Source organism: Pantoea sp. S18 (assembly GCF_045689705.1).
Taxonomy (GTDB): domain Bacteria; phylum Pseudomonadota; class Gammaproteobacteria; order Enterobacterales; family Enterobacteriaceae; genus Pantoea; species Pantoea symbiotica.
This window is the reverse complement of sequence record NZ_CP142688.1, coordinates 1,208,298-1,323,640: the sequence shown is the minus strand read 5'-3', so window position 1 is coordinate 1,323,640 and position 115,343 is coordinate 1,208,298. Positions and strand designations below refer to the sequence as shown.

The following is a 115,343-nucleotide window of genomic DNA, read 5'->3' as shown; positions in this document are numbered from 1 at the left end:
CCCCTGATCCTGCTGCTGGACGCGCTTCACCGCTTCCACGCCGAGCGCCGGGAACACCAGCGAGAAACCGCCGCCGGTAAGGAACGCGCCCAAATCCGCCAGCCAAATGCTGTCGGCCTGCCAAATCAGCAGCAATCCGGCACACTCCAGCACAAACGACACCAGCGCCACTTTCAGACCACCAAAACGCGTGATGTAGCGGCCAAAACCGAGGCGCACAATCACAAAGCCGAGGCTGAACAGCGTCAGCGCGAACGCAGCTCCGCTCCAGTCGCGGCTGGCGAAATAGAGGGTGATAAAGGTGGAGATCACGCCAAAGCCGATGGTGCCAAAGCCGAGCGCCAGACCAAACATCCACACGCGGCTGACCACACGATGAAACGGAATGCGCACGCCGGCGGTAACGCTGACGCCCGCTTTGCGGCTCGCCATCCAGAATCCGGCAACGCCCATGATCGCCACCAAACCGGCAAAGCCGCTGATGCCAAACCATTGATTGAGCAGCACGCCGAGCGGCGCACCAATCGCCATGGCGAAATAGGTCGCCACGCCGTTCCATGAGATCACGCGCGCGGTTTGCAACGGACCGACAATGTTCATGCCCCACAGCGTAGATCCGGTGCTGCTAAAACTTTCACCGACGCCGAGGAACAAGCGCCCCGCCGCCAGCAGCGCCAGGCTCAACAGCGGCATATCGCTGCACAGCGCGGCGATAATCGATAGCACGCCGCTCATGCCGCAGAACACCAATCCCATCATCACCACGCGTTTTGGACCATAGCGATCCGCCAGACGACCGGAGTGCGGGCGACTTAATAGCGTGGCGAAGTATTGCAGGCTGATGATCAATCCGGCGATGAATGAGCTGAATCCAAGCTGGTTATGCACGAATCCCGGCAGCACCGCCAGCGGCAAACCCACCGAAAGGTAGCAAAAGAAAGTGAAGACAATGACGGAAAGAATACGTTTATTTAACTGAGCGTTACTCAGTACAGCGGCGTCAGACATGGAAGGTGGCGTCGGGCATGATGATGAAATTGAACGACAACTATAACCTTAGCCTGCTAATAGATCGCGGATTTTTTAGTTATAAAGTTTATATGCACTTGTATGAGAAGGTCGCCATGAATGGCACCCGACAAATGACAAGGTCGCCATGAATGGCGCCCCTACGAGGATTTGATTAATGCTGCGGCATGGCGCTCAATCGCGGTGGCGATTTCGGCGGAGACTTTGAGGGTGCGAACTTCGCTGAATAAGCCGTCGGCTTGGTGATACGCCTTGCGCAGGTAGCCAAGCCACTGCTTAATGCGCGCCACGTGATACATGCCGGTATCGCCCTGCTTTTCCAGTTGGGTGTACTTTAGCAACAATGCGACCACATCAGGCCACGGCATCGGCGCTTCGTTGTACTTCACGACGCGCGCCAGATTCGGCACGTTGAGCGCACCGCGTCCAATCATCACCGCATCGCAGCCGGTAATGCGCATGCAATCTTGCGCGTCCTGCCAGTTCCAGATCTCACCGTTGGCGATCACCGGAATACGCAGACGCTGGCGGATTTCGCCAATCGCCTGCCAGTTAATGCTTTCGGCGCGATAGCCATCTTCTTTGGTACGACCGTGCACCACCAACTCGCTGGCACCGGCTTGCTGCACCGCATCGGCGATTTCAAAGCGACGATCGCCGGAATCCCAGCCCAATCGAACTTTCACCGTCACCGGCAGATGATCCGGCACCGCTTCACGCATCGCTTTCGCGCCGCGATAAATCAGTTCGGGATCTTTCAGCAAGGTGGCACCGCCGCCGCTGCCGTTTACCAGCTTCGACGGACAACCGCAGTTGAGATCGACGCCCCAGGAACCGAGTTCCACCGCGCGCGCGGCGTTCTCTGCCAGCCACTCGGGATATTGCCCGAGCAGCTGCATGCGAACGCGCGTGCCTGACGGCGTGCGGCTGTGGTTATGCAGCTCAGGACACAAACGATAGAAGGATTTTACCGGCAGCAGCTGATCGACCACGCGCAAAAACTCGGTCACGCATAAGTCATAATCATTAACCCCGGAGAGCAGCTCACGCACCAGCGAATCGAGCACGCCCTCCATCGGCGCCAGCAAAACCCTCATGACGTTAGGCGTTCCCGGTTTTCTTTGGTGCCGGACGACGACGACCGCTGTTGGCGGCTGGCGCGGCCTGGCTTGCGCCCTGCGCAGGACGACGCGCTGAACGCGCTTCACCCTGCGGACGTGGTGCATTGCCGCTGTGTGGACGAGAAACGTTGCCGCCCTGTCCGCGACCCTGGCCTTGACCACGTCCACCTTGACCGCGACCGCCGCCCTGCTGCTGACGACCGTTCTGGATTGGCTCAGCTTTGATGCTTGGATCGACTTCGAAACCAGGCAGCTCGATGCGTGGGATTTCACGCTTCAGCAGACGCTCAATGTCACGCAGCAGTTTGTGTTCATCAACACACACCAGCGACAGTGCCGCGCCGGTTGCTGCCGCACGGCCGGTACGACCGATACGGTGCACGTAATCTTCCGCCACGTTTGGCAGCTCATAGTTCACCACGTGTGGCAGCTCTTCGATATCCAGACCACGCGCCGCGATGTCAGTGGCAACCAACACGCGAATGCCGCCAGATTTGAAGTCAGCCAATGCACGGGTACGCGCGCCCTGGCTCTTGTTGCCGTGGATAGCGGCGGCAGTGATGCCGTCTTTGTTCAGCTGTTCAGCCAGGTGGTTGGCGCCGTGTTTGGTACGGGTGAAGACCAGCACTTGCTGCCAGTTATCACGACCAATCATCAGCGACAGCAGTTCCCGCTTGCGCTTCTTATCCACGAAATGCACTTGCTGGGAAACCTGCTCAGATGCGGTGTTACGACGCGCAACTTCAACCTGTTCTGGGTTGGTGAGCAGTTTTTCCGCCAGCGTTTTGATCTCGTCAGAGAAGGTGGCAGAGAACAGCAGGTTCTGACGCTTAGCAGGCAGACGAGCCAGCACGCGACGGATGTCGTGGATGAAGCCCATGTCGAGCATACGATCCGCTTCATCCAGCACGAGGATTTCAACCTGTGACAGATCAACCGCGTTCTGGTGTGCCAGATCGAGCAGACGGCCCGGTGTTGCCACCAATACGTCAACGCCGCCGCGCAGTTTCATCATCTGCGGGTTGATGCTCACGCCGCCGAAGACCACCAGCGAACGGATATCCAGATATTGGCTGTACTCACGCACGTTCTCGCCAACCTGAGCCGCCAGTTCGCGGGTCGGGGTCAGAATCAACGCGCGCACCGGACGGCGGCCACGCGCCGTGGACGGTTTTGCAGTCAGACGCTGCAGCAATGGCAGCGTAAAGCCGGCGGTTTTACCGGTGCCGGTTTGGGCGCTCGCCAGCAGGTCACGACCAGCCAGCACCACAGGAATTGCCTGACGCTGAATTGGCGTCGGCTCTTGGTAGCCTTGTTCTGCTACCGCACGCAAAATATCGGCACTTAAGCCGAGAGAGTCAAATGACATGCAGGTGTATTACTCCGAACCGTCCTGATCGCCGTAGGCGATGTAGTTTTCAGGAGGGATATGACGCAAGCGCGGGGCTCACGTGTGAAAAGGGCACAAACTACCATGCGTAAGGGCGCGAGTTTAGCAGCTTTCCGCGCGTACAGCATCCATAAAAAAAGGAGCCGCATTCGGCTCCTTTTTATCAGGTCCGCAGGGTTGCGGTCCCTAATCGATCAACTGCGCTTCTTCTCGATGCGCTGGACCGGCTCTTTCGCCAGCAGTGATACCAGCGCCGGTCCCACCAACATCACCACGCCGAGGATACCAATCAGCAGGTTGTTGTGGATAAAGCGGGAGATCAGGAACAGCGTTAACATCGCTGCGCCAAAGTAGTACGTGGTGGTCACCTCTTCGAGGGAATCACCCATTCTACGTAAACGGGCACTACGCTGCATGACCAGCATGGTAATAAATACCACCGCATAAGCTGCCACCAGGGTACTGCTCACTTCAACCAGCGCCCTATGTTTCCAGCCCCAAACCAGCGCGGCAATCACCAGCAGGTGCATTGCAATGTGCAAACAGGTTTGTCCGGTAACAATCTGAACACGATTAGACCATTTCATTCTCTTCTCCTGGCAGACCCAACAGGTCGCCCAAGTGTATCTGGCTGGAGGCCAGACGAACGTCCTCAATGTAAAGCAAATTTCGGATTACGCCCTAATTTTCTGCCCTTAACACCACCCATTTGTGACAAAGACTACACTTTGTGCTGTTGATGATGAAAAGGAGCGCGTCGAAGTATGCCACAAAATACGCAAGGATTTTCATTTAAAGTCCTGACGATCAATACCCACAAGGGGTTCACCAGCTTTAATCGCCGCTTTATCCTGCCGGAATTGCGTGACGCTGTCCGCGCGACATCAGCGGATATTGTCTTCCTGCAAGAGGTGATGGGCACCCACGCTATCCATTCACTGCACATCGAAAACTGGCCGGAAACCTCACATTACGAGTTTCTGGCCGATACCATGTGGGACGATTTCGCCTATGGCCGCAACGCCGTTTATCCCGAGGGACATCACGGGAACGCGATATTGTCACGATTTCCCATCGTTGAATATGAAAACCGCGATATTTCCGTCGCCGGAAGTGAAAAGCGCGGCATGTTGCACTGCCAAATTCGCCTGCCGGATCGTGCTGAGCCGCTGCATGTGTTCTGCGTGCATCTCGGTCTGAAAGAGAAACATCGTCAGGCGCAGATGAAGATGATGTGCGACTTCATCGATACGCTGCCGCCCGATGCGCCCTTGGTGGTGGCCGGTGATTTTAATGACTGGCAGGTCAGCGCCAATCGCTTTCTCAAGCGCGCGGTGGGCTTAGAGGAAGTGTTCAGTATCAAAACTGGCCGCCCTGCCCGCACCTTTCCGGCACGTTTTCCGCTGTTAAGGCTTGATCGTATCTACATCCGCAACGCTACGGTAAGTCGTCCGTGGGCGCTGCCGGTTAAACCCTGGTCACACCTGTCCGATCATGCGCCATTAGCGGTGGAGATTTTCCTATGAGTTTCAATTGGCGCGACGGTAATCAGCTCCGTTTGCTTGAGAACGGTGACGCATTTTTCCCGCGCGTGTTGGGCGCGATTCAGCGCGCCGAGCGCACGCTGCTGCTGGAAACCTTTATTCTGTTTGAAGATGAAGTGGGTAACGACCTGCACGAAGCGTTGCTTAACGCAGCGCAGCGTGGAGTGAAAGTTGAAGTGATGGTCGATGGCTACGGCTCGCCGGATCTCTCCGATCGATTTGTTAATAGCCTGACCGCCGCTGGCGTGCGCTTTATCTATTACGATCCGCGTCCGCTGGTGCTCGGCATGCGCACCAACGTGTTCCGTCGTCTGCACCGCAAAATCGTGGTGATCGATGAAGCGATCGCCTTTGTCGGCGGCATCAACTTCTCCGCCGAACACAACACCGATTTTGGCGCGCAAGCCAAACAGGATTATGCGGTGGAGGTGAAAGGTCCGGTGGTGCTGGATATTGCCCAATACGTGCAGCAACAAATGGGCAGCGAACAGCACACGCGGCGCTGGTGGGGCGCGCGTTCCCATCGCCCCGCGGTTAACGCCATGCCCGGTGAAGCGCAGGTGCTGTTTGTCTATCGCGATAACGACGAACACCGCGACGACATTGAGCAGCACTATCTCGCCATGCTGCGCAAAGCCCAGAAGGATGTGATCATCGCCAACGCCTACTTCTTCCCCGGCTATCGTTTGCTGCGTGAGATGCGCAGCGCGGCACAGCGCGGCGTGCGCGTCAGGCTGATTGTGCAGGGCGAACCCGATATGCCGATCGTTAAAGTTGGCGCCGAGCTGCTGTACAACTATTTGGTCGATGGCGGCGTGGAAGTGTATGAATACTGCCGCCGCCCGCTGCACGGCAAAATTGCGGTACAGGATCAGCAGTGGTCCACCGTCGGCTCGAGCAACCTCGATCCGCTGAGTTTATCCCTCAATCTGGAAGCCAATTTGATGGTGCACGATCGCGCCTTCAACCAGACGCTGCGCGACAATCTGGAATTGCTGATTCAGCAGGACTGCGTGCGCGTGGAAGATGACAAGCTGCCGCCGCGCAACTGGTGGCAGCTAACCAAAGGCGTGATTGTGTTCCACTTTTTACGCCACTTCCCGGCTATCGCCGGTTGGTTGCCTGCGCATACGCCGCGCTTGTCGCAGGTTGCGCCGCCGGTACAGCCTGAAATGGAAACCCAGGATCGGGTTGAAGCTGATAATCCAGGAGCGAAACCTTAATGTCGAAGAAGAATCCGCGCTGGCAACTGGCGAAGAAAATCCTCACCTGGCTGTTTTTTATCGCGGTGATTGTGCTGCTGGTGGTGTATGCGCGCAAGGTGAACTGGGAAGATGTCTATACCGTCATCGTCGGCTACAACCGCTATGTGGTGCTGAGCGCTGCCGCGCTGGTAGTGGTGAGTTATCTGACCTATGGCTTGTACGACCTGATTGGACGCGCTTACTGCGGCCATAAGCTGGCGAAGCGTCAGGTGATGCTGGTGTCGTTTATCTGTTATGCCTTCAACCTGACGCTCAGCACCTGGGTTGGCGGCGTGGCGATGCGTTATCGGCTCTACTCGCGACTCGGTTTGCCGGGAAACACCATTACGCGCATTTTCTCGCTGAGTATCGCTACCAACTGGCTCGGCTATATTCTGCTGGCCGGCGTGGTGTTTGCGGCGGGCATGGTGCCGATTCCTTCCGGCTGGTTCATTGGCGAAACCACGCTGCGCATTATTGGCGCGGTGCTACTGGTGATGGTGGCGGTCTATTTGTGGGCGTGCGCCTTTGCGAAGAAGCGCCGCTGGACGGTAAAAGGCCAGCATCTGCAGTTGCCTTCGCTGCGCATGGCGCTGTTCCAGTTTGCCGTCTCCTGCGCCAACTGGATGGTGATGGGTATGATTATCTGGCTGCTGCTGGCGCGTCAGGTGGATTATCCGATTGTGCTGGGCGTGCTGTTGATCAGCAGTATCGCGGGCGTGATTATTCATATCCCGGCCGGGATTGGCGTACTGGAAGCGGTATTTTTGGCGCTGCTGAGTGGGCAACATGCCTCGCATGGCAGCATTATCGCGGCGCTGCTGGCTTATCGCGTGCTCTACTTTATTCTGCCGCTGTTGGTGGCGCTGGTGCTCTATTTGTGGCTGGAGAGCCGCGCGAAGCATTTGCGGCAGAAGAATGAGCAGAAGATGGAGAAATCGGTTTCGCGCTGAGGATCCTCGTAGGGTCGGCATTTATGCCGACCTGGTCGCCATGAATGGCGACCCTACGAAGATACACGAGACTTAGCGGCGGTTGCCGAAGATGCGCAGCAGCATCAGGAACAGGTTGATGAAGTCGAGATACAACGTTAACGCGCCCATGATGGAAGTGCGACGCAGGTTCTCTTTGTCGTTCACGTTGATGTTCTCGCCAATCGCCTTCAGCTTCTGCGTGTCATAAGCGGTTAAGCCGACAAACACTACCACGCCGATATAGGTAATCGCCCACATCAGTGCCGGGCTTTTCAGCCAGAAGTTCACCAGCGACGCCAGCAAAATACCGATCAGCGCCATAAACAGCAGGCTGCCAAAACGGCTCAGGTCGCGCTTGGTGGTGTAACCGTAGAAGCTCATGGCACCAAACATCCCGGCCGTCACAAAGAAGGTGCTGGCAATCGATGAGTAGGTGTAGACGAGGAAAATACTTGCCATCGTCAGGCCAGTCAGCGCCGAATAGAGCATAAACAGCGCGGTGGCGACCGCGCCGCTCATCCGTTGCACCATGCCAGACAGCACAAACACCAGCGCCAGCTGCGCGATGATCAGACCAAAGAAAGTAATACGGTTAGCAAACACCAGTTCCATTACTGCAGGTGTGCGGGCAGCAAACCACGAAACAAACGCGGTGAGCAGCAAGCCGCAGGTCATCCAGCCATACACCTGCGCCATGTAGGTCTGCAGCGAGGTGGATGCCTGCTGCACGATTGAATCATTACGTGGATATCGATCCATGAAGCGCCTCATTAGCTTTTACGTTAACAAACTCTGTAAGTGTGGAGTGTACACCCGTTTGCGTCAACGGCGCGTCAAGCACTGTTGATAGCGGCCATTAACGCGCTGGGCAAACCACGCGGTGGTGAGATTGCGGGTGATTTTCGGGCTCTCCAGCTTGATGCCCGGCAGCATTTCGCGCGGCAGACGTTTTCCGGCCATCTTATCGGCAAGAATAAAGGTCTGCTTCCACAGCGTGCTTTTGGCAAAATCTTCGCTGTCGCCCTTCTCCAGATCGCGGCGGATTTCACGATTGCTCATATCCAGCTGCTTGCTCAGGCTGCGCACCGCCAGTTCGGTGGAGCCGGCCTGCTCGCTGCCATACATAATCAAATCGCCATCCAGTTCCAGCTTGATGCCGCTGGCGCGCGCAATCGCTGCCTGAAATGCCGCGTTGCGGCTGGCGTACCAACCGGCGTTGAAGTCGGCAAAGCGATAGAGCGGCTGGCTGTAATCGGCCGGATAGCCAAGCAGATGCAGCGTGCCGAAGTAGATACCACCGCGACGGGTGAAGACTTCTCGACGAATCGAACCGTCAACCGCATACGGATAGCCTTTGGCGTGCGCTTCCGCAAACTCAATGCTGACCTGCATCGGCCCGCCGGTATGAATCGGGTTAAGGTTGCCAAACAGCTTCTGCCCCATCGGCACCATATCGATAAAATCATCAAAGATGGCGCTCAGCTCTTTCTCGCTGCGCACTTTATCCAGACGCGCGGCATAGCTTTCACCGTTCGGCGATTTGATCAGCAGCGCGGTGCGCACCAGAAATGCCGGAACGTGTACTTTGGCGGCGCGGCGATCGATTTCGCCCCAGGCAATTTTCGGTAAGCCCGGCACTTCCGCATCAGCACTGAAGTTGGACTCCTGATCGGTGACGGCAATGACCGCGCAGATGTTGCTGACGCTGGCATCGATTTGCTGCACGCGGAACGCGGTATAGATGTCGTCGGCCCAGGCGGATTTTTGCTTCACGTCGCTGGGCAACAACTGCTGGATTTGGCTTTTCACATCGGCGGGCTGACGTGCAGGCACCTGCGGCTCTTTTTTGGTGCTACAACCAACCAGCACAAGCGCAGCCAGCAATGCTGCGCCTTTCATCATCTTGCTCGTGTTCATCCTGCTCCCTGACGCCAACAAAAACCGTACCTTAACGTTTTCAGTGGCCTGCCGCTATCGGAGCCGGAGGATTTTGCGCGCTAGCTCCAGCGCTCAGCAGCCTGATGATCGCTGTCGCGGGCATCGACCCAGCGATCGCCTGCAGCGGTAGCTTCGCGCTTCCAGAACGGTGCGCGGGTTTTCAGGTAATCCATGATGAACTCAGTGGCAGCGAAGGCGCTGCTGCGATGCGCGCTGCTGACGCCCACAAACACAATTTCATCGCCGGGGAACAGTTCGCCAACGCGATGAATCACCGTGACCTGCTGCAGCGCCCAGCGCTGACGCGCATCTTCAACAATATCGGCCAGCGCTTTTTCCGTCATGCCGGGATAGTGCTCCAGCGTCAAGGCCGCCACGCTAGCGCCGAGATTGTGATTGCGCACTTTGCCGGTGAAAGTGACGACCGCGCCATCGCTGTCATGGGCGGCGAGTTTTTCGTACTCTTCGCCGACGTTGAAAGGCTCTGATCCCACACGAATCCGCGTTTCCATCATCAGCCTCCAGTAACCGGCGGGAAAAAGGCTACTTCATCACCGGCACGCAGCGGATGACTCATCGGCACCAGCGTTTGGTTAACCGCCGCCAGCAGCTTGCCGGATTCCAGCGCCAGCGCCCAGCGATCGCCCTTCTCTGCTAACGCCGCGCGCAATGTCGCGACGTCATCATATTCTGGAGCCAAATCAAGTGAGCTGGTGCCGGTCAATTCACGCACCTGAGCAAAAAACAGCACCTTAATCATGGCTCACCGCCTTGAAATCGCCGGACTTGCCGCCGCTTTTAGTCAGCAAACGCAATTGGTCGATGACGATGTCTTTTTGCACCGCTTTGCACATGTCATAGATGGTCAGCGCCGCGACGGATGCCGCCGTCAACGCTTCCATCTCGACGCCGGTTTTGCCGGTCAGACGACACAGCGAGGTGACGCGCACGCGATTGTGCTCGGGTTCAGCAATCAAACTGACTTCCACTTTGCTCAGCATCAGCGGATGACAGAGCGGAATCAGTTCCCAGGTACGTTTTGCCGCCTGAATACCGGCGATGCGCGCGGTGGCGAAGACGTCACCTTTGTGATGACTGCCGTCAATAATCATCTGCAGCGTTTCGGCGCTCATCAGCACCAGCGCTTCGGCCTGCGCTTCGCGTACCGTTTCGGTTTTGCCAGAGACATCCACCATGTGGGCTTCGCCAGCGGCATTGATATGAGTTAACGATGACATGCTTACAACTTCTTCAAATGTGAGACGAAATTACACGGACGCGTACGTGCATCCAGCTGATCTTCAATAATGCGTTCCCAGGCGCTGCGGCAGGCGTTGGTCGATCCTGGCACGGCAAAAATCAGCGTCTGATTTGCTAATCCAGCCACCGCGCGCGACTGCAGCGTTGAGCTGCCAATCTCTTCATAGGAGATCATGCGGAACAGTTCGCCAAAGCCTTCGATTTCGCGGTCCAGCAGCGGCAGCAACGCTTCTGGCGTGCTGTTTTTGCTGTTGAAACCGGTGCCGCCGTTAACGATCACCACTTGCACATCGTCGCTGGCGATCCAGCGCGACACCGTGGCGCGAATGCGATAGCGGTTATCCGGTACCAGCGCGCGATCCACCACCTGATGTCCGGCTTCCGCCAGCGCTTCACGCAAATAATCGCCGGATGTGTCATTGCTGGCATCGCGGCTATCTGAGACGGTCATCACCGCCACATTTAAGGCGACAAATTCGCCAGAAGGTTTACCCATGGCCGTAACTCCTGTGTTTAGCCACCAATAAAGGAGAGATTTTGTGTGATGCCGGTGTTGCCCTGATGCAGGAAATGCGTCTGCTTTTTCTGTCCAAGGCTGTGCGCAATGCGTGCCTGCAACGCATCTTGCTGATCGTCAGAGGCCAGCAGATCGCGCAGCGACACGCCGCCATCGCCAAACAGGCACAGATGCAAATTGCCCAGCGCCGAGACGCGCAGGCGGTTGCAGCTGGCACAGAAATCTTTCTCGTACGGCATGATCAGGCCCACTTCGCCCTGATAATCGGGATGACGGAACACCTGCGCTGGGCCGTCGCTGCGACCGCGCGGCTGGCGTTGCCAACCTTGCATGATCAACTGATCGCGAATCACTTCACCGGAGATGTGATGACGGCGGAACAGATCGCTGCCTTCGCCGGTTTCCATCAGTTCGATAAAGCGCAGTTGAATCGGTCGCAGGCGCAGCCACTCAAGGAAGGTGCTGAGACTGTGGCTGTTCACATCGCGCATCAACACGCTGTTGACTTTCACCTTCTCAAAACCGGCATCAAAGGCGGCGTCGATTCCCGCCATCACCTCGGCAAATTTGTCCTGGCCGGTAATGGCGTGAAACTGGCGTGCGTCGAGGCTGTCGACGCTAACGTTGATATGGGTGAGACCGGCGGCGCGCCACGCACGTACGTCACGCGCCATGCGGTAACCGTTGGTGGTCATCGCGATCTGGCGAATGGCAGCGTTTTCACGCACGGCGGCGATGATGTCGGTAAAATCACGACGCATAGAAGGTTCGCCGCCCGTCAGGCGCACTTTTTCCGTGCCCGCTGCCGCAAAGGCACGCGTCACGCGACGAATCTCATCCAGCGAGAGAAAGCTTTTATTGTGCGTACCGTTTGGCTTGTAGCCGTTCGGCAAGCAGTAGGTACAACGGAAGTTACACACATCCGTGACCGACAGGCGCAGATAGTAAAAGCTGCGCGCGTAGGCATCTGTAAATTGTGGCACCTGAACACCTTTCCAAAGTCGGGAGATGCAGTCATTTCTTTCTGCACCCTGGCAGCTCAAGGCTGCGGCCTGCATTCCATATCTTTAACGACTTAGGAAACCAGGCTTGGGAGTTTGTTGTCATTATGGACAACACGGTTAAAACGAATGGTAGCGCGATTAGCGATTCGCATCCATCAGTGAATTTCGCTATATATCTTGATGTATAACGTGTTTTTCACCGCATTTTCGCGACAGGATACGGTAAAATGCATCACAGATATTGATGCACATCAGTTCAACTACGCCTCAACGCGAGGACGTCAGTGACAAAGGAGAAACATGAATCGAACCCTGGCAGATTTGGACCGCGTAGTGGCATTAGGTGGCGGACACGGTTTGGGCCGCGTGATGTCGGCGCTGGCACCGTTAGGCTCGCGCTTAACCGGCATTGTTACCACCACCGATAACGGCGGATCCACCGGCCGCATTCGCCGCTCGGAAGGCGGCATTGCGTGGGGCGATATGCGCAACTGCATCAATCAGCTGATCACCGAACCCAGCGTCGCCACTGCGATGTTTGAGTATCGCTTCACCGGCAATGGCGAGTTGGCCGGGCACAACCTGGGCAACCTGATGCTGAAAGCGCTCGATCATCTAAGCGTACGCCCGCTGGAAGCCATCAATATCATTCGTAATCTGCTTAAGGTTGATGCGTTTCTGATTCCGATGTCGGAACAGCCGGTCGACCTGGTGGCGCAGGATGGCGAAGGCAATATGGTGTACGGCGAAACCGCGATTGATGAGATGAAGCAGCCGCCCGAAGAGTTGATGTTGCATCCCAACGTGTTGCCGACCCGCGAAGCGATTGAGGCGATAGGCGAAGCGGATTTAATTCTGATTGGCCCCGGCAGTTTTTACACCAGCCTGATGCCGATTCTGCTGATGGAAGACATGGCGCGCGCGCTGCGTCGTACACCTGCCACCATGGTGTTTATTGGCAATCTGGGCCGCGAACTGAGCCCGGCGGCAGCCAGCCTGAATGTGGCCGATAAATTGGCGATCATGGAGAAAGCGATTGGCAAGCGGGTGATTGATGCGGTGGTGGTGAGTCCGGCCGCCGATATTCGCGGCGTGGAAGAGCGTTTAATCATTCGCGAACCGCTGGAAGCAGCCGACATCAAATATCGCCACGACCGCCAGCTGCTGCGTATCGCGCTGGAGCACGCCATTCAGGCCGTGTAGGGCTGAGGGATCCCCAGGAATATCGTTAATACACATATACGATATTCCTGTAACTCGCTGATAGTTCGGCTCGCACCGTTTCTATATCCAGCTGACTGATCCCTGCCGGGTTGTGCCTTATCGCATTTCTTGCCAGCGTAAGGTATGACAGTACTCGCCGGTGTTGCACCGTGTTCGCCTGATAAAACCGGTGCTCGCCTTTTCTTTCAAGCGCGTAGCCCATCAGCCACAGTACGATGCTGCACAGCGTCGACAGCAGGTTCAGCACTGACATCCTTTCCACACTCCGGCTGAAGCTGCTTCTCAGCCCCATACCGTAACGTTCACTCTTTTCATCCCGGAAGTTCTGCTCTATCTGCATTCTCCGGCTGTAAAGCTTCATTATCGTCCGTGACTTCAGCTCCGCATCGCTGGTAAACAGCACCCACGGCTCACGGGCCAGGCGACTCTGGTTTGCCTCTTCGCGCGTGTAAAAAAAACGATCCCGGCTTTTCTTTCCGTGACGATTTTTGGGTGCTCTCTTATGAACGTGCACGAAGCCGTAAGCCGGTGATTTTTTATATCGCGTCAGCCGGGCCGCACCAGCACAGCGCGGCGTTGTGCCGGCTTTTAGCTGACCCGGCGTTACCCACTCTTCCGTTCCGGCCAGCTTCAGAACGCCGTTGCCCCTGAGCCGGCCGATGAAGTGCCATCCGTGCGACTGAACGCGGTTAAACCACTCGCGGCGGAACCCGGCATCGGTGACGATGGTCACTTTCCTGTCTCCCAGGCACCCGGCCAGGTCGTCCAGAAAACGGTTCTGAAGGTCGGGATTTCCCAGCTTATCGCCTTCTGCGATGAGGCTCAGCAGCGGGATGGCGCGTCCATCCGCCAGCAGGCTGGCACGCAAAAGGCTGAAGGACTGAGTCGGCCAGGCGCTCCAGTCCACGGCAATGACGCACTCCTTCATGTCCCGGATAAGCCAGCAGATAATGTCGCGTGACAGCGCGGGCACCTCCCGGTGGAGGGCGGCATTCCCCATAAGGCGGTCAACGCGTTTGATTTTGTGCTTAACGCGGGCATCGCCCGCAAGAGAGCGACCAATGCTGGTCAGATTGAGGGAAGCACCGCGGGTCAGGGAAATCGTCATATCAGTGAGGGCGTTACGACGATACTGATGGGTGCTGGCTAAAGATTCCCGTAAAAATTTATGGCAAAATGCGGAAGCAGGCATAGTGGCGATCTTATTTTTTGTTGGCGCAATAATTAGATCATTTTTCCACTGTGCCTGCTTCGTTTTTGTGGGGATTCATCAGTCCGTAGGGTCGCCATTTATGGCGACCTGGTTACAACCATCACGATTATGGCGACCTCGCTACAACCATCACGAAGCCGCAATAAACAGCTCACGCAATTGATGTAACTGATCGCGCACGCTGGCGGCTTCTTCGAACTCCAGGTTCTGCGCGTGTTGCTGCATCTGCCCTTCCAGCTCGTGAATTTTCTTCTGCATCGCCTGCGGCGTAAGCGCCATATAGTTAGCTTCGGCTTCTGCCGCAGTGCGTGACGCGGTTTTGCCTTTGCCGCGCGTTTTCACCACGTTTTTACCGAGCTCAAGAATATCGGTGATCTTCTTGTTGAGCCCTTGCGGTGTAATGCCATTCTCTTCGTTGTATTTCTGCTGCTTCTCACGACGGCGCTCGGTTTCGCCCATCGCGCGCTCCATCGACGGCGTGATTTTGTCGGCGTAGAGAATCGCCCGGCCGTTGATGTTACGCGCGGCGCGGCCAATGGTCTGAATCAGCGAACGCTCGGAACGCAGGAAGCCCTCTTTATCGGCATCGAGAATCGCCACCAGCGATACTTCCGGCATATCCAGACCTTCTCGCAGCAAGTTGATGCCAACCAGCACATCAAATTCGCCGAGGCGTAAATCGCGGATAATCTCCATACGTTCCACGGTATCGATATCCGAGTGCAGATAGCGCACCTTCTCACCGTGCTCCACAAGGTATTCGGTGAGATCTTCCGCCATACGCTTGGTCAATACGGTCACCAGCACACGCTCGTTGATCTCAACACGCTTGCGGATTTCCGACAGCAAATCGTCCACTTGCGTCGCCACCGGACGCACTTCCAGAACCGGATCCAGCAGGCCAGTTGGACGCACCAGCTGATCGATCACTTCGCTGCCCGATTTTTCCAGCTCGTAATTACCCGGCGTGGCCGACACATAAATGGTTTGCGGCGCTGCTGCTTCAAACTCTTCAAAGCGCATTGGACGGTTATCCAGCGCTGACGGCAGGCGGAAACCGTATTCCACCAGCGTCTCTTTACGCGCGCGGTCACCGCGATACATGCCGCCGATCTGCGGAATAGTGACGTGCGATTCGTCGACCACCAGCAAGCCATCCGCCGGTAAATAGTCGAACAAAGTCGGCGGCGGCTCGCCCGGTCCGCGACCGGAGAGATAGCGCGAGTAGTTTTCGATGCCGGAGCAGTAACCCAACTCATTCATCATTTCGAGATCGAACTGCGTACGCTGAGAAATACGCTGCTCTTCAAGCAGCTTATTGTTCTCCAGCAGCACTTTGCGGCGGATCACCAGCTCATCTTTGATCTCTTCCATCGCTTGCAGAATGCGTTCACGCGGCGTCACGTAGTGCGTTTTGGGATAGACGGTAAAGCGTGGGATGACGGAATCAATCTGGCCGGTCAGCGGATCAAACAGCGACAGCCTTTCAACTTCTTCATCGAACAACTCAATACGCAGTGCGATGTCATCCGATTCGGCCGGGAACACATCAATCACTTCGCCGCGCACGCGGAAGGTACCGCGCTGGAAGGCTTGATCGTTGCGGGTATATTGCAGCTCCGCCAGGCGACGCAGAATGCTGCGCTGATCGATAATCATGCCGCGTGTCAGGTGCAGCATCATTTTCAGGTAGAGATCAGGATCGCCCAAGCCGTAGATCGCCGAAACTGACGCCACCACAATCACATCACGACGCTCCAGCAGCGCTTTGGTCGCCGACAGACGCATCTGCTCAATGTGCTCATTCACCGAGGCATCTTTCTCGATAAAGGTGTCAGAACTCGGCACATAGGCTTCAGGCTGGTAGTAATCGTAATAAGAGACGAAAAACTCCACCGCGTTATCCGGGAAAAACTCCTTCATCTCGCCGTAGAGCTGCGCTGCCAGGGTTTTATTCGGCGCCAGCACCATGGTCGGACGGTTGAGGTCGGCAATCACGTTCGCCACGGTAAACGTTTTACCAGAGCCCGTCACGCCCAACAGCGTTTGATGCGCGAGTCCATCTTCCAGCCCCTCTTCGAGACGGCGAATCGCCTCAGGTTGATCGCCTGAAGGCTTGAAAGCGGAGTTGAGTTTAAAGGCTTTGCTCATGTTTTAGCGGTTCCAGCAGATGAAGTCGGCGGGCAGGCTGCTAATTCTACTCTGCTATGGCGAATTTGCCAGAAAAAAATACTGGACATAATCACAGTAACCTTGCACGATAATGGAACCTGAAGCCGATTTTCTTCAATGCAATTTAAGCGGCAGCCAGCAAGCTCTTGTTGCGCAATGTTATCCCCAAGCGGAGGACGCTTTTAACATTTGTCAATAGAGTGTCATTAAATTGCAGTCCGATGACAAGCCAGATAATTCGCATGCTTGATTTTAACTAACCTGCTGTTTTTACTGACATTGACTCAAAAGCCCAGTTTCTCATCATAATGTATGAAGGCCGCGAATTTACTCGCTTGCACACGGTTTTCAGTCGCTAATGCACAAGGTTATCCACAGTAATGGTGGATAAGTGAATCCAGCCCCGAGCCCATCGGCTGTGTATAATTTTCTCCCGCCCATTCTTAAGCGCGAAAAAAAATTTTTTCGCATTTATTTTTCTTCTCCTGCGTGTGGCATTAACCCTTCTTTTTCCCTGTTTACCTCTCCTTGCCGGGAGAAAAACCAGGCTTTAAGACCATTTATTTCCCCGGTTATTGCCTTACGAACGATCAAATGCACCAGAAACGTTAAGCAGTCAGCACCGTCAAAGTGCAGCTAATTTATCACCGCCGGCAATTGTTAAGCGTTTCTCAACTTTTAGCGGTTGATTTGTCAGGTTTCCGACCTGGAAAGAGTTAAATTCCTAACCTGGCCTGGGAATTGCAGTGTTAACGGTATGGAGTGACGAGTCCATATCGGCAGTTGCCGACGACAGCGGTGTCCATCAATCGTGCACGACTGTATGCCAGACGACACAGAGCGGGAGCATTCAGGCTAATAATCTGGAAGGAGTATGTCAGATGCTGAGTTTACGTTCGGTGAATCAGTTTTACGGTCAAAATCACATTCTGTGGGATGTGGATCTCGATCTGCCGCCGGGCACCTGCACCGGCGTGCTGGGCAGCCCCGGCATGGGCAAAACCACGTTGGTGAACTGCATTATGGGCCGCCTGCCGATTAACAGCGGCTCGATGACCTGGCAGGAAGATGGCGCGCCGCCGGAAGATTTGCTGCTGCAACCCGCCGAGCTGCGCGCGCGCACCGGCATTGGTTACGTGCCGCAAGGACGGCATATTTTCTCGCAGATGAGCGTGGAGGATAACCTGCTGATCGCCCTGATGGCAGCGCAGGACGATCGTAGCCGCGCCATTCCGGAAATGGTGTTTGACCTGTTTCCGGCGCTCTATTCATTGCGCCATCAGCGCAGCGGCGAGTTGCCGATGGAGCAACAGCAACATTTGGCACTGGCGCGTGCGCTGGTGCTGCAGCCCAAGCTGGTGATTCTGGATGAGCCAACGGAAGGGATGTCGCCGTGGCTGGAAGAGGAGATGGGCAATCTGATTCGTCGGCTAAACCGTGAGTATGGTTTAACCATTTTGCTGCTGGAGCAGCACGTGTCGCTTGTCCGGCGCGTCGCCGACTATTTCCTGCTGCTGCATCGTGGGCGTAACGTGGCGCATGGCAAAGTGGCGCAGCTGGATGATTTGACGGTGAATAAGTGGCTGACCGCAACGTGACGATGTAGCCAGGTCGCCATAAATGGCGACCCTACGGACTGATGAATCCCCACAAAAACGAAGCAGGCACAGTGGAAAAATGATCTAATTATTGCGCCAACAAAAAATAAGATCGCCACTATGCCTGCTTCCGCATTTTGCCATAAATTTTTACGGGAATCTTTAGCCAGCACCCATCAGTATCGTCGTAACGCCCTCACTGATATGACGATTTCCCTGACCCGCGGTGCTTCCCTCAATCTGACCAGCATTGGTCGCTCTCTTGCGGGCGATGCCCGCGTTAAGCACAAAATCAAACGCGTTGACCGCCTTATGGGGAATGCCGCCCTCCACCGGGAGGTGCCCGCGCTGTCACGCGACATTATCTGCTGGCTTATCCGGGACATGAAGGAGTGCGTCATTGCCGTGGACTGGAGCGCCTGGCCGACTCAGTCCTTCAGCCTTTTGCGTGCCAGCCTGCTGGCGGATGGACGCGCCATCCCGCTGCTGAGCCTCATCGCAGAAGGCGATAAGCTGGGAAATCCCGACCTTCAGAACCGTTTTCTGGACGACCTGGCCGGGTGCCTGGGAGACAGGAAAGTGACCATCGTCACCGATGCCGGGTTCCGCCGCGAGTGGTTTAACCGCGTTCAGTCGCACGGATGGCACTTCATCGGCCGGCTCAGGGGCAACGGCGTTCTGAAGCTGGCCGGAACGGAAGAGTGGGTAACGCCGGGTCAGCTAAAAGCCGGCACAACGCCGCGCTGTGCTGGTGCGGCCCGGCTGACGCGATATAAAAAATCACCGGCTTACGGCTTCGTGCACGTTCATAAGAGAGCACCCAAAAATCGTCACGGAAAGAAAAGCCGGGATCGTTTTTTTTACACGCGCGAAGAGGCAAACCAGAGTCGCCTGGCCCGTGAGCCGTGGGTGCTGTTTACCAGCGATGCGGAGCTGAAGTCACGGACGATAATGAAGCTTTACAGCCGGAGAATGCAGATAGAGCAGAACTTCCGGGATGAAAAGAGTGAACGTTACGGTATGGGGCTGAGAAGCAGCTTCAGCCGGAGTGTGGAAAGGATGTCAGTGCTGAACCTGCTGTCGACGCTGTGCAGCATCGTACTGTGGCTGATGGGCTACGCGCTTGAAAGAAAAGGCGAGCACCGGTTTTATCAGGCGAACACGGTGCAACACCGGCGAGTACTGTCATACCTTACGCTGGCAAGAAATGCGATAAGGCACAACCCGGCAGGGATCAGTCAGCTGGATATAGAAACGGTGCGAGCCGAACTATCAGCGAGTTACAGGAATATCGTATATGTGTATTAACGATATTCCTGGGGATCCCTCAGCCCTACGGAGCATGATGTGGTTTTGTAGGGTCGCCATTTATGGCGACCTGGCTCATTTATTGCGGCAACCTCAAATAACGCCCACATTCCGCCTGTTCGGCCTCATCGCTAAGGTGCGGGATCTCACCCAACAACGGCGCATCAATGCGCTGACGCAGCGTAGCCATATACTCCTGATGGCGTTTGCCGGGCGGTTGAATATCATTGGCAATCCAGCCCGCAAGGCGTAATCCGCGTGCTTTGACCGCTTCGGCGGTGAGCATCGCATGGTTGATGCAACCAAGTTTCACGCCCACCACCAGAATCACCGGCAATTGCTCGGCTTCCACCCAATCGGCGTACGTTTGTGTCTCCGACAGCGGCGTAAACCATCCGCCTGCGCCTTCGACTAACACCCATTCCGCCTGCTGCTCCAGCGCGCGCAAGCCTGCTGAAAGCGTGGCAAAAGTAATCGGTCTGCCCTCTTCCGCGCTAATGATATGCGGCGAGGTCGGCTCGACAAACGCCAGCGGGTTCACCTGCTCATAGCTTAACGCCAGGCTGCTGTAGCGCTGCAACGCCAGCGCGTCGCTGTTGCGGATGCCTTGCGGCGTGATCTCGCAGCCGGATGCCACCGGCTTGTAGCCTGCGGTGCGTAAACCGGCGGCGCTCGCCGCCTGCAGCAGCGCACCGCTGGCCACGGTTTTGCCCACTTCGGTATCGGTTCCGGTGATAAACCAGCGTGTCATTTGCTTAAAACTCCATACATCAGATGATAACTCAGGCGATAACCCGCCTCGTCCTGCGGCCAGTGCTGCTCAAGATGTGCCAGTTGGGAACGCGTCAGCACGCTGGCGCCGCGTCCGTCGTGCAGATGCGTGGCACCAATGCCTTTCAGCGAGCGCATGGCGCTGAGCGCACTGGGAAAATGCAGCGTGATAACCTGCTGCTGCTTAGCGATCGGCAGCGTCGCGGTGGCCGCGTCAAACTGCGCGGCGCTGAGGAAACGGTTGGCGTGCTGACGACCATCCAGCTGCGCCCACGTGTGATGCACCTCGTGGAGCGATCCATCGAGCAGCGTGGAAAACAGTACCGTGCCGCCTGGACGCGTAACGCGTAAAAACTGCAGCAGCGCGGTGTGCAAGTCGCTGCTCCACTGCACCGCCAGATTGCTCCACACGCCGTCAACGCTGGCGTCTGGTAGCGGCACCTCATCAATATCGCCCAGCAGATAGTGCTGTGCCGATTGCTGATCGCGTGCGGTTTGCAGCATGTTGGCCGACAGATCAAGCGCCGTCAGCGTGCGCCCGCGATCGCGCCAGTAGCGGCTATACCAGCCGGTGCCGCAACCAGCATCCAGCAGATGCGGGCCAAAACCGGCGGGCGCCAGCGCCAGCAGCGCATCACCGCTCAGCCGCTGTAACTGCGCGTGCTGCTCGTAATGCGCAGCCGCACGACCAAAAGCGTTTGCCACGGCCTGCTTGTTAACCTGCAGCGTCATACAGCGCCTCCAGCAGACGATCAATATCATCGGTGTGATGCGCAGCGGTAAGCGTGATGCGCAGCCGTGCGGTGCCCGGCGGCACGGTCGGTGGACGAATGGCGCTCACCCAGCAGCCGGCCTGTGCCAGCCGCTGGGATAACGCCAGCGCCGCGCTGTTTTCGCCAACGATCAGCGGCTGGATGGCGCTCGCAGAATCGACCAGTTGCCACGGCAAATCCGCTGCACCGGCGCGAAAACGCGCAATGTGACTGTGCAGTTTTTCGCGCAGCGCATCGCCTTGTTGAATCTGCCGCAGTGCCGCTAGCAGCGCGAAGCACTGCGCCGGTGGCATCGCGGTGGAGTAGATCAGATGGCGTGAAAACTGCTCGACGTAATCAGCAGTGGCGTCATCACACAGCAGCGCCGCGCCGCTGACGCCAAACCCTTTGCCGAAGGTGACGATAAGCAGTTCCGGCTTGACCTGCTGCTGCCAGCAGCTGCCGCGCCCTTGCGCACCGGTGACGCCGATGCCGTGCGCATCATCCACCAGCAGCCAGCCATTGCCGCGCCGCGTCTCTTCTGCGATAGCTGCCAGCGGTGCACTGTCGCCATCCATGCTGAACACGCCTTCGGTCACCACCAGCGTGCCGCCATCCGACGGCGTTGCCAGCAGCTTTGCCAGACTTTCCGGCTGATTGTGGGCAAAGCGACGCAGGCTCGCCGGGCTGTGGCTGGCGGCATCCAGCAGTGACGCGTGCGCCAGCTTATCGGCGAAGATGCGATCCTGTTTTTCCGCCAGCAGATGGATCACCGCCTGATTGGCGGCGAATCCCGAAATAAATAGCAGCGCGCGCGAATAGCCAAGCCAGTCCGCCAGCTCCGCTTCGAGCTGCGCATGATGGCGGCTGTAGCCGGTGACATGACCGGATGCACCCGCACCCGCGCCTGATTCGGCCGCGCCCTGCTGCCAGGCAGCGATCACCGCCGGATGCTGACTCAAGCCGAGATAGTCATTGCTGGAGAAGTGGCGATAGCGCTGCCCTTCGAGCGTAATCTCCCGCACGCTGTTGTGCTCAACGGGACGCCGCAGCCGCCAGCCATCAGCGGCACGCCGCGCCGCCAGCGCCTGATCGATACGTTGTGACCAGCCCATTTACACAGCCGCGTTGTAGAACTGCTCGGTATCCGCGTGCAGCAGCTGCTCGCTGAGCTGATATTGCTGCTCGTTGTCACCGGCGGTTGTCGCGGTATGCTCAGGATTGAGGCCCAGTTTGCGGAACAGAATCAGGTCTTTATCCTCTTCCGGGTTTGGCGTGGTGAGCAGCTTGCAGCCGTAGAAGATTGAGTTAGCACCGGCCATAAAGCACATCGCCTGAGTTTGTTCGCTCATCTGCTCGCGACCGGCTGAAAGACGCACGTGCGAGGATGGCATCATGATGCGCGCCACCGCGATGGTGCGGATGAAGTCGAACGGTTCGACGTCGTCGTTATCGGCCAGCGGCGTGCCTTTGACCTTCACCAGCATGTTGATCGGTACGCTCTCAGGCGGCGTCGGCAGATTCGCCAGCTGCACCAGCAAGCCCGCGCGATCTTTCACCGTTTCACCCAAACCTACGATGCCGCCGGAACACACTTTGATGCCCGCGCCGCGCACTTTATCCAGCGTATCCAGACGTTCCTGATAGCTGCGCGTGGTGATGATGTTGCCGTAGAACTCTGGCGAGGTGTCGAGGTTATGGTTATAGAAATCGAGCCCGGCTTCGGCAAGACGCTGTGCCTGGCTGCCATCCAGCGTGCCAAGCGTCATGCAGGTTTCCATGCCCATCGCTTTCACGCCCTGTACCATCTGCTGCAGGTAAGGCATGTCGCGCTCGTGCGGGTTTTTCCACGCCGCGCCCATGCAGAAGCGGCTCGATCCCGCCGCTTTGGCTTTGCGCGCCGATTCCAGCACCGCATCCACTTCCATCAGCCGTTCTGATTCCAGACCGGTTTTGTAGCGCGCGCTCTGCGGACAATATTTACAGTCTTCCGGGCAGGCGCCGGTTTTGATCGATAGCAGCGTGCTGACCTGCACCTGGCGTGGATCGAAATGTTGACGATGCACTTGCTGCGCTTCAAACATCAACTCAAGGAAAGGTTTATCGAAAAGTGCCTGAGCTTGTGTCAGTGTCCAGCGGTTTGCCATTGCTTACTCCAGAAAAAGGGGGTTCATCCCGACGATTAACGTGGTTATACTTGTAAACTAAATCTTTTTAAAATGGTTTACAACTCACATGTTCACTCAGGACGACCTCAACTTTGACCGCCAGCATATCTGGCATCCCTACACGTCGATGCGCGATCCCCTGCCCTGTTATCCGGTTGTGGCGGCGCACGGCTGCCAGCTGCAGTTGGCCGATGGACGTGAACTGGTGGACGGCATGTCGTCGTGGTGGGCGGCGATTCACGGCTACAACCATCCGCGCCTCAATCAGGCGCTACAGCAGCAAATGACGCAGATGTCGCATGTGATGTTTGGCGGCATTACCCATCCGGCGGCGGTGGAACTGAGCCGCCAGCTGGTTGCCATGACGCCTGAGGCGCTGGAGTGCGTGTTCCTCGCCGATTCAGGTTCGATCGCCGTCGAAGTGTCGATGAAAATGGCGCTGCAATACTGGTTGGGACGCAACCAAACGCGGCAGAAATTCCTCACGCTGAAGCGCGGCTATCACGGCGATACCTTTGCCGCGATGTCGGTGTGCGATCCGGAAAATTCGATGCACAGCCTGTGGCGCGGCTATCTGCCGGAACATCTGTTCGCCAACGCGCCGCAGTGTGCTTTCGATGATGCGTGGAACGAGGCGGATTTCGCCGATTTCGCGCAGCTGGCCGAAATCCACCATCGCGAGATTGCGGCGGTGATTCTGGAGCCGATTGTGCAAGGTGCTGGCGGCATGCGTTTCTACCATCCGCGCTATCTGCAGCAGGTGCGCGCGCTGTGCGATCGCTACGGTTTGCTGCTGATTGCCGATGAGATCGCCACCGGATTTGGCCGCAGCGGCAAGCTGTTTGCCTGCGACCATGCGGGCATCACGCCGGACATTCTCTGCCTCGGCAAAGCGCTGACCGGCGGCACCATGACGCTCTCCGCCACGCTGACCACGCGTGAAGTCGCCGACACTATCAGCCGCAGCGCAGCGGGCTGCTTTATGCACGGCCCCACCTTTATGGGCAATCCGCTGGCCTGCGCGGTGGCGGTGGAAAGTCTGAAAATGGTGAATGAAGGGCATTGGCAGTCGCAAGTGGCGCAGATTGAACAGCAGCTGCGTGCCGAGCTGCTGCCGCTGCGCAGTCATCATGCGGTGGCCGACGCACGCGTGCTGGGCGCGATTGGCGTGATCGAAACCCATCAGGCGGTGAACATGGCGGCGTTGCAACACTTCTTCGTTGAGCGCGGCGTGTGGATTCGTCCGTTTGGACGATTGATCTATCTGATGCCACCTTATCTGATTTCTGCCGCCGAGCTGACGAAACTGACGCAAGCGGTCGGCGCGGCACTGGATGTTGCGGCGCATTTCCACCATGATTGAGGGCACTGCACAACCAATAAGGAGCGATCATGCGCGTAGTTAGCCAGGATTTTAACGACGGCGATAAGATGCCAGAGCGACACGTTTTCAACGGCATGGGTTACCAGGGCGATAATGTGTCACCGCATCTGGCGTGGGAAGATGTGCCGGTGGGCACCAAAAGCTTTGTAGTCACCTGCTACGATCCCGACGCGCCAACCGGTTCCGGCTGGTGGCATTGGGTGGTAGCGAACATTCCGGCAGAAGTCACCGAGTTGCCGCAGGGTGCCGGTTCCGGTGTGGCAGAACTGCCGGAGAGCGCCATTCAGACGCGCACCGATTTTGGCCAAACCGGCTACGGCGGCGCAGCGCCACCGCAGGGCGAATCCCATCGCTACATCTTTACGGTGCATGCGCTGGATACGGATAAGATTGACGTCGATGAAGGCGCGAGCGGCGCGATGGTGGGTTTTAACGTGCATTTCCATGCGCTGGCCAGTGCGTCGATTACGGTGAAGTACGCGTAATAAAAAAAGGTCGCCATGAATGGCGTAATGCCGCTCAGTTAAGCGCAGAGCGGCTTTCGTTCGCCAGGTGCTGAGGCAGTTCCAGCTCCATGCTGCGGCGACCGAGCAGAGGACGCCTGGCCGCGCCCTCTGCACTCCCGGGCCCTGCGCCAGCCCAACCCGCCGCTGCGCGGTACCTTCACTCATTCACGATTCCTGACGGACCGGTGGCGATTCGCTCCTGCTCAGCGCCACCTCTCGCCGCATCCATGCGGCTCGCCCTGGAATCCCTCACTCGTTCAGCGTTTTGGGATGTCGCCTCAACACCCGCGCTGCAGCAGTCGTGTGTATTCTTAACTCAAAATCGCTATAAATCCCGTAGGGTTGCCATTCATGGCAACCTGGTGCGCATAAATGCATTCCCTACGAAAAAACCAATTCGGGCACTGTCATCACAGGCGGCGCTATTGCGCGCCATCCGCAGCGCCGAGCGCAGAGTGACGGCCAGGATGAGCCGACACGACGTCGGCGAAAGCGCGGCATGAGCCAGGAAGGCGAATCCGCGCGGTCCGTCAGGACGGAAGGATAAGCGAGGGAACAGCGAGGACGGCGCAAGGCGCGGATTGCTAAGGTCCGCGCCTTCGGACCTTAGCCCGGCCGCCTGCTTCACGCATTCTGAAACTGCCAGATGTTTAGCGGGCGGAACCCCTGCGATGCCAGTTTACCGCTTAAATGACAAGTAGTTGGCCATGAATGGCGCCCCAAAAAGTTATCACAGCTGGTGGATTACCACCCACATTGGGCCTTGTCCTACTGCGTAACGCGCCAGCGGATTAAGCAGGCCGCGCTCCTGAATCTTATACACTTCGATGTGGTGCGATTTTTGTCCCGCTGCCACCAGATATTGACCGTTGTGATCAATATTAAAGCCGCGCGGCTGGGTTTCAGTCGGCTGGTAACCTTCAATCGCCAGCACCGAACCATCTTCACTGATGCTGAACACCGTAATGGTGCTGCTGGTACGGTCGCAGGCATAGAGGAAACGGCCATCCGGCGTGATGTGGATGTCCGCCGCCCAACGCGTATCGCTGAAATCCTTCGGCATCATGTCGAGGCTCTGCACCCGCTCAACCTGGCCGTGCACATTGTTCAGCGCCCAGACATCGACGCTGCTATCCAGCTCGTTCACCACGTAGCCATACGCGCCGTTAGGGTGGAACGCCATGTGACGCGGACCCGCACCTTCAACGGTGGTGACCTGCGCTTGTTCACGCGGGGCCAGCGTGCCGTCTGCGTTCAGTTGATACAGGCAGATGCGATCCTGCTTCAGTGCCGGAACAAACAGCGTTTGGTTATTCAGGTCGATATTGGCGGAGTGGCAACCGTCCAACCCGCTGATCACCTGACTCGGCGCTTGCGGCAAGCCATCGCTGCCAATCGGGCTGATGCTGACGCAGGCATCGTTGTACGAGCCGCAGAACAGATAATTGCCGTGACGATCGGTGGAGATGTGGGTTGGGCTGCCCGGCAGCGGTGCTTCACCGGCGAGGCTCAGCGAACCGTCGGCCGCAATGCGGAACGCCAGCACGCGAAAATTCGGACGAACACCTACATAGAGGAAATCTTTCTTCGGGCTCACCACCATCGGCTGCACCTGGCCGGCAACATCCGTTACCTGCAATAACGTCAGTGCGCCATCTTCCTGCAACTGCCAGGCATGAATCTGCTGGCTCTCGGGACTGGCGGTATACACGACTTGTTTCATGCGTTTTCCTTATTCGCTGCCTGATGAAAGGGATAACTGTAGCGCGTTTCATTTTGTCGCGCTGGATTCATTTGTGCCCTGTTTTTTGTCTCAGGGCCGCTGCCGGGTGTAGACTCAATGCTTTGCCAACTTCCGGACGGAAAGTGTAATGAGCTACCGCGTAATCGCCCTTGACCTCGACGGCACCCTGCTGACCCCGAACAAAACCATTCTGCCTGAATCCATCGAAGCGCTGGCCCGCGCGCAACAGGCGGGCGTGAAAGTGTTGATCGTCACCGGTCGCCACCACTGCGCTATCCACCCTTTTTATCAGGCACTTAAGCTGGATACACCCGCAATCTGCTGTAATGGCACCTATTTGTATGATTATCCGGCGAAACAGGTGCTGGCCGCCGATCCACTGGATAAAAGCAAAGCCGCGCGTGTGATTGAGATGCTGGACGAGGAGAACATCCACGGTCTGCTGTATGTCGATGATGCGATGCTGTACCAGACGCCAACCGGCCATGTGACGCGTACGTTGAACTGGGCGCAATCGCTGCCGGAAGCGCAGCGTCCGCTGTTCCTGCAGGTGCCAAGCCTGGCGCAGGCGGCGATTGACGCTGATTCGATCTGGAAATTCGCGCTGTCGCATCCCGACACCCGCGCGCTGCAGCAGTTTGCTGAACGCACCGAAGCCGAACTCGGTCTGGCGTGTGAATGGTCGTGGCACGATCAGGTGGATATCGCCAAAGGCGGCAACAGCAAAGGCAAGCGTCTGGCGCAGTGGGTTGAAAGTCAGGGCTTTAGCATGCAAGACGTGCTGGCGTTCGGCGACAACTACAACGATCTCAGCATGCTGGAACAGGTGGGATTAGGCGTGGCGATGGGCAATGCCGATGACGCCATCAAAGCGCGCGCCAAAAAGGTGATTGGCACCAATCTGGAGCCGGGCATCGCCGAAGTGATTTATCAGGAAGTTTTCTAGTTAACCCTCCGCATCAACGCATTTCGGTCACCATAAATGGCGACCCTACAGATGTTTGGTGCGGTTTTGTAGGGTCGCCATTTATGGTGACCTTTTGTTATGCCGCTATCGACACGCTCTTAATCTGCGCATACAGCCACTGATCGGGCCGGATGCCCAACTCATCCCGCGCCCACGGTGAAATACGTGCCCACAACTCGCTGATGCCAATGCGCAGCTTCACTTCCACCTGATCGTCAATCTCCAGCAGCTCAACCACCTGCGCCGGTAAAATATTGCGGATCGAAGTATTGTGCGGCGGCTGCAAGGCCAGCGACACATCGGCCGAGGCGATACGAATACGCAGCGGCGTTTTCAGCGGCTGATTCACCCTGCTCACCCAAATATGCTGATCGCCCAGCGACAGCGCGGTCATCGGGTAATCGGGATGCTGCTCCAGCACCTGCACGCGTAGCACGCTGGTGCGCTCGGCGAGCGGCAGCCACGGACGCATCGCCGAACTGCTCCACACTTTCTCCAGCGGGCCAAATGCTTTCACCTGGCCGGCATCCAGCACCAGCACGTTGTCCGCCAACTGCAGGATTTCATCGAGGCTGTGCGACACGTAAAGAATCGGGATATCGACCTGCTTTGCCAGCTTTTGCAGATAGGGCATCAGCTCACGTTTGCGCGGCAGATCGAGCGATGCCAGCGGTTCATCCATCAGCAGAATATCGGGCGCGGTCAGCAAAGCGCGGCCAATTGCCACGCGCTGTTTTTCACCGCCCGAAAGCGACGCGGGATAACGCGTTAGCAGCGACTCTAAACCGAGCAGCGCCACCAGCGCGTTGAACTGCGGCTTCATTGAGGGCGCCATGCCGTATTGCAGATTGCCGCGCACGCGATAGTGCGGGAACAGCCGCGCATCCTGAAACACATAGCCGATACGGCGCTTCTCTGGCGGCAAATTCACGCGCGTGTCCGAATCGAACAGCAGGCGATCGTTTAACTCGATGCGCCCGCTTTGCGGCTGGGTTAATCCGCCAATCGCGTTAATTAACGAGGTTTTGCCCGCGCCCGATACGCCGAAAATGGCGGTGATGCCGCTGGCGGGAATGTTGACGTTGACGTCGAGCAGATGATCGCCCAACTGCTGAGAAAGATGCAGATTTAGCATTATGCCGCTCCCAGCCGTTTACGGCCCCAGCGCGCCAGCAGCTCAGACGCCACCAGCGACATCAGTGCTAACGCTATCGCCACTGCACAAAGTCGCGCTGCGGTGCCTTCCGCACCCGGCGTTTCAATCAGGGTGAACATCGCCGACGGAATGGTGCGCGTCTCGCCGGGAATGTTGGAGACAAAAGTGATGGTGGCGCCAAATTCGCCCAGCGAGCGGGCGAAGGCCAGCACCGTGCCGACAATAATGCCCGGCAAGGTGAGCGGAAGTGTGATGGTGAAAAACACGCGCCAGCGCCCGGCACCCAGCGTGCGGGCGGCCAGCTCCAGTTTGGTATCCACCGCTTCCAGCGCGAGACGAATCGCGCGCACCATTAGCGGAAACGCCATCACCGCCGAAGCGATCACCGCGCCGCGCCAGCTAAAGGCAAAGGTGAAGCCAAACCAGTCATACAGCCATTCGCCGATAAAACCGCGACGGCCTAAAGCGATCAGCAGCAGATAACCCACCACCACCGGCGGCAGCACCAGCGGCAAATGGACGATGCTATCCAACAGGGTTTTGCCCGGAAAACGGCAGCGCGCCAGTATCCAGGCCATCATGATGCCAAACGGCAAGCTGCAGATCACAGCTACACAAGAAACTTTCAGGCTGAGAAAAACGGCCTGCCATTCGGGATCGCTCAATATCATTTCTTCGGCGTGAATCCATACTGTTTAAACACGGCAGCGGCATCCGGCCCCTGCAAATAGTTGTAGAAGGCTTCTACCGTTGCGTTCTGATGTTCTTTGACAATCGCCATCGGATATTCCACGGGCTTGTGGCTATCTTCCGGGAATCGTCCCACGACCTGCACTTTTTGGCTGGCCACCGCGTCCGAACCATACACGATGCCGTACGGCGTTTCATTACGCTCAACCAATGCCAGCGCGGCACGCACATTATTAGCCGGCGCTAGCTGCGGGGATAAAGCGTCCCACGCGCCGAGTTTTTGTAATGCTTCTTTGGCATAAATGCCAGCGGGCACGTGATCCGGATCGCCCACCGCCAGCCGCTCGCCTTTCAGCAGGCTTTTCCAGTCGGTTTTGCTGTCAATCGTGACCGCTTTAGCCGCGTCGCTTTTCGGTGCAATCAGCACCAGATCATTGCCGAGCAGCGTATAGCGCGTGCTGGTTACCACGCTGTTTTTCGCCACTACATCGTCCATCCATTGCTGATCGGCAGAGATGAACAGATCGGCAGGTGCGCCCTGATCGATCTGGCGCGCCAGCACCGAAGAAGAGGCAAAAGAAGAGACCACTTCTACGCCACTTTTCTTCTGATACTGCGTCGCAATTTCCTGCAGCGCATTGGTCAGCGATGCCGCCGCGAACACGGTAATTTTTTCTGCGGCCACGGCGTGACCCGCCAACGAAACGCCTAAGACGGTTGCAGCAGCCCAGCGGTAATTGATTGTTTGCATTTGTTGCTCCTTGTTACGTTATATATTTGATAATACAACGTGAGCACAAAGCATGTCAGCCGCTATTTGGTGACGTAGGGTCGCCATTTATGGCGACCTGGACGATGGGATATATATCGGCAGGATTTTACAGAAGTTCAGAAACAAAACGCCCGCAGGAAGCGGGCGTTGAGAAATTAGTGTTGTGAGCTGTTGGCAGGACGATCGTCGCGGCGGCCAAATTTTGAGATGACGTTGAAAACTTCACCCAGGCCGTAAATCAGACCGAGCATAATAGCCATCACAATCGGCACCATGATGATAGCCACAGCCAGGCTTTTTAACAGTTCCAGCATGGAAACCTCACGCAGAAAATAAAAAAGTGATTGTAACGGTTAGCGAAAAAAACGCACTGCCCTTTTCGTGCTTTTACTTTAGGCCTTACACTGGTCAGATAAACCTAAGGAGCTGACATGCAGGCAGAACTTTCTCTCCATATTCGTCTTCAGCAAAAGCTGTTTGCCGATCCGCGCCGCATCGAATTACTGAAACGCGTGCAGCAAACTGGCTCGATTAGCCAGGGCGCGAAACTGGCGGGCATCAGCTACAAAAGCGCCTGGGATGCGATCAATGAAATGAATCAGCTGGCCGATCAAACGCTGGTGGATCGCGCGACCGGCGGCAAAGGCGGCGGCGGCGCGCAGCTGACGCGTTATGGCGAACGCTTGATTCAGCTGTTCCAGTTAATGGAGCAGATTCAACAGAAAGCCTTCGATGTGCTGCAAAACGACAGTTTGCCGCTCGACAGTTTGCTGGCGGCAATTGCGCGCTTCTCGCTGCAAACCAGCGCGCGCAATCAGCTGTTTGGTACGGTGCTGGCCAGCGATCATCAGCAGGTGCAGCAGCACATTGAGGTGCTGCTCGCTGATGGCGTGACGCGCCTGCAAGTGGCGATCACCGCCCGCAGCGCTGAACGGCTACAGCTCGACAGCGGCAAAGAGGTGCTGGTGCTGATTAAAGCGCCGTGGATTCACGTCAGTCACGCCGCCGACAGTAGCGATAATCAGCTGGCCGCGCAGATCAGCGCGATTGAGCCAGGCGATCAGGTTAGCGAAGTATTGATGGCGTTGCCGAGCGGCGAAACGCTGTGCGCTACCGTCACCAATGACGCGGTGAAACAGCAGAATCTGCAGGTTGGTGCCAGCGTCACCGCCAGTTTTAATGCCGAACACGCCATCATCGCCACACTGCTCTGAAATCCACGCCATGATTTGACTTCGCCTGCATCGCTGGCTAAAACTGAGCAATACGATGCATAAAACGGAATAGATCATGGCTTCATTGCAAATTTCGCAAGGCACGTTTCACCTTAGCGACACCCGAGCACTGTCCCTCAACGATTTAACTCTCAACAGCGGCGAAAGCTGGGCGTTCGTCGGCGCCAACGGCAGCGGCAAGTCATCGCTGGCGCGCGCCCTCTCCGGCGAGTTGCTGCCCGGCAAAGGCAGCGTGCAGCAGAATTTTCAGCGCCGCACGCGTCTTTCGTTAGAGCAGCTGCAAAAACTGGTCAGCGATGAGTGGGAACGCAATAACACCGATCTGCTGAGTGAAGGCGAAGACGATACCGGCCGCACCGCCGCGCAAATCATTCAGGACGAAGTGAAAGATGAGGCGCGCTGTCAGGCGCTGGCGCAGCAGTTTGGCATCACTTATCTGCTTGATCGTCGCTTCAAATATCTTTCCACCGGCGAGACGCGCAAAACGCTGCTGTGTCAGGCGCTGATGGCGCAGCCGGATTTGCTGATCCTCGATGAACCTTTCGATGGGTTAGATGTGGCGTCGCGCGCCAGCCTGGCGCAAACCCTCAATGATCTGCATCAAAGCGGTTTTAGCGTGGTGCTGGTGCTCAATCGCTTTGATGATATTCCTGACTTTGTCGAGAAGGTTGGCGTATTGGCGGAATGCACGTTAACCCACGTGGGCGAGCGCCGCGCGATTCTGGCTGAAGCGCTGGTGGCGCAGCTGGCGCACAGCGAGAAACTCGAGGGCATGGCGCTGCCGGAAGCGGATCAGCCGGATCAATTGCCGCAGCTGGCCGAAGATGCGCCGCGCGTGGTTCTGCGCAACGGCGTGGTGTCGTACAACGATAAAGCGGTAATTGATGGCCTGAACTGGCAGGTTAATCCCGGCGAACACTGGCAGATTGTGGGGCCGAACGGCGCGGGTAAATCTACCCTGCTCAGTTTAGTGACCGGCGATCATCCGCAGGGTTACAGCAACGATTTAACGCTGTTCGGCATCCGACGCGGCAGCGGTGAAACCATCTGGGATATCAAGCAGCACATTGGTTATGTCAGCAGCAGCCTGCACCTCGATTATCGCGTCAGCTGCAATGTGCGCACCGTGGTGCTCTCTGGCTTCTTCGATTCGATTGGCTTGTATCAGGCGGTGTCCGATCGGCAAAAAGCGCTGGCGCGTCAGTGGCTGGCGTTGCTCGGTATGGATAATCAGCTGGCCGATGCGCCGTTCCACAGTTTGTCGTGGGGACAGCAGCGGCTGGTGTTGATTGCGCGCGCACTGGTGAAGCATCCTACGTTATTGATCCTTGATGAACCGCTGCAAGGACTGGATCCGATTAACCGCCAGCTGGTGCGTCGCTTTGTCGATGTGCTGATTGGCGAAGGCCGCACACAACTGCTGTTTGTTTCCCATCACGCCGAAGATGCCCCGCAGTGCATCACCCACCGCCTGAGTTTTGTCGCGCAGGAACAGGGTTACGGTTTTCTGCAAGAGTCGCTGCGTTAATTAGCGGTCGCCATGAATGGCGACCCTACGAAGGCCTACCGTGCAATAAAGCCATTGCCAAAATAATTCGTGCTGCTGCAAGGCGGCAAGCAGGCAAGTCCCCAGGAGCTTACATCAGTAAGTGACTGGGGCGCGCATGCGCAGCCAACGCAGCAGCAGTTCGAAGTATGAAGGCAATGTAACCGCTACCATTTCATTGCCTGGTAAGTAAGCAAATAGCACTGATAACCCCACAAAATGAGAATCGTCACCTTGTGTAAACGATACCATTTATCCAGACTGGATCACGCTTTCACGCTGGTCTTTGTGCTACTTTGATCAAAATCATTTTTATCTGTTTGCCGTTTACCAGGACTCATCATGGAAAAATTTAACCCGGTCGATCATCCGCATCGCCGTTATAACCCATTGATCGATCAATGGGTGCTGGTCTCACCCCATCGCGCTAAGCGTCCGTGGCAAGGCGCGCAGGAAACCCCGGCGCTGGAGCAGCTGCCGGCGCACGATCCTGACTGTTTCCTCTGTGCGGGAAACACTCGCATTACCGGTGACAAAAACCCTAACTATAAAAGCACTTACGTGTTCACCAATGACTTTGCCGCGCTGATGACCAACACGCCAGACGCACCGCAGAGCGACGATCTTTTGATGCGCTGCGAAAGTGCGCGTGGCACCAGCCGGGTGATCTGCTTCTCGCCGGATCACAGCAAAACGCTGCCGGAGCTGCCGCTGAGCGGACTGGAAGATATCGTGCGTACCTGGCAGGAACAGACCGCCGACCTCGGCCAGCACTATCCGTGGGTGCAGGTGTTTGAAAACAAAGGTGCGGCGATGGGCTGCTCCAATCCTCATCCACACGGTCAGATTTGGGCCAACAGCTTCCTGCCGAACGAAGCGCAGAAAGAAGATGACCATCAGCGTCACTATTTTGCCGAGAAAGGCACGCCGATGCTGGTCGATTACGCCGCGCGTGAAATGAATGATGGCAGCCGCACGGTGGTAGAAACCGAACACTGGCTGGCCGTGGTGCCGTGGTGGGCGGCGTGGCCGTTTGAAACCTTGCTGCTGCCTAAAGCCCATGTGAAACGCATCACCGATCTCACCGAGCCACAGCGCACCGATCTGGCGCTGGCGCTCAAGCAGCTCACCAGCCGCTACGACAACCTGTTCCAGTGCTCATTCCCCTATTCAATGGGTTGGCACGGCGCGCCGTTCAACGGCGAAAGTAACGATCACTGGCAGCTGCATGCGCACTTCTATCCACCGTTGCTGCGTTCAGCCACGGTACGCAAATTTATGGTTGGCTATGAAATGCTGGCCGAAACCCAACGTGATTTAACGGCGGAACAGGCAGCTGAACGTCTGCGTTCTGTCAGCGATGTCCATTTCCGCGAGGCGCAATAAATGTCATTAAAATCCATTACTCAACAGGTATTCGCTGACACCTTCGGCTATCCAGCCACGCACAGCATTCAGGCGCCGGGCCGCGTCAATCTTATCGGCGAACACACCGATTACAACGATGGCTTCGTGCTGCCGTGCGCCATCGATTATCAAACCGTGATCGCCTGCGCCAAACGCGACGATCGTCAGGTGCGCGTGATTGCCGTCGATTACGACAATCAGCAGGATAGCTTCTCACTGGATGCGCCGATTGAGCCGTTGAAAGAGCCAATGTGGGCCAACTACGTGCGCGGCGTGGTGAAACATCTGCAGAAACGCGATGCCAGCTTTGGTGGCGTCGATATGGTGATCAGCGGCAACGTGCCACAAGGCGCGGGCCTGAGCTCTTCGGCGTCGCTGGAAGTGGCGGTCGGCACCGTATTCCAGCAGCTGTATGCATTGAATCTGGACGGCGCAGCGATTGCGGTGAACGGTCAGGAAGCGGAAAACCAGTTTGTCGGCTGCAACTGCGGCATCATGGATCAGCTGATCTCCGCGCTCGGTCAGCCGGATCACGCCATGCTGCTGGATTGCCGCACGCTTGGCACGCGCGCGGTATCGATGCCGGAAGATGTCGCGGTGGTGATCATCAACTCCAACTTCCGTCGCAGCCTGGTGGGCAGCGAATACAATACGCGTCGTGAGCAGTGCGAAACCGGCGCGCGTTTCTTCAATAAACCGGCGCTGCGCGATGTGACGCTGGAAGAGTTTGAAGCCTCAGCAGGCGAACTGGATGCGTTGGTAGCCAAACGCGTGCGTCACGTCATTACCGAAAATGCGCGCACGCTGGAAGCAGCCGATGCCTTAAGCGCTGGCGACCTGAAACGTATGGGCGAACTGATGGCCGAATCGCACGCCTCGATGCGTGACGATTTCGAAATCACCGTGCCACAAATCGACCAACTGGTTGAGATTGTGAAAGCAGAAATCGGCCCGCGCGGCGGCGTGCGCATGACCGGCGGCGGATTTGGTGGCTGCATCGTGGCGCTGATGCCAACCGATCTGGTCGATGCGGTGAAAGCGGTGGTGGCCGAGAAGTATGAAGCACAAACCGGCATCAAAGAGACCTTCTACGTGTGCAAAGCGTCCGCAGGAGCAGGCCAATGGTAAGTGATGTGAATTCACACGCGCCAGACGGGCAACCGTGGCGCATCACTGTGCTGCGCAATCGCAACGGCATGGTCGCGACCTTTATGGATTGGGGCGCGACCTGGCTGTCAGCGCGCGTGCCAATGCTGGATCACAGCGTGCGTGAAGCGCTGCTCGGCTGCGCCACGCCGTCCGATTATCTGCATCAGGATGCCTATCTTGGCGCGACGATTGGCCGCTACGCAAACCGCATCGCCTCGGCCGAACTGAAGCCGCTTAATCTGTTGCTGGCAGCGAATCAGGGCGCACATCAGCTGCACGGCGGGCCGGAAGGTTTCGATAAACGTCGCTGGCAGATCATCAGTCAGAGCGAAAGCGAGGTGCACTATCGCCTCGATTCGCCGGATGGCGATCAGGGTTATCCCGGTAATTTAATCGCCGATGTCATCTATCAACTTGATGATGATAATTGCCTGTCGATTCGCTACGAAGCGCAAACCGACAAGCCCTGCCCGGTCAACCTGACCAACCATGCTTACTTTAATCTTGATGCGCATCATGGTGATGCGCGTCAGCATCGCTTACAACTGCACGCCGATCGTTACTTGCCGGTGGATAGCGAAGGTATTCCTAACGCGCCGCTGAAAGAGGTAGCGGGAAACAGTTTTGATTTCCGCCAGCCGAAGCGCGTCGCCGATGAGTTCCTCGCCGATGACGATCAAAAAGCGGTGAAAGGCTATGACCACGCCTTTTTGCTCAACACCGCTGGCGACAGCAGCCAGCCCGCCGCCCATTTGTGGTCTGCGGATGGCAAGCTGGAGCTGAGCGTGTTTACTGCCGCCCCGGCGTTGCAGTTCTACAGCGGCAACTATCTGGCGGGAACACGCGCCCGTGAGCAGGACAGCTATACTGCTTTCCAGGGCATCGCTCTGGAGAGCGAATTTTTACCGGATTCGCCCAACCATGCAGAGTGGCCGCAGCCCGATTGCTGGCTGCAACCCGGCGACAGCTGGCAGTCCGTGACGCGTTATCGCTTCACGCCGCACTGAGCCACCGGATGAAAAACGCGCACTGCGCTGCCGACAGGCTTACGCAGTGCGCTGTTTTCCGCTATGGTATGGCGCTATTAGTGAGCCGCTTCTCAGTGGCCGCAGCCGGTTTCAATACTAATCGTAAATCGAGCATTAAGGAGTAAAGCTATGGCCGTAACTAAGCTGGTACTGGTGCGACACGGCGAAAGCCAGTGGAACCAGGAAAACCGCTTCACCGGATGGTACGATGTTGACCTGTCTGACAAAGGTCGCACCGAAGCCAAAGCAGCCGGTCAGCTGCTGAAGAAAGAAGGTTTCGTGTTTGATTTCGCTTACACCTCAGTGCTGAAGCGCGCTATCCACACGCTGTGGAACGTGCTGGATGAGCTGGATCAGGCTTGGCTGCCGGTTGAGAAAACCTGGCGTCTGAACGAGCGTCACTACGGTGCGCTGCAAGGTCTGGATAAAGCAGAAACCGCCGCTAAATACGGTGACGAGCAAGTGAAACAGTGGCGTCGTGGCTTTGCCATCACCCCACCAGAGCTGGATCGCGCTGATGAGCGTTTCCCTGGCCACGATCCGCGTTACGCTTCACTGACTGACGCGCAGCTGCCAACCACCGAAAGCCTGGCGCTGACCATCGAACGCGTGATTCCTTACTGGAACGAAAGCATTCTGCCGCGCATTAAGAGCGGTGAGAAAGTGATTGTTGCTGCACACGGCAACTCACTGCGTGCGCTGGTAAAATACCTCGACAACCTGAGCGAAGACGAGATCCTCGAACTGAACATCCCAACTGGCGTGCCATTGGTGTATGAGTTCGACGAGAACTTCAAGCCGCTCAAACGTTACTATCTGGGTGATGCTGACGAGATCGCTGCGAAAGCCGCTGCCGTAGCAAACCAGGGTAAAGCGAAGTAAGCGACCGCTGAAACGCAAAAAGGCCAGACGCGAGTCTGGCCTTTTTTATTGCCGCAAGGCTTAACCGCGACGCTGTTTGACCGCCTGAGCCAGCAGACGCAACGCTTTCTCGGTGTCTTCCCAGCCGATGCAGGCATCGGTCACGCTCTGGCCGTACACCAGCGGTTTGCCACTGTCGAGGCTCTGATTGCCTTCCACCAGATGACTCTCGATCATCACGCCAGTAATCGCCTGCTCACCGCCGGCAATCTGCTGCGCCACGTCATCAGAAACGACCATCTGACGCTGGAACTGCTTGCTGCTGTTGGCATGGCTGAAGTCGATCATCACCTGCGGACGCAAGCCTGCTTTCTCCAGACCGGTTTTCACAGCCGCCACGTGTTCAGCGCTGTAGTTCGGCTCTTTGCCGCCGCGCAGAATGATGTGGCAATCTTCGTTACCGCTGGTTTCGACAATCGCCGAGTGACCATATTTGGTGACCGACAAGAAGCAGTGTGGCGCGCTGGCTGCACCAATCGCGTCAATCGCCACTTTGATGGTGCCGTCGGTGCCGTTTTTGAAGCCCACCGGGCAAGAGAGACCGGAAGAGAGTTCGCGATGCACCTGCGATTCAGTAGTACGTGCGCCAATCGCGCCCCAGCTCATCAGATCGGCCATATATTGTGGCGTGATCATGTCGAGGAACTCACCCGCTGCAGGCAAACCGATATCGTTGATATCCACCAGCAGCTTGCGCGCCAGACGCAGGCCGTCGTTGATCTGGAAGCTGCCATCCATAAATGGATCGTTGATCAGCCCTTTCCAGCCCACCGTGGTGCGCGGTTTTTCAAAGTAAACGCGCATCACCACTTCGAGATCGTCTTTCAACTCATCACGCAATTTCAGCAGACGCGCGGCATACTCTTGCGCAGCCTGGGTATCGTGAATCGAGCACGGACCGATCACCACCAGCAGACGATCATCTTCGCCATGCAGAATGCGGTGAATCGCCTGACGTGACTGCGCAACGGTTTCGGCAGCTTTATCGGTGGCGGGGAATTTCTCAAGCAAGGCAACAGGAGGAAGTAACTCTTTGATCTCTCTGATGCGTAAGTCGTCGTTCTGGTAATCCATACACAATTCCATTCAAATTTCTGGCCCAACGTCCGTCGGGCGCAACCCGCCCACTTTAGCCCTTCGCGCGGTAGGTGTAAATTACGCACCGTGGCTAAAATGTATATCTCAAGTTTGCATTTATATATCTATGCACTAAGCTTTTTAAATGTAAGCACTAAGGAATGAGGTGTTTACAAAATTTAATATTTAAGCGAAGCGTATAAGGTGGAATTTTATTCCATCGCGGCACGCTATTTTCGTCAATTAACACCAGTGCGTGTTTGACGGCAACTATCCATTAATTACTGGAGCATAATGATGAATAAGTTTGCAATGATCTTTCTGACGGCAGCGATGACTTTAGGTAGCGGTGCTGTAATGGCTGCAGACAATAATGGCGCGGCTAACGCTTCAGCAGAAGCAGGCGCAGCAGCGGGCGGTGCAAAACAGAATCTGCCACCGAATAAAGTTGATAACAGCAAAATCAACAGCGGCAGCATGAACACTAATAGCGCTGCAACATCCGGCACCAACACCAGCAATATGTCTGCGGAACAGGTTCATAAAAATTCAATGTGTAAAGAGGGCAAATGCCCTGACATGAATAAAAAAGTCGGAACCAAGCATCATAAGACCGATGGCACCACGCAATAAGTAAGTCATTGGTCTCAATCGGGAGAGCTTCGGCTCTCCCTTTTATTTTGCCCCCCGCCCTTTTCCGCTATGCTGAAGCAATGAAATTCACAGGAACTGATTCATGGCTTCATTGCTGCTTATTGATGATCACCCGTTAGTTGAAGTCGCACTGGAAGCGGCTTGCGTTAACGCTCCTATCACGCTGAAAATTCACGCCGCTGGCGACGAAGCCCAGGCACGCCAACTGCTGCAGCAACATCCCATCGACTTAATTGTGCTGGATATTGGCCTACCCGATTGCGACGGCCTTGAGTTGCTGCGCCGGTTACGCGTGCGCAATCAGCACTGCCCGGTATTAATCTATTCCGCGCAGCAGAGCCGTCACACATTGCTCAGCGCAGTGTCGTTGGGCGCCGCCGGTTACGTGGTGAAAAGCCAAAGCATGGCGCAACTGCTGAGTGCAATTCTGGCAGTGCTCGGCGGACAACAGGCGTTTCCGCCGCTGCCAGAGCGTATCGAACTGCCGTTAACCGAGAAGGAGCAGCAAATTGTAGCGTTGCTGGTACGCGGCTTATCGAATCTGCAAATTGGCGAGCAGCTGCACATCAGCAATAAAACCGTCAGCACCCATAAGAAGAACATCCTGGAGAAAACCGGCGTGCAATCGGTGGTTGAACTGGCTGAACTGTGGAAAGCGCAGCAGTGAGGATATGGCTGCTACTCAGCCTGTTGGTGCTGAGTGTGCTGGCGAAAGCCGATCTGCAACCCGCCAGCAGCGTGATGTTACCCGCAATGATGCCAGCGCCGCACGCCGAGCCGTGGCCGGGTGCAACCTTGCGCGTCGCGGTGCCAGCACAAAACAGCGCGCCCTGGGCGATGCGCATTGGCGATCACATCTGGGGCATCGACGCCGACTATCTCAGCGCTCTGAGTCAACTGACCGGCACCCATTTCACGCTGCAAAGCTATGCCGATCGCGCGCAGCAACTGGCAGCATTGCAGCGCGGCGAGGTGGATTTGGTGTTAAGCAATCAACACGCCGAGCTGCCGCCCGATGTTCTGCTCAGCGACAGCTGGTACAGCAGCCCGATTCGTATCTATCGCAACCGGGATAATCAGCGCGCGGTGATGTTCAACAGCGATACCGCGCAACTCACCATTGCCGAGGCGACGTTAGCGCAATTGCCCGCCGAATTTGTCCAGCAGCATCGCTGGCATACCTTGCCGGGCGATCTGCAGGCGCTGTATGCGCTGCTCAATCAGCAGAGCGATTACCTGGTCGCCGATGAAGCCAGCGCCGGTTTCCTGCTGGGCCAGCTGCAGCAAGGACAAATCTACCAAATCACCGCCGATCCCGGCGCGGGCGAACTGACGTTACGTGCGCTGGCGCGCGATGCCGCCTTGATCCACTGGCTTAACAGCCAGCTGCGCCTGCTGCCCGCCGAATTTAGCAGTCGCGTCCAGCAGCGCTGGAGTCCGCCGCTGCTGCGTTATCAGGACACGCAAACATTGATGCTGTCGGCCGGCGAAAAGCAGTGGCTCGCGCAGCACAACGAGATTCCGTATGCGGTTGAGGCGGATAACGCGCCATGGAGTTATCGCGACAGCAACGGTAATGCGCGTGGCTTTGGCATCGATCTGCTAAACGCGCTGAGCCAAAGTACCGGCCTGCGTTTTACTCCACGCTGGGTCAACAATCCGCAGCAGGCCGCCACGCTTTTGCAGCAACAGCAGGTAATGCTGAATCTGTTACAGCCGCTGTATGGCGACGACCCCGGCAGCAACACCTTGCCGGTATGGCGCGCCATTTGGGGAATTTACACGCTTGCCACCCATCAACCGATGAACTGGCAATCCCTACAAGGCCAGCGCGTAGGCGTGTTACGCGACGATCTCGCCTCACGTTTGCTGCCATCTGGCGTTACGCCACAGCCGTTCGACGACCGGGCGCAGCTGTGGCAAGCGCTGAATAGCGGCCAGATTGATGCGCTGGTGGATAACGTGCTTTCCGCCCGCTGGCGCATGGCGAGCCACGAAGATAATCGTGTGCATCTGGCATTTGCCGCCAGCGATATCGCATGGCCGCTGGCACCGCAGGTAAGCGCACAACAGCCTGAGCTGCGCGCCCTGCTCGACCATGCATTGCAGCAGATCCCGCCCGATACGCTCAATCAGATGCGCGTCAGCTGGTCGCAGCCGCCGCAGCCCGGCACGACGATGGCGATGCGCAATATTCCGCTGATGATTTTGATTGCGGCTGGCGTGATTATTCTGTTGCTGCTGGGTTTGCTGGCGCGTCGTTACTGGCAGCAGCGTCGTGATCGATTGCAACGTGAACAGGCCGAACGCGCCAATGCCGCCAAGAGCCAGTTTCTCGCCACTGCCAGCCACGAACTGCGCACGCCGATGCAGGCGATTCTCGGTTTGCTGGAGCTGGAACAGCAACAGCACCCGAGCGAACGGCTGGCGCTGATGCACAGCAGCGCGCGCTCGCTGATGGCGCTGCTGAACGACTTGCAGGATCACGCACGCATTGAGAGCCAGAGCTTCCGTTTGGCGCCGCGTCCGCTCAATCTGACACTTTGGCTGCAGCAGCAACAGCAGTTCTATCATCCCTTGATGCGCGATGCCGGGCCAAACCTGATTGCCGAAGCCCTGACGCCACTGCCTGCCAGCGTGTTACTGGATGGCGATCGCCTGCAGCAGGTGGTGAATAATCTGGTCGCCAACGCCCTGAAGTTTACCCGCGAAGGCGAAGTGCGCCTGTCGCTGGCGGTTGATGCGCATATCCAGCTTACGGTGGCCGATACCGGCAGCGGCATTCCGCTTAACGAGCAGGCAGAGCTGTTTGAACCTTGGTATCAGGCGCCATCCGGCAAAAGCCATGCGGTACAAGGTAGCGGATTGGGTTTGTTTATCTGTCGCGAGATTGTGCAACGGATGGGCGGTACGCTAACGCTCACATCAGAACCCGGCAGCGGCACCACGGTCAGCGTGCAGTTGCCGTTAGTACTGAGCGAAGAGCCGTTAACCGAGCGCACAGCAAGCTGGCCACTTTACCCGCAGCTGCGTGTAGCGATCGTGGACGATCATCCAACCAATCTTTTAGTGATGCAGCAGCAGCTGGCGAACTTTGGTGTGCAGGCGCAAGTATTTGAAGAGGGCCGAGCGCTGCTGCACGCCGATGCCCAGCGCGCCTTCGATATTCTGTTTATCGACCAGATGATGCCGCGCCCGGATGGTTTAACGCTACTGCGCATTCTGCGCCGTCGCCAGCGCCAGCGCGGCACCGCCACGCTGCGCGTGCTGTGCTCTGCGGATGTTCAGTTGCTGAAAATCGCCCTGCAGGACGATGAAGCCTTGCTGCTCAAACCCATCGAGCTTGATCATCTGGCGCCGCTGCTGGCGCGCGCGATAAAAGATCCGTTGGATTTGTTACCAAACAGCTTGCTGATTTTGGCGCAGAATAATCAGGCGTTTATTCCACGCATCTGCCAGACCTTGCAGCGCACGCTGCAACAGGATCGGGATTTGCTGATCAGCGCACGCGATAAACAAAACTGGTCAGCGCTGGAACAGGCAGCGCACCGCATGAAAGGCAGCTGGTTGATGCTCGGGATGGATGAGGTTGCCGAGCGCTGTCAGCAGTTGATTGTGCAGACCAAACAGCAGCAGTTGCCGCTTGATGATCTCAATTTACTGATATCCTTAACAAACAGGTTACTTAAACAACTGGAAAATTATGGCACACACTCATTCCCACGGCGCAGCTAGCAGCAACCGCACGCGGCTGGCAGCGGCGTTTGGCGTAACGGCGCTGTTTATGGTGGCGGAAGTGATTGGCGGGCTGGTTTCTGGCTCGCTGGCGCTGCTGGCCGATGCCGGACATATGTTGACCGATGCCGCCGCACTGCTGATGGCATTACTTGCGGTGCAGTTTGCTCAGCGCAAACCCAATGCACGTCATACCTTTGGCTTACTGCGCCTCACCACCTTAGCGGCGTTCGTCAACGCCATTGCGCTGCTGGTGATAACGGTGCTGATTGTCTGGGAAGCGCTGCGTCGCTTCTACGAGCCACAGCCAATCGCTGGCGGATTGATGCTTGGCATCGCCATTGCCGGTTTGCTGGCCAATCTGCTGTCGTTCTGGCTACTGCATCGCGGCAGCGAAGAGAAGAATCTCAACGTACGTGCGGCGGCTTTGCATGTGCTGGGCGATTTGCTGGGCTCGGTCGGTGCGATTGTCGCGGCGGTGATCATCATGCTGACCGGCTGGACGCCGATCGATCCGATTCTGTCGCTGCTGGTGTCATTGCTGGTAGTGCGCAGTGCCTGGTCGCTGCTGCGCGAGAGTCTGCATGAGTTGCTGGAAGGTGCGCCGGGCCATATCAACGCGGATAAACTGTCGCGCGAGCTGACACGCAATATCGATGAAGTGCGTAACGTGCATCACGTTCATCTGTGGCAAGTAGGTGAAAAGCCGGTGCTGACGCTGCATGTACAGGTGATTCCGCCTTACGATCATGACGGCCTGCTTAAGCGCATCCACCATTATCTGCATGAGCACTATCAAATTGCCCATGCCACGGTGCAGATGGAGTATCAGCCTTGCAGCGGACCGGACTGTGAGCTCTGTTTAGATAACAGCGCCGCGCAGCACGATCACCACGACCATGCTGCGCTGGAAGGTCATGCTCATCACCATCACTGATGTGACAGCGCGCGCGAGCCATGTTCGCGTGCGCTTTGCATCCACAGACGCGAACCGTTAAGCGCAATCAGCGTCAAAATCGCGTACTCCAGTGACATGGCATAAACGCCCTGACGCGCAAAGATCATCACGCTAATGACGTTGATCACCACCCACAGCAGCCAGTTCTCAACGTATTTACGCGTCATGAGAATCATCGCCACAATCGACAACACCATCATGCATGAATCCCAGAACGGGAAAGCATCCGGCTGCAGCTGCGGCATCGCCACGTTAAGCCCCACGCTCTGCATGATGCCGACCGCTGTTTTGGTCAGGAAGGCGAAAACCGGATCGATATAAAACGTCATCAGAGCAATCGCCACCACGCACGCCGCGCCCCAACCCAAGGCTTTTGAGCGCGGCAGCCAGCGAATTTGCAGCTCAGTTTCGTTGTTGGCGGTTTGCCGACTCCACGCGTACCAGCCGTAAACGTTGGCGACGAAGAAAAACAGCTGCAGCAATAAGCTGGCGTAGAGCTGAATCTGGAAGAAGATCACCGCGAAGAGCGTGACGTTAATCAGCCCGAAAAAGTAGTTGATGATTTTTTCCAGGCTGGCGAGCCAGATACACAGCAAGCCAGCGATGGTGCCAACGGCTTCGATCCATGAGAGATCGTAGCCGCCAACGCCAAGTGGAATGTGAACCAGAATATTTTGCGTGCTAAAGAAGTCCATATAAGGTGCCTGTGTAACGGGAGCCCGTCATGCATTCCCTTTGATTTTAAGTTTGAGATCTGCAGCAAAGGATAGCATGCGATTAAGGGGGATCAACGCGGCCTCGCGCAGCGCATCATCGACATGAATTTCATGCTCGCTGCCGCCACGTTCCAATCCTTCGGCAATCGCTTTCAGACCGTTCATCGCCATCCACGGACAGTGCGCACAGCTGCGGCAGGTTGCGCCCTCACCTGCGGTTGGCGCTTCCAGCAACTCTTTGTTCGGCACCGCCTGCTGCATTTTGTAGAAGATGCCGCGATCGGTGGCAACGATCATCTGCGGATGCGGCAAGTTTTGCGCCGCCTGAATCAGCTGGCTGGTGGATCCCACCGCATCGGCCAGATCGACAATCGCCTGCGGCGATTCAGGATGCACCAGCACCGCCGCATCCGGATAGAGCGCCTTCATGCGTTGCAAAGCCTGCGTTTTGAATTCGTCATGAACGATACAGGCGCCCTGCCAGCAAAGCACATCTGCGCCGGATTTTTGCGTGACGTAGCGGCCAAGGTGACGATCCGGTGCCCAGATGATTTTCTCGCCAAGGCTGTCGAGATGTTCAATCAGCTCAACCGCGATGCTTGAAGTGACGACCCAATCCGCGCGCGCCTTCACCGCCGCCGAGGTGTTGGCATACACCACCACGGTGCGATCGGGATGCTGATCGCAGAAGCGGTTAAATTCCTCAATTGGGCAACCGAGATCGAGCGAGCATTCCGCCTGCAAGGTGGGCATCAGCACGGTTTTTTCCGGGCTAAGAATTTTTGCGGTTTCGCCCATAAAACGCACACCCGCCACCAGCAAGGTTTTGGCGGAATGTGTGCTGCCGAAACGCGCCATTTCCAGTGAGTCCGATACGCAGCCGCCGGTCTCTTCAGCCAGCGCCTGGATTTCAGGATCGGTGTAATAATGCGCCACCATCACCGCATCACGTTCTTTCAGCAAGCGTTTGATTTTGTTTTTGTAGTAGGATTTTTCATCGTCACTGAGACGTGCCGGTTTCGGCGGGAAAGGATAGATCGCGCTTTCAGGATCAAACATCAGACTCATGACACGGCTCTCGTTTTCTCAATTTAACAAAATTGCCTGTTAGGGCAATGATGCGGCATCAAAACCGCCATCGTGTTTTATATGCTAAACACGATAGCGGAATTGCGCGAGAGTGTCGTCTCTTTTTTGCGCGCTCTATAGCAACAACGTGCTCTTCTGTGGGCTTTCCAGCTCCAGCAGGAAGGCTTTAACGCTGAGCCCGCCCGCAAAACCGGTGAGTTTGCCGTTGCTGCCAATTACGCGATGGCACGGCGCCATAATCGACAGCGGGTTTTTACCGTTGGCTGCGCCCACGGCGCGCACCGCTTTGGGATTGCCGATCTGCTCGGCGATTTGCAGATAGCTGCGCGTTTCACCAAATGGGATAGTGAGGAGTGCTTGCCACACTTTTTTCTGGAATTCGGTGCCGACGGTGTCGTACGGCATATCAAACTGCTGACGTTCACCGGCGAAATATTCGCGCAGCTGGCGTTCAGCCTCACACAGAATCGGATGCTGATCGTTACGGCTAATCGGCTTCAACGGCACGCGCTGCGCGCCTTCGTTTTCCCACAGAATCGCCGACAATCCCTTATCGGTGGCAACAAGCGTGAGCTCGCCAACGGGCGTTGCGATGATTTTGGCATGATACATGGTGCACCTCCGGCTTAATCTCTGCTGGCGATTATCGCATTTCCGCCGCAGGAAACTGGCTGTTTTCGGTCATCAGCATAAACTGGTTAGCTGTCCGAAAGCAGCGAGTTTTGCTGTTCAGCTTGCGCGACCATGCCGTTTATTTGCCGGAGACGATGATGTTTGATGCTGAAATTGCTTACCAGGCGCTGACGTCGCGCGATAGCCGCTTCGACGGGCTGTTTTTTGTTGGCGTGACATCCACCGGCATCTATTGCCGCCCCATTTGTCCAGTAAAAGCGCCGATGCAGAAGAACTGCCTGTTTTTTAACAGTGCAGAAGCCGCCGAGAAAGCGCACTTCCGCCCCTGTTTACGCTGCCGCCCGGAACTGGCACCCGGCTCTGCGCCGGTGGATAGCCATCACCGCATTGCCGATCGTTTAATTCGCCGCATCGAAGAGGGCATGCTGGAAGAACAAGAGACGCTGGCAGACATCGCAGCCGAGTTTGATCTGAGTGAACGTCAATTACGTCGCGTGGTGCAGCAGGAGCTCGGGGTATCGCCTTTAGAACTGCGTCAGACACGTCGTATGCTGCTCGCTAAGCAACTTCTTACAGAAACCTCACTACCGGTAACAGAAATTGCTTACGCCAGCGGCTTTCGCAGTCTGAGGCGTTTTAACGATGTGTTCCAGGCGCGCTATCGCATGACGCCTTCCCGCCTGCGTAAGCAGAATCAACCTGACGCCGTGAAGAGCACGCAGGAGAGTGCCGAACTGCGCCTGAGTTATCGGCCGCCTTACGATTGGGATGCGATGCTCGATTTCCTGCAACAGCGCGTGATGAAGGACGTGGAATGGGTGAACGAGGGCATTTATCACCGCACCGTAGCGCTGGGCAACTGCCGCGGCTGGGTGCGCGTGAGCCATCTTGCGGAGAAACAGTCGCTGAAGGTGCAATTCACAACGTCGTTGACGCCGGTGCTGCCCGCTTTACTACGTCGTCTGCGCGACCTGTTCGACCTGGATGCACAGCCACAGCGCATAGCAGAGCACCTAAGCCACGATCCGCTTTTAGCCGAGAGCTTGTCGCGCTTTCCCGGTCTACGCGTTCCTGGTGCGTTTGACGGCTTTGAGTTGGGTGTGCGCGCGATACTCGGCCAGCAGGTTACGGTGAAAGCGGCAACCACGTTAAGTAGCCGAATGGCACAGCGCTTTGGTGAGCCACTGGTAACGCCGTGGCCAGAACTTTCGCGTTTGCCGCCGAATGCGGAGTCGCTGGCGGCGGCGAGCATCGATGATATCGCCAGCCTGGGGATTGTCAGTGCGCGTTCACATGCCATTCAGGCACTGGCTCAGGCCTGTGCTTCTGGCGCATTGCGCTTTAACGGTGCGGTGAATCCTGATGTGGTTCAACAGCAGTTACTGGCGCTAAAAGGGATTGGGCCGTGGACAGCAAGTTATATCGCGATGCGCGCACTGCGCTGGCCTGATGCGTTTCCCAAAGAAGATATTGCCATTCGTAATAACCTCGGCGGCGTGAGTGCCAAAGTGGCGGAGCAGTTATCGCAGGTTTGGCGACCTTGGCGCAGCTATGCGGTGCTGCATATCTGGAAAAGTCTGACGCCGGTTAAGGTAAAAGAGTAGATTAGGATTAATACCTTGCCAACCAGCCGAAAGAACCGGGCGGTTGCGTAAAGTCGCCGTGGATACATCCCTGTAGGCTCTGCCGGCGCATCCATGCGCCGGAAGCTTTACTCCACCGCCCGGTCCTTCCGTCTTCGTTAAGCATGGTGCGATTATTTAAAGCAACATCGAAGCTTAAGGGCCAGAAAAGGCGGGAGCGGAAGGAGCGAAGCGTCCGAGCTATGGACAAAAACGCCGGGAGCGTTTTTGCACAACGCGAAGCGTTGCCCGCTTGCGGGCGAGCCTCATGGATGAGGCGAGTACTTGCGAGGCCGATCCACAGGGATGTGAGGTTTCTTCGCGATCCGCCCCGCCTTATCTGGCCGGTGCACCATCTCAAAGCAAATCCACCTAACATTTAAAAAAGCCTAAAAAGCAAAAAGGCGCCTTTAGGGCGCCTTTCTACATAACTGGTGGGTCGTGCAGGATTCGAACCTGCGACCAATTGATTAAAAGTCAACTGCTCTACCAACTGAGCTAACGACCCGCTGTGGGGCTTACAACCTTTACTTGATGGTGGGTCGTGCAGGATTCGAACCTGCGACCAATTGATTAAAAGTCAACTGCTCTACCAACTGAGCTAACGACCCATCAAGGTTGTGAAGCTTACTGAAGAAATCATCTCACTTACAACGGGTTGAGATGGTGGGTCGTGCAGGATTCGAACCTGCGACCAATTGATTAAAAGTCAACTGCTCTACCAACTGAGCTAACGACCCATCTTCAGTGCTGCCGATACTTGTTAAGATATGTCCCGGCAACGGCGGCATATATTACTGATTTAGCGGGAGGGCGCAACCCTTATTTTCCACTAAATGTCTCAATTGCTTACCTTTCATGCTGTAAGACCAGAAATCACACGAAATCCGGTCTTTTAAGCACAAATTACAACCCGGCAAGACGTTTTTGCGCCTGCTTAGCAGAATCACTATTTGGGAATTGTTTGATCACTTGCTGGAAGACAGCCTTGGCTTTCGCCGTGTCGTTCTTCTCTTGCATGATCACGCCAACCTTAAACAGCGCTTCCGGGGCTTTTGGCGATTTCGCGTAATTTTTTACCACAGTGGCAAAATAATAGGCCGAATCGTCTTTTTTACCTTTGTTGTAATACAGCTGACCCAGCCAGTAATTGGCATTCGGCTGATAGGTAGAATCAGGATATTTCTTCACCCAAGCCTGCAGGGCAGTAATCGCCTGATCGTACTGCTTCTTCTCCAGAATCAGCGCAACGGCAGCATTGTAATCCGTGTTGGCATCGCCGGTTTGTGCTGGCGCGGCCGCACTGGCGTTATCGCTGCTACCGCTATCAGCCGCTGCGGCACCCGCAGCGCCCGCAGCGCCCGCAGCAGCGGCATCCGCACCACCGCCGGCCTGCGCACCGTTACTGCCGGAGCTGAGGCTGTCGATTTGCTGATAAAGCTGTTTCTGGCGCTCGATCACCTGATTAAGCTGATAGCTATTTTGCTGGATTTGCCCGCGCAGCGAATCGATATCGCTTTGGTTGTCGCTCATCTGCTGCTGCAATTGCTGCAGAAGCTGAGCCTGGGCATTTGAGATACGTTCAAGAGTGGTGACGCGGTCTTCGACCGAGCCTGAGCCAACGCTACTGATTGACGCCTGGGCATTAGCAGCCCCCAAAGGGGCCGCTAAACCAACCAGTAACGACAGACTCAACAGATGAAGTCTGAAGTTACTCATCATGATATTTTCTTAGTAAACCAGTACGGCACGACGGTTTTTAGCGTAAGCCGCTTCGTCATGACCCAGTACAGCTGGTTTTTCTTTACCGTAAGAAACGATAGACATCTGGTCAGCAGAAACGCCTTTGCCTTGCAGATACATCTTAACGGCGCTTGCACGACGCTCGCCCAGGGCGATGTTGTATTCTGGAGTACCGCGCTCATCCGCATGACCTTCGATGGTCACTTTGTAAGACGGGTTGCCACGCAGGAATGCAGCGTGCTGATCCAGCATCTGAGCGTAGTCAGAAGCCACGTCATACTTGTCCAGACCGAAGTAAACGATGTTGTTCTGCTGCAGCTGCTGCATCTGCAGGCGCGCTTGCTCGTCAGAAGACATGTTACCGTTCTGGCCAGCACCGTAAGCACCGTCGTTAGCGCCCATACCGGTCTGATCGTTATTGTTGTTTTTGTGTGAGCTACATGCAGCTACTGCGATAACCGGCAGAGCCAGCATCAAACCCTTCAGCACTTTGTTCAGTTGCATTTCTTTATCCTATTATTTTGTTTGCCATACATTTTAATCCCCCGCCGTGCAGGGGATCTATGCATCACAGATACGGCGACCAGGCAGGGAATTTGACCTGTCCATCAGTTGCCGGAAGACGCGCTTTGAAACGCCCGTCGGTTGAAACCAACTGCAACACGGAACCCATCCCCTGAGTAGAGCTATAGATTACCATTGTGCCGTTTGGCGCCAGACTCGGCGTTTCATCCAGGAACGTGTCCGTTATTGTTTGAACGGCTCCCGTTACCAGATCCTGTTTGGCGACATGCTGAGCGCCACCGGCGCTGCTGATCATCACCATAGTTTTACCGTCGGTTGACACATCCGCATCCTGGTTTTGCGCACCTTCCCAGGTAATACGTTGTGGCGCACCGCCGTTGATACCAACTTTATAAATCTGAGGCGCACCGGCCTGATCCGAGGTGTAAGCCAGCGTCTGGCTGTCCGGGAACCACGTCGGTTCAGTGCTGTTGTAGCGACCATCCGTCACCTGACGCGTCTGACCAGAAGCCAGATCCATCACGTACAGGTTCAGGCTGCCGGTTTTCGACAGCGCGAAGGCCAGTTTAGAACCATCTGGTGAGAAGGCTGGCGCACCGTTGTGACGTGGATAAGAAGCCACCTGACGGATTGCACCGTTAGACAGCGTCTGCACAACCAGCGCAGATTTGCCGCTTTCGAAGGTCACGTAAGCCACTTTGCTGCCATCTGGCGACCAGGCGGGAGACATCAATGGCTGCGGTGAACGGTGAACCACAAACTGGTTGTAGCCATCGTAATCCGATACGCGCAACTCATACGGGAACTGACCACCGTTGGTCTGCACCACATAGGCGATACGAGTACGGAATGCGCCTTTAATGCCGGTCAGCTTCTCGAACACTTCGTCACTGGCAGTGTGCGCTGCATAACGCAGCCACTGCTTAGTCACTTTGTAAGAGTTCTGTGCCAGCACGGTGCCTGGCGCGCCGCCGGTATCCACCAACTGATAGGCAATTTGATAGCTGCCGTCAGCGTTTGGCGTTACCTGGCCGACCACGACCGCATCAATACCCAATGCGCTCCATGCGGCAGGTTGAACTTCCTGCGCGCTGGCTGGTTGTTGTGGCAGACGAGAACGATCGAGCGGATTGAATTTACCGCTGTTGCGTAAGTCAGCAGAAACGATCCCGCCGATGTCTTCTGGTGCCGCGCCTGGGCCAGCCCATTGGAACGGAACCACACCAATAGGGCGTGCGGTGTTAACGCCCTGCGTAATTTCAATACGGACTTCTGCATGAAGCATTGCTGCCCACAGCAGTACAAAAAAACCTAAGGTTACACGAAGTGCCTGCTTCATTTTTTCTCCCTTACCTGAACCAGAGGTTCATGATAATTCGCACAGTTCCTGAAAAACACGAGTACTTATAGAGTACGGCGAGCTAACCATAGTTCAACCTGCCGTACGTTACTGCATTATTCTGGTTTGAAACGCATAGGTGCGTTTTTAAACACTTCATACACCGCCTGCGAAGGCGGCTTTGGAATACGCGCCTGCTTCGCGGCAGCGATTGCTGCCTGACACAAGGCTGGATCGCCACCTTCCGATTTAACATCAATCAGTAAACCATCCGGTGCCAGCTTGATGCGCAGGTTGCACTCTTTACCTTTGTACAAATCAGCATCGTAGAAACGGCTCTGAATCGCGCCGACCACTTGCCCCATGTAATTATTGATATCTGCGCCTGACGCGCCAGCCTTCTTCTGATTACCCTGCCCTGCAGCGCCACCCGATGCGGTGCCGCTTTTCGGTGCATTCTTACCAGAAGACAAACCACCTAACAGGTCATCAACCGCATTTTCATTCTTCGCAGCTTCAGCGGCGGCTTTTTTGGCATCTGCAGCAGCTTTGGCTTTTGCATCCGCTTTGGCCTTCGCAGCTGCGTCGGCCTTGGCTTTCGCCTCGGCTGCAGCCTTCTCTTTCGCTTCAGTTGCAGCTTTTTCTTTTGCCTCAGCAGCCGCTTGCTCTTTAGCCTCTTTCGCTTCCTGAGCCGCTTTCGCCTTCGCATCGGCAGCAGCCTGAGCTTTGGCTTCAGCATCCGCTTTGGCTTTTGATTCTGCGGCAGCTTTTGCCTGCTGCGCCGCTTTCTCTTTGGCCGCTTCAGCAGCGGCAGCTTTGGCTTCCGCGTCCGCTTTCTTCTTCGCGTCAGCTGCGGCTTGCTTAGCTTCTTCTACCGCTTTGGCTTTGGCGTCAGCGGCTGCTTTTGCTTGCGCATCGGCTTCCGCTTTGGCATCCGCCTTGGCTTTCGCTGCAGCGGCTTCGGCAGTTTTCTGCTGTTCCTGCGCCTGCTTAGCGGCGGCTTCAGCGGCTTTCTGCTGCTCGGCCTGCTGCTTCGCCTGCTCTTTAGCTTCCTGCTGGGCCTGCAAACGCTCTTTTTCCATCTCTTTCAGGCGCTGCTGCTCAGCAGCTTGTTTCTGCTGTAACTCTTCGGCCTGCTGCTGCGACTGTTTCTGACGCTGCTGCTCGGCGCGCTGACTGTCTCGTTGCTGATTCTGCTGGCGGTTATACTGCTCAACCACGGCGCCTGAATCGACCATCACTGCGTCAATATCACTGCCACCGCCACCGCCGCTGGATTCGATTTTTTCGTTAAACGAGCTCCAAATCAGTAAGGCGATCAGCACGATGTGCAGAATCACCGAAACGATTATTGCGCGTTTTAACTTGTCGTTCTGCTCGGTTGCCTTCGACACACTCGGTTCCCAAAAACGGTTCGCTTTAAATCGGCTGCGTCATCAAACCGACAGATTTCACGCCTGCCTGATGTAACAGGTTCAGCGCCTTGATGATTTCGTCGTAAGGGACGTCTTTCGCACCGCCGATCAGGAAGACCGTTTTCGGATTGGCTTCAATCCGGCGCTGCGCTTCGCTCACCACCTGCTCCGGCGGCAACTGCGTCATACGATCGTGATCCACCACCAGGCTGTACTGGCCAACACCAGACACTTCAACAATCACCGGTGGATTATCATCAGTTGAGACGGTTTTTGAATCTGTCGCATCCGGCAGATCCACTTCCACGCTCTGGGTAATAATCGGCGCGGTTGCCATAAAGATGAGCAGCAACACCAACAGCACGTCCAGCAGTGGAACAATGTTGATTTCCGACTTAAGGTCGCGTTTACCGCGACCACGGGTTCTGGCCATCGTAAACCTCGACTTACTTCGTGTTGTCGTTGGAGAAAGCCTGACGATGCAGGATAGCCGTGAACTCTTCCATGAAGTTGTCGTAGCCCTGTTCCAGCTTGTTAACGCGCTGGTTCAGACGGTTGTACGCCATAACGGCAGGAATGGCCGCGAACAGACCGATTGCGGTAGCGATCAACGCTTCGGCAATACCCGGTGCAACCATCTGCAGCGTGGCCTGTTTTACCGCACCGAGGGCGATAAAGGCGTGCATGATCCCCCACACCGTACCGAACAGACCGATATACGGACTGATTGAGCCAACGGTGCCAAGGAAAGGAATGTGAGTTTCCAGCGTTTCCAGTTCACGATTGAAGGAGATACGCATCGCACGGCTCGCGCCCTCTACAACCGCTTCCGGCGCATGGTTGTTAGCACGGTGCAAGCGCGCAAACTCTTTGAAACCCGAATAGAAAATTTGCTCAGATCCGCTCAGTTCATCGCGGCGTCCCTGGCTTTCCTGATACAGGCGTGACAGCTCGATACCGGACCAGAACTTATCTTCAAAGGCTTCGGCTTCGCGCCCCGCCGCATTCAAAATGCGCGTACGCTGAATAATGATCGCCCATGAGGCAATAGAAAAGCCGATCAAAATCAACATGATAAGTTTGACCAGAAGGCTCGCCTTCAGGAACAAATCAAGAACATTCATGTCAGTCACTGCTTGAACTCCGCGACAATAGACTTGGGAAGCGCAATTGGCTTCATTAGATGTGGGTTGATGCAGGCAATCAGGACTTCTGCTTCATTTAGCACTTTGCCTTCTGCATTCACGATACGCTGCGAGAACGTCATCGTTGCACGCGTCATTGAGGTCACTTCTGTTTGAATTTCCAAAAGATCGTCCAGACGTGCAGCCGCAACAAAATCGATCGTCATGCGTCGTACCACAAAAGCCACCTGCTCTTCCAACAGGACCTGCTGATTGAAATGGTGCTGGCGCAACATTTCGGTACGTGCTCGTTCATAGAAAGCAAGATAACTGGCGTGGTAAACCACACCACCGGCATCAGTGTCTTCGTAATAGACACGAACCGGCCAGCGAAACAGCGTAGTACTCACTCTACATCCCGGTCTCATTTTAAACGTTGCTACTATACGCAAGTGAGATCGGCTTGGGAATGGTCCGCTGACGCCGCGCGAAAATAATTATCACAGGTTAACAACTGGAAGGATTTATAGGATGTTTCTTGACCGGGCGCTGACAAAACCTCACGCCAGCGCCTGAAAATGCAGCGTTTTTAAGTCCTGAACCTGGACTTAATGGTAGAACCAGGAAATTCCTGCCAACAAAATCAACAGAGCGGGCAGAGGTGAGAATAGAGCCTGCCAACGCGTTTGTTGTGGACTGAATCCGGTGCCGTGAATCACGCCGGTACACACAGCCCAAATCAGCAGCAATCCATGCCATATCGCCAAATCACTGGTACGCGCGGCAAAGCGTGAAGGTTGCCAAATAACGCAGCCCGCCAGCCACAGTGCCAGAATTAACGAAAGGGCCCGAAATGGGCCCTTGTCCATCAGACGATACATCGTCCGAATCAGTGTGCGCATCAGACTTGCTCGTCCTTGGCGCTGCTCTCTTCAACATGCTCCAGCGCCAGCGCCGTGATCACACCGAACGCACAGGCCAGCAAGGTGCCAAGAATCCAGGCAAAATACCACATGCTCAATCTCCTTAATCAGTACAGGGAGTGCGTATTGCTCTCAATGTGTTCTTTGGTGATACGGCCAAACATCTTGTAATAACACCAGGCGGTGTACGCCAGGATAATCGGTACAAAGATGATGGCGGCAATGGTCATCACTTTCAGCGTCAGCAGGCTAGACGTGGCATCCCACATCGTCAGGCTGATGCCTGGCACGGTGCTGGATGGCATGATGAACGGGAACATCGCAATCCCGGCCGTCATGATCACGCAAGCTAAGGTCAGTGAAGAAGAGATAAACGCCAGAGCGCCCTTCTCGATACGCGAAAAGAGAATGGTCAGCAGCGGTAACACCACGCCCAACAGCGGGAATAGCCACAATACTGGCATCTGCTCGAAGTTCACCATCCATGCGCCCGCTTCACGCACCACATCTTTACCCAACGGGTTGGATGCGGCGTGATGATCGATAACGCTCTTCAGCACATAACCATCAATGCCGTATTTCACCCACACACCGGCAAGGATGAAGCACACCATCATCACCAGCGCCGAGATTTGCGCGGTGCTGCGGCTGCGGACGTGCAACTCACCGGCAGTACGCATCTGCAGATAGGTTGCGCCCTGCGTCAGGATCATCGCCACACTCACCACGCCCGCCAGCAAGCCAAACGGATTCAGCAGCTGGAAGAAGTTGCCGGTATAGAACAGGCGCAGATATTCGTCAGCATGGAACGGCACGCCTTGCAGCAGGTTGCCGAATGCCACGCCAATCACCAGCGGCGGGACAAAGCTGCCGATGAAAATGCCCCAATCCCACATGCCACGCCAGCGCATATCTTCAATCTTCGAACGGTAATCAAATCCCACCGGACGGAAGAACAGTGAAGCCAGCACCAGAATCATTGCCACATAGAAGCCGGAGAACGCAGCGGCATACACCATTGGCCAAGCGGCAAACAGCGCGCCACCAGCGGTGATCAGCCAAACCTGGTTGCCGTCCCAGTGTGGCGCAATGCTGTTAATCATGATGCGACGTTCAGTATCGGTGCGACCCAAAATGCGGGTCAGCATACCGACGCCCATATCAAAGCCATCGGTGACCGCAAAACCAATCAGCAACACGCCAATCAGCAGCCACCAGACAAAGCGCAATACTTCGTAATCAAACATGGTCGCTCTCCTTATCCACGCGCCGGCTGAGATGATGTCTTCAGCGTTTCATGATGATAGCGGCCGGTTTTCAGGCTGCTTGGACCGAGGCGCGCGAACTTGAACATCAGGTACATTTCCGCCACGAGGAACAAGGTGTAGAGACCGCAAATCAGCGTCATTGAGAACAGCAGATCGCCGACGGTCAATGAGGAGTTAGCGACTGCGGTTGGCAGCACCTCACCAATTGCCCACGGCTGGCGGCCATACTCGGCAACGAACCAACCCGCTTCAATCGCAATCCATGGCAATGGAATGCCGTACAACGCGGCTTTCAGTAACCAGCGCGACTTGCCGATACGGTTACGAATCACGCTCCAGAAGGAGAGCGCAATGATGCCCAGCATCAACACACCGCCCAGCACCATGATACGAAAGGCGAAGTACAGCGGCGCAACACGTGGGATTGAGTCTTTCGTCGCTTTCTGGATCTGCTCTTCGCTGGCGTTAGCCACATCCGGCGTATAGCGCTTCAGCAGCAGGCCATAACCCAGATCCTTTTTGCTGGCTTCAAACTGGCTGCGCACAGCAGGATCTTTGCTACCACCGCGCAGTTCGTTCAGCAGCGCGTAGGCTTTCATGCCGTTACGAATACGCACTTCATGCTGCGCCAGCAGATCTTTCAAACCGGTGACTGGCGTATCGACTGAACGCGTAGCGATCAAGCCGAGCAGGTACGGAATCTGAATCGCATATTTGTTTTCCTGGGTTTCCTGGTCCGGAATGCCAAACAGCGTAAACGCAGCTGGAGCCGGTTGGGTTTCCCATTCCGCTTCAATCGCCGCCAGCTTGGTTTTCTGCACGTCGCCGATTTCATAACCAGATTCGTCACCCAGCACGATCACCGACAAAATCGCCGCCATACCGAAGCTGGCTGCGATAGCAAAGGAGCGTTTAGCGAAAGCAATATCGCGCCCTTTCAGCAGATACCATGCGCTGATACCAAGGATGAACATCGCACCTGTGGTGTAGCCAGCGGCCACGGTGTGCACAAACTTAACCTGCGCAACCGGATTTAGCACCAGCTCGGAGAAGCTCAGCATCTCCATACGCATGGTTTCAAAATTGAACTCGGAAGCAATCGGGTTTTGCATCCAGCCGTTCGCCACCAGAATCCACAGCGCGGACATGTTGGAACCGAGCGCCACCAGCCAGGTCACCGCAAGGTGTTGCACCTTGCCGAGGCGATCCCAGCCGAAGAAGAACAGGCCAACAAAGGTGGATTCGAGGAAGAACGCCATCAAGCCTTCAATGGCGAGCGGCGCACCGAAGATATCGCCGACATAGTGTGAGTAATATGACCAGTTGGTACCGAACTGGAATTCCATGGTCAGGCCGGTAGCCACGCCGAGCGCAAAGTTGATACCAAACAACTTGCCCCAGAACTTGGTCATATCTTTATAAATTTGTTTCCCCGTCAGGACATATACGGTTTCCATGATCGCCAATAAAAACGCCATACCCAGCGTTAATGGCACGAACAGGAAATGGTACATCGCCGTCAGGGCAAACTGTAAACGCGACAGCTCGACAATATCTAACATGATGACTCCTTGCTCCTCGCATGAACTTCCCCTGCGGATGACAACGGCAAACAACATACATTGACGCGCAGAATAAGATTCAGGAACGACTGATTATTGATTCCAGTTTTGTTACTGATAGAACAGAGAAAGCTGTTGCCCGAAGAAGGCGAGTAACAGTGATAAAATTCCCTTAAAAACCGATCTTTTCAGTCAATTTTAAGCAGGAGTGGAATGAGGAGGCGGCAGAATTGATATAACAACGCCTGGCACAAACTCCTGAAAAATTATGACGAAGACTGAATTGATGCAGCGCAATTTATACCGGTTAGTCGCTGTTTTGCTAGCGGTAAAGTTTCCTATAACTCGCTATTTATTGATCTGGATTAAGACAATAAATTTCCAGATATGTAGTGTTAAAGTGGTTGTTAATTAGATGTCACAACATCATCATATAATTAAGAATATAATTACCTTTTCCGCAATTATTTAACCTCGATCTGGAAAGTCGTGTGCCAATTGTTTGACGAAGATCCAGCGTCTTTTCCCTTCTTTACCCTGATGACAGAGTAAGCATAGCCGCTGTTTTTGAAACCGTTACGCTTTTTGCCCCTATTTTCGGCGGGTTATTACCAAAAAAAAGCCACCCGAAGGTGGCTTTTTAATGTCAGTCAATACTGGCTTATTTGATTGGCAGAACCGCTTTAACCGCGTCACCAATGTCTGCCAGGCTGCGTACGGTTTTCACACCGGCCGCTTCCAGCGCAGCAAATTTCTCATCAGCAGTACCTTTACCACCGGCAATGATGGCGCCTGCGTGGCCCATACGTTTGCCTTTCGGTGCAGTCACACCCGCGATGTAGCCGACAACCGGCTTGGTCACGTGTGCTTTGATGTAGGATGCTGCTTCTTCTTCCGCGCTACCACCGATCTCACCGATCATCACGATCACTTCGGTCTGTGGATCTTCCTGGAACAGTTTCAGGATGTCGATGAAGTTAGAACCTGGGATCGGGTCGCCACCGATACCTACGCAGGTTGACTGGCCGTAGCCGATGTCAGTGGTCTGCTTAACGGCTTCATAAGTCAGCGTACCTGAACGCGATACGATACCGACGCGGCCTGGCTGGTGAATGTGGCCCGGCATGATACCGATCTTACATTCGCCTGGCGTGATCACGCCTGGGCAGTTCGGGCCGATCATGCGTACGCCAGCTTCATCCAGCTTCACTTTCACGGTCAGCATATCCAGCGTTGGGATACCTTCGGTGATGGTGATGATCAGTTTGATGCCCGCATCGATCGCTTCCAGAATACCGTCTTTGCAGAACGGCGCTGGAACGTAGATAACGGTGGCGGTTGCGCCGGTCGCTTCTACTGCTTCACGCACGGTGTTGAACACCGGCAGTCCGAGATGCGTGGTGCCACCTTTGCCTGGCGTTACACCGCCAACCAGCTGCGTACCATAGGCCAGCGCCTGCTCAGAGTGGAACGTCCCTTGACCACCGGTGAAACCCTGGCAAATGACTTTGGTGTTTTTGTCGATCAAAATGGACATTATTTACCCTCCGCTGCAGCTACAACACGCTGTGCAGCGTCTGTCAGGCTGGTTGCTGCAATGATGTTCAGACCGCTGTCCGCCAGTTTCTTAGCGCCCAGCTCGGCGTTGTTACCTTCCAGACGTACCACAACTGGTACGTTCACACCCACTTCTGCCACCGCACCGATGATGCCGTCTGCGATCAGGTCGCAACGCACGATGCCGCCGAAGATGTTAACGAACACGGCTTTTACCGCATCGTCAGACAGGATGATTTTGAAGGCTTCGGTCACGCGCTCTTTGGTTGCGCCGCCGCCAACGTCCAGGAAGTTTGCTGGCTCACCACCGTGGTGTTTCACGATGTCCATGGTGCCCATTGCCAGACCGGCGCCGTTCACCATACAGCCGATGTTGCCATCCAGCGCAACGTAGTTCAGTTCCCACTGCGTTGCATGTGCTTCACGTGGATCTTCCTGGCTCGGATCGCGCATTTCACGCAGTTCCGGCTGACGGAACAGTGCGTTACCGTCTGCACCCAGTTTGCCATCGAGGCAGATCAGGTCGCCCTGCTTGGTGATCACCAGCGGGTTGATTTCAACCATCGCCAGATCGCGCTCGAGGAACATGGTCGCCAGACCCATGAAGATTTTGGTGAACTGGCTAACTTGCTTACCGGTCAGGCCGAGTTTGAACGCCAACTCGCGGCCCTGATATGGCTGTGGACCCGCTAATGGATCCAGCGCCATCTTGTGGATCAAGTGTGGCGTTTCTTCTGCCACTTTCTCAATCTCAACACCGCCTTCAGTCGAGGCCATGAAGATCACGCGACGAGTCGCACGGTCAACAACCGCACCAAGATACAGCTCCTGATCGATATCAGTCGCGGCTTCAACCAGAATCTGGTTTACCGGCTGACCATGCGCATCAGTTTGATAGGTCACCAGACGTTTGCCCAGCCAATGCTCAGCAAAAGCACGAATGTCTTCTTTGCTGTTAACCACTTTCACGCCACCCGCTTTACCGCGGCCACCGGCATGAACCTGACATTTCACTACCCACGGACCTGCGCCGATTTTAGACGCGGCTTCTTCAGCTTCACGTGGCGTGGTGCAGGCATAGCCTGTCGGTGCTGGCATGCCATAGCGCGCAAACAGCTGCTTCGCCTGGTATTCATGTAAATTCATGATGTTCTATCCATTCAGGTATGAGTTTGGGCGCGCCTTCACACCGCGCGCCCGGCGAAATTAGACGTCCAGCAGCAGGCGAGCTGGATCTTCCAGCATCTCTTTCACCGCGACCAGATAGCCAACGGATTCACGACCATCAATCAAACGGTGATCGTAAGAGAGCGCCAGATACATCATTGGCAGAATCACTACCTGACCATTGACCGCCATTGGGCGATCTTTGATGGCGTGCATGCCCAGAATCGCGCTCTGCGGTGGGTTGATGATTGGCGTAGACATCAGCGAACCAAACACACCACCGTTGGTGATGGTGAAGTTACCGCCGGTCAACTCTTCAACCGTCAACTTGCCGTCACGGCCTTTCACCGCCAGCTCTTTAATTTTCTTCTCAATGTCGGCCATGCTCAGCGCATCAACATCTTTCAGCACTGGCGTTACCAGACCACGCGGCGTAGAAACCGCAATGCTCACATCGAAATAGTTGTGGTAAACCACATCTTCGCCATCAATCGACGCGTTCACTTCCGGGAAGCGTTTCAGCGCTTCAACCACCGCTTTGATGTAGAAGGACATGAAGCCCAGACGCACGCCGTGGCGCTTCTCGAACGCATCGCCGTACTGCTTGCGCAGGTCCATGATTGGCTTCATGTTGATTTCGTTGAACGTGGTCAACATCGCGGTGCTGTTTTTCGCTTCCAGCAGACGCTCGGCAACACGCTTACGCAGACGCGTCATCGGTACGCGTTTTTCGCTGCGGTTAGCCACAGCGGCCTGCGGTGCAGCAGCAGCGGCTGGCGCTGGTGCGGCTTTGCCACCGTCGGCTTTCTTCGCCAGATGTTTTTCCACATCTTCACGCGTCAGACGGCCGCCAACGCCGGTGCCTTTGATCTGGCTGGCATCGAGGTTGTTTTCAGCAATCAGACGGCGAACCGCTGGGCTGAGCGCATCGTTGCTCTCTTCTTCCAGAGAAGCGGTCTGACGCTGTGCTGGTGTAGACTCTTTGCTTTCCGCTTTTGCCGCAGTCTCTTTCCCGCTGCTGTTGCCCTCTTTCAGACGGCCCAGAATCTGACGAGAAGTGACGGTAGCGCCTTCATCTTCCAGCACGGCTTCCAGAATGCCGTCCGCTGAAGCAGGCACTTCCAGCACCACTTTGTCAGTTTCAATCTCTACCAGTACTTCATCGCGGCTCACGGAGTCGCCGGGTTTTTTGTGCCAGGTTGCAACCGTTGCGTCCGCTACGGATTCAGGCAAATCGGGAACGAGAATTTCTACGCTACTCATTTTCTTTCCTTTTTATTAACCAAGGTTCAGCGCGTCATTAACCAGGTCTTGTTGCTGTTTTTGATGTACGGACATGTAGCCCACGGCCGGTGAAGCAGAAGCCGGACGGCCTGCATAACGCAGTGACGCACCAAATGGAACCACTTCGCGGAAATGATGCTGACTGCAATACCATGCGCCCTGATTCAACGGCTCTTCCTGACACCACACGAAATCCTGCACATGAGCATAGTTTTTCAATACTTCCTGCACGACTTTGTGCGGGAACGGATAGAGTTGTTCGATACGCACGATGGCCACGTCGGTCTGCTCGTTTTTACGACGCTGCTCCAGCAGATCGTAATAAACCTTGCCCGAACACAGTACGACGCGTTTAACCTGCTGCGGATCGAGATCGTCGATCTCACCAATCGCCGGCTGGAAGCTGCCAGTGGCCAACTCTTCCAGGCTGGAAATGGCCAGTGGATGACGCAGCAGTGATTTTGGTGACATGACGATCAGCGGACGGCGCATACCGCGCAGCGCCTGACGACGCAGCATGTGGTAAACCTGCGCTGGCGTAGAAGGCACGCACACCTGCATGTTCTGTTCAGCACAGAGTTGCAGATAACGCTCCAGACGCGCTGACGAGTGCTCAGGACCCTGACCTTCATAACCGTGCGGCAGCAACATTACCAGGCCACACATACGGCCCCATTTCTGCTCGCCGGAGCTGATGAACTGGTCGATCACCACCTGTGCACCGTTGGCGAAGTCACCAAACTGCGCTTCCCAAATGGTCAGCACGCGCGGTTCTGCAGTGGCGTAACCGTATTCGAAGGCCAGTACCGCTTCTTCAGACAGCACGGAATCCCACACTTTGAACTGACCCTGACCGTTATGGACATGGTGCAGCGGCGTGTAGGTTGAGCCGTTGGTCTGGTTGTGGATCACAGCATGACGGTGGAAGAAGGTACCGCGACCGGTATCTTCACCGGAAAGACGTACCGGAATCCCTTCGTCAACCAGCGTGGCGTAAGCGAGGTTTTCAGCACCGCCCCAGTCGAACGCTTTGTTGCCTTCGGCCATCTCTTTGCGATCGTTGTAGATCTTGGCCACGCGAGACTGCACTTCTACCGATTCCGGTACGCTGCTGATGCGGCGCGCCAGTTCCTGCAGGCGTTTCAGTTCCACGGTTGCCGGGTAGCTTTCGTCCCACTCGTGGTTCAGATATGGCGACCAGGTGAATGAATGCAGGCTCATCGGACGCCATTCCGGCACCACGCATTCGCCTTCATCCAGCGCGTCGCGGTACAGGTTAACCATCTCGGTGGCATCTTCAGTGGTCGCAACACCTTCGCTTTCCAGCTGATCGGCGTAGATTTTACGCGGCGTTGGATGCTTTTTGATTTTCTGGTACATCAACGGCTGAGTTGCACTTGGCTCGTCGGCTTCGTTGTGGCCGTGACGGCGATAGCACACCAGATCGATAAACACATCACGTTTAAAGGTGTTGCGATAATCCAGCGCCAGGCGAGTGACAAACGCCACCGCTTCTGGATCGTCCGCGTTAACGTGGAAAATCGGTGCCAGCACCATCTTGCCGATATCAGTACAGTACGGCGTAGAACGCGCATCTTTCGGGTTGGAGGTGGTGAAACCAACCTGGTTGTTAATCACGATGCGAACGGTACCGCCCACTTCGTAACCACGCGCCTGCGACATGTTCAGGGTTTCCTGCACCACGCCCTGGCCGATAACAGCAGCATCACCGTGAATGGTGATTGGCAGAACTTTGTTGCTGCTTGGCTCGGCCAGACGATCCAGACGCGCACGCACCGAACCCATCACTACCGGGCTCACGATTTCCAGATGCGACGGGTTGAACGCCAGCGCCAGATGCACCAGGCCGCCTTCGGTTTCCACGTCAGACGAGAAGCCCATGTGGTACTTCACGTCGCCGGTGCCGAGGTGTTCTTTGTGCTTGCCGGAGAACTCGTCAAACAGATCCTGCGGCTTCTTACCTAATACGTTGATCAGTACGTTCAGACGACCACGGTGCGCCATACCCAGCACCACTTCGCGCGTACCGCTCTTGCCAGCGTGACGAATCATCTCGCGCAGCATTGGCACCAGCGCATCACCGCCTTCCAGCGAGAAGCGCTTCGCACCCGGGAATTTCGCGCCCAGATATTTTTCCAGGCCTTCTGCCGCGGTCAGCTCTTTCAGGAAACCTTTTTTCTCGTCGCTGCTGAAAGACGCGTGGCCCACCACCGATTCCAGACGCTGCTGAATCCAGCGCTTCTCGTCAGTGTTGTTGATGTGCATGTACTCTGCACCAATTGAGCCACAGTAAGTCTGCTGCAGCGCCGCAAACAGATCGGCCAGCTTCATAGTCTCTTTGCCGATAGCAAAAGAACCTACGTTAAAGCTTTCCTGAAAATCGGCGTCGGTCAGATCGTGATAAGCCGGATCGAGGTCGGCTACCGTGTCCTGTTTCCACAGGCCAAGCGGATCGAGGTTTGCATGCTGATGGCCGCGGAAGCGGAACGCATTAATCAGCTGCAGCACTTTAACCTGTTTGGAGTTGGTTGCTGGATCGGTCACGGTTGATGTGTAACGCGTGGCGTCTTTAGCCAGGCGGCGGAAGTAATCACGCGTGGTGGAGTGAAATTGCTCAGGTTTCACGCCAGTGCCCGGCAGCTGTTGGAACAGCTCGCGCCACATGTCATCAACTGAGTCAGGATCGGTCAGGAAATCCTCATAGAGTTGCTCTATGTAAGATTGGTTCGCGCCGGCCAGCCAGGAGGAGTCCAGCCAGGGTTTCATCGCGCTGTTCTGCATTGTGATCCCTTAAGCATTAATCTGCTTTTTATGAGGTTTCATTTTTTACCGCTTACGCGGCTTGCCGTAGTGAGTTCAGCGATACGAACCTGTGCGCTACCGGCGCCTGGCTCGTAAGGGAACCTTTATAAGCGTGGTCAGCACCGCGCTTATAGAGGCTTCCGTAAACATCCGGGAACCTGGGTTCCCGGACAGTGACTTTCTGTTACGCCCCGCGTTGCAGCAGCATCGACTTAATATGGCCGATGGCGCGCGTTGGGTTTAGGCCTTTCGGGCACACGCTCACACAGTTCATGATGCTGTGACAGCGGAAAACACTGAAAGCATCGTTTAGATTGTCGAGACGCGCATTGGTTTCCGTATCGCGGCTGTCGATCAGGAAACGGTAAGCGGCCAGCAGGCCAGCCGGACCAACAAACTTGTCCGGATTCCACCAGAACGACGGGCACGACGTTGAGCAGCAGGCGCAGAGAATACACTCGTACAAACCGTCCAGATGCTCACGCTCAGCAGGGCTCTGTAAATGCTCGCGTGCCGGTGGATTTTCCCCATTATTCAACAGGAAAGGCTTAATCTTCTCATACTGTGCATAGAATTGTCCCATGTCTACCACGAGGTCGCGGATCACCGGCAAACCAGGCAGTGGACGGATAACAATTTTCTTCGTGCCGTTACCCAGCGCAGAGATTGGTGTGATGCATGCCAGACCGTTTTTACCGTTCATGTTCAAACCATCTGAACCGCACACGCCTTCACGGCATGAGCGACGGAAAGCCAGCGTTGGGTCTTTCTCTTTCAGACGAATCAGCGCATCCAGCAGCATCATGTCGCGACCATCTTCCGACTCCAGCGTGTATTCCTGCATACGCGGTTTGTCGTCGACTTCCGGGTTGTAACGATAGATAGAAAATTCGAGTCTCATGATGATCTCCGCAATTAGTAGGTACGCGCTTTCGGCGGGAAGGCCGCACGCAGTTTCGGTTGCATGTTCACCTCACGGCGCGTCATGCTTTCCGTCTGCGGAACATAGAGACTGTGGCACAGCCAGTTTTCATCATCGCGATCCGGGAAGTCGAAGCGGCTATGCGCGCCACGGCTTTCGGTACGGAAGTTGGCGGCGACAGCAGTGGCGTAAGCGGTTTCCATCAGGTTATCCAGCTCAAGGCACTCGATACGCTGGGTGTTGAAGTCCGGCGAACGATCATCCAGACGCGCCGATTTCAAACGCTCACGAATCACTTTCAGCTCTTCCAGACCTTCACGCATTGCATCGCCATCGCGGAATACCGAGAAGTTGTTCTGCATGCAGCGCTGCAGCGCTTTACGGATTTCGACAGGATCTTCACCGGTGGTGTTATTTTCCCAACGGTTGAAGCGCGCCATCGCTTCATCGAGATTTTCCTGCGTGGCTTCACGCAGTTCGCCCTGCTCTTCAATACACTCCAGCAGATGCACACCGGCTGCGCGGCCGAACACCACCAGATCGAGCAGCGAGTTGCCGCCGAGGCGGTTAGCGCCGTGTACCGATACGCAGGCGATTTCGCCGACAGCGAACAGACCCGGAATCACCTCATCCTGGCCCTGCTCGTTCACGCGCAGCGCCTGGCCGGTCACTTTGGTCGGCACGCCGCCCATCATGTAGTGGCAGGTTGGGATCACCGGAATCGGTTCTTTGATTGGGTCAACGTGCGCAAAGGTACGCGACAGCTCAAGGATGCCAGGCAGACGCGATTCCAGTACATCGGCACCGAGATGGTCGAGCTTCAGTTTAATGTGCGGACCCCAAGGGCCATCGCAACCGCGACCTTCACGGATTTCCACCATCATTGAACGTGCAACCACATCACGACCCGCCAGATCTTTGGCGTTCGGCGCATAACGTTCCATGAAGCGTTCACCATGCTTATTCAGCAGGTAACCACCTTCACCACGGCAACCTTCAGTAACCAGCACGCCCGCACCGGCAATACCGGTTGGGTGGAACTGCCACATTTCCATATCCTGCACTGGCACGCCTGCGCGCAGCGCCATACCAACGCCATCACCGGTGTTGATGTGGGCGTTAGTGGTGGACTGGTAAATACGGCCCGCGCCGCCGGTCGCCAGAATGGTGGCCTTGGCTTTGAAATAGACGGTTTCGCCGGTTTCCATGCAGATAGCCGTACAGCCGACAATCGCACCGTCTTCGTTTTTCACCAGATCCAGCGCATACCATTCGGAGAAGATGGTGGTTTTGTTCTTCAGGTTCTGCTGATACAGCGTATGCAGCAAGGCGTGGCCGGTACGGTCGGCCGCAGCTGCGGTACGCGCCGCCTGCTCACCGCCGAAATTCTTCGACTGACCGCCAAACGGACGCTGATAGACGCGGCCGTCATCAAGACGAGAGAAAGGCAATCCCATATGTTCCAGTTCCAGAATCGCTTCTGGACCGACATGACACATATATTCGATCGCGTCCTGGTCGCCGATAAAGTCGGAACCTTTGACGGTATCGTACATGTGCCATTCCCAGTTATCGTCATGGGTGTTACCCAGCGCGACGGTAATACCGCCCTGCGCCGATACAGTATGGGAACGGGTTGGGAAAACTTTGGATAACAGGGCACAAGTCTGGCCCGATTGGGAGATTTGCAAGGCGGCGCGCATACCTGCGCCACCTGCGCCGATCACCACGGCATCAAATTCTCTGACTGGCAAACTCATTTACACACCCCACACCACAACAAATCCATAAATTGCGTACGACAGCAGCGCAACCACAATCACAAACTGCAGGAGCAAACGGGTTGCTACTGGTTTCACGTAGTCAGTCAGCACTTGCCACATTCCAATCCAGCCGTGGATGAGAATCGAGAACAGCGTCAACATAGTGAACACTTTAGTGAAGGCGGATGAAAAGAAGCCATGCCAGACGTCATACGTCAGCGTGCCTGTCATCACGACAAAACCGAGGATGTAGATGATGTAAAGCGTCATTAAGATTGCAGCAGCACGCAGTAACAGCCAGTCATGGATACCGTTGCGTCCTAATGCAGAAGCATTGCTTACCATACGAGGACTCCAGCCAAAATTGAGAGCACGACAGTGATAACAAAAGCCGCTTGCGCGGAACGGGTTCCCACCTGCAGGGTTTCTTCCATAAAGCCAAAATCAGCCAACATATGACGAATACCGCCCACGACGTGATACGCCAGCGCAGTTAAAATGCCCCACATGATGAATTTGGCAAAGAAGCTATCCATGATGGATGCCGCTTGCTGGAAGCCTTCAGGAGAAGAGAGGGAGAGACCCAGTAACCAGAGCAGAATTCCGAGAGCGACAAAGGTGATCACGCCGGAGACGCGGTGGAGAATGGACGATATTGCAGTAACGGGAAACCGGATCGTCGAGAGATCCAAGTTAACAGGTCTTTGTTTTTTCACGGTTTTGCCCACACAGCTCTTTTTTATTTTGCTTCCTCCGGTCCTGAGTTGCATCAGAGACACAGCGTGTGTTCAGACTGCAACCGCCACCAAAATAGCAACATCCAGTGTTAAATAAAGCGGGTAAAACGCTGGGTGGCTCCTGGTGTCAGGGTGTTCCGGAGACCTGGCCGCAGTATAGGAGGATCACATTCTGATTACAATTCCCCTACAATCTCTTTGGTCACATTTAGGCTGAACAGTGATCACCTTCACGAATTTCACAATTTATACATTTTTAATTATCTGATTTGACAAAGAATAAACATTTCAGTTACAAACAATCGCATTAAAGCCCTATGATGCACAAAAGTTATGGGGATACACTTTCCCCTAAGCTCAAGTTATGTAACATTGCCAATACAAGTTATATAAAGCATCAGGTTATTGGTTACCAAGAAGTTATGTCGTGACAGGAACTTTAACATCCTCGATGTGCAGCATGTCATGCCCCGATGCCACCGAATGGCCCAAATTCAGCGTTTACTCTGTAACCTTGCCTAACCAACGTTACCGTAGAGTGATGCTGGGAAGATTGTGGTTTTATGCAACATGGAGGCTATTCTGGTGTCTAAGATCCTTACCTTAAAGGCGCTATGGAGACGAAATAATGACAGATAAAAAAGTGACGCTAACCCTACAAGATAATACGTCTGTTGAACTGGACGTGATGCAAGGCACGCTGGGACAAGATGTTGTTGATGTCCGCGCCCTTGGCTCTCAAGGCCTGTTCACCTTCGATCCCGGCTTCACCTCTACGGCGTCCTGCGAATCTAAAATCACCTTTATTGATGGTGACGAAGGTATTCTGTTACACCGTGGTTTCCCGATTGATCAGCTGGCAACCCACTCAAACTATCTCGAAGTGTGTTACATCCTGCTGAATGGCGAAGCCCCGACCCAAGCCCAGTTTGAAGAGTTCCGCACCACCGTTACCCGCCACACCATGATCCACGAGCAAATCACCCGACTGTTCCACGGCTTCCGCCGCGATTCGCATCCAATGGCGGTGATGTGTGGTGTGACCGGTGCGCTGGCAGCGTTTTATCACGACTCTTTAGACGTCAACATTGAACGTCACCGTGAAATCGCTGCGTTCCGCCTGCTGTCGAAAATGCCGACCATGGCGGCGATGTGCTACAAGTACTCGATTGGTCAGCCGTTTGTGTATCCACGTAACGACCTCTCTTATGCCGGTAACTTCCTGCACATGATGTTCGCCACGCCGTGCGAAGAGTACAAAGTGAATCCAGTACTTGAACGCGCGATGGACCGTATTCTGATTCTGCACGCCGACCATGAGCAGAATGCTTCAACCTCTACCGTGCGTACCGCAGGATCTTCAGGCGCGAACCCGTTTGCCTGTATCGCCGCCGGTATCGCTTCACTGTGGGGACCGGCGCACGGCGGTGCCAACGAAGCGACACTGCGCATGCTGGAGGAGATCAGTACCGTTGATCACATCCCTGAGTTTGTTAAACGTGCGAAAGATAAAAACGATTCGTTCCGTCTGATGGGCTTCGGCCACCGCGTGTATAAAAACTACGATCCACGTGCCACCGTGATGCGCGATACCTGTCACGAAGTACTGAACGAACTGGGCATGAAAGATGATCTACTGGAAGTGGCGATGGAGCTGGAACACATCGCGCTGAACGACCCGTACTTCATCGAGCGTAAACTCTATCCAAACGTCGATTTCTATTCAGGCATCATTCTGAAAGCGATGGGCATCCCGTCTTCCATGTTTACCGTTATCTTCGCGATGGCGCGTACGGTCGGTTGGATTGCACACTGGAAAGAGATGCACGACGAAGGCATGAAAATCGCCCGTCCGCGTCAGCTGTATACCGGTTATACCGAGCGTCCATTCACCTCGGCGCTGGATAAATAAGAGAAAGGCGGCCATCTGGCAACGCCGATTAGTTAAGCGCAGAGCGACTTTCGTTCGCCATGTGCTAAGCAGTTGCAGCACCTTGGTGCGGCGACCGAGCAGAGGGCGTCATGGCCACGCCCTCTGCACTCCCGGGCCCTGCGCCAGCCCAACCCGCCGCTGCGCGGTCCCTTCACTCATTCACGATTCCTGACGGACCGGTGGCGATTCGCTCCTGCTCAGCGCCACCTCTCGCCGCATCCGTGCGGCTCGTCCTGGAATCCCTCACTCGCTCAGCGAGTTGGGATGTCGCCCCAACACCCGCGCTGTAGTATCAGTACGTTTTCTTGACTCACAATCGCTACAAACTCCGTAGGGTCGCCATTCATGGCGACCTGGTGCGCATGAATGCGCACCCTACGAAAACCAGGCACCAGCGTTAAGCACTAAACGCAGCGCTACAACTGGCATCCCGGACACCAGTAAAACGGCCGCGATGACAGCACGCCCTTCTCAATCACCGCTCCACATCGCCGACACTTTTTGCCCTGCCGATGAAACACCTCGAAGCGAAACGCTGCCTCTTCGTGATACTTCTTCATGCTGCCACGCATCTGATATGACAAACGCGGCACCGCCAGCATCGCTTCACTCAATGCCGTCAGCTGCTGCTCGCTGAGATCCTGCGCCCGATGCGATGCCAGCAATCCGGCATGCCACAAAATCTCCACGCGCAGATAATTACCAAGGCCAGCTAAAAAGGCCTGATCGAGTAACAAGCCGCTGAACTGACGACGACGAAAACGCGGCGACAGTAAACGCTCGCGCACCTCTTCCACCGTTAAACTGGTATCCAGCACATCCGGGCCTACACGTTGCAAAAACGGATGCGCCGCTAAGGTATCAGCATTGAGCAGCTCAATATCCGACGCGCTATACAGCAAAATGGTTTTATCCGCGGTAGCGAGCCGTACGCGCAGCTGGCGCGTGGTATTCGGCTGCGTGCCGGTGGGCACCACGCGCCACACGCCGTACAGCTGATTGTGGCTGTAGAGCGTCAAACCGTTAGAGAAGTGGGTGAGCAACGCTTTACCGCGCGTTTCGAAGGCGTTGATGGTGGCATCCATCAGCGCCGGTTCGTAGGTTTTCAGCTGTGGAAAGGCAAACCACACATCGGTGAGTGGTTTGCCGACCATTGCCTCTGCCAGCTGATCCGCCGCGCGGCGGATCTCCGGTCCCTCAGGCATAACAACTCCTGTTAATGCGTGGCGCCACCGACGACGCGGATATCATTTTCGGTACTCAGGATCACCTGCAGCGAAGTTTCCAGCGCCTGAATCACGCTAGACGTCGCCATGCTGGCCACGCCCGGATGGTGCACCGCTTGTTCCGGCATATACGGAATGTGAATAAATCCGCCGCGCGCCTTGCTGTTGGTGGTGTGAATCCAGTGCAGCAGGCTGTACATCACGTGGTTGCAGGTGAAGGTACCGGCGGTTTGCGATACCGAAGCCGGTACGCCAACTTCGCGCAGCGCGGCAACCATCGCTTTGATCGGCAGCGTGGAGAAATAGGCCGCCGGGCCATCCGCCTCAATCGGCTGATCGATCGGTTGCTGCTGGCTGTTATCCGGAATACGTGCGTCGTCCACGTTAATCGCGACACGTTCAACCGTAATATCGGCGCGGCCGCCAGCCTGCCCAACACACAACACGCGATCGGGTTGAATCTCGTCCAGCGCGCGCGTCAGCACTTCACCGCAGGTGGCAAACACCACCGGCAACTGTCGTACAACAATGCGCGCACCGGCGATCTCTTTGCCGTCGAAGGTGCGCACGGCTTCCCACGAAGGGTTGATAGTTTCGCCACCAAAAGGCTCAAACGCCGTCATTAACACCGTTTTCATTGCAACCTCACAAGAACATCAGGAAGTAGAGCAGGAAAATATTCACTACCAACAGTAGCACACCGGTTGGCACCTGAGCCTTGATCACCGCGTTGCGGTCCGGCAGCTCCAACAGGCGCGCGGGCACGATGTTGAAGTTGGCCGCCATTGGTGTCATCAGCGTGCCGCAATAGCCGGAGAACATACCAATCGCCGCCATCACCGCCGGATTGCCGCCGTGCTGCAGCACCAGAATCGGAATACCAATGCCGGCGGTCACAATCGGGAAGGCAGCAAAGGCGTTACCCATCACCATGGTCAGCAACGCCATACCCACCGCATAGACCGCGACGGCAATCAGACGATTATCCACCGCCAGATACTGCTCGGTGAGGTGCGAAATCGCCGTGCCGACACCGGCACTGGTGAACAGCAGGCCAAGCGTGGCCAGAATCTGCGGCAGGATAAACGCCCAACCCACCGCGTCCAGCAGACGACGGGTTTCCTGCATCGACTGCAGCGGCTTTTCATGGGTAATTTTCAACGCGATCAGCCAGCCCAGCAGGCAGCCAATCATCATTGAGAACAGCGTCACCAGCGTGGAGTGATTACCGGGACCAAACACCGTGTCCTGCAAGCCGGGAATATGGTTAAACGCCAGCACGCCAATCACCGTTACCAGCGGAATCGCCAGCGCTGGCAGGAACAGTTTGTTATGCAGGCGTTTAGCGCTCTCCTGCTTCTGCTCATCGCTACGTTGATGATAACGCCCCAGACGCACGCCACCGAAACCGGCAATCAGCGCCATTAACACCACGGCTACGCCCACGCCAATATGCAACCAGCGGCGGCCCAGTTCAGCATCGCCCGCCCATTGTCCCATCAGTTGATAAGCACCATCACCAATCAGGAAAATCAGACCATACAATGCCCAGAACAGCCCGGTGGTAAAACGACGCGGGTTAGCGCTGTCACGCCAGGAAAGCACGGCGACCACCAGCAGGATCACGCCTGCCAGCCACATCAAATATTGTTGCTGGAACATTACTTCCCTCCTTTGGCGTTCAGCGCCTGCTGGTTTAACACGCCTAATTCACGCGACAGCTGGCGATCAAGACGCACCAGACGGGCGGAATGAATGAGGAAAGCACAAAGGGCGGTCGGGATGCCCCAAAGCGCAATATGCAGCGGTTCGGTGCTGATACCGGCAGATTCCTGCATGAAGTTATGCATGAAGATAATCGCGCCAAAGGCAACGAAGATATCCTCGCCAAAGAACAGACCAATGTTATCGGTCGCCGCAGACATGGCGCGCAGACGATAGCGCACGTCTGGCGGGACGTCACCGTAACGGTTTTCGGTAGCGCCTTCAGCCATCGGCGCCAGCAGTGGACGCACCATCTGTGGATGGCCGCCGAGACTGGTTAAGCCCAGCGCGGCGGTGGCTTCACGCACAAACAGGTAGACGATCAGTAAGCGGCCGGCGGTAGCGGTTTTGATCTGCGCGATCCAGCTTTGCGCGCGCTCTTTCAGACCATGACGCTCCAGCAAACCGATAACAGCCAGCGGCAGCAGCAGAATCAGCGGCAGGTTGCGCGTATTGAGGAAGCCTGAGCCGAGTTTTTCCAGAATGTCTGCCAGCGGCAGATGCGCCGCCAGCCCGGTGACGAAGCCCGCCACAATTACCACCAGCACCGGGTTAAAGCGCAGCACAAAACCCAGAATGATGGCGGCAATACCCAACAGCGGCCAGAGGTTTACCACGTTATCCATGTTGTTCCCTTATGTGAAAAGACAAAGCCCGGCGTGATGCCGGGCAATGAGTAAAACGTTAAGCGCTGGTGACAGCAATCTGATGTGTCGCAAAGGCGGCGCGAAGCGTGCGGGCGAACTGCAGCGCGTGTGCGCCATCGCCGTGTAAACAGACGGTTTCGGCGTTAACCTTGACCCATTCTCCGCTGATGCTCTGCACCTGACGCTGCTGTATCATCGCCAGCGTTTGCGCCAGCGCCTGATCGGCATCTTCAATCATCGCGTGCGGCTGGCTGCGTGGCACTAACGCCCCGCTCGCCAGATAGCCGCGATCGGCAAACACCTCTTCGCGGGTGCGCAGACCATAATGCGCCGCCGCCGCAATCGATGCGCTGCCCGCCAATCCCACCAGAATCAATCCGCTATCCACGGCTTTCACCGCGCGCGCAATGGCATCCGCCAGTTGCGGATCGCCCGCCGCCTGGTTGTACAGCATGCCGTGCGGCTTGACGTGCACCAGCCGTTCGCCTTCGCTCTCCGCAATGCTTTTCAACGCACCAATCTGGTAGATCATCTGCGCATACACGGTTTCCGGTGGCAGCTGCATGGCGGTACGACCAAAGTTTTCCCGATCGGGGAAACTCGGATGGGCACCAATCGCCACGCCCGACGCTTTGGCCCAGCGCACCGATTGCAGCATGGTTTGCGCATCACCGGCGTGGAAGCCGCAGGCGATATTGGCTGAACTCACCAGCGTCAACAGTTCCTGATCGCTGGCGCTGCCTTCGCCGAGATCGGCGTTAAGATCAATCTTCATGTGCCAATCCCCAGGCTATTTGGTCGAAGGAACGTTGTTGATGCTGTTTGGCGTGAATCGCGTCTTCCAGCGTGCAGTGGATAAAGTGAATCGGTTCGCCGAGGCGAATTTGCGCCAGATGATAGAGATCGGCTTCGATGATGCAGGCAATACGCGGATAGCCGCCGGTAGTTTGTGCGTCCGCCATCAACACAATCGGCTGACCATTGGGCGGCACCTGCACCACACCGGGCACTAAACCGTGCGACAGCAAATCGCGTGTTGCATCGCGATGCAGTTGACGTCCCTGCAGACGATAGCCCATGCGGTTACTTTGCGGACTGAGCTTCCACGGACTGCGCCAGAAACCCTGCTGCGCCTCACGCGAGAACTCGTTATATTCCGGGCCCGCTAAGGCGCGGATGCGGTTGCCCCACAGCAGCTGCCGCACGCCGGCTTTATCTTTGAAGTCGCGCGTCGGTTTACCCAGCGGCAGTTCGTCGCCATCCTGCAGTTTACGTCCCTGCCAGCCACCAAACGCCGCCTTAAGATCGGTACTCACCGAACCAAGCATTTCCGGCACGGCAAAGCCACCGTTGACCGCCAGATAGCTGCGCATACCGCGCGTTGGCGTTGCCAGCGTCAGCACCTGCCCTTTTTTCACCGGCAGACGCCAGCCAGTCCAGACCGGTTTGCCATCCAGATCGGCATTGCAACCCGCGCCGGTCAACGCAAACCAGCCATCGCGGGTAAACTGCGCTCTAAATTGTCCCAGCACGATTTCCAGCACCGCGCTCTGCTCGGGGTTGCCCACCAGCATATTGGCGGTACGCATTGCTGGTTGATCGAGTGCGCCGCCCACGCTGATGCCATATTGGCGGAAGCCGGTGCGGCCGTGGTCTTGCAACGAGGTCATCATGCCCGCGCGGAGAATTTTTAACATACGCCCTCCTGCTGCGGCACAAAGCGCACGCTATCGCCGGGGCGTAACAATGTAGGTGGATGCTGAAGTGGATCGAACAGGCTAAGCGGTGTGTGACCAATCAGTTGCCAGCCGCCGGGCGCGGCTAACGGATAAATACCGGTTTGGCTACCGCCGATGCCCACCGAGCCGCTCGGCACAATCACGCGCGGCTCAGCGCGGCGCGGCGTGTGTAAACGCTCATCCAGGCCGCCGAGATAGGGGAAACCAGGCTGAAAGCCGATGAAATAAACCACGTAATCGATGCTGCTGTGCAGTTCTACCGCTTGCTTTGGCGTCATGTTGGCGCGCTCGGCGACCACCTGCAGATCTGGTCCGCCCGCGCCGCCGTAAACTACAGGAATCTCGACGCGGCGCGATTCCGGCAGCTGCGCTTCGCTCTCTTCCCACCAGCGCTGCAAACGCTCAATGGCGTCCAATGCATTGAGTTGCGGATCGCGCAGCAGCAACGTCAGGTTGTTCATTCCAGGAATCACTTCCTCTACCTGCTCGTTCTGCTGCAGTCGCTGACACAATCCCCAGATGCGCTGCTGACTGGTCAACGAAACCGGCGGTTCCAGTTCCAGCACCACCGCGCGCTCACCTAGCAGATAACAACGTGCTCGTTGCAAAAACAACCTCCTGGTCAAATTCAAAACATAACGTAGGGTCGCCATTCATAGCGACCGGGCATCACGTTTATGCGTAAAGGCAATAAGTTATGCGAAAGTGACAGAGATGTGTCAACAGATTTGCGCCCTTAAACGCAGGTTAAGGGCGTGAGAGTGGAAGAATCAGGCAGGATTATCGATGTCGATAAAGGTCACATCAAGGGCATGATGGGCGGCTAACCACTCGCCCAGCGCCTTGATGCCGCCGCGTTCGGTCGCGTGGTGTCCGGCGGCAAAGAAGTGCAAACCTTGTTCGCGCGCGCTGTGGATGGTTTGTTCAGAAACTTCGCCGGTAATAAAGGCATCAACGCCAAAGGCTGCTGCGCTATCGATAAAACCCTGACCGCCGCCGCTGCACCAGGCAACGCGCTTGATCAATGCCGGCGCATTATCGCCGCAGTGCAGCGGTGTGCGACCTAATCGCTGGGCAATTTTCTGCGCCAGCGCCGTGCCACTCACTGGTTCTGCCAGCTCGCCCCACGGCACCAGCGGTTGAATCTCGCCTTTCACTTCAATATCAAACAGGCGCGCCAGCTGCGCGTTATTACCTAACTCGGAGTGCGCATCCAGCGGCAGATGCCAGCCATACAGGTTGATATCATTGGCTAACAGCGTACGCAGACGCTGGCGCTTCATGCCTTTGATTACGGGCGCTTCGCTTTTCCAGAAGTATCCGTGATGCACCAGCACCGCATCGGCGTTGCGCTTCACCGCTTCATCCAGCAGCGCCTGACAAGCGGTGACGCCGGTGATGATGGTTTTAACCTCGGCGCGTCCTTCAACCTGCAAACCGTTCGGCGCATAGTCGCTGAAGGCGCTGTTATTCAGCTGCAGATTGACGATCTGTTCTAACTCGACATTATTCATTACGGCTCCCTGACCGCCTCAAGCCGCGCTGCGAGCGCGCTCAAAGGCGTCTAGTGTCTTTTTACGTGCGTCCTTATGTTCCACGATTGGCGCGGGATAATCGAGTTTCTTGTTATTTTTCTGCGCCCACACCTGCGGCTGATGGATATCGCTGTCGGGCACTTCCTTTAATTCCGGCAGCCACTGACGGATAAACGCGCCCTGTTTATCAAAACGCTCGCCCTGCGTGGTGGGATTGAAGATACGAAAATAGGGCGCGGCATCGGTGCCGGTTGACGCTGCCCACTGCCAGCCGCCGTTGTTAGCGGCCAGATCGCCATCAATCAGCTGCTGCATGAAATAGCGCTCGCCTTCACGCCAGTCGATCAACAGATCCTTCACCAGAAAACTGGCGGTAATCATACGCAAGCGATTGTGCATCCAGCCGAGCGTGTTGAGCTGGCGCATGGCTGCATCAACAATCGGATAGCCGGTTTTACCCTGCTGCCAGGCTTTTAGGTGCGCTTCGTTTTGCTGCCAATCGACATTGCGCGTCCAGTCGACAAACGGCTGATGCTTACACAGCGCAGGAAATGCCACCATCAGATGACGATAGAATTCGCGCCAAATCAGTTCGTTCAGCCAGGTAAAAGCCGTGCCCTCGTTAAGCGCATCGGGATGCTCTTTTAATACGCGATGCAGACATTGACGCGGCGACAACACGCCAATCGCCAGATAGGCCGATAACCGACTGGTGCCGTCAATGGCCGGCAAATCACGTTGATCCGGATAATGTTGCACCGCCTGTTTGGCGAAGTGGCGCAGCTGTTTTAACGCGGCCTCTTCCCCTGCCGGGAACAAGCTGTCATCAAAAGCTTCACAGAGATAATCAAAGGCGGGAATCTTCTTTTTGATGCTGATGGGCGCGCCGTCACGCGCTTTCGGCGCGTGATAGCACTCCGGCAAGCCCTGATGCAGGCGACGAACAAAGGCTCTGCTGAACGGCGTGAACACCTTGAACATGGTATTGCTGCCGGTTTGCACGCTGCCCGGCGGCAACAGTAGGCTGTCGTCGAATCCCTGACAAATCACGCCCTGCGCATCCAGACGTTTTTCTGCCCTGGCATCGCGTTCTCGTTCGTTGATTTCGTACTGATAGTTGTAGAACAGCGCATCAACCTGCTGCTGCTTGCAAAATTCCGCCAGATAATCAATCGAAGCGGCAAAGTCATCACACTGATGGAAGTGCAAAGGAATGCCGCGTTCGGCCAGCGATGCCTGCAACAAACTGAGATTTTGCTGGATGAACGCCGCCTGCTTAGGTGCCATGTGGTGCTGCTGCCACTGCTGTGGTGTGGCTATAAACAGCGCCATCACTGTAGCCTGGCTATCGCGGCAGGCAGCGGCCAGCGCCATGTTGTCATTGATGCGCAGATCGTTACGCAACCAAACTAAATGGGTGGTCATAAAGCCCCGAAATTATTGTCCGTAGCGCAAACGCAGCGCTTCCGGATAAGGATCAAAGTAGCGCTGTTGTGCCAGCCACGGATGCGGATATTCCGCCATGTAGTGTTTCAGCATGGTGATCGGTGCTAACAGTGGCTGCACGCCAAGACGATAGCGATCAATCAGTTGCGCCAGCTCCTGACGCTGCGGCGAACTCAGCTGCGGACGGAAGTAGCCTTGTACATGCATCAGCACATTGGTGTGATTACGTCGCGATGCCTGATGTGACATCAGGTGCATCAGGCGATTGCGGTACTCAAAGGCGTAATCCTCCAGCGAATCCCACTGATCCATCGCCGCGACAAAACGACCCATTTCGCGATACTCATCCTGCGCGTGAGAAAGCAGCAGCAATTTGTAGCGGCTATGGAAGGCCATCAGCTTGTGGCGCGATAATCCGCTGCGCCACATTTCGTTGAATTCATGCAGCGCGTAAACGCGGCCAATAAAGTTTTCACGGATAGCGTCATCGTGCAAACGACCATCCTCTTCCAGCGGCAGCCACGGCATCTCTTTCTGCAGAAATGCAGTAAACATGCCGGTGCCTGCTTTACGGTTGTTGTTGGTTTCAGGCTCGTAAACGCGGACGCGTTCCAATCCACAGCTTGGCGATTTGGCACACAAAATGTAGCCGCACAGATGATGCAGCGACTTGACCCGCTCAGCGGACCAGCGCTGCATCTCTTCTGTCACCTCTTCGCCGCCATCTTTACTGAAACAGAGATGGATATTTTCATCGCTCTCTTTTACCAGCCGCAAAGCCGGACGCGGCGTCGGTAAGCCAATCGCCATTTCGGGACATACAGGTTCAAAGCGCACAAATGGGACGAGTTCGTCGGTGGCGAAGGCAAAACGTTTGTGGCCGCCATCAAATCGGACGTTATCTCCGAGCAGGCAAGCGCTGATACCAACAGGAATTTTCTCGCTCATACTTGTACAACCTCAGAAATCTTGTAGAGGTTTTAAGTGTAGCTGAAATGCGCGTGGATAACAGCGGGAACGCGCGGTGGGCGTGAATTTATCGATAAAAAAACCCGGCGCTTCGCGGGAAGTCGCCGGGTTAATACTGCGCTGAAATCGCTTACCAGTGAATACCGGCAGCCGATTCCGACTGCGCCAGCCAAACCGGTTTAGTGCTGGTTTTGCACCACATACGATGCAGGTAACTGTACAAACGCGCGCGATCCGAGCGGAATAACATCACTGGCAGCGCCAGTAAACCGATTGCTACCACCAGCACGCGGCGCAGTACGATTTTATACAGTGGATATGCTCGATCCATTTTTTGGCCCCCTTGTGGTAAACATTGCGTTGAAATGTGATCTGGTTCAGATATTACCCGTTGTTGTGTAATTTTACTACTCATCCGACCACTTTATTTGCGCTTTTTTCCATCAATTTAAGTGGTGATGAAATTTAGTTACAAGATTGTAAATTTAACGATCCCTTCAAGTTAAAAACTTCGTGACGGACGCCGGGCCGCTTTATTGCTAAAGTGATGCGTTAACTTTTTTGCCGCTGGAGGCAGCGTGACGACCATCTTGATAGTGGAAGATGAAAAAGAGATTCGCCGTTTCGTGCGCCTGGCGCTGGAGAGCGAAGGCCTTAAAATTGTGGAAGCGGAGCAACTGCAACGCGGCCTGATTGAAGCGGCAACGCGTAAGCCCGATCTGGTGATCCTCGATCTCGGCTTGCCGGATGGTGATGGCAATGACTTTATCCGTGAAGTACGCCAGTGGAGCAGCATGCCAGTGATTGTGCTGTCTGCGCGTAGCGATGAGCAGGATAAGATTGATGCGCTGGATGCTGGTGCGGATGATTACCTCACCAAGCCGTTTGGCATTGGTGAACTGCTGGCGCGCGTGCGCGTGGCGCTGCGTCGCCATCAAAGCAGCCAGCCTGAACCGATTGTGAAATTTGGCGAAGTCAGCGTCGATTTGGCGGCGCGGCGCGTGCTGCGCAACCAACAGGAAGTGCATTTGACGCCGACGGAGTTTCGTCTGCTGAGCTTGCTACTGAATAATGCCGGAAAAGTGCTGACTCAGCGTCAGTTGCTAAATCAGGTTTGGGGCCCGAATGCGGTGGAGCACAGCCACTATTTACGCATCTATATGGGCCACTTGCGGCAGAAGCTGGAAGCGAATCCCACGCAGCCCAGCCATTTGCTGACCGAAACCGGCATCGGCTATCGATTTATGCCATAAAAAAAGGCCGCTAAGCGGCCTTTTCTCTTCACCGCCCTATCAGGCGTTTTTCAATACTTCGCTAACAATCTCAACCGCTTCTTTCTCGATTTGCTGACGATGTTCAGCACCAAGGAAGCTTTCGCAGTAGATTTTGTAAGCGTCTTCGGTACCTGATGGACGCGCGGCAAACCAGCCGTTTTCCGTCATCACTTTCAGACCACCGATTGACGCACCGTTACCCGGCGCGGCAGTCAGGCGTGCGGTGATCGGATCACCCGCCAGCGTATCAGCGTTCACCATTTCTGGAGACAGCTTAGACAGCGCCGCTTTCTGTGCCGAAGTCGCCGGAGCCTGCAGACGGTTATAGCTTGGCGCACCAAAGCGCTCTGCCAGCTCGTCATAATGCTGCTGCGGGTTCTTGCCGGTGACCGCTGTGATTTCAGCGGCCAGCAGACACATAATGATGCCGTCTTTATCGGTTGACCAGGCTGAGCCATCGAAACGCAGGAAGGATGCACCCGCGCTCTCTTCACCGCCGAAACCGAAGCTGCCGTCGAACAGACCATCAACAAACCATTTGAAACCAACCGGTACTTCTACCAGCTTGCGGCCAATGTCGTTGACGACGCGGTCGATCATTGCGCTGGAAACCAGAGTTTTACCAACAGCAACCTCTTTGCCCCACTGTGGACGATGCTGGAACAGGTAGTTGATCGCTACCGCCAGATAGTGGTTCGGATTCATCAGACCCGCAGGCGTGACGATGCCATGGCGGTCGTAATCAGGATCGTTACCAAAGGCCAGGTCGAATTTGTCTTTGTACGCCAGCAAACCGGCCATCGCGCATTCAGATGAGCAGTCCATACGCACCACGCCATCTTTATCCAGATGCATGAAGCGGAAAGTCTGGTCGACCGCGTCGTTAACGATGGTCAGATCAAGCTTGTAGTGCTCAGCAATGCGCTGCCAGTAAGCAATACCGGAACCGCCTAATGGATCGACGCCAATTTTCAGGCCGGCTTTCTGAATCGCCGCAAAGTCGATGACCTGCGCCAGACCTTCAACGTACGGCTGGATCAGATCCTGCTCAACGATATGGCCGCTTGCCCATGCCTGATCCAGCGGCAGACGTTTCACGTCTTTCAGCTCGCCTTTGATCAGCTGGTTAGCGCGATCTTCCACCACTTTGGTGACGTTGGTATCAGCCGGGCCACCGTTTGGCGGATTGTATTTGATACCGCCATCTTCCGGTGGATTGTGCGAAGGCGTGATAACGATGCCGTCCGCCTGCACGCCGCCGCGTTTATTGTGCTCAAGAATCGCGTTAGAGATCGCAGGCGTTGGCGTATAGCCGTTGTCCTGCTGCACAATCACGTCCACGCCGTTAGCGGCCAGCACTTCCAGCACGGACAGAATCGCCGGCTCAGACAGCGCATGCGTATCTTTACCGACGTAGCATGGACCGGTGATGCCGTTCTTTTTGCGCTCTTCAGCAATCGCCTGCGCGATCGCCAAAATGTGCTGTTCGTTGAAGCTTTGGCGTCCCGCGCTGCCGCGGTGGCCTGAAGTGCCAAATTTCACCGCATGATCCGGATTCGCCACATCGGGCTTCAGGACGTAATACTGAGAGGTTAATTGTGCAACGTTAATCAAATCGCTCTGCTGGGCAGGCTGCCCGGCACGGGGGTGATTGGCCATTGGCGCTTCTCCCTGACGCTTCAGTTAAATGGTGCCGCGAACTTTCTCTGTCAGTTCCTGTGGGAACTGCATAGCCAGCATGATGTGTTCCACCATGCTGCATTTGCGACCTGTATTGGTATTCGTGATCACCCAGTACGGCGTGCCGGGAACGTGCTTCGGCTTGGTATGGGTGCCATTTTGCAGCAGCGTGTGCTCGTCGCCCGCAAAGTAGACGCGGGTACGGCCCTGCAGCGAGGCAGTCGCTTCAGCAAACGCCGCCGGATCAAGACGATAGAGCGTTGACAGTACCAACATGAAGCGGTTAACCGCCTTATTCTGCTCGGCATATTCATCGGAGAGCAGCAGCTCACGTACCGCGCGGACGCGATCCTGAGGACGCGCTTCGCGGCTGGCAGGTTGCGCTTCTTTCACTGATGCACCAGCGGCGGGCGCAGCAGGTGCGCTCTGTCCGGCGGTGAACTTCAACATGCGGCGCAAAATATCAGAGGCGCTTTCACCAATGTGCTGCGTGTGGCTGGCAATATAACGGTAGAGTTCTTCGTCAACTTCAATCGTTTTCATCTTTTTCCGTACGATTCTGGCAAATGACAGAACCACGCATTAGTGCAACGGCCTTAGCAAAATCCAGTCGTGCAAAACGTGAGCGGGTTCTAACATAAGGATTATAAAGTTAAATCCGTGGCAGCCGATAGCGTTGGCAACGCTTCCGGGCAAAAGTCGGAATATGCCCTAATGCCCACCGGCCTGACTGCTGGACAGGTGAATCCATGATAACCTAAGCCAAGGTCACAACCGTAAGAACTTTAGCCATGATTTTGAACGCCCGTCTGCAAACTGAACAATCTGCCCCCGATGCCACACCGATTCTGTTAATCCATGGTCTTTTTGGTAGCCTTGATAACCTTGGCGTGCTGGCGCGTGGGGTGCGTGACGTACGTCCGACGCTGCAGGTTGATGTGCGCAACCACGGCTTGTCGGCACGTAGCGATGAGATGAATTATCACGTGATGGCGCAGGACATTGTCGAAACGCTGGATGCGCATCAGATCGATCGCGCTGGTGTGATTGGCCATTCGATGGGCGGTAAAATCGCCATGGCGCTCAGTGCCATCGCGCCGGAACGCATCGAAAAAATGGTGATGATCGATATCGCGCCCGTTGATTACCAAACGCGCCGCCACGACGAAATTTTTGCCGCTATTCGCGCCGTTACCACCGCAGGCGTCACGCGCCGCAGTGAGGCCGCAGAAGTAATGCGTCAGCATATTGATGAAGAAGGCGTGATCCAGTTCATCCTCAAGTCTTTAGCCGAGGGCGAGTGGCGCTTTAATGTGCCGGTGTTGTGGGATAACTACAGCACCATCTCCGGCTGGAAAGAGATTCCTGCATGGCCGCATCCGGCACTGTTTATCCGCGGCGGCGATTCGCCTTATCTGGATAATCGGCATCGCGATGCGCTGCTGCGTCAGTTCCCGCAGGCGCATGCACATGTGATCAGCGGAGCTGGACATTGGGTGCACGCCGAGAAACCCGATGCGGTGTTACGCGCCGTTCGGCGTTTTTTTAACCTGTAAAAGCAAAAGCTTGCCGCTTGCGCTTTAGGGTTGGCGTCAGGGAAGGCGCTGGAGTATGATGTCGCGCTAAAAATTTGCCACGGATATTTTTTCGCCGTGGTCGGGCCGATAATGTTTTAATCGCGCAGCGCCTTTCCGCCGTTCGCGCCCACTCAGTTTTACAAACCATGGCAAAAGAACAGACAGACCGCACTACGCTTGATCTCTTCGCAGACGAGCGGCGTCCTGGTCGCCCGAAAACCAGCCCGCTGACGCGTGATGAACAGTTACGCATCAACAAACGCAACCAGCTCAAGCGCGATAAAGTGCGTGGGCTGCGTCGTGTTGAGCTGAAGATGTCGAGCGAGGCAGTTGACGCGCTCAGCACGCTGGCCGATCAGCAAAACATCAGTCGCAGCGAATTGATTGAACAAATGCTGCTGGCACAGCTCAAACTGTCGTAACGCGCGAAGACCGCACGCTGGAACACAAAGTCACGGCTTTACAAGTTCCGCACTTTTTACCGGTCTGCTATTATTCGCATAACTGTGCAGTCAACTGACTTACTTTCACAATCAGGATTCAAGAGGTTACCTAACCCATGGCAATCGTAGGCATTTTCTTCGGCAGCGATACCGGCAACACTGAAAACATTGCAAAGATGATCCAGAAACAACTGGGTAAAGATGTCGCCGAAGTGCATGACATTGCTAAGAGCACCAAAGAAGATCTCGATGCATTCGACATCCTGCTGCTGGGTATTCCAACCTGGTATTACGGCGAAGCGCAGTGTGACTGGGATGATTTTTTCCCGACGCTGGAAGAGATTGATTTCAATGGCAAGCTGGTAGCGCTGTTTGGTTGTGGCGATCAGGAAGATTATGCCGAGTACTTCTGTGACGCGATGGGCACCATCCGTGACATCATCGAGCCAAACGGTGCGGTGATTGTTGGTCACTGGCCAACCGAAGGCTATCATTTCGAAGCCTCTAAAGGTCTGGCCGATGACAAAAACTTCCTGGGTCTGGCGATTGATGAAGATCGTCAACCAGAATTGACCAACGAACGTGTTGAGAAGTGGGTGAAGCAGATCTTCGATGAGCTGCAGCTGAAAGAGATTATTGAAGCTTAATTCCCTGCTCTGCCCGATGTGCGCGCTGCCTCACATCGGGCAACGGAATTTCCTATAAAAATAATAGCTACGGTTTTTTAACTTTTCCCCGCAAATCTGTAGAATACCCGCAATGGTCATCCGCTTATTCCTCTGGCAGTAGAATGAGGCTGAGTGAAATGGAATCCAAAACCCAAGCGTCCTGAAGACGTTAGTGACTTATCCTTACAACCTTTGGTGATTAAGGACGTTGCCTTGGTTTTCATTTCACTGCTTGAGTTCTATAATGAGACGCAAATGAGAATGCGCGTTGACCTAAACATTCAAGGCCCCTGCGCCGCAAGTGACTAGCAAAGTAACAGGACAATATCCGCATGACTGACAACAACTCCGCATTGAAGAAGGCTGGCCTGAAAGTCACGCTACCCAGACTGAAAATTCTGGAAGTGCTTCAGGGACCCGGCCCCGAGTCCCATCACGTCAGTGCGGAAGATTTGTATAAGCGCCTGATCGATATGGGCGAAGAGATTGGTCTGGCAACGGTGTATCGCGTTCTTAACCAGTTTGACGACGCGGGCATCGTAACCCGTCATAACTTTGAAGGCGGCAAATCTGTCTTCGAACTGACTCAGCAACATCACCACGATCACTTGATCTGCCTGGATTGTGGCAAAGTTATCGAATTCAGCGATGAATCAATCGAAACGCGTCAGCGTGAAATTGCCACTCGCCACGGCATCAAGCTTAGCAACCACAGCCTGTACCTGTATGGTCACTGTGCTCTGGGAGACTGCCGCGAAGACGATACGCTCCACGATAAGTAATTGAGTGTGCTATGCAGTATAAAAAAACCGGCTTAAGCCGGTTTTTTTATGTCTGAAATCAGGCAACGAGCGTTTCCTGCAAGTAGCGCCAGCGCGGAATGGCGGTGCTGCAATCCAGTACCGCCAGAGAAATGCGGGTCTGATTGGTGCCATTCATCATCTGCAATTCACGATACTGAATTGTGACTTCGTCGCTTTGCTGCGAAATGATGGCGTGCTCACTGGTGGCAATTCGCATCCCTTCACGCTGCCCCTGCAACTGGCGAAACAGTGTTTCCATCTCATTAAGATCAAGCTGTTTACCCTGAGGCGTAACCATTTTGAAGTCGGGATGAAAGTACGACAAGAACAGATCAATGCTGTCATCACTGCCTTCTGCCTGATTGAAAATACGTTCGATAAGCTGATGTAAAACCACCACGCTATGTTTGGCTTCCAGGGCGAGACTTGTCATTTTTTATCCTTTGATTACCCGCAGAGCAACGGCTGAGAGCGCATAGCCTACCTGAAAAAAAGTTTTTCACACTGGCAAATGGTTTAATTTTGCTAAAGTCAGAATAGTCGCAAATAAGGAATTAAAGGCTAATTGCAGCGGGCAGCATAAAAGGTCGTATCTGGTTAAATCGAGACAATAAAAAAGGGCGATTGCTCGCCCTTTCATGATCTTATCGTGCTAGCGACAAAATGTATTAATCGCCGATTTTTGCCCAGGTATCACGCAAACCAACGGTGCGGTTAAACACCAGTTTGGATGGCTGTGAATAGACGCTATCAGCACAGAAATAGCCTTCGCGTTCGAACTGGTACGGTGCCATTGGATCGGCTGCACGCAAACCTGGCTCCACGAAGCCCTGTTTGATTTCCAGCGAGTTCGAGTTGATGGTGGTGAGGAAATCCTCAGCCGCGCCCGGATTTGGCACACTGAACAGACGATCGTACAGGCGGAATTCCGCTGGCAGCGCGTGAATTGCAGAAACCCAATGGATGACGCCTTTCACTTTACGGCCATCAGCCGGATCTTTGCTCAGCGTATCAACGTCGCAGGTACAATAGATGCAGGTGATATTGCCTTCATCATCCTTCGCCACACGTTCGGCACGGATCACGTAAGCATTACGCAGACGCACTTCTTTGCCCAGCACCAGACGTTTGTACTGCTTGTTAGCTTCTTCACGGAAGTCCGCGCGATCGATCCACACTTCACGGCTGAATGGCACTTCACGCGTACCCATCTCAGGTTTGTTCGGATGATTCGGCATGCTGATGATCTCTTCGTGACCTGCAGGCAGGTTCTCGATCACCACTTTCAGCGGATCCATTACGGCCATAGCACGCGGTGCGTTTTCATTGAGATCGTCACGAATGCACGATTCCAGTGAAGCCATCTCCACGATATTGTCCTGTTTAGTCACACCAATACGGCGGCAGAACTCACGGATGGAAGCGGCGCTGTAACCACGACGACGCAGACCAGACACGGTCAGCATGCGCGGATCGTCCCAGCCTTCGACAACCTTCTCGCTCACCAGCTGAGTCAGTTTACGCTTCGACATCACCGCGTATTCCAGATTCAGGCGTGAGAACTCGTACTGACGCGGATGAACCGGAATGGTGATGTTATCCAGCACCCAATCGTACAGACGACGGTTATCCTGGAACTCCAGCGTACAGAGAGAGTGGGTAATGCCTTCAATCGCATCCGAAATGCAATGGGTGAAGTCGTACATCGGATAGATGCACCACTTGCTGCCAGTCTGATGGTGATCGGCAAACTTAATGCGATACAGCACTGGATCGCGCATCACAATGAAGCTGGAAGCCATGTCGATTTTGGCACGCAGACAGGCTTTGCCCTCTTCGAAACCGCCATCGCGCATCTTCTGGAACAGCGCTAAGTTCTCTTCCACGCTGCGATCGCGATACGGGCTGTTTTTGCCCGGCGCCGTCAGGGAACCGCGATATTCACGGATCTCATCTGCTGACAGTTCATCAACATAGGCCAGGCCTTTGTTAATCAGCTCAACCGCATAGTTGAACAGTTGGTCGAAGTAGTCTGAGGAGTAACGAATGTTGCCGCTCCACTCAAAGCCCAGCCATTGCACATCACGCTTAATGGATTCGACAAACTCCAGATCTTCTTTTACTGGGTTAGTGTCGTCGAAACGCAGATTGCACTGACCTTGGTAGTCTTGCGCGATACCAAAGTTCAGGCAGATGGATTTCGCATGGCCAATATGCAAATAACCATTGGGCTCAGGCGGGAAACGGGTATGCACACTGCTGTGCTTACCGCTCGCCAAATCTTCGTCGATGATCTGACGAATAAAGTTCGTTGGGCGGGCTTCAGCCTCACTCATCTCAAAATCCTCAAAAACTATAACGGGTGATTTGTACCACGAAGTAACGGAGTATGATCCACAAAGCGCAGGAGGGAAACAACCGTTTGTTGGTCGTTTTAAAACAAAAAAGGCAGGAATTGCTTCCTGCCTTCTGGCTCAATCACAAGGACTTAGCCTTTAACCTCGTACAGCGGGGTTTGGCCTGCAACCACTGAACCGGTTGCCAGTAAATTCAGACCAGCGAAATCATCGCTGTTGCTGACCACAACCGGACTGATCATCGAGCGGGCGTTGGCATTGAGGAAGTCCAAATCCATTTCCAGGATTGGCTGGCCTGCAGTGACCGTTGCGCCCTCTTCAACCAGACGCGTGAAGCCTTTACCTTCCAGCGCTACCGTATCCAGACCCATGTGCACGACGATCTCGACACCGTTTTCCGCTTCGAGGCAGAACGCATGGTTGGTATTGAAGATCTTCACCACGGTTCCGGCGGTTGGCGCAACCACGGTTTTACCGGTTGGTTTGATCGCCAGACCATCGCCGACTGCCTTGCTGGCGAACGCTTCGTCAGGCACATTTTCCAGCGCGACAATTTCACCGGTTACCGGCGCCAGCAGCGTGGCAATCACGGCTTTTTCACTATTCAGCACGGCCTGAGGTTTTACTTCTGTAGCAGGCGCAGCCGTTGACGCAGCAGCGGATGCCGCAACCGGGCCTTTGCTCAGGACAGTTTTCATTGCCATTGCAATGCTTTCTGCCTGAGTACCGACGATGACCTGCACGCTTTGTTTGTTCAGACGAATCACACCGGACGCACCGAGACGCTTAGCCACACCTTCATTAACCTGCGCGGAATCTTTAACGTTCAGACGCAGACGAGTGATACAAGCATCGATGTGGGTCAGGTTTTCTGAGCCACCTACCGCCGCAATGTAACGACGTGCCAGAGATTCAGTTTGGCTTTCACCGCTGCCGCTGTTATCGACATTTACGTCATAACCATCGGTTTCATCGCCCGCAGAGAGTTCGCGGCCCGGCGTCATCAGGTTGAATTTCTGGATGGTGAAGCGGAACACCGCATAGTAGATAACGAAGAATACCAAACCTTGTGGGATCAGCATCCACCAGTGGACCGCCAGCGGGTTACGCGTTGACAGCACCATATCCACCAGACCCGCACTGAAGCCGAAACCAGCAATCCACTGCATGCTCGCGGCGATGAACACTGAAAGACCGGTTAATGCAGCGTGAATCACATACAGCACCGGCGCCACGAACATGAAGGAGAATTCCAGCGGTTCGGTGATACCGGTAAAGAACGCTGCAAAGGCAGCTGCCAACATGATACCGCCGACTTTGGCGCGGTTTTCTGGGCGGGCGCAGTGGTAAATTGCCAGCGCTGCACCTGGAAGACCAAACATCATGATTGGGAAGAAGCCCGCCTGATAACGACCGGTGATGCCTGGGATACCGGTACCTTCAGCGATAGACTGCGCGCCGCCGAGGAATTTAGGAATATCGTTAATGCCAGCAACGTCGAACCAGAATACCGAGTTCAATGCGTGATGCAGACCAACAGGAATCAGCAGACGGTTAAAGAAGGCGTAGACGCCCGCACCGATTGAACCCATTTTCTGGATATGTTCACCAAAGCTTACCAGTCCACCGAAAATGATCGGCCAGATGTACATTAGTACGAAGGCGACGACTATCATCAGGAAGGAGACAAGGATCGGCACTAAACGGCGACCACTAAAGAACGACAGCGCTTTCGGTAGCTCAACATGGCTGAAGCGGTTATAAACTTCAGCAGAGAGAATACCCACCAGGATACCAACAAACTGGTTATTGATTTTACCGAAGGCGGCAGGAACTTGCTCCACCGGTATTTTCTGAATCATCGCTACCGCAGCCGGTGAACAGAGTGTGGTCACCACCAGGAAGCCGACGAAGCCGGTTAACGCTGCTGCACCGTCTTTATCTTTTGACATACCGTATGCCACACCAATGGCAAACAGCACGGACATGTTGTCGATGATCGCCGAACCGGATTTGATCAGCAGTGCCGCCAGCGCATTACCTGCGCCCCAGCTATCTGGATCGATCCAATATCCGACACCCATCAAGATTGCCGCTGCCGGCAGAGTCGCTACCGGCACCATAAGCGCGCGGCCGACCTTTTGCAGATATCCTAATACACTCACCTTATTCTCCCCCTATGAGACTGGCGTTTTGCCGTGGCGCAGGTTGATTTTATTATCCCGTCGCCCGGTACCTTGATGACTCTTTTCACCACGAGGCGCAGTGTAAAGACAAATTAATTCGCCTCGCAAATTAAAACCACTACAACTGTGACTTTAATCACCAAAATGGTGGTTTGATAATGCGAAATGCTAGCCAGCACCACAAACTTATTTTATGATGAAAAATATCGAGTCGCACTTTTCCCGGATGGCTACGCTTAAACGCATTACGCTTAAAGGCAGAAAACTGTCAGAGAAACGGCAACTCCACATTTCCAATCTTAATTGAGGTGAAGACATGAGACTGATCCCTTTGGCCACACCGACCCAAGTGGGTAAATGGGCTGCACGCCACATTGTTAACCGCATTAATGCGTTTAAGCCTAGCGCAGAACGTCCTTTTGTGCTGGGCCTGCCAACCGGTGGAACACCGCTGGAAGCTTACAAGCACCTGATCGACATGCACAAAGCGGGCCAGGTTAGTTTCGAGCACGTTGTCACCTTCAATATGGACGAGTACGTTGGCCTGCCAAAAGAGCATCCTGAAAGTTACCACAGCTTCATGTACCGTAATTTTTTCGATCACGTTGATATTCAACCGAAAAATATCAATCTTCTGAATGGCAATGCCGAAGATATTGACGCAGAATGTCGCCAATACGAAGAGAAGATCCGCGCTTACGGCAAAATTAACTTGTTTATGGGTGGCGTAGGCAACGATGGTCACATCGCCTTTAACGAACCGGCTTCTTCACTCTCCTCACGTACCCGCATCAAAACCCTGACTCACGACACGCGCATCGCAAACTCACGTTTCTTTAACGGTGATGTGGATCAGGTGCCGAAATACGCCCTGACGGTCGGTGTCGGTACGCTGCTGGATGCCGAAGAAGTGATGATTCTGGTTACCGGCCATCTGAAAGCGCAAGCGCTGCAGGCGGCGGTTGAAGGTAACGTCAACCACATGTGGACCATCAGCTGCCTGCAGCTGCATGCCAAATCTGTCGTGGTCTGTGACGAGCCAGCCACCATGGAATTGAAAGTTAAAACCGTGAAATATTTCCGCGAAATGGAAGCGGAAAATATGAAAGGTGTGTGAGAACACGTTGTAACAAAACCTGCTGCGTTCAGGCAGCAGGCTTAGCCGGGAGAGAGAAACGATGTACGCATTAGTGAACGGCCGGATTTTTACCGGCCATGAAATTCTGGACAATCATGCGGTTGTGATTGCAGATGGCCTGATTGAGCGCGTGTGTCCGCGTGATGCCCTGGACGCGGCAATTGCACAGCAGGATGTGGCTGGTGCGTTTATCGCTCCTGGTTTTATTGATTTACAGCTTAACGGCTGCGGCGGCGTGCAGTTCAACGATGACATCAATGCACTGAGCGTTGAAACGCTGGAGATCATGCAGCGCGCCAACGAGAAGTCAGGCTGCACCAGCTATTTGCCGACGCTGATTACCAGCACCGATGCGCTGATGAAACGTGCCGTCGAAACCATGCGCGCCTATCTGGCGAAGCATCAGAATCAGGCCATCGGCCTGCATCTGGAAGGCCCGTGGCTGAATAAAGCCAAGAAAGGCACGCACAATCCTGAACTGATTCGCCTGCCGGATGCCGAGCTGGTGGATTTCCTCTGCACCAATGCCGACGTTATCACTAAAGTCACGCTGGCACCTGAAAATGCAGGTATCGAAGTGATTCGCAAGCTGCGTGATGCCGGCATTATCGTGTCAGCCGGTCACTCCAACGCAACCTATGAAGAAGCAAAAATCGGCTTCAGCGCGGGCGTCAGTTTTGCCACGCATCTTTATAATGCTATGCCAACCTTCGCCGGACGTGAGCCAGGTCTGATCGGTGCGCTGTTTGATTCGCCTGATGTATACTGCGGCATCATTGCGGATGGTTTACATGTCCATTACGCTAATGTGCGCAATGCAAAACGCATTAAAGGCGACAAACTGGTGTTAGTGACGGATGCCACAGCACCGGCGGGCGCGTCGATTGATCAATTCATTTTTGCAGGCAAAACAATATACTATCGCGATGGCCTGTGCGTTGACGAGAACGGTACGCTCAGCGGTTCTGCCTTGACCATGATTGAAGCGGTGCAGAACAGCGTTGAACATTGCGGTATCGCTCTTGATGAAGCGCTGCGTATGGCGACGCTCTATCCGGCGCAGGCGATGGGTGTGGAGAAGCAGTTAGGCACGGTCGAAGCAGGAAAAGTCGCCAACCTGACTGTCTTTACCCGCGATTATCAAATCACTAAGACGTTCGTCAACGGAGACAACGTCCTCAGCGAGTAAGCATTGAATGACCACTGGCGGCCAGTCTCAAATAGGAAATGTTGATCTTGTTAAACAACTTAATAGTGCAGCCGTCTATCGGCTAATCGATCAACAAGGGCCGATTTCGCGCATTCAGATTGCCGAACACAGTCAGCTTGCGCCCGCCAGTGTCACCAAAATTACCCGCCAGCTCATTGAGCGCGGCCTCATTAAAGAGGTGGAGCAACAAGCCTCCACCGGTGGGCGCCGCGCCATCTCCATCATCACTGAAACCCGTCATTTTCATACTATCGGCGTGCGCTTAGGACGTAATGACGCGACGTTGACGCTGTTTGATCTGAGTGGGAAATCGCTGGCGCAGGAAGATTATCCGCTGCCGGAGCGCACGCAGGAAACGCTGGAGAATGCGCTGTTCAATGCCATCAGCGCCTTTATGGCGGCGCATCAGCGGAAGATTCATGAACTAATTGCCATCTCGGTGATTCTGCCTGGTTTGGTTGATCCCATTAACGGCATCATTCGCTATATGCCGCACATCGCGGTAAGTCACTGGCCGCTGGTTTCCAGCCTGAAAAAACGCTTTAACGTCACCAGCTTTGTGGGCCATGACATTCGCAGCCTGGCGCTGGCCGAGCACTACTTCGGTGCAAGTCGCGATTGCGCAGACTCCATTCTGGTGCGTCTACACCGCGGAACCGGTGCCGGAATCATCGCCAACGGCCATATTTTCCTCGGCAGTAACGGTAACGTCGGCGAGATTGGCCATATTCAGGTCGATCCGTTGGGTGAACGTTGCCACTGCGGCAACTTTGGCTGTCTGGAAACCATTGCAGCGAATGGCGCGATTGAAAACCGCGTGCGTCACCTTCTCAATCAAGGCTATCCCAGTTCATTAACCTTGAATGACTGCCTGATGCCACAGATATGCCGCGCCGCTAACCACGGCGACGCGCTGGCGTGTGAAGTGATTGAGTATGTCGGCCGCTATTTAGGAAAGGCGATTGCTATCGCCATCAACTTGTTCAATCCACAAAAAGTGGTGTTGGCCGGTGAAATTACTGAAGCCGATAAAGTGCTGTTTCCTGCCATTGAAGGGTGCATTAACACGCAGACGCTTCCCGCTTTCCGTAAAAACTTGCCGGTGGTGCGTTCCGAGCTCGATCATCGCTCGGCGATTGGCGCCTTTGCGCTGGCAAAACGCGCTATGCTGAATGGCATTTTGCTGCAACATCTGCTGGAAGAGTAATCACCAGCCCGCTTGTTTAGCGGGCCCGACCGGATGCAATTTATGACGATTAAAAGCGTAATCTGTGACATCGACGGCGTGTTGATGCACGACAATACCGCCGTTCCCGGCGCGAACGAATTTCTGCAGCGCATTCTGGCGAAGGATATGCCGTTGGTAGTGTTAACCAACTATCCTTCACAAACCGCGCTGGATCTGGCGAACCGTTTTGCCAACGCCGGCATTGACGTACCCGATTCGGTGTTTTACACCTCGGCGATGGCCACCGCCGATTTCCTGCGCCGCCAGGAAGGAAAAAAAGCCTACGTGATTGGTGAAGGTGCGCTGATTCATGAGCTGTATAAAGCCGGCTTCACCATTACTGATGTCAATCCAGATTTCGTCATCGTCGGTGAAACGCGCTCCTTCAATTGGGAAATGATGCATAAAGCTGCTTTCTTCGTGGCCAATGGCGCACGTTTTATCGCCACCAATCCCGATACCCACGCGCGCGGCTTTGTTCCGGCGTGCGGAGCGCTCTGCGCTGGCATCGAAACCATCTCCGGCCGTAAACCGTTTTATGTCGGCAAGCCGAGTCCGTACATCATGCGCGCGGCGTTAAACAAGATGCATGCGCATTCGGAAGAGACGGTCATCGTTGGCGATAACCTGCGTACAGACATTCTGGCCGGCTTCCAGGCAGGTCTGGAAACCATTCTGGTGCTGTCTGGCGTATCAACGCTGAGTGATATTGATGCGATGCCTTTCCGCCCGGATTGGATTTATCCTTCGGTTGCCGATATCGACCTGTTCTGATTCCAGCCATCACCTCTTCTTATAGCCCTGCTCATGCAGGGCTTTTGTTTTTTCTGGGGTTAAGACTGACTTTGTTGCTCACGGCATGACCACAAAACGAACAAAAATGCCATTTCATTAGATACCATCTAAAATAACCATGTATTAATTGAATAATATTCAATATTACTCGCTCATCAACATTCTTTTTATCAAAGGATCGTAATTTTGCTTGCGCTAACACCACCATTTAGCGCATTTTCTTATGCATCACGCAGTCAAGGCTGCCGGACAAACGTAGAAATAACTTCGCCACAAGGTGAGATCAGGAGTCAGTTATGTGTTCAATTTTTGGTGTGCTGGATCTGAAAAGCGATCCTATTGAGCTGCGCAAGAAAGCGCTGGAATCTTCTCGTCTGATGCGTCATCGCGGCCCGGATTGGTCAGGTGTTTATGCAGATGATAAAGCCATTCTGGTGCATGAGCGTCTGTCGATTGTTGACGTTAACAACGGCGCACAGCCGCTGTATAACGCTGACCACACCCACGTACTGGCTGTTAACGGCGAAATTTACAACCATCAGGCGCTGCGTGCTGAATTAAGCGATCGTTACGCTTTCCAGACGGGTTCTGACTGTGAAGTTATCCTCGCGCTGTATCAGGAAAAAGGCGTCGATTTCCTCGACGAACTGCAAGGCATGTTCGCCTTCATCCTGTGGGACAGCGTGAAGCAACAATATCTGATTGGCCGCGATCATATCGGCATCATCCCGCTGTATATGGGCAACGACGAGCACGGCAACCTGTATGTCGCTTCCGAGATGAAAGCACTGGTGCCGGTGTGCCGCAGCATCAAAGAGTTCCCGCCGGGAAGCTACATGTCGAGCGCCGATGGTGAAATCCGTCGTTACTGGCAGCGTGACTGGATGGAATATTCCGCCGTTGAGCACAACACCACGGATGCCGCCGAACTGAAGCATGCGCTGGAAGAGTCCGTAAAAAGCCACCTGATGTCTGACGTGCCTTACGGCGTGCTGCTTTCTGGTGGACTGGATTCATCCATCATCTCTGCTGTGACCAAACGCTTTGCTGCAAAACGCGTCGAAGATGCGGATAAGAGCGATGCATGGTGGCCGCAGTTGCACTCCTTCGCAGTTGGCCTGGAAGGTTCACCCGATCTGAAAGCTGCGAAATCGGTCGCAGAACACCTTGGCACCGTGCACCACGAAATCCATTTCACCGTGCAGGAAGGTCTGGATGCGATTCGTGATGTGATTTACCACATCGAAACCTATGATGTGACCACCATTCGCGCCTCTACGCCGATGTACTTAATGTCGCGTAAGATCAAAGCGATGGGCATCAAAATGGTGTTGTCCGGTGAAGGTGCAGATGAAGTCTTTGGCGGCTACCTCTATTTCCATAAGGCGCCAAACGCCAAAGAATTCCACGAAGAGAACGTGCGTAAATTGCTAGCTCTGCACATGTTTGACTGTGCTCGCGCCAACAAAGCGATGTCCGCCTGGGGCGTGGAAGCGCGAGTGCCGTTCCTCGACAAGAAATTCCTCGACGTGGCGATGCGCATCAACCCAGCAGACAAACTGTGCGGCAGCAACGGCAAGATGGAAAAACACATCCTGCGCGAATGCTTCTCTTCTTATCTGCCAGAGAGCGTGGCGTGGCGTCAGAAAGAGCAGTTCTCTGACGGTGTTGGCTACAGCTGGATCGATACGTTGAAAGAAGTGGCGGCGAAGCAAATTACCGACCAGCAGCTGTCGACTGCGCACTTCCGCTTCCCGTACAACACGCCGAACTCGAAAGAAGCGTATCTGTATCGTGAGATCTTTGAAGAGTTATTCCCGATCGCCAGCGCCGCAGAGTGTGTGCCGGGTGGTCCATCGGTGGCCTGTTCTTCGGCTAAAGCGATTGAGTGGGATGAAGCCTTCAAATCAATGGATGACCCATCAGGTCGTGCCGTTGGCGTGCATCAGTCCGCGTATAAATAAGGTTTTTACTCAACAAGATAAGGGGCTCAATCGAGCCCCTTTTTTATGCAATCTGTCGTGCAACCTTTGAAATTTGCCGAATAAATCACCAGCCTGGTTACAAGCCAGACAAACAGGCGTTTTAAGGCGAAAAACGGCAAAAAAATTGTTGACGCTACAAGACTCAATACGCATAATGCGCCCCGCAACGCCGATGAAGGTTACGCGAAAAAGATGGCTACGTAGCTCAGCTGGTTAGAGCACATCACTCATAATGATGGGGTCACAGGTTCAAATCCCGTCGTAGCCACCATCTTTTTGCGGGAGTGGCGAAATTGGTAGACGCACTAGATTTAGGTTCTAGCGCCGCAAGGTGTGCGAGTTCAAGTCTCGCCTCCCGCACCATTTCAGTCTTCGGCAGCCGGATGGGGTATCGCCAAGCGGTAAGGCACTGGTTTTTGATACCAGCATTCCCAGGTTCGAATCCTGGTACCCCAGCCAATCCGGATTATGTTGTGGATACAAAGTCGACGAATGGGATATCGCCAAGCGGTAAGGCACCGGTTTTTGATACCGGCATTCCCTGGTTCGAATCCAGGTATCCCAGCCATCGTCGGACGCAGTAAGCAGTACAAAGGCTACGTAGCTCAGCTGGTTAGAGCACATCACTCATAATGATGGGGTCACAGGTTCAAATCCCGTCGTAGCCACCAAATTATTGGGGTGTCGCCAAGCGGTAAGGCTCTGGTTTCTGATACCAGCATTCCGGGGTTCGAATCCCTGCACCCCAGCCATAAAAAGACAATTTGATAAAACACCTATTGGGGTGTCGCCAAGCGGTAAGGCACTGGTTTCTGATACCAGCATTCCGGGGTTCGAATCCCTGCACCCCAGCCAAATTGCACAATAAAGCCCGCTTATGCGGGCTTTATTGTTTTCTGCGTTCGGGAATTAATCAGGAGCGCATAAAGCGCTCCCTACGATCACAAACCTAATGCGTAACGCAGCACCTTGCGTTTCAACGCTCCAGCATTCTCGGCCGCAATCAGCGCCAGGTTACGTGCAAAGCGCAGCGGCGGCAGCTTGTTGCTAAACGCGAAGTAGAACAGATCCATCCCACCTTGCATCAGTAAATTGTCTTTATAACGCTGGCGATGATAGCGCTGCAGCACAGCGTCCGATGACCAGAGTTCAGCCTGGTTGCGCGCTTCGACCAAGGTCGTGATCAACGCATCCACATCCCGATAGCCCAGATTAACGCCCTGCCCGGCCAGCGGATTGATGGTGTGCGCCGCATCGCCCACCAGCGCCAATCCCGGCATCACATACCGCGTGGCATGGCGTCGCACCAGCGGGAAAGAGGCGGCGGTTTTCACCCGAATACGCCCAACACGTGCTGGGAAGTGAGCATAGATCTCTTTCTCCAGTTGCTGGAGCGGCAAACTTTGCAGCTGGCGGATGCGCGCGGGCGCGTCGTACCACACCAGCGAAGCGCGACGATCAAACAGCGGCAGGAAAGCGCGCGGCCCTTGTGGCGTAAACTGCTGCCAGGTGGAATCGCCAGCATCCTGCTCGCACTCCACGCTGATCAGCATGCAGGATTGCGCATAGTTCCAACCCCGTACGCCAATGCCCGCTAACTGCCGCACACGCGAGTTGGCGCCATCTGCGCCGACCACTAAACGCGCATCCAGCGTTTGACCATTATCCAGTTGCACATGCCAGCCGGCGCGATGCGGCTGCAAACCCTGTAAACTCGCCGGGCAGATCAGCGTGATGCCCTCTTCCTGCATCTTTTCCCACAGCGCACGTTGCAGCACGCTGTTTTCCACCATAAAGCCCAGCTCAGGCAGCCCAAGCGACGCCGCATCAAACTTCACATGCGCGTTTTGCCACTCCCAGGTTTCCAGCTGGCGGTAAGGTGCACAGCGCATCGCCTGCACGCGCGGCCAGACATTCAGTTGCTGCAGCAACGCTACCGAAGAGGCACCAATGGCGGAGATGCGCACATCCGGCTCGCTGCTGGCATCAAAGATTGCGGGTTCCGCACGTTCAATCACCGCCACGCGGAACTGCTGCTGCGCCAGACCACATGCCAGCGCCGCACCGACCATGCCACCACCCACGATCACCACATCAAAATGTGAATCCTGCATCGACTCTAATCCTTCTTTTTGCCGTGAGGCCTTCCAGCATCACTTTGATAGCTAAAGTGTACCGGAAATTAGCCGCGCGATGCGATGCAGATGCGTGAAGCCTGGTAACAACAGCGGCGAAGCATTACAATACGCGCCCTGCACTTCGCTTGAATCAATGGCTAGTTCGATGACCAAAAAACTGCACATCAAAACCTGGGGCTGTCAGATGAATGAATACGATTCATCAAAGATGGCCGATCTGCTGAACAGTACTCACGGCTACACCCTTACCGAGGAAGCTGAAGAGGCGGACGTTCTGCTGCTCAACACCTGCTCTATCCGTGAAAAGGCGCAGGAGAAGGTTTTTGCTCTGTTAGGCCGTTGGAAAAAGCTGAAAGCAACCAATCCCGATCTGATCATCGGCGTGGGTGGCTGTGTCGCCTCACAGGAAGGCGAACGCCTTCGTCAGCGCGCCAGTTACGTCGATATCGTCTTTGGCCCGCAAACGTTGCATCGCCTGCCGGAGATGATCAACACCGTGCGCGGCAGTAAAAGCCCGGTTGTTGACATCAGCTTCCCGGAAATCGAGAAGTTTGATCGCCTGCCAGAACCGCGCGCCGATGGCCCAACCGCCTTTGTGTCGATCATGGAAGGCTGCAACAAATATTGTACTTTCTGCGTGGTGCCTTACACCCGTGGCGAGGAAGTCAGCCGTCCAAGCGACGATATTCTGCTGGAAATCGCTCAGCTTGCCGCTCAGGGCGTGCGTGAAGTTAACCTGCTGGGCCAGAACGTCAACGCCTATCGCGGTGCCACTTTTGATGGCGATATCTGCACCTTTGCTGAATTGCTGCGCTTAGTGGCGGCGATCGACGGCATTGACCGAATTCGCTTTACCACCAGCCATCCGATTGAATTCACCGATGACATCATCGAGGTTTACCGCGATACGCCAGAGTTGGCGAGTTTCCTGCACCTGCCGGTTCAGAGCGGCTCAGATCGCATCCTGACGCTGATGAAGCGCGCGCACACCGCACTCGAGTACAAAGCGATTATCCGCAAGCTGAAAGCCGCGCGTCCGGATATCCAGCTGAGCTCGGATTTCATCATTGGATTCCCCGGCGAAACGCAGCAGGATTTTGAGCAGACCATGAAACTGGTTGGCGAAGTGAATTTCGATGTTAGCTTCAGCTTTATCTACTCCATGCGCCCGGGCACGCCGGCCGCCGATCTGCCTGACGATGTGACAGAAGAGGAGAAAAAGCAGCGTCTCTTCATTCTGCAGGACCGCATTAATCAGCAGGTTATGGCGTGGAGCCGCCGCATGCTGGGCACCACACAGCGCGTGCTGGTGGAAGGCATTTCACGTAAGAATGTGATGGAGCTGACCGGCCGCACGGATAATAACCGCGTGGTGAACTTTGAAGCGCCGGTAGAAATGATCGGTAAGTTTGTTGATGTCGAAATTGTTGATGTCTATGCCAGCTCCCTGCGCGGCGTGCTGGTGCGCACAGAAGATCAAATGGCGCTACGTGTGGCCGAAAGCCCGGCTTCGGTGATTGCTCGTACCCGTAAAGAGAACGACATCGGCGTCGGCATGTTCCAGCCTTGAAACCTCGAACGTTGAGCGACAGCGCACAACGCGCTGTCGCCTGTTTCATCCCAAAGCCCTTGCTTTCCACAAGTGCTGCCCAAATATCGTTTCTGAAGCTTGCGCCTCGGCGTAGCGCCATAAATAATTCCATAAAGATGTTGAGAGATTGCTCTTTAGCATCCGGCACACTTTTTCAACTGGCCCTGAGTGACCTTAAGGATTCATTTGAATATCGAAACGCGTGAAATCGCCCTTGAACCGGCAGATAACCAACGACTGATGAGCTTGTGCGGTCCGATGGATGACAATGTGAAACAGCTGGAGCGCCGTTTGGGCCTTGAAATCAAACGCCGCGATAACCAGTTCACGCTCACTGGCCGCTCGCTGTGTGTGGACGCCGCCGTCAATATTCTGCGCACGCTGTACGTTGATACCGCCCCGATGCGCGGTCAGATCAAAGATATCGAACCGGACCAGATTCACCTGGCGATCAAAGAGAGCCGCGTGCTGGAACAGAGCGTTGAGAGCGTGCCGGAATTCGGCAAAGCGGTGAACATCAAGACCAAACGTGGCGTGATCAAACCGCGTACGCCTAATCAGGCGCAATACATCGCCAATATCTTCGCACACGACATCACCTTTGGTATCGGCCCGGCCGGTACCGGTAAAACCTATCTGGCGGTCGCTGCGGCAGTGGATGCGCTGGAGCGTCAGGAGATTCGCCGTATTCTGCTGACGCGTCCTGCGGTTGAAGCCGGGGAAAAACTCGGCTTCCTGCCCGGCGATCTCAGCCAGAAGGTCGATCCCTATCTGCGCCCGCTATACGACGCGTTGTTCGAAATGCTCGGCTTTGAGCGTGTAGAGAAGCTGATTGAGCGCAACGTGATTGAAGTGGCTCCGCTGGCCTATATGCGCGGACGTACGCTCAACGACGCCTTTGTGATTCTCGATGAGAGCCAGAACACCACCATCGAGCAGATGAAGATGTTCCTGACGCGTATCGGCTTCAATTCCAAAGCGGTCATTACCGGCGACATCACGCAGATTGACTTGCCGCGCAGCACCAAATCCGGCCTGCGCCACGCCATTGAAGTGCTGGCAGAAGTCGATGAAATTAGCTTTAACTTTTTCCACAGCGAAGACGTGGTCCGTCATCCGGTTGTCGCACGCATCGTGAATGCTTATGAAGCCTGGGAAACCGCCGACCAGAAACGCCGTGATCAACAGGCAGAAGAGCGCAAACGCGAAGCTATCGCAGCTCAGCTTGCCAGCCAAACCAGCCCGCAGGAGCGTTCATGAGCGCGGTGATTCTTGATTTACAACTGGCCTGCGCCGATGAAAACCATCTGCCGGCGGAGAGTGATTTTCAACGCTGGCTGGAAGCGGCGGTAACGCCGTTTCAACCAGAAAGCGAAGTCACGATTCGTCTGGTGGATGAAGCTGAGAGTAATGAGCTTAATCTGACTTATCGCGGCAAAGATAAGCCAACCAACGTGCTGTCATTCCCGTTTGAAGCACCGCCGGGAATTGAACTGCCGCTGCTCGGCGATTTGATTATTTGCCGCCAGGTTGTCGAGCAAGAGGCTGCTGAACAAGGCAAAACCGTCGAAGCTCACTGGGCGCATATGGTGGTGCACGGTACACTGCATCTGCTGGGTTACGACCATATCGAAGATGAAGAAGCCGAAGAGATGGAGGCGCTGGAGACCGAGATAATGCTTGCTCTTGGTTATCCTGATCCGTACATTTCGGAGAAAGAAGACGCCTGAGCCGCTGGTTCAGGTTATTGCGCTGCTGGCGCGGATGCCGGCAGCCCCAATCCCTCATTAGAGAGAACTAAATAAAAACGCCATGAGCGACGACCATTCTCAAAACAGCGACGCACCCAGTAGTAAAAAGGGATTTTTCTCCCTGCTAATCAACCAACTGTTTCACGGTGAACCTAAAAACCGTGATGAACTGCTGGGGTTAATCCGCGATTCTGAGCAAAAAGAGCTGATCGATCAGGACACCCGCGACATGCTCGAAGGTGTGCTGGATATTGCCGAACAGCGCGTGCGCGACATCATGATCCCACGCTCGCAAATGATCACCCTGAAACGCAATCAAACTCTGGAAGAGTGCCTTGCGGTGATTATTGAATCTGCGCACTCACGCTTCCCGGTGATCAGCGAAGACAAAGATCACGTTGAAGGCATTTTGATGGCCAAAGACCTGCTGCCGTTTATGGCCAGCGCGTCTGAGCCGTTCAGCATCGAAAAAGTGCTGCGCACCGCTGTAGTGGTACCTGAAAGCAAGCGCGTCGATCGCATGCTGAAGGAGTTCCGCTCGCAGCGTTATCACATGGCGATTGTCATTGATGAATTTGGTGGCGTCTCGGGTCTGGTGACCATTGAAGATATTCTTGAGCTGATTGTCGGCGAAATTGAAGATGAGTATGACGATGAAGAAGATCGTGATATCCGCCAGCTCAATCGTTACACCTATACCATGCGCGCCTTAACGCAAATTGAAGATTTTAATGAGGTCTTTGGCACCGATTTCAGCGATGACGAAGTCGATACCATTGGCGGATTGGTCATGCAGGGATTCGGCCACCTTCCCGCTCGCGGCGAAAGTATTGTCATTGATGGCTATCAGTTCAAAGTCGCCATGGCTGACAGCCGCCGTATCATCCAGGTGCATGTAAAAATTCCGGAAGACTCACCACAACCGCAACTGGAAGACGAATAATTTTATGGCTTTAGCCTCTCTTTACTCGCAGCAGCGGGTTCGCCTGCTGCTGGCGTTAATTACGGGTGCCATTGGCACCCTTTCCTTTTCCCCCTACGATTTCTGGCCCGCAGCGTTAATTTCGCTGTTTGGTCTGCAACTGTTGCTGCTGGAACGCCGCACTGCGCAGGCAGCAGCGATCGGCTTTGTTTGGGGCTTTGGACTGTTTGGCAGCGGCATCAACTGGGTTTACGTCAGCATCGCCACCTTTGGCGGCATGCCCGGCCCGGTGAACATCTTCCTGGTGATTCTGCTGGCGGCCTATCTGTCGCTTTATCCAATGCTGTTTGCCATCGTGCTCAACCGTTTCTGGCCGCGCGCCACAATCTGGCGTTTGGCTTTAGCGGCACCAGCACTGTGGCAGATTAGCGAGTTCCTGCGCGGTTGGGTGCTCACCGGTTTTCCGTGGCTGCAGTTTGGCTACAGCCAGATCGATGGTCCGCTAAAAGGCCTCGCGCCGCTGGCCGGTGTGGAAACCATTACTTTCCTGTTGATGGTGATCGCGGGCCTGCTGGTGCACGCGCTGCATCATCGTACCGTGAAAAGTTTGATTGCCGCCGCGTTACTGCTGTTATTGCCGTGGCCGCTGCGCATGTTGCAGTGGTATCAACCGCTGCCGGAACGCAGCGTTGATGTTGCGATGGTGCAAGGCAATATTCCGCAGTCGATGAAGTGGGATCCGCAGCAACTGCTGAACACGCTGCGCGTTTACACCTCATATAGCCAGCCGTTTATCGGCAAAGCGCCGATCATTATCTGGCCCGAATCAGCAATTACCGATCTGGAAAGCAACCAGCAACCGTTCCTGCGGGCGCTGGATGCAGACCTGCGTGCACGCGGCAGCTCACTGATTACCGGTATCGTGGATTCACGCGTAGAAGGCGATAATCGTTATCACGATTACAACTCTGTGATTGTGCTGGGTGGCGAGCAGCCTTACAGCTATCAGAGCCAGAACCGATATCAGAAGAATCATCTGGTGCCATTTGGTGAGTTTGTGCCGCTGGAAGAGTTGCTGCGTCCGCTGGCGCCGTTTTTCGATTTGCCGATGTCCTCTTTCAGCCGTGGCGCCTATGTCCAGCCGCAGCTCAAAGTGTCGGGTTATAACCTGACCAGCGCTATCTGCTATGAGATCGTGCTGGGTGAGCAAGTGCGCGCCAACTTCCGCCCTGATACTAACTTCCTGTTGACGATCTCCAACGATGCCTGGTTCGGTCACTCCATCGGGCCGTGGCAGCATTTCCAGATGGCACGCATGCGTGCGCTGGAGCTGGGGCGTCCACTGTTGCGCTCCACCAACAATGGCGTCACGGCGGTGGTGAATGCCAACGGTGAGGTGGAGAAAGAGCTGCCGCAGTTCACACGCGATGTATTGGAAGCCAAAGTGACACCAACCACCGGCGAAACACCTTATGCCAAAGCAGGCATCTGGCCGGTGTGGATGCTGACGCTGATTGGCATTGTGGTGGCCATTCTGCGCCGTCGCCACTAGTTGAGGCTGCTATGCAAACAGGCGAAGTGAATACTTCGCCTTTTTTATGCGCTGTTTTCTCTCCCTTCCGTTGTGCTTTCCCCGATTCTCTGCTGGCTTTTTACACTTATTCATCGTGCTGGCACGATCATTGCTATTTATTTCAGTGATTTTCGCAAACATCGGCTTTTGTCAGCGTAATGCAACCTTTACGCACTAATTTATGGCAATGATGCGCACTCTATTAGCGCATTGGTGAATTTTTGCCTTTTATTGGTGCGGAGCGGCTCGCAAAAAAGAAACTTTTTTGTTTCATTGCGTTAACAATTCGCTATGTTAATCACTATCCTGCGTGCAGTTGCGCTATGGGATAACTAAAAAAGCAGCACGAAATACACACAACATCACAATCTGCGCAGTTTATGTTCTGCGCGACATCCATACGAAGGAGTTGGAACATGCAGATACGCAAAGTGGCATTATCTCTTTTGCTGTTGGGAGCAGCAGCGGGAGCGGCCCAGGCGGAAGATCTCACTGGTACCCTGAAAAAAATCAATGATAGCGGCGTGATCGTCGTTGGGCATCGTGAATCATCAGTTCCCTTTTCTTACTATGACAACCAGCAAAAAGTGGTTGGCTATTCACAGGATTATTCAAACGCCATCATCGCGGCTATCAAGGCCAAACTGAATAAGCCTGATTTGCAGATTAAAATGCTGCCGATTACCTCGCAGAACCGTATTCCACTGTTGCAGAACGGGACTTACGATTTTGAGTGCGGTTCTACCACCAACAACCTGGAACGCCAGAAGCAAGCGGCATTCTCTGACACCGTATTTATCATCGGTACACGTCTGCTGGTGAAAAAAGGCGGCGACATCAAAGATTTCCCTGATCTAAAGGGCAAAACCGTTGTCGTGACCTCCGGTACCACTTCTGAAGTTCTGCTGCACAAGCTGAACGACGAGCAGAAAATGGATATGCGCATCATCAGCGCGAAAGACCATGGCGATTCTTTCCGTACGCTGGAAACCGGTCGTGCCGTGGCCTTCATGATGGATGACGCGCTGCTGGCGGGTGAACGTGCCAAAGCCAAGAAGCCAGACAACTGGGATATCGTGGGTACACCGCAGTCGAAAGAAGCTTACGGCTGCATGCTGCGCAATCAGGATCCACAGTTCAAACAGCTGATGGATGAAACCATTGCTAAAGCGCAGACCTCTGGCGAAGCCTCAAAATGGTTTGAAACCTGGTTCAAACAGCCGATTCCACCGAAGAATCTGAACCTGAACTTCGAACTCTCAAGCGATATGCAGGCCCTGTTCAAAGCACCGAACGACAAAGCACTCTGAATTAACAACGACAACAAGGGCAGCCCCGCTGCCCTCTCGATTGCTGAACATGCGGTGCGGACAGACAGACTGTAACAGGCCGTTCCCCTGAAGCAGGATGCAAGACACCGCTCAACAATCTTATGGGTAGCCTCGCTACCCTTTTTTTACCGGAGCTCGTTATGGGTATCGATTGGAACTGGGGCATTTTTCTTGAACAGGCCCCGTTCGGCAATACGACTTACCTCGGCTGGCTGTGGTCCGGTTTTCAGGTCACCATTGCGGTGTCCTGCTGCGCCTGGATTATCGCCTTCCTGGTAGGTTCCTTATTTGGCATTCTGCGTACCGTGCCCAACCGCCTGCTGGCGGCGATTGGCACCTGCTACGTGGAACTGTTCCGTAATATCCCGCTGATTGTGCAGTTCTTCTTCTGGTATCTGGTGGCGCCAGAACTGGTAGGAGAAAAGCTGGGCATGTGGTTTAAGTCTGAGCTGGATCCAAACATTCAGTTCTTCCTCTCTTCCACTATCTGTCTGGGCTTGTTCACCGCTGCGCGCGTCTGTGAACAAGTGCGCGCAGCGATTCAGTCGCTGCCACGCGGTCAGAAAAATGCGGGTTTAGCGATGGGCCTGACGCTGCCGCAAACCTACCGCTATGTGCTGTTGCCGAATGCGTATCGCGTGATTGTGCCGCCGATGACCTCGGAAATGCTTAACCTGGTGAAGAACTCGGCGATCGCCTCGACCATCGGTTTGGTGGATATGGCCGCGCAGGCCGGCAAGCTGCTGGATTACTCCGCGCATGCCTATGAATCCTTTACCGCCATCACTCTGGCGTACGTCGGCATTAACCTGGTGATCATGCTGATTATGAGTGTGGTAGAGCGCAAAATTCGCCTGCCTGGCAATATGGGAGGCAAATAATGTACGAGTTTGACTGGAGTTCGATTGTTCCCAGCCTGCCTTACTTATGGAATGGGTTGATCATTACCTTCAAGATCACCGCGATTGCCGTGGTGTTTGGCATTATCTGGGGCACGATTTTGGCGGTGATGCGCTTGTCGCCAATCGCGCCGGTGCGCTGGTTTGCCAAGCTGTACGTCAACCTGTTCCGCTCCGTACCCTTGGTGATGGTGCTGCTGTGGTTTTATCTGGTTGTGCCCGCGTTCCTGCAGCAGGTGCTCGGCTTATCGCCTAAATCAGATATCCGCCTGATTTCCGCCATGGTGGCATTTGCGCTCTTTGAAGCGGCGTACTATTCGGAAATCATCCGTGCCGGTATTCAGAGCATCTCACGTGGGCAATCCAATGCCGCGTTGGCGCTCGGCATGACGCACTGGCAATCGATGAAACTGATCGTGCTGCCGCAAGCGTTCCGCGCCATGGTGCCGCTGCTGCTAACCCAGGGCATCGTGCTGTTCCAGGATACCTCGCTGGTCTATGTACTGAGCCTGGCTGATTTCTTCCGCACCGCGTCAACCATTGGTGAGCGTGACGGAACCCAGGTTGAAATGATTTTGTTTGCTGGTCTGGTCTACTTTGTGATCAGCCTGAGCGCTTCGCTGTTGGTTACCTATCTGAAAAGAAAGAGGACGGTTTAAATGATTAGCCTGAAAAATGTTTCAAAGTGGTATGGGCACTTTCAGGTGCTGACCGACTGCTCCACCGAAGTGAAAAAAGGTGAAGTGGTGGTGGTCTGCGGTCCGTCTGGCTCAGGTAAATCAACGCTGATTAAAACCGTGAACGGCCTGGAGCCGATTCAAAAGGGCAGCATTCAGGTGACCGGCACCGAAGTGAACAACAAAAAAACCAACCTTGCTCAACTGCGCAGCAAAGTCGGCATGGTGTTCCAGCACTTTGAGCTGTTCCCGCATCTCAGCATCATTGAGAACCTGACGCTGGCGCAGGTTAAAGTGCTGAAGCGTGATAAAGCGGCCTCGCGTGAGAAAGCACAAGGCCTGCTAAAACGCGTTGGGCTCTCTGCGCACGCGGATAAGTTTCCGGGTCAGCTTTCTGGTGGTCAGCAGCAGCGCGTGGCAATCGCGCGCGCGTTGTGTATGGATCCGGTAGCGATGCTGTTTGATGAGCCGACATCAGCGCTTGATCCTGAAATGATCAACGAAGTGTTGGACGTGATGGTTGAGCTGGCGAATGAAGGCATGACCATGATGGTGGTGACGCATGAGATGGGCTTTGCGCGCAAAGTGGCCAACCGCGTGATCTTTATGGATGAAGGGAAAATTATCGAAGACACCAATAAGGATGACTTCTTTAACAACCCGCAATCCGATCGTGCGAAAGACTTCCTGGCGAAGATTCTGCACTGATTCAATATCCTCAAGCCAGGTGCGCATTAATGCGCACCCTACAAAATCACCTCGCTTTTGTAGGGGCGTCATTAATAACGACCTGGCTACCTTTCATCAGGGTTCAAACGGCTGACGCTGGAACTGATCGTGCCCACACTCCGGGCAGCGCGTTAAGCTCTCTGGCGTATAAATCGCCCGCGTGAAGCCGCACTTCTCACAAACTAAATTCCCCAGGCCGACCACTTCGCCGCTCTGGTAAACGCCGTGATGGCGCAAATCCTGAAACACCTCACGCCACTCCAACTGACTTTTGTCGGTGATATCCGCCAGTTCCTTCCATAGGCTTTCGCGAATCACGCGCAAAAACACCGAGTCGCCAACCACATCAGAAGACTCCTGATAGCTCAGCGCAAACTCGTGTAAATCGCGGCGCACGGCGCGCATCACTTCATTCACCTCGGCGGGCGACAGCGTTTTTTTCGCCAGCAAACTTTGCCGCGCCTCGGCCACCAGCGCATCAACATCGCGCTCGCCATGATCCAATCGCTGGGATAATGCTTCAATCGTTGCACGGTATTCCTGCGCCACGTTATTCATTTTGTTCTCCTTTCCGCTGCGGATACTGCTGTTAAGTTTAGCGGTTTTGTCACAATTGCATGGGCAGCAACCGGAGAAATCACAAAAGGGTGAAAGCGGCGGCGCATTCGGCAGAAATCCAGCCTGCGAGGGCGTGAAAAGTTGTTGAGGCGCAGCCTTATGGGTATGCTATGCGGATCTAAAAGTATGCTTAGCGATTTTCACAAAGGACCACAGGCAGCCATGCAAGAGCAATACCGCCCGGAAGAGATAGAATCCCGCGTCCAACAGCACTGGGACGAAAACGAAACCTTTAAAGTGACCGAGCAGGAAGGCAAAGAGAAATATTACTGCCTTTCGATGCTGCCCTATCCTTCTGGCCGCCTGCACATGGGTCACGTGCGTAACTACACCATTGGCGATGTGATTGCGCGCTACCAGCGTATGCTCGGCAAAAACGTCCTGCAGCCGATTGGCTGGGATGCATTTGGTTTGCCAGCCGAAGGCGCTGCGGTGAAAAACAACACCGCGCCTGCACCGTGGACCTACGACAACATCGCCTACATGAAGAACCAGCTGAAATTGCTGGGCTTTGGCTACGACTGGAGCCGCGAACTGGCGACCTGCCAGCCAGAATACTATCGCTGGGAACAGTGGTTCTTCACCAAGCTGTATGAAAAAGACATGGTCTATAAAAAGACCTCGGCGGTGAACTGGTGCCCGAACGATCAGACCGTACTGGCCAACGAACAGGTTATTGACGGCTGCTGCTGGCGCTGCGATACCAAAGTTGAGCGCAAAGAGATCCCACAGTGGTTCGTTAAAATCACCGCCTATGCGGAAGAGCTGCTCAACGATCTTGATAAGCTGGAAGATTGGCCGGAGCAGGTCAAAACCATGCAGCGCAATTGGATTGGCCGTTCTGAAGGCGTGGAAATCACCTTTGACGTTGCCAACAGCGCCGAGAAGCTGACCGTTTACACCACCCGTCCAGACACCTTTATGGGCGCTACTTATGTAGCAGTAGCTGCAGGTCATCCACTGGCGCAGCAAGCTGCTGCCACTAATCCTGCGCTGGCTGAATTCATCGACGAATGCCGCACCACCAAAGTTGCCGAAGCTGATATGGCAACGATGGAGAAGAAAGGCGTGGCCACCGGCCTGTTTGCTATCCATCCGCTGACCGGTGAAGAGATTCCTGTGTGGGTCGCTAACTTCGTATTAATGGAGTACGGCACCGGTGCGGTAATGGCTGTTCCAGGTCACGACCAGCGTGACTGGGAGTTCGCCACCAAATACAACCTGAACATCAAGCCAGTTATCCTGAATCTTGACGGTTCAGAACCGGATGTAAGTGCTGCCGCAATGACCGACAAAGGCGCGCTGTTCAACTCAGGTGAATACAACGGTCTGGATCATCAGGCGGGCTTCAACGCCATCGCCGATGCGCTGGCAGCTAAAGGCGTGGGCGAGCGTAAAGTGAATTACCGTCTGCGCGACTGGGGCGTTTCCCGTCAGCGTTACTGGGGCGCACCAATCCCAATGGTGACGCTGGAAGATGGCACCGTAATGCCAACGCCAGAAGATCAGTTGCCGGTCATCCTGCCAGAAGACGTGGTGATGGACGGTATCACCAGCCCAATCAAAGCCGATCCTGAGTGGGCCAAAACCACCGTTAACGGTCAGCCGGCGCTGCGTGAAACCGACACCTTCGACACCTTTATGGAGTCATCCTGGTACTACGCGCGCTATACCTGCGCCAACTACCATGAAGGCATGCTGGATCCGGCGGCGGCGAACTACTGGCTGCCGGTCGATCAGTATGTTGGCGGTATCGAACACGCCATCATGCACCTGATGTATTTCCGCTTCTATCACAAGCTGCTGCGTGATGCTGGCCTGGTGAACTCTGATGAGCCGGCCAAACGCCTGCTGTGTCAGGGCATGGTACTGGCTGATGCGTTCTACTACCTCGGCGTGAACGGCGAGCGCAACTGGGTTTCTCCGGTTGACGTCACCGTTGAGCGCGATGAGAAAGGCCGCATTATTAAAGCCATCGACAATGAAGGTCGTGAAGTGGTTTACGCCGGCATGAGCAAAATGTCGAAGTCGAAAAACAACGGCATCGATCCACAGCTGATGGTTGAGCGTTACGGTGCAGATACCGTGCGTCTGTTCATGATGTTTGCTTCGCCAGCAGAGATGACGCTGGAGTGGCAGGAATCGGGCGTTGAAGGTGCCAACCGCTTCCTGAAGCGCGTATGGAAACTGGCTTACGAGCACATTGCCAAAGGCGCGACCGTGGCGCTGGACGTCAACAGCCTGAATGACGATCAGAAAGCGCTGCGTCGCGATCTGCACAAAACCATCGCCAAAGTGGCCGATGACGTCGGTCGTCGTCAGACGTTCAACACCGCCATCGCCGCTATCATGGAACTGATGAACAAGCTGATCCGTGCCCCACAGGAGAGCGAGCAAGACCGCGCGCTGCTGCAGGAAGCGCTGGTCGCTGTGACGCGTCTGCTCTATCCATTCACCCCGCACGCCAGCTATGTGTTGTGGCAGGCGCTGGGCGGCGAAGGCAGCATTGACGAAGCCAACTGGCCGGTAGCCGATGAAGCGGCCATGGTGGAAGATTCACTGCTGGTGGTGGTGCAGGTGAATGGCAAAGTGCGCGGCAAGATTACCGTTGCGACGGATGCCACGCAGGAGCAGGTGCAGGCGCGTGCTGCGCAGGAGCATTTGGTGGCGAAATATCTGGATGGCGTCACCATTCGTAAAGTGATTTATGTCCCTGGCAAACTGCTTAACCTGGTCGTAGGTTAAGTTCAGGAGGAACTGTGCGACAACTGATTATCAGGCTGTTTGTCCTGCTTGCGGTAATGATTACCGCAGGCTGTGGTTTCCACCCACGCGGCACCACTTCGGTGCCGAGTGAGATGAAAACCCTTATCGTCCAGAGCGGCGATCCCTATGGCCCACTGGCACGAGCTGTGCGTCAACAGCTGCGCATCAACAATGTCACCATCATTGAAGACAGCAAAGCGGCCAGTGCCAAATATCCAACGCTGCGTTTAGGGGCTGAAGGCCAGGGACGTGATACCGCATCGGTGTTCATCAGCGGTACTACCGCAGAATACTCGCTGGTGATGACGGTCACTGCACAGGTTCTGCTGCCGGGTAAAGGTATCTACCCGATCAGCACCACCGTGTATCGCTCCTTCTTCGACAACCCGAATGCCGCACTGGCGAAGGATGCCGAACAGGATATGATCGTGCAGGAGATGCGTCAGCGCGCGTCCGAGCAGTTAGTACGTAAACTGCTGACCGTGCATGCCGCGCAGGAAAGCAATAAAGATACCTTGCCGCAGCCTGAGACGATCGCACCGGGACAGAACTCACCGGAAGTGTCCTCTTCGTCAGCCACCAGTCTGCAATGATCAGGATTTATCCTGAACAACTGAGCGCGCAGCTTCGAGAGGGGCTGCGCGCCTGTTATTTTCTCACCGGTAATGAACCCCTGCTGATTCAGGAAAGCGCAGATGCGATCCGTGCTACCGCCAGCGCACAGGGATTTGAAGAGCACTTCAGCATCACCCTTGATGCGCAAACGGATTGGGATGCGATCTTCGTCAGTTGCCAATCGCTTAGCCTGTTTACCCAACGCCAAACTCTGACGCTGCAACTGCCTGAAAACGGTCCAAACGCCGCTATCGCCGAGCAGTTGGTGAAACTCTCTACGCTGCTACACAGCGATATTTTGCTGGTGCTGCGCATGGCGAAACTGACCAAAGCACAGGAGAACAGCGCCTGGTTCAAAGCGCTGAGCGCGCAAGCGGTGTTGGTACCGTGTCAGACGCCTGAACAGGCACAGCTGCCGCGCTGGGTGGCGAGTCGCGCCAAAGCGATGAAATTGAGCGTCGATGATGCAGCAATCCAACTGCTTTGCTACTGCTACGAAGGGAATCTGCTGGCGCTGTCGCAGGCGCTGGAACGCTTATCGCTGTTGTGGCCGGATGGTAAATTGACGCTGCCGCGCGTCGAGGCCGCTGTCAACGATGCCGCGCACTTTACGCCATTCCATTGGGTGGATGCGCTGCTGGCGGGAAAAAGTAAACGCGCCCTGCACATCCTGCATCAGCTGGAGAAAGAGGACAGCGAAGCGGTGATTCTGCTGCGCACGCTGCAACGCGATTTGCTCACGCTGCTGCATCTGCAACGTAATCAGGCGAAACAAGCGCTGCGCACGCTGATGGATCAGCAGCGTATCTGGCAAAACCGTCGCGCGCTGTTTACCGAAGCATTACAGCGCCTTGATGCGCAGCGTTTACAGCGTGCGGTGCATTTGCTGGCAGAGCTGGAACTCAGCATGAAGCAGGATTATGGCCAAAACCTGTGGCCGCAGCTGGAAACGCTGTCGCTGCTGCTGTGTCACCGCGATTTCCCACTGAGCTTTACCGATGTCTAAACTCTACGCCATGTTTGGCGGCACCTTCGATCCGATTCACTACGGTCATCTCCGCCCGGTAGAAGCGCTGGCCCAGCAAGTGGGTTTGAAAAAGGTCACATTGCTACCCAACAACGTGCCGCCGCATCGCCCGCAGCCGGAAGCCAGTGCGCAACAGCGCGTTGAGATGCTGCGCTGTGCCATCGCCGATCGCCCGCTGTTTGATATCGATACGCGTGAACTGGAGCGTGCAACGCCGTCATGGACGGTGGCTACGCTGGAAGCACTGCGTGCGGAACGCGGCACAGAACAGCCCCTCGGGTTTATCATTGGCCAGGATTCTCTGCTAACGTTAGCCAAATGGCATCGCTGGCAAGATTTGCTGTCGCTGTGCCATTTGCTGGTGTGTAAGCGTCCGGGTTACGCCACCCAGATGGAAACGCCTGAGATGCAGCAATGGCTTGATGAGCATCTCGCCGATGATGTGCAGCAACTTCATCACGCGCCAGCGGGACACATCTGGCTGGCAGATACGCCGCTGCTCGATATTTCCGCCACCGAAATCCGTCAGCGCCGCCATGCGGGAATCTCCTGCGCGGATTTACTTCCAGATGCAGTGATCGGCTACATCGATAGCGTTGGCTTATATCGCAGCTAAAGGCAGCATGCTATACTGCGCCGCTTCATTTTCGGCTACCTTTCTCGCATCGTTAGCCCGTCCGTAATCACCTGTTTTTAAGGGGAACCTTTTGCAAGGTAAAGCACTCCAAGAGTTCGTTATTGATAAGATTGATGATCTCAAAGGCCAGGACATCATTGCTATTGATGTTCAGGGCAAATCCAGCATCACCGATTGCATGATTATTTGCACCGGCACTTCAACACGTCACGTCGCTTCTATCGCCGATCATGTGGTGCAGGAATCGCGCACTGCGGGCCTGAGGCCGCTGGGTGTTGACAGCAAAACCGCCTCCGATTGGGTGGTCGTTGACTTGGGTGACGTGATTGTGCACGTGATGGAAGCAGAGAGCCGCCAGCTGTACGAGCTGGAAAAACTCTGGAGCTAAGACGTGAAACTGCAGCTTGTAGCCGTCGGCACTAAAATGCCCGACTGGGTTCAGACCGGTTTCATGGAGTATCTGCGCCGCTTCCCGAAAGATATGCCGTTTGAACTGATCGAAGTGACTGCCGGCAAACGCGGCAAGAACGCCGACATCAAACGCATTCTGGAAAAAGAAGGTGAAGCGATGCTGGCCGCCGTGGGTAAAGGCAATCGTATTGTCACGCTGGATATCCCCGGACAGCCGTGGGAAACACCACAGTTGGCGCAGCAACTTGAACGCTGGAAACTGGATGGCCGCGATGTCAGCCTGTTGATCGGCGGTCCGGAAGGACTGGCGCCCGCGTGCAAGGCCGCAGCCGAGCAAAGCTGGTCACTGTCAGCGCTCACGTTGCCACATCCGCTGGTGCGTGTGCTGGTAGCGGAAAGCCTGTATCGTGCGTGGAGCATCACCACGAATCATCCTTATCATCGTGAATAAACGCCTGACAACCCCAGACAATAAATGTAGCGGATGAAATTACAGAGCAACGCCTTTCGCGATTACACTGCCGAACAGAAACTTTTTGTCCGCCGAGCATTGGTGGCTTTTGTTGGCATCCTGCTGCTCTCCAGCATTCTGGTGGTCAATATGTACCACCTGCAAATTCTGCGCTTTGACGACTACAGCACCCGTTCGAATGAAAACCGCATCAAGCTGGTGCCGGTGGCGCCGAG

General features: G+C 55.2%; 110 protein-coding genes, 10 tRNA genes and 1 riboswitch (2 of these 121 cut by a window edge). Of the genes, 54 read left to right on the top strand and 66 right to left on the bottom strand.

Annotated elements, in window-relative coordinates; genetic code table 11:
* The 4 genes from VIJ98_RS06010 to VIJ98_RS05995 form a co-directional block, all read right to left on the bottom strand.
* Positions 1–1,008, bottom strand: the 5' portion of a protein-coding gene (locus VIJ98_RS06010) for an MFS transporter (protein WP_323272736.1). Its footprint begins 195 nt before the window's first position; the window shows 1,008 of its 1,203 coding nt (coding positions 1–1,008); the start codon lies at positions 1,006–1,008; the stop codon falls past the left edge of the window.
* Between the two features lie 161 nt (positions 1,009–1,169).
* Entirely contained in the window at positions 1,170–2,126 is a 957-nt protein-coding gene (dusC, locus tag VIJ98_RS06005; protein ID WP_323272734.1) for a tRNA dihydrouridine(16) synthase DusC, read from the bottom strand.
* 4 nt (positions 2,127–2,130) lie between these two features.
* Positions 2,131–3,519: an ATP-dependent RNA helicase RhlE gene (gene rhlE / locus VIJ98_RS06000; protein ID WP_008102680.1), complete on the bottom strand. Its 1,389-nt coding sequence runs from the start codon at positions 3,517–3,519 to the stop codon at positions 2,131–2,133.
* Between the two features lie 215 nt (positions 3,520–3,734).
* Complete coding sequence (locus VIJ98_RS05995; protein ID WP_007890591.1) at positions 3,735–4,127, bottom strand: YbhQ family protein; 393 nt, start codon at positions 4,125–4,127, stop codon at positions 3,735–3,737.
* Between the two features lie 177 nt (positions 4,128–4,304).
* Between VIJ98_RS05995 and VIJ98_RS05990 the strand changes: the two genes are divergently transcribed.
* From VIJ98_RS05990 to VIJ98_RS05980, 3 genes are read left to right on the top strand one after another with little or no spacing between them, the layout of a single operon-like run.
* Positions 4,305–5,066 carry an endonuclease/exonuclease/phosphatase family protein gene (locus VIJ98_RS05990; RefSeq protein WP_008102681.1) on the top strand — a complete coding sequence of 254 codons (762 nt, stop codon included), beginning with the start codon at positions 4,305–4,307 and terminating at the stop codon, positions 5,064–5,066.
* Complete coding sequence (gene clsB / locus VIJ98_RS05985) at positions 5,063–6,307, top strand: cardiolipin synthase ClsB (protein ID WP_323272731.1); 1,245 nt, start codon at positions 5,063–5,065, stop codon at positions 6,305–6,307. The genes VIJ98_RS05990 and clsB overlap by 4 nt, the downstream gene beginning before the upstream one ends.
* Positions 6,307–7,281 (top strand): lysylphosphatidylglycerol synthase domain-containing protein, encoded by a 975-nt coding sequence (locus VIJ98_RS05980; RefSeq protein WP_008102686.1) that lies wholly within the window; start codon positions 6,307–6,309, stop codon positions 7,279–7,281. Before clsB ends, VIJ98_RS05980 begins: the two co-directional genes overlap by 1 nt.
* Before the next feature lie 72 nt (positions 7,282–7,353).
* Here the strand turns inward: VIJ98_RS05980 and VIJ98_RS05975 are convergent, their stop codons facing one another.
* From VIJ98_RS05975 to moaA, 7 genes are all read right to left on the bottom strand, one after another.
* The gene (locus VIJ98_RS05975) at positions 7,354–8,061 is read right to left on the bottom strand and encodes a Bax inhibitor-1/YccA family protein (RefSeq protein WP_008102687.1); all 708 of its coding nucleotides are present in this window, start codon (positions 8,059–8,061) and stop codon (positions 7,354–7,356) included.
* A gap of 63 nt (positions 8,062–8,124) precedes the next feature.
* Positions 8,125–9,219, bottom strand: a complete 1,095-nt coding sequence (locus tag VIJ98_RS05970) for a DUF1615 domain-containing protein (protein ID WP_154191948.1) — start codon at positions 9,217–9,219, stop codon at positions 8,125–8,127.
* A gap of 80 nt (positions 9,220–9,299) precedes the next feature.
* Positions 9,300–9,752, bottom strand: a complete 453-nt coding sequence (gene moaE, locus VIJ98_RS05965; RefSeq protein WP_008102692.1) for a molybdopterin synthase catalytic subunit MoaE — start codon at positions 9,750–9,752, stop codon at positions 9,300–9,302.
* A gap of 2 nt (positions 9,753–9,754) precedes the next feature.
* Complete coding sequence (moaD, locus tag VIJ98_RS05960; RefSeq protein WP_323272728.1) at positions 9,755–10,000, bottom strand: molybdopterin synthase sulfur carrier subunit; 246 nt, start codon at positions 9,998–10,000, stop codon at positions 9,755–9,757.
* Positions 9,993–10,478 (bottom strand): cyclic pyranopterin monophosphate synthase MoaC, encoded by a 486-nt coding sequence (moaC, locus tag VIJ98_RS05955; RefSeq protein ID WP_154153274.1) that lies wholly within the window; start codon positions 10,476–10,478, stop codon positions 9,993–9,995. The genes moaD and moaC overlap by 8 nt, the downstream gene beginning before the upstream one ends.
* 2 nt (positions 10,479–10,480) lie before the next feature.
* On the bottom strand, positions 10,481–10,996 hold the full coding sequence (moaB, locus tag VIJ98_RS05950) for a molybdenum cofactor biosynthesis protein B (RefSeq protein WP_323272725.1): 516 nt from the start codon (positions 10,994–10,996) through the stop codon (positions 10,481–10,483).
* A gap of 17 nt (positions 10,997–11,013) precedes the next feature.
* Positions 11,014–12,000 carry a GTP 3',8-cyclase MoaA gene (gene moaA, locus VIJ98_RS05945; protein ID WP_258144793.1) on the bottom strand — a complete coding sequence of 329 codons (987 nt, stop codon included), beginning with the start codon at positions 11,998–12,000 and terminating at the stop codon, positions 11,014–11,016.
* Positions 11,990–12,125: riboswitch (molybdenum cofactor riboswitch) on the bottom strand. Its footprint overlaps the gene before it by 11 nt.
* 196 nt (positions 12,126–12,321) lie before the next feature.
* Between moaA and yvcK the strand changes: the two genes are divergently transcribed.
* Positions 12,322–13,224, top strand: coding sequence for a uridine diphosphate-N-acetylglucosamine-binding protein YvcK (yvcK, locus tag VIJ98_RS05940; RefSeq protein WP_008102701.1), 903 nt, complete (start codon positions 12,322–12,324; stop codon positions 13,222–13,224).
* A 25-nt stretch (positions 13,225–13,249) separates the two neighbouring features.
* Here the strand turns inward: yvcK and VIJ98_RS05935 are convergent, their stop codons facing one another.
* Positions 13,250–14,437: an IS4 family transposase gene (locus VIJ98_RS05935; RefSeq protein ID WP_323271415.1), complete on the bottom strand. Its 1,188-nt coding sequence runs from the start codon at positions 14,435–14,437 to the stop codon at positions 13,250–13,252.
* Between the two features lie 150 nt (positions 14,438–14,587).
* Positions 14,588–16,609, bottom strand: coding sequence for an excinuclease ABC subunit UvrB (gene uvrB / locus VIJ98_RS05930; RefSeq protein WP_008102704.1), 2,022 nt, complete (start codon positions 16,607–16,609; stop codon positions 14,588–14,590).
* A 902-nt stretch (positions 16,610–17,511) separates the two neighbouring features.
* Between uvrB and VIJ98_RS05925 the strand changes: the two genes are divergently transcribed.
* Both VIJ98_RS05925 and VIJ98_RS05920 read left to right on the top strand, forming a co-directional pair.
* On the top strand, positions 17,512–18,228 hold the full coding sequence (locus VIJ98_RS05925; RefSeq protein WP_323272721.1) for an ATP-binding cassette domain-containing protein: 717 nt from the start codon (positions 17,512–17,514) through the stop codon (positions 18,226–18,228).
* Between the two features lie 120 nt (positions 18,229–18,348).
* A complete protein-coding gene (locus VIJ98_RS05920; protein ID WP_323271415.1) occupies positions 18,349–19,536 on the top strand; it encodes an IS4 family transposase in 1,188 nt (395 codons plus the stop codon).
* A gap of 79 nt (positions 19,537–19,615) precedes the next feature.
* On the opposite strand, the gene bioD is transcribed toward VIJ98_RS05920, so the two are convergent.
* The 4 genes from bioD to bioB are packed head-to-tail and all read right to left on the bottom strand — an operon-like array spanning position 19,616 to position 23,206.
* Positions 19,616–20,287 (bottom strand): dethiobiotin synthase, encoded by a 672-nt coding sequence (bioD, locus tag VIJ98_RS05915; RefSeq protein WP_323272719.1) that lies wholly within the window; start codon positions 20,285–20,287, stop codon positions 19,616–19,618.
* Positions 20,284–21,039: a malonyl-ACP O-methyltransferase BioC gene (bioC, locus tag VIJ98_RS05910; protein ID WP_323272717.1), complete on the bottom strand. Its 756-nt coding sequence runs from the start codon at positions 21,037–21,039 to the stop codon at positions 20,284–20,286. Before bioC ends, bioD begins: the two co-directional genes overlap by 4 nt.
* Positions 21,023–22,174: an 8-amino-7-oxononanoate synthase gene (bioF, locus tag VIJ98_RS05905; protein WP_323272715.1), complete on the bottom strand. Its 1,152-nt coding sequence runs from the start codon at positions 22,172–22,174 to the stop codon at positions 21,023–21,025. The genes bioC and bioF overlap by 17 nt, the downstream gene beginning before the upstream one ends.
* Positions 22,175–23,206, bottom strand: coding sequence for a biotin synthase BioB (gene bioB, locus VIJ98_RS05900; RefSeq protein ID WP_007890608.1), 1,032 nt, complete (start codon positions 23,204–23,206; stop codon positions 22,175–22,177). It abuts the gene before it with no gap.
* Between the two features lie 88 nt (positions 23,207–23,294).
* On the opposite strand from bioB, the gene bioA reads away from it, so the two are divergent.
* Both bioA and VIJ98_RS05890 read left to right on the top strand, forming a co-directional pair.
* Positions 23,295–24,590: an adenosylmethionine--8-amino-7-oxononanoate transaminase gene (gene bioA, locus VIJ98_RS05895; RefSeq protein ID WP_323272712.1), complete on the top strand. Its 1,296-nt coding sequence runs from the start codon at positions 23,295–23,297 to the stop codon at positions 24,588–24,590.
* 29 nt (positions 24,591–24,619) lie between these two features.
* Positions 24,620–25,096 (top strand): kinase inhibitor, encoded by a 477-nt coding sequence (locus VIJ98_RS05890; RefSeq protein ID WP_323272710.1) that lies wholly within the window; start codon positions 24,620–24,622, stop codon positions 25,094–25,096.
* A gap of 751 nt (positions 25,097–25,847) precedes the next feature.
* Here VIJ98_RS05890 and pgl read toward each other — a convergent pair.
* Positions 25,848–26,840, bottom strand: coding sequence for a 6-phosphogluconolactonase (gene pgl, locus VIJ98_RS05885; protein WP_258144786.1), 993 nt, complete (start codon positions 26,838–26,840; stop codon positions 25,848–25,850).
* A 148-nt stretch (positions 26,841–26,988) separates the two neighbouring features.
* Between pgl and VIJ98_RS05880 the strand changes: the two genes are divergently transcribed.
* A complete protein-coding gene (locus VIJ98_RS05880) occupies positions 26,989–27,807 on the top strand; it encodes a pyridoxal phosphatase (RefSeq protein WP_323272707.1) in 819 nt (272 codons plus the stop codon).
* Positions 27,808–27,904: 97 nt separating this feature from the next.
* Here the strand turns inward: VIJ98_RS05880 and modC are convergent, their stop codons facing one another.
* From modC to VIJ98_RS05860, 4 genes are all read right to left on the bottom strand, one after another.
* Positions 27,905–28,963: a molybdenum ABC transporter ATP-binding protein ModC gene (gene modC, locus VIJ98_RS05875; RefSeq protein WP_323272704.1), complete on the bottom strand. Its 1,059-nt coding sequence runs from the start codon at positions 28,961–28,963 to the stop codon at positions 27,905–27,907.
* Complete coding sequence (gene modB, locus VIJ98_RS05870; RefSeq protein ID WP_008109064.1) at positions 28,963–29,655, bottom strand: molybdate ABC transporter permease subunit; 693 nt, start codon at positions 29,653–29,655, stop codon at positions 28,963–28,965. The genes modC and modB overlap by 1 nt, the downstream gene beginning before the upstream one ends.
* Positions 29,652–30,425, bottom strand: coding sequence for a molybdate ABC transporter substrate-binding protein (modA, locus tag VIJ98_RS05865; protein ID WP_008109062.1), 774 nt, complete (start codon positions 30,423–30,425; stop codon positions 29,652–29,654). The genes modB and modA overlap by 4 nt, the downstream gene beginning before the upstream one ends.
* A 176-nt stretch (positions 30,426–30,601) precedes the next feature.
* Positions 30,602–30,760, bottom strand: coding sequence for an AcrZ family multidrug efflux pump-associated protein (locus VIJ98_RS05860; RefSeq protein ID WP_007890616.1), 159 nt, complete (start codon positions 30,758–30,760; stop codon positions 30,602–30,604).
* A 117-nt stretch (positions 30,761–30,877) separates the two neighbouring features.
* Between VIJ98_RS05860 and modE the strand changes: the two genes are divergently transcribed.
* From modE to gpmA, 6 genes are all read left to right on the top strand, one after another.
* Positions 30,878–31,660 carry a molybdenum-dependent transcriptional regulator gene (gene modE, locus VIJ98_RS05855; RefSeq protein ID WP_154153307.1) on the top strand — a complete coding sequence of 261 codons (783 nt, stop codon included), beginning with the start codon at positions 30,878–30,880 and terminating at the stop codon, positions 31,658–31,660.
* A 76-nt stretch (positions 31,661–31,736) separates the two neighbouring features.
* Complete coding sequence (gene modF, locus VIJ98_RS05850) at positions 31,737–33,209, top strand: molybdate ABC transporter ATP-binding protein ModF (protein ID WP_323272702.1); 1,473 nt, start codon at positions 31,737–31,739, stop codon at positions 33,207–33,209.
* Positions 33,210–33,569: 360 nt separating this feature from the next.
* Positions 33,570–34,613 (top strand): galactose-1-phosphate uridylyltransferase, encoded by a 1,044-nt coding sequence (gene galT / locus VIJ98_RS05845; protein WP_008109054.1) that lies wholly within the window; start codon positions 33,570–33,572, stop codon positions 34,611–34,613.
* Positions 34,614–35,762, top strand: coding sequence for a galactokinase (gene galK, locus VIJ98_RS05840; RefSeq protein ID WP_154153312.1), 1,149 nt, complete (start codon positions 34,614–34,616; stop codon positions 35,760–35,762).
* Positions 35,756–36,790, top strand: coding sequence for a galactose-1-epimerase (gene galM, locus VIJ98_RS05835; protein ID WP_312663543.1), 1,035 nt, complete (start codon positions 35,756–35,758; stop codon positions 36,788–36,790). Before galK ends, galM begins: the two co-directional genes overlap by 7 nt.
* Before the next feature lie 150 nt (positions 36,791–36,940).
* On the top strand, positions 36,941–37,693 hold the full coding sequence (gene gpmA / locus VIJ98_RS05830) for a 2,3-diphosphoglycerate-dependent phosphoglycerate mutase (RefSeq protein WP_008109047.1): 753 nt from the start codon (positions 36,941–36,943) through the stop codon (positions 37,691–37,693).
* Between the two features lie 60 nt (positions 37,694–37,753).
* Here gpmA and aroG read toward each other — a convergent pair whose 3' ends face one another.
* The gene (gene aroG / locus VIJ98_RS05825; protein ID WP_323272700.1) at positions 37,754–38,806 is read right to left on the bottom strand and encodes a 3-deoxy-7-phosphoheptulonate synthase AroG; all 1,053 of its coding nucleotides are present in this window, start codon (positions 38,804–38,806) and stop codon (positions 37,754–37,756) included.
* A gap of 300 nt (positions 38,807–39,106) precedes the next feature.
* Here aroG and VIJ98_RS05820 point away from each other — a divergent pair, with 300 nt between their 5' ends.
* From VIJ98_RS05820 to zitB, 4 genes are all read left to right on the top strand, one after another.
* Positions 39,107–39,442, top strand: coding sequence for a YbgS-like family protein (locus tag VIJ98_RS05820; protein WP_154192254.1), 336 nt, complete (start codon positions 39,107–39,109; stop codon positions 39,440–39,442).
* Between the two features lie 103 nt (positions 39,443–39,545).
* On the top strand, positions 39,546–40,130 hold the full coding sequence (locus tag VIJ98_RS05815; RefSeq protein WP_008109041.1) for a response regulator transcription factor: 585 nt from the start codon (positions 39,546–39,548) through the stop codon (positions 40,128–40,130).
* Positions 40,112–43,198, top strand: coding sequence for an ATP-binding protein (locus VIJ98_RS05810; RefSeq protein ID WP_323272698.1), 3,087 nt, complete (start codon positions 40,112–40,114; stop codon positions 43,196–43,198). Before VIJ98_RS05815 ends, VIJ98_RS05810 begins: the two co-directional genes overlap by 19 nt.
* Positions 43,167–44,135 (top strand): CDF family zinc transporter ZitB, encoded by a 969-nt coding sequence (gene zitB, locus VIJ98_RS05805; protein ID WP_061717352.1) that lies wholly within the window; start codon positions 43,167–43,169, stop codon positions 44,133–44,135. Before VIJ98_RS05810 ends, zitB begins: the two co-directional genes overlap by 32 nt.
* On the opposite strand, the gene pnuC is transcribed toward zitB, so the two are convergent.
* The 3 genes from pnuC to VIJ98_RS05790 form a co-directional block, all read right to left on the bottom strand.
* Positions 44,129–44,851 (bottom strand): nicotinamide riboside transporter PnuC, encoded by a 723-nt coding sequence (gene pnuC, locus VIJ98_RS05800; protein ID WP_154153327.1) that lies wholly within the window; start codon positions 44,849–44,851, stop codon positions 44,129–44,131. The two genes, zitB and pnuC, sit on opposite strands and share 7 nt — an antisense overlap.
* Before the next feature lie 27 nt (positions 44,852–44,878).
* A complete protein-coding gene (gene nadA / locus VIJ98_RS05795; protein ID WP_154153330.1) occupies positions 44,879–45,940 on the bottom strand; it encodes a quinolinate synthase NadA in 1,062 nt (353 codons plus the stop codon).
* A 135-nt stretch (positions 45,941–46,075) separates the two neighbouring features.
* On the bottom strand, positions 46,076–46,573 hold the full coding sequence (locus VIJ98_RS05790) for a methylated-DNA--[protein]-cysteine S-methyltransferase (protein WP_154153333.1): 498 nt from the start codon (positions 46,571–46,573) through the stop codon (positions 46,076–46,078).
* A 158-nt stretch (positions 46,574–46,731) separates the two neighbouring features.
* Between VIJ98_RS05790 and VIJ98_RS05785 the strand changes: the two genes are divergently transcribed.
* A complete protein-coding gene (locus VIJ98_RS05785) occupies positions 46,732–48,198 on the top strand; it encodes an AlkA N-terminal domain-containing protein (protein ID WP_154153335.1) in 1,467 nt (488 codons plus the stop codon).
* Positions 48,199–48,648: 450 nt separating this feature from the next.
* Here VIJ98_RS05785 and VIJ98_RS05780 read toward each other — a convergent pair.
* The 22 genes from VIJ98_RS05780 to sdhC all read right to left on the bottom strand — a co-directional run bounded on the left by VIJ98_RS05780 (position 48,649) and on the right by sdhC (position 68,401).
* Positions 48,649–48,724 (bottom strand) — tRNA-Lys (locus VIJ98_RS05780).
* A gap of 27 nt (positions 48,725–48,751) precedes the next feature.
* A tRNA-Lys gene (locus VIJ98_RS05775) sits at positions 48,752–48,827 on the bottom strand.
* 53 nt (positions 48,828–48,880) lie between these two features.
* Positions 48,881–48,956: transfer RNA gene (locus tag VIJ98_RS05770), tRNA-Lys, on the bottom strand.
* A gap of 166 nt (positions 48,957–49,122) precedes the next feature.
* Positions 49,123–49,938 (bottom strand): cell division protein CpoB, encoded by an 816-nt coding sequence (gene cpoB / locus VIJ98_RS05765; RefSeq protein WP_154153338.1) that lies wholly within the window; start codon positions 49,936–49,938, stop codon positions 49,123–49,125.
* A gap of 9 nt (positions 49,939–49,947) precedes the next feature.
* Entirely contained in the window at positions 49,948–50,463 is a 516-nt protein-coding gene (gene pal / locus VIJ98_RS05760) for a peptidoglycan-associated lipoprotein Pal (protein ID WP_008107396.1), read from the bottom strand.
* A gap of 64 nt (positions 50,464–50,527) precedes the next feature.
* Entirely contained in the window at positions 50,528–51,823 is a 1,296-nt protein-coding gene (gene tolB, locus VIJ98_RS05755) for a Tol-Pal system beta propeller repeat protein TolB (RefSeq protein WP_008107394.1), read from the bottom strand.
* Positions 51,824–51,939: 116 nt separating this feature from the next.
* Positions 51,940–53,217, bottom strand: a complete 1,278-nt coding sequence (tolA, locus tag VIJ98_RS05750; RefSeq protein WP_323272695.1) for a cell envelope integrity protein TolA — start codon at positions 53,215–53,217, stop codon at positions 51,940–51,942.
* A gap of 25 nt (positions 53,218–53,242) precedes the next feature.
* Positions 53,243–53,671, bottom strand: coding sequence for a colicin uptake protein TolR (gene tolR, locus VIJ98_RS05745; RefSeq protein WP_008107389.1), 429 nt, complete (start codon positions 53,669–53,671; stop codon positions 53,243–53,245).
* Between the two features lie 13 nt (positions 53,672–53,684).
* On the bottom strand, positions 53,685–54,371 hold the full coding sequence (gene tolQ, locus VIJ98_RS05740; protein WP_008107387.1) for a Tol-Pal system protein TolQ: 687 nt from the start codon (positions 54,369–54,371) through the stop codon (positions 53,685–53,687).
* A complete protein-coding gene (ybgC, locus tag VIJ98_RS05735) occupies positions 54,368–54,772 on the bottom strand; it encodes a tol-pal system-associated acyl-CoA thioesterase (RefSeq protein WP_008107385.1) in 405 nt (134 codons plus the stop codon). The genes tolQ and ybgC overlap by 4 nt, the downstream gene beginning before the upstream one ends.
* A gap of 198 nt (positions 54,773–54,970) precedes the next feature.
* Positions 54,971–55,264, bottom strand: a complete 294-nt coding sequence (ybgE, locus tag VIJ98_RS05730) for a cyd operon protein YbgE (RefSeq protein ID WP_154153341.1) — start codon at positions 55,262–55,264, stop codon at positions 54,971–54,973.
* On the bottom strand, positions 55,264–55,377 hold the full coding sequence (gene cydX / locus VIJ98_RS05725) for a cytochrome bd-I oxidase subunit CydX (protein ID WP_007890642.1): 114 nt from the start codon (positions 55,375–55,377) through the stop codon (positions 55,264–55,266). Before cydX ends, ybgE begins: the two co-directional genes overlap by 1 nt.
* 15 nt (positions 55,378–55,392) lie before the next feature.
* The gene (gene cydB / locus VIJ98_RS05720) at positions 55,393–56,532 is read right to left on the bottom strand and encodes a cytochrome d ubiquinol oxidase subunit II (RefSeq protein ID WP_008107378.1); all 1,140 of its coding nucleotides are present in this window, start codon (positions 56,530–56,532) and stop codon (positions 55,393–55,395) included.
* Between the two features lie 11 nt (positions 56,533–56,543).
* On the bottom strand, positions 56,544–58,115 hold the full coding sequence (gene cydA, locus VIJ98_RS05715; protein WP_154153344.1) for a cytochrome ubiquinol oxidase subunit I: 1,572 nt from the start codon (positions 58,113–58,115) through the stop codon (positions 56,544–56,546).
* A 661-nt stretch (positions 58,116–58,776) separates the two neighbouring features.
* Complete coding sequence (gene sucD / locus VIJ98_RS05710) at positions 58,777–59,652, bottom strand: succinate--CoA ligase subunit alpha (protein ID WP_323272691.1); 876 nt, start codon at positions 59,650–59,652, stop codon at positions 58,777–58,779.
* Complete coding sequence (gene sucC, locus VIJ98_RS05705) at positions 59,652–60,818, bottom strand: ADP-forming succinate--CoA ligase subunit beta (protein ID WP_007890646.1); 1,167 nt, start codon at positions 60,816–60,818, stop codon at positions 59,652–59,654. Before sucC ends, sucD begins: the two co-directional genes overlap by 1 nt.
* A 60-nt stretch (positions 60,819–60,878) precedes the next feature.
* Positions 60,879–62,102 carry a 2-oxoglutarate dehydrogenase complex dihydrolipoyllysine-residue succinyltransferase gene (gene odhB, locus VIJ98_RS05700; RefSeq protein WP_323272689.1) on the bottom strand — a complete coding sequence of 408 codons (1,224 nt, stop codon included), beginning with the start codon at positions 62,100–62,102 and terminating at the stop codon, positions 60,879–60,881.
* Between the two features lie 15 nt (positions 62,103–62,117).
* Positions 62,118–64,925 carry a 2-oxoglutarate dehydrogenase E1 component gene (gene sucA, locus VIJ98_RS05695; protein WP_323272687.1) on the bottom strand — a complete coding sequence of 936 codons (2,808 nt, stop codon included), beginning with the start codon at positions 64,923–64,925 and terminating at the stop codon, positions 62,118–62,120.
* A gap of 205 nt (positions 64,926–65,130) precedes the next feature.
* Positions 65,131–65,847 (bottom strand): succinate dehydrogenase iron-sulfur subunit, encoded by a 717-nt coding sequence (locus VIJ98_RS05690; RefSeq protein ID WP_008107369.1) that lies wholly within the window; start codon positions 65,845–65,847, stop codon positions 65,131–65,133.
* Positions 65,848–65,861: 14 nt separating this feature from the next.
* Positions 65,862–67,628 carry a succinate dehydrogenase flavoprotein subunit gene (gene sdhA, locus VIJ98_RS05685; protein WP_036649196.1) on the bottom strand — a complete coding sequence of 589 codons (1,767 nt, stop codon included), beginning with the start codon at positions 67,626–67,628 and terminating at the stop codon, positions 65,862–65,864.
* Positions 67,629–67,976, bottom strand: coding sequence for a succinate dehydrogenase membrane anchor subunit (gene sdhD, locus VIJ98_RS05680; protein ID WP_008107364.1), 348 nt, complete (start codon positions 67,974–67,976; stop codon positions 67,629–67,631).
* A complete protein-coding gene (sdhC, locus tag VIJ98_RS05675) occupies positions 67,970–68,401 on the bottom strand; it encodes a succinate dehydrogenase cytochrome b556 subunit (RefSeq protein ID WP_154153347.1) in 432 nt (143 codons plus the stop codon). Before sdhC ends, sdhD begins: the two co-directional genes overlap by 7 nt.
* 595 nt (positions 68,402–68,996) lie before the next feature.
* Between sdhC and VIJ98_RS05670 the strand changes: the two genes are divergently transcribed.
* Positions 68,997–70,280 (top strand): citrate synthase, encoded by a 1,284-nt coding sequence (locus tag VIJ98_RS05670; protein WP_008107361.1) that lies wholly within the window; start codon positions 68,997–68,999, stop codon positions 70,278–70,280.
* Between the two features lie 437 nt (positions 70,281–70,717).
* Here the strand turns inward: VIJ98_RS05670 and nei are convergent, their stop codons facing one another.
* The 11 genes from nei to VIJ98_RS05615 form a co-directional block, all read right to left on the bottom strand.
* Entirely contained in the window at positions 70,718–71,506 is a 789-nt protein-coding gene (gene nei, locus VIJ98_RS05665) for an endonuclease VIII (protein ID WP_323272684.1), read from the bottom strand.
* An 11-nt stretch (positions 71,507–71,517) separates the two neighbouring features.
* A complete protein-coding gene (pcp, locus tag VIJ98_RS05660) occupies positions 71,518–72,165 on the bottom strand; it encodes a pyroglutamyl-peptidase I (RefSeq protein ID WP_154153352.1) in 648 nt (215 codons plus the stop codon).
* Between the two features lie 7 nt (positions 72,166–72,172).
* Positions 72,173–73,189, bottom strand: coding sequence for a DUF979 domain-containing protein (locus tag VIJ98_RS05655; RefSeq protein WP_323272681.1), 1,017 nt, complete (start codon positions 73,187–73,189; stop codon positions 72,173–72,175).
* Entirely contained in the window at positions 73,189–73,917 is a 729-nt protein-coding gene (locus VIJ98_RS05650) for a DUF969 domain-containing protein (protein WP_323272679.1), read from the bottom strand. Before VIJ98_RS05650 ends, VIJ98_RS05655 begins: the two co-directional genes overlap by 1 nt.
* Positions 73,918–73,975: 58 nt before the next feature.
* Positions 73,976–74,713 (bottom strand): 5-oxoprolinase subunit PxpA, encoded by a 738-nt coding sequence (pxpA, locus tag VIJ98_RS05645; RefSeq protein ID WP_323272677.1) that lies wholly within the window; start codon positions 74,711–74,713, stop codon positions 73,976–73,978.
* The gene (pxpC, locus tag VIJ98_RS05640) at positions 74,703–75,635 is read right to left on the bottom strand and encodes a 5-oxoprolinase subunit PxpC (RefSeq protein ID WP_323272675.1); all 933 of its coding nucleotides are present in this window, start codon (positions 75,633–75,635) and stop codon (positions 74,703–74,705) included. The genes pxpA and pxpC overlap by 11 nt, the downstream gene beginning before the upstream one ends.
* A complete protein-coding gene (gene pxpB / locus VIJ98_RS05635) occupies positions 75,629–76,285 on the bottom strand; it encodes a 5-oxoprolinase subunit PxpB (RefSeq protein WP_258144767.1) in 657 nt (218 codons plus the stop codon). The genes pxpC and pxpB overlap by 7 nt, the downstream gene beginning before the upstream one ends.
* Positions 76,286–76,447: 162 nt before the next feature.
* Positions 76,448–77,191: a type 2 GTP cyclohydrolase I gene (locus VIJ98_RS05630; RefSeq protein ID WP_323272672.1), complete on the bottom strand. Its 744-nt coding sequence runs from the start codon at positions 77,189–77,191 to the stop codon at positions 76,448–76,450.
* Positions 77,192–77,209: 18 nt separating this feature from the next.
* Positions 77,210–78,637 carry a deoxyribodipyrimidine photo-lyase gene (phrB, locus tag VIJ98_RS05625; RefSeq protein WP_323272670.1) on the bottom strand — a complete coding sequence of 476 codons (1,428 nt, stop codon included), beginning with the start codon at positions 78,635–78,637 and terminating at the stop codon, positions 77,210–77,212.
* Positions 78,638–78,649: 12 nt separating this feature from the next.
* A complete protein-coding gene (locus VIJ98_RS05620) occupies positions 78,650–79,606 on the bottom strand; it encodes a 2-thiouracil desulfurase family protein (RefSeq protein WP_008107017.1) in 957 nt (318 codons plus the stop codon).
* Positions 79,607–79,757: 151 nt separating this feature from the next.
* Positions 79,758–79,958 (bottom strand): YbfA family protein, encoded by a 201-nt coding sequence (locus VIJ98_RS05615; RefSeq protein ID WP_323272668.1) that lies wholly within the window; start codon positions 79,956–79,958, stop codon positions 79,758–79,760.
* 247 nt (positions 79,959–80,205) lie between these two features.
* On the opposite strand from VIJ98_RS05615, the gene kdpE reads away from it, so the two are divergent.
* Positions 80,206–80,880: a two-component system response regulator KdpE gene (gene kdpE / locus VIJ98_RS05610; protein WP_008107021.1), complete on the top strand. Its 675-nt coding sequence runs from the start codon at positions 80,206–80,208 to the stop codon at positions 80,878–80,880.
* A gap of 39 nt (positions 80,881–80,919) precedes the next feature.
* On the opposite strand, the gene pgm is transcribed toward kdpE, so the two are convergent.
* Together pgm and seqA are read right to left on the bottom strand one after the other, a co-directional pair.
* Entirely contained in the window at positions 80,920–82,560 is a 1,641-nt protein-coding gene (gene pgm / locus VIJ98_RS05605) for a phosphoglucomutase (alpha-D-glucose-1,6-bisphosphate-dependent) (protein WP_323272666.1), read from the bottom strand.
* Between the two features lie 24 nt (positions 82,561–82,584).
* Positions 82,585–83,124, bottom strand: coding sequence for a replication initiation negative regulator SeqA (gene seqA, locus VIJ98_RS05600; protein ID WP_061717375.1), 540 nt, complete (start codon positions 83,122–83,124; stop codon positions 82,585–82,587).
* 248 nt (positions 83,125–83,372) lie between these two features.
* Between seqA and ybfF the strand changes: the two genes are divergently transcribed.
* The 4 genes from ybfF to fur all read left to right on the top strand — a co-directional run bounded on the left by ybfF (position 83,373) and on the right by fur (position 86,051).
* Positions 83,373–84,137: an esterase gene (ybfF, locus tag VIJ98_RS05595; RefSeq protein WP_323272664.1), complete on the top strand. Its 765-nt coding sequence runs from the start codon at positions 83,373–83,375 to the stop codon at positions 84,135–84,137.
* Between the two features lie 167 nt (positions 84,138–84,304).
* Positions 84,305–84,580: a LexA regulated protein gene (ybfE, locus tag VIJ98_RS05590; RefSeq protein ID WP_007890670.1), complete on the top strand. Its 276-nt coding sequence runs from the start codon at positions 84,305–84,307 to the stop codon at positions 84,578–84,580.
* A 137-nt stretch (positions 84,581–84,717) separates the two neighbouring features.
* A complete protein-coding gene (gene fldA / locus VIJ98_RS05585) occupies positions 84,718–85,248 on the top strand; it encodes a flavodoxin FldA (RefSeq protein WP_008107028.1) in 531 nt (176 codons plus the stop codon).
* A 353-nt stretch (positions 85,249–85,601) separates the two neighbouring features.
* Positions 85,602–86,051 carry a ferric iron uptake transcriptional regulator gene (gene fur / locus VIJ98_RS05580; protein ID WP_007890672.1) on the top strand — a complete coding sequence of 150 codons (450 nt, stop codon included), beginning with the start codon at positions 85,602–85,604 and terminating at the stop codon, positions 86,049–86,051.
* A gap of 58 nt (positions 86,052–86,109) precedes the next feature.
* Here the strand turns inward: fur and VIJ98_RS05575 are convergent, their stop codons facing one another.
* The 3 genes from VIJ98_RS05575 to nagE form a co-directional block, all read right to left on the bottom strand.
* Positions 86,110–86,505, bottom strand: coding sequence for a hypothetical protein (locus tag VIJ98_RS05575; protein WP_323272662.1), 396 nt, complete (start codon positions 86,503–86,505; stop codon positions 86,110–86,112).
* 235 nt (positions 86,506–86,740) lie between these two features.
* Entirely contained in the window at positions 86,741–88,408 is a 1,668-nt protein-coding gene (gene glnS / locus VIJ98_RS05570; protein WP_008107035.1) for a glutamine--tRNA ligase, read from the bottom strand.
* Positions 88,409–88,560: 152 nt separating this feature from the next.
* Entirely contained in the window at positions 88,561–90,552 is a 1,992-nt protein-coding gene (gene nagE / locus VIJ98_RS05565) for an N-acetylglucosamine-specific PTS transporter subunit IIBC (RefSeq protein WP_407330298.1), read from the bottom strand.
* Between the two features lie 379 nt (positions 90,553–90,931).
* Between nagE and nagB the strand changes: the two genes are divergently transcribed.
* The 12 genes from nagB (at position 90,932) to VIJ98_RS05505 (ending at position 97,826) form a co-directional block, all read left to right on the top strand.
* Complete coding sequence (nagB, locus tag VIJ98_RS05560) at positions 90,932–91,732, top strand: glucosamine-6-phosphate deaminase (RefSeq protein WP_061717380.1); 801 nt, start codon at positions 90,932–90,934, stop codon at positions 91,730–91,732.
* Between the two features lie 61 nt (positions 91,733–91,793).
* A complete protein-coding gene (nagA, locus tag VIJ98_RS05555) occupies positions 91,794–92,942 on the top strand; it encodes an N-acetylglucosamine-6-phosphate deacetylase (RefSeq protein WP_323272658.1) in 1,149 nt (382 codons plus the stop codon).
* 7 nt (positions 92,943–92,949) lie between these two features.
* Entirely contained in the window at positions 92,950–94,170 is a 1,221-nt protein-coding gene (locus VIJ98_RS05550; protein ID WP_137385370.1) for an N-acetylglucosamine repressor, read from the top strand.
* 42 nt (positions 94,171–94,212) lie between these two features.
* Positions 94,213–94,965, top strand: coding sequence for an HAD-IIA family hydrolase (locus tag VIJ98_RS05545; RefSeq protein WP_036649098.1), 753 nt, complete (start codon positions 94,213–94,215; stop codon positions 94,963–94,965).
* 317 nt (positions 94,966–95,282) lie between these two features.
* Positions 95,283–96,950, top strand: coding sequence for an asparagine synthase B (gene asnB, locus VIJ98_RS05540; RefSeq protein WP_008107047.1), 1,668 nt, complete (start codon positions 95,283–95,285; stop codon positions 96,948–96,950).
* Positions 96,951–97,165: 215 nt separating this feature from the next.
* A tRNA-Met gene (locus tag VIJ98_RS05535) sits at positions 97,166–97,242 on the top strand.
* 7 nt (positions 97,243–97,249) lie between these two features.
* Positions 97,250–97,334 (top strand) — tRNA-Leu (locus tag VIJ98_RS05530).
* 21 nt (positions 97,335–97,355) lie between these two features.
* Positions 97,356–97,430: transfer RNA gene (locus tag VIJ98_RS05525), tRNA-Gln, on the top strand.
* Between the two features lie 34 nt (positions 97,431–97,464).
* Positions 97,465–97,539, top strand: a tRNA-Gln gene (locus tag VIJ98_RS05520).
* 26 nt (positions 97,540–97,565) lie between these two features.
* Positions 97,566–97,642: transfer RNA gene (locus VIJ98_RS05515), tRNA-Met, on the top strand.
* 6 nt (positions 97,643–97,648) lie between these two features.
* Positions 97,649–97,723: transfer RNA gene (locus VIJ98_RS05510), tRNA-Gln, on the top strand.
* 28 nt (positions 97,724–97,751) lie between these two features.
* Positions 97,752–97,826: transfer RNA gene (locus VIJ98_RS05505), tRNA-Gln, on the top strand.
* Between the two features lie 86 nt (positions 97,827–97,912).
* On the opposite strand, the gene ubiF is transcribed toward VIJ98_RS05505, so the two are convergent.
* Positions 97,913–99,085 (bottom strand): 3-demethoxyubiquinol 3-hydroxylase, encoded by a 1,173-nt coding sequence (ubiF, locus tag VIJ98_RS05500; RefSeq protein ID WP_323272656.1) that lies wholly within the window; start codon positions 99,083–99,085, stop codon positions 97,913–97,915.
* 169 nt (positions 99,086–99,254) lie between these two features.
* Between ubiF and miaB the strand changes: the two genes are divergently transcribed.
* From miaB to VIJ98_RS05455, 9 genes are all read left to right on the top strand, one after another.
* Complete coding sequence (miaB, locus tag VIJ98_RS05495; RefSeq protein WP_008103648.1) at positions 99,255–100,679, top strand: tRNA (N6-isopentenyl adenosine(37)-C2)-methylthiotransferase MiaB; 1,425 nt, start codon at positions 99,255–99,257, stop codon at positions 100,677–100,679.
* Positions 100,680–100,886: 207 nt separating this feature from the next.
* Positions 100,887–101,960, top strand: coding sequence for a PhoH family protein (locus VIJ98_RS05490; protein WP_323272654.1), 1,074 nt, complete (start codon positions 100,887–100,889; stop codon positions 101,958–101,960).
* Positions 101,957–102,430, top strand: a complete 474-nt coding sequence (gene ybeY, locus VIJ98_RS05485) for an rRNA maturation RNase YbeY (RefSeq protein ID WP_008103651.1) — start codon at positions 101,957–101,959, stop codon at positions 102,428–102,430. Before VIJ98_RS05490 ends, ybeY begins: the two co-directional genes overlap by 4 nt.
* 82 nt (positions 102,431–102,512) lie before the next feature.
* Entirely contained in the window at positions 102,513–103,394 is an 882-nt protein-coding gene (gene corC, locus VIJ98_RS05480; RefSeq protein WP_008103653.1) for a CNNM family magnesium/cobalt transport protein CorC, read from the top strand.
* Positions 103,395–103,398: 4 nt separating this feature from the next.
* Positions 103,399–104,925 carry an apolipoprotein N-acyltransferase gene (gene lnt, locus VIJ98_RS05475; RefSeq protein WP_323272652.1) on the top strand — a complete coding sequence of 509 codons (1,527 nt, stop codon included), beginning with the start codon at positions 103,399–103,401 and terminating at the stop codon, positions 104,923–104,925.
* 437 nt (positions 104,926–105,362) lie between these two features.
* Positions 105,363–106,256 carry a glutamate/aspartate ABC transporter substrate-binding protein gene (locus VIJ98_RS05470; RefSeq protein WP_061717387.1) on the top strand — a complete coding sequence of 298 codons (894 nt, stop codon included), beginning with the start codon at positions 105,363–105,365 and terminating at the stop codon, positions 106,254–106,256.
* 161 nt (positions 106,257–106,417) lie between these two features.
* Positions 106,418–107,158 carry an amino acid ABC transporter permease gene (locus tag VIJ98_RS05465; protein WP_008103659.1) on the top strand — a complete coding sequence of 247 codons (741 nt, stop codon included), beginning with the start codon at positions 106,418–106,420 and terminating at the stop codon, positions 107,156–107,158.
* A complete protein-coding gene (gene gltK / locus VIJ98_RS05460; protein WP_007890689.1) occupies positions 107,158–107,835 on the top strand; it encodes a glutamate/aspartate ABC transporter permease GltK in 678 nt (225 codons plus the stop codon). The genes VIJ98_RS05465 and gltK overlap by 1 nt, the downstream gene beginning before the upstream one ends.
* Positions 107,836–108,561, top strand: a complete 726-nt coding sequence (locus tag VIJ98_RS05455) for an amino acid ABC transporter ATP-binding protein (protein WP_008103661.1) — start codon at positions 107,836–107,838, stop codon at positions 108,559–108,561.
* 96 nt (positions 108,562–108,657) lie between these two features.
* On the opposite strand, the gene VIJ98_RS05450 is transcribed toward VIJ98_RS05455, so the two are convergent.
* Entirely contained in the window at positions 108,658–109,140 is a 483-nt protein-coding gene (locus VIJ98_RS05450) for a zinc ribbon-containing protein (RefSeq protein ID WP_007890691.1), read from the bottom strand.
* Between the two features lie 222 nt (positions 109,141–109,362).
* On the opposite strand from VIJ98_RS05450, the gene leuS reads away from it, so the two are divergent.
* The 7 genes from leuS to mrdA all read left to right on the top strand — a co-directional run.
* Complete coding sequence (leuS, locus tag VIJ98_RS05445; RefSeq protein ID WP_323272649.1) at positions 109,363–111,945, top strand: leucine--tRNA ligase; 2,583 nt, start codon at positions 109,363–109,365, stop codon at positions 111,943–111,945.
* A 14-nt stretch (positions 111,946–111,959) separates the two neighbouring features.
* Positions 111,960–112,559 (top strand): LPS assembly lipoprotein LptE, encoded by a 600-nt coding sequence (gene lptE / locus VIJ98_RS05440; RefSeq protein ID WP_179451598.1) that lies wholly within the window; start codon positions 111,960–111,962, stop codon positions 112,557–112,559.
* The gene (gene holA, locus VIJ98_RS05435) at positions 112,556–113,587 is read left to right on the top strand and encodes a DNA polymerase III subunit delta (protein ID WP_323272647.1); all 1,032 of its coding nucleotides are present in this window, start codon (positions 112,556–112,558) and stop codon (positions 113,585–113,587) included. Before lptE ends, holA begins: the two co-directional genes overlap by 4 nt.
* A complete protein-coding gene (gene nadD / locus VIJ98_RS05430; RefSeq protein WP_323272645.1) occupies positions 113,580–114,224 on the top strand; it encodes a nicotinate-nucleotide adenylyltransferase in 645 nt (214 codons plus the stop codon). Before holA ends, nadD begins: the two co-directional genes overlap by 8 nt.
* Before the next feature lie 91 nt (positions 114,225–114,315).
* Positions 114,316–114,633 (top strand): ribosome silencing factor, encoded by a 318-nt coding sequence (rsfS, locus tag VIJ98_RS05425; RefSeq protein WP_061717393.1) that lies wholly within the window; start codon positions 114,316–114,318, stop codon positions 114,631–114,633.
* 3 nt (positions 114,634–114,636) lie between these two features.
* On the top strand, positions 114,637–115,107 hold the full coding sequence (gene rlmH, locus VIJ98_RS05420) for a 23S rRNA (pseudouridine(1915)-N(3))-methyltransferase RlmH (protein WP_008103678.1): 471 nt from the start codon (positions 114,637–114,639) through the stop codon (positions 115,105–115,107).
* Positions 115,108–115,140: 33 nt separating this feature from the next.
* Positions 115,141–115,343: the start of a peptidoglycan DD-transpeptidase MrdA gene (mrdA, locus tag VIJ98_RS05415; protein ID WP_323272643.1), read on the top strand. The gene runs 1,702 nt beyond the window's last position; only the first 203 of its 1,905 coding nucleotides appear in the window; it begins with the start codon at positions 115,141–115,143; its stop codon lies off the right edge, out of view.

Coding starts and splice junctions, on each gene's coding strand:
- dusC (WP_323272734.1), bottom strand. CDS start 2,126: ATGAGGGTTTTGCTGGCGCCGATGGAGGGCGTGCTCGATTCGCTGGTG.
- rhlE (WP_008102680.1), bottom strand. CDS start 3,519: ATGTCATTTGACTCTCTCGGCTTAAGTGCCGATATTTTGCGTGCGGTA.
- VIJ98_RS05995 (WP_007890591.1), bottom strand. CDS start 4,127: ATGAAATGGTCTAATCGTGTTCAGATTGTTACCGGACAAACCTGTTTG.
- VIJ98_RS05990 (WP_008102681.1), top strand. CDS start 4,305: ATGCCACAAAATACGCAAGGATTTTCATTTAAAGTCCTGACGATCAAT.
- clsB (WP_323272731.1), top strand. CDS start 5,063: ATGAGTTTCAATTGGCGCGACGGTAATCAGCTCCGTTTGCTTGAGAAC.
- VIJ98_RS05980 (WP_008102686.1), top strand. CDS start 6,307: ATGTCGAAGAAGAATCCGCGCTGGCAACTGGCGAAGAAAATCCTCACC.
- VIJ98_RS05975 (WP_008102687.1), bottom strand. CDS start 8,061: ATGGATCGATATCCACGTAATGATTCAATCGTGCAGCAGGCATCCACC.
- VIJ98_RS05970 (WP_154191948.1), bottom strand. CDS start 9,219: ATGAACACGAGCAAGATGATGAAAGGCGCAGCATTGCTGGCTGCGCTT.
- moaE (WP_008102692.1), bottom strand. CDS start 9,752: ATGGAAACGCGGATTCGTGTGGGATCAGAGCCTTTCAACGTCGGCGAA.
- moaD (WP_323272728.1), bottom strand. CDS start 10,000: ATGATTAAGGTGCTGTTTTTTGCTCAGGTGCGTGAATTGACCGGCACC.
- moaC (WP_154153274.1), bottom strand. CDS start 10,478: ATGTCATCGTTAACTCATATCAATGCCGCTGGCGAAGCCCACATGGTG.
- moaB (WP_323272725.1), bottom strand. CDS start 10,996: ATGGGTAAACCTTCTGGCGAATTTGTCGCCTTAAATGTGGCGGTGATG.
- yvcK (WP_008102701.1), top strand. CDS start 12,322: ATGAATCGAACCCTGGCAGATTTGGACCGCGTAGTGGCATTAGGTGGC.
- VIJ98_RS05935 (WP_323271415.1), bottom strand. CDS start 14,437: ATGCCTGCTTCCGCATTTTGCCATAAATTTTTACGGGAATCTTTAGCC.
- uvrB (WP_008102704.1), bottom strand. CDS start 16,609: ATGAGCAAAGCCTTTAAACTCAACTCCGCTTTCAAGCCTTCAGGCGAT.
- VIJ98_RS05925 (WP_323272721.1), top strand. CDS start 17,512: ATGCTGAGTTTACGTTCGGTGAATCAGTTTTACGGTCAAAATCACATT.
- VIJ98_RS05920 (WP_323271415.1), top strand. CDS start 18,349: ATGCCTGCTTCCGCATTTTGCCATAAATTTTTACGGGAATCTTTAGCC.
- bioD (WP_323272719.1), bottom strand. CDS start 20,287: ATGACACGCTGGTTTATCACCGGAACCGATACCGAAGTGGGCAAAACC.
- bioC (WP_323272717.1), bottom strand. CDS start 21,039: ATGACGCTGCAGGTTAACAAGCAGGCCGTGGCAAACGCTTTTGGTCGT.
- bioF (WP_323272715.1), bottom strand. CDS start 22,174: ATGGGCTGGTCACAACGTATCGATCAGGCGCTGGCGGCGCGGCGTGCC.
- bioB (WP_007890608.1), bottom strand. CDS start 23,206: ATGGCAAACCGCTGGACACTGACACAAGCTCAGGCACTTTTCGATAAA.
- bioA (WP_323272712.1), top strand. CDS start 23,295: ATGTTCACTCAGGACGACCTCAACTTTGACCGCCAGCATATCTGGCAT.
- VIJ98_RS05890 (WP_323272710.1), top strand. CDS start 24,620: ATGCGCGTAGTTAGCCAGGATTTTAACGACGGCGATAAGATGCCAGAG.
- pgl (WP_258144786.1), bottom strand. CDS start 26,840: ATGAAACAAGTCGTGTATACCGCCAGTCCCGAGAGCCAGCAGATTCAT.
- VIJ98_RS05880 (WP_323272707.1), top strand. CDS start 26,989: ATGAGCTACCGCGTAATCGCCCTTGACCTCGACGGCACCCTGCTGACC.
- modC (WP_323272704.1), bottom strand. CDS start 28,963: ATGCTAAATCTGCATCTTTCTCAGCAGTTGGGCGATCATCTGCTCGAC.
- modB (WP_008109064.1), bottom strand. CDS start 29,655: ATGATATTGAGCGATCCCGAATGGCAGGCCGTTTTTCTCAGCCTGAAA.
- modA (WP_008109062.1), bottom strand. CDS start 30,425: ATGCAAACAATCAATTACCGCTGGGCTGCTGCAACCGTCTTAGGCGTT.
- VIJ98_RS05860 (WP_007890616.1), bottom strand. CDS start 30,760: ATGCTGGAACTGTTAAAAAGCCTGGCTGTGGCTATCATCATGGTGCCG.
- modE (WP_154153307.1), top strand. CDS start 30,878: ATGCAGGCAGAACTTTCTCTCCATATTCGTCTTCAGCAAAAGCTGTTT.
- modF (WP_323272702.1), top strand. CDS start 31,737: ATGGCTTCATTGCAAATTTCGCAAGGCACGTTTCACCTTAGCGACACC.
- galT (WP_008109054.1), top strand. CDS start 33,570: ATGGAAAAATTTAACCCGGTCGATCATCCGCATCGCCGTTATAACCCA.
- galK (WP_154153312.1), top strand. CDS start 34,614: ATGTCATTAAAATCCATTACTCAACAGGTATTCGCTGACACCTTCGGC.
- galM (WP_312663543.1), top strand. CDS start 35,756: ATGGTAAGTGATGTGAATTCACACGCGCCAGACGGGCAACCGTGGCGC.
- gpmA (WP_008109047.1), top strand. CDS start 36,941: ATGGCCGTAACTAAGCTGGTACTGGTGCGACACGGCGAAAGCCAGTGG.
- aroG (WP_323272700.1), bottom strand. CDS start 38,806: ATGGATTACCAGAACGACGACTTACGCATCAGAGAGATCAAAGAGTTA.
- VIJ98_RS05820 (WP_154192254.1), top strand. CDS start 39,107: ATGAATAAGTTTGCAATGATCTTTCTGACGGCAGCGATGACTTTAGGT.
- VIJ98_RS05815 (WP_008109041.1), top strand. CDS start 39,546: ATGGCTTCATTGCTGCTTATTGATGATCACCCGTTAGTTGAAGTCGCA.
- zitB (WP_061717352.1), top strand. CDS start 43,167: ATGGCACACACTCATTCCCACGGCGCAGCTAGCAGCAACCGCACGCGG.
- pnuC (WP_154153327.1), bottom strand. CDS start 44,851: ATGGACTTCTTTAGCACGCAAAATATTCTGGTTCACATTCCACTTGGC.
- nadA (WP_154153330.1), bottom strand. CDS start 45,940: ATGAGTCTGATGTTTGATCCTGAAAGCGCGATCTATCCTTTCCCGCCG.
- VIJ98_RS05790 (WP_154153333.1), bottom strand. CDS start 46,573: ATGTATCATGCCAAAATCATCGCAACGCCCGTTGGCGAGCTCACGCTT.
- VIJ98_RS05785 (WP_154153335.1), top strand. CDS start 46,732: ATGTTTGATGCTGAAATTGCTTACCAGGCGCTGACGTCGCGCGATAGC.
- cpoB (WP_154153338.1), bottom strand. CDS start 49,938: ATGATGAGTAACTTCAGACTTCATCTGTTGAGTCTGTCGTTACTGGTT.
- pal (WP_008107396.1), bottom strand. CDS start 50,463: ATGCAACTGAACAAAGTGCTGAAGGGTTTGATGCTGGCTCTGCCGGTT.
- tolB (WP_008107394.1), bottom strand. CDS start 51,823: ATGAAGCAGGCACTTCGTGTAACCTTAGGTTTTTTTGTACTGCTGTGG.
- tolR (WP_008107389.1), bottom strand. CDS start 53,671: ATGGCCAGAACCCGTGGTCGCGGTAAACGCGACCTTAAGTCGGAAATC.
- ybgE (WP_154153341.1), bottom strand. CDS start 55,264: ATGCGCACACTGATTCGGACGATGTATCGTCTGATGGACAAGGGCCCA.
- cydX (WP_007890642.1), bottom strand. CDS start 55,377: ATGTGGTATTTTGCCTGGATTCTTGGCACCTTGCTGGCCTGTGCGTTC.
- cydB (WP_008107378.1), bottom strand. CDS start 56,532: ATGTTTGATTACGAAGTATTGCGCTTTGTCTGGTGGCTGCTGATTGGC.
- cydA (WP_154153344.1), bottom strand. CDS start 58,115: ATGTTAGATATTGTCGAGCTGTCGCGTTTACAGTTTGCCCTGACGGCG.
- sucD (WP_323272691.1), bottom strand. CDS start 59,652: ATGTCCATTTTGATCGACAAAAACACCAAAGTCATTTGCCAGGGTTTC.
- sucC (WP_007890646.1), bottom strand. CDS start 60,818: ATGAATTTACATGAATACCAGGCGAAGCAGCTGTTTGCGCGCTATGGC.
- odhB (WP_323272689.1), bottom strand. CDS start 62,102: ATGAGTAGCGTAGAAATTCTCGTTCCCGATTTGCCTGAATCCGTAGCG.
- sucA (WP_323272687.1), bottom strand. CDS start 64,925: ATGCAGAACAGCGCGATGAAACCCTGGCTGGACTCCTCCTGGCTGGCC.
- VIJ98_RS05690 (WP_008107369.1), bottom strand. CDS start 65,847: ATGAGACTCGAATTTTCTATCTATCGTTACAACCCGGAAGTCGACGAC.
- sdhA (WP_036649196.1), bottom strand. CDS start 67,628: ATGAGTTTGCCAGTCAGAGAATTTGATGCCGTGGTGATCGGCGCAGGT.
- sdhD (WP_008107364.1), bottom strand. CDS start 67,976: ATGGTAAGCAATGCTTCTGCATTAGGACGCAACGGTATCCATGACTGG.
- sdhC (WP_154153347.1), bottom strand. CDS start 68,401: ATGCAACTCAGGACCGGAGGAAGCAAAATAAAAAAGAGCTGTGTGGGC.
- VIJ98_RS05670 (WP_008107361.1), top strand. CDS start 68,997: ATGACAGATAAAAAAGTGACGCTAACCCTACAAGATAATACGTCTGTT.
- nei (WP_323272684.1), bottom strand. CDS start 71,506: ATGCCTGAGGGACCGGAGATCCGCCGCGCGGCGGATCAGCTGGCAGAG.
- pcp (WP_154153352.1), bottom strand. CDS start 72,165: ATGAAAACGGTGTTAATGACGGCGTTTGAGCCTTTTGGTGGCGAAACT.
- VIJ98_RS05655 (WP_323272681.1), bottom strand. CDS start 73,189: ATGTTCCAGCAACAATATTTGATGTGGCTGGCAGGCGTGATCCTGCTG.
- VIJ98_RS05650 (WP_323272679.1), bottom strand. CDS start 73,917: ATGGATAACGTGGTAAACCTCTGGCCGCTGTTGGGTATTGCCGCCATC.
- pxpA (WP_323272677.1), bottom strand. CDS start 74,713: ATGAAGATTGATCTTAACGCCGATCTCGGCGAAGGCAGCGCCAGCGAT.
- pxpC (WP_323272675.1), bottom strand. CDS start 75,635: ATGTTAAAAATTCTCCGCGCGGGCATGATGACCTCGTTGCAAGACCAC.
- VIJ98_RS05630 (WP_323272672.1), bottom strand. CDS start 77,191: ATGAATAATGTCGAGTTAGAACAGATCGTCAATCTGCAGCTGAATAAC.
- phrB (WP_323272670.1), bottom strand. CDS start 78,637: ATGACCACCCATTTAGTTTGGTTGCGTAACGATCTGCGCATCAATGAC.
- VIJ98_RS05620 (WP_008107017.1), bottom strand. CDS start 79,606: ATGAGCGAGAAAATTCCTGTTGGTATCAGCGCTTGCCTGCTCGGAGAT.
- VIJ98_RS05615 (WP_323272668.1), bottom strand. CDS start 79,958: ATGGATCGAGCATATCCACTGTATAAAATCGTACTGCGCCGCGTGCTG.
- pgm (WP_323272666.1), bottom strand. CDS start 82,560: ATGGCCAATCACCCCCGTGCCGGGCAGCCTGCCCAGCAGAGCGATTTG.
- seqA (WP_061717375.1), bottom strand. CDS start 83,124: ATGAAAACGATTGAAGTTGACGAAGAACTCTACCGTTATATTGCCAGC.
- ybfF (WP_323272664.1), top strand. CDS start 83,373: ATGATTTTGAACGCCCGTCTGCAAACTGAACAATCTGCCCCCGATGCC.
- ybfE (WP_007890670.1), top strand. CDS start 84,305: ATGGCAAAAGAACAGACAGACCGCACTACGCTTGATCTCTTCGCAGAC.
- fldA (WP_008107028.1), top strand. CDS start 84,718: ATGGCAATCGTAGGCATTTTCTTCGGCAGCGATACCGGCAACACTGAA.
- fur (WP_007890672.1), top strand. CDS start 85,602: ATGACTGACAACAACTCCGCATTGAAGAAGGCTGGCCTGAAAGTCACG.
- VIJ98_RS05575 (WP_323272662.1), bottom strand. CDS start 86,505: ATGACAAGTCTCGCCCTGGAAGCCAAACATAGCGTGGTGGTTTTACAT.
- glnS (WP_008107035.1), bottom strand. CDS start 88,408: ATGAGTGAGGCTGAAGCCCGCCCAACGAACTTTATTCGTCAGATCATC.
- nagE (WP_407330298.1), bottom strand. CDS start 90,552: ATGGTGCCGGTAGCGACTCTGCCGGCAGCGGCAATCTTGATGGGTGTC.
- nagB (WP_061717380.1), top strand. CDS start 90,932: ATGAGACTGATCCCTTTGGCCACACCGACCCAAGTGGGTAAATGGGCT.
- nagA (WP_323272658.1), top strand. CDS start 91,794: ATGTACGCATTAGTGAACGGCCGGATTTTTACCGGCCATGAAATTCTG.
- VIJ98_RS05550 (WP_137385370.1), top strand. CDS start 92,950: ATGACCACTGGCGGCCAGTCTCAAATAGGAAATGTTGATCTTGTTAAA.
- VIJ98_RS05545 (WP_036649098.1), top strand. CDS start 94,213: ATGACGATTAAAAGCGTAATCTGTGACATCGACGGCGTGTTGATGCAC.
- asnB (WP_008107047.1), top strand. CDS start 95,283: ATGTGTTCAATTTTTGGTGTGCTGGATCTGAAAAGCGATCCTATTGAG.
- ubiF (WP_323272656.1), bottom strand. CDS start 99,085: ATGCAGGATTCACATTTTGATGTGGTGATCGTGGGTGGTGGCATGGTC.
- miaB (WP_008103648.1), top strand. CDS start 99,255: ATGACCAAAAAACTGCACATCAAAACCTGGGGCTGTCAGATGAATGAA.
- ybeY (WP_008103651.1), top strand. CDS start 101,957: ATGAGCGCGGTGATTCTTGATTTACAACTGGCCTGCGCCGATGAAAAC.
- corC (WP_008103653.1), top strand. CDS start 102,513: ATGAGCGACGACCATTCTCAAAACAGCGACGCACCCAGTAGTAAAAAG.
- lnt (WP_323272652.1), top strand. CDS start 103,399: ATGGCTTTAGCCTCTCTTTACTCGCAGCAGCGGGTTCGCCTGCTGCTG.
- VIJ98_RS05470 (WP_061717387.1), top strand. CDS start 105,363: ATGCAGATACGCAAAGTGGCATTATCTCTTTTGCTGTTGGGAGCAGCA.
- VIJ98_RS05465 (WP_008103659.1), top strand. CDS start 106,418: ATGGGTATCGATTGGAACTGGGGCATTTTTCTTGAACAGGCCCCGTTC.
- gltK (WP_007890689.1), top strand. CDS start 107,158: ATGTACGAGTTTGACTGGAGTTCGATTGTTCCCAGCCTGCCTTACTTA.
- VIJ98_RS05455 (WP_008103661.1), top strand. CDS start 107,836: ATGATTAGCCTGAAAAATGTTTCAAAGTGGTATGGGCACTTTCAGGTG.
- VIJ98_RS05450 (WP_007890691.1), bottom strand. CDS start 109,140: ATGAATAACGTGGCGCAGGAATACCGTGCAACGATTGAAGCATTATCC.
- leuS (WP_323272649.1), top strand. CDS start 109,363: ATGCAAGAGCAATACCGCCCGGAAGAGATAGAATCCCGCGTCCAACAG.
- holA (WP_323272647.1), top strand. CDS start 112,556: ATGATCAGGATTTATCCTGAACAACTGAGCGCGCAGCTTCGAGAGGGG.
- nadD (WP_323272645.1), top strand. CDS start 113,580: ATGTCTAAACTCTACGCCATGTTTGGCGGCACCTTCGATCCGATTCAC.